This is a genomic window from Rhodoferax sp. SPJ21 (assembly GCF_058216335.1).
This window is the reverse complement of record NZ_JBYZMO010000002.1, coordinates 1,015,542-1,127,855: the sequence shown is the minus strand read 5'-3', so window position 1 is coordinate 1,127,855 and position 112,314 is coordinate 1,015,542. Positions and strand designations below refer to the sequence as shown.

Annotated in this window: 114 protein-coding genes, 6 tRNA genes and 2 pseudogenes (2 of these 122 running past the window's edge); 65 read left to right on the top strand and 57 right to left on the bottom strand. The window is 61.0% G+C overall.

The window, feature by feature from the left end; all coding sequences use genetic code 11:
• A protein-coding gene (locus tag AC4BBN_RS13160; protein WP_490592419.1) for a S1C family serine protease crosses the window boundary here: on the top strand, window positions 1-1,062 show its 3' portion. Its footprint begins 81 nt before the window's first position; only the last 1,062 of its 1,143 coding nucleotides appear in the window; its start codon lies beyond the left edge, outside the window; the stop codon is at window positions 1,060-1,062.
• Between the two features lie 59 nt (window positions 1,063-1,121).
• On the opposite strand, the gene tatC is transcribed toward AC4BBN_RS13160, so the two are convergent.
• From tatC to hisI, 7 genes are all read right to left on the bottom strand, one after another.
• Window positions 1,122-1,916, bottom strand: coding sequence for a twin-arginine translocase subunit TatC (gene tatC / locus AC4BBN_RS13155; protein WP_490592418.1), 795 nt, complete (start codon window positions 1,914-1,916; stop codon window positions 1,122-1,124).
• Window positions 1,917-1,970: 54 nt separating this feature from the next.
• Window positions 1,971-2,432: a Sec-independent protein translocase protein TatB gene (gene tatB, locus AC4BBN_RS13150; protein ID WP_490592417.1), complete on the bottom strand. Its 462-nt coding sequence runs from the start codon at window positions 2,430-2,432 to the stop codon at window positions 1,971-1,973.
• Between the two features lie 22 nt (window positions 2,433-2,454).
• Complete coding sequence (gene tatA, locus AC4BBN_RS13145) at window positions 2,455-2,688, bottom strand: Sec-independent protein translocase subunit TatA (protein WP_490592416.1); 234 nt, start codon at window positions 2,686-2,688, stop codon at window positions 2,455-2,457.
• A gap of 74 nt (window positions 2,689-2,762) precedes the next feature.
• Window positions 2,763-3,131, bottom strand: a complete 369-nt coding sequence (locus tag AC4BBN_RS13140; protein ID WP_490592415.1) for a histidine triad nucleotide-binding protein — start codon at window positions 3,129-3,131, stop codon at window positions 2,763-2,765.
• Window positions 3,128-3,523, bottom strand: coding sequence for a DUF4870 family protein (locus AC4BBN_RS13135; protein ID WP_490592414.1), 396 nt, complete (start codon window positions 3,521-3,523; stop codon window positions 3,128-3,130). Before AC4BBN_RS13135 ends, AC4BBN_RS13140 begins: the two co-directional genes overlap by 4 nt.
• Window positions 3,516-3,911, bottom strand: coding sequence for a phosphoribosyl-ATP diphosphatase (locus AC4BBN_RS13130; protein ID WP_490592413.1), 396 nt, complete (start codon window positions 3,909-3,911; stop codon window positions 3,516-3,518). The genes AC4BBN_RS13135 and AC4BBN_RS13130 overlap by 8 nt, the downstream gene beginning before the upstream one ends.
• A 4-nt stretch (window positions 3,912-3,915) precedes the next feature.
• Complete coding sequence (gene hisI / locus AC4BBN_RS13125) at window positions 3,916-4,329, bottom strand: phosphoribosyl-AMP cyclohydrolase (protein WP_490592872.1); 414 nt, start codon at window positions 4,327-4,329, stop codon at window positions 3,916-3,918.
• Between the two features lie 115 nt (window positions 4,330-4,444).
• Here hisI and gmk point away from each other — a divergent pair, with 115 nt between their 5' ends.
• The 3 genes from gmk to AC4BBN_RS13110 all read left to right on the top strand — a co-directional run bounded on the left by gmk (window position 4,445) and on the right by AC4BBN_RS13110 (window position 7,647).
• Complete coding sequence (gene gmk, locus AC4BBN_RS13120) at window positions 4,445-5,065, top strand: guanylate kinase (RefSeq protein ID WP_490592412.1); 621 nt, start codon at window positions 4,445-4,447, stop codon at window positions 5,063-5,065.
• 16 nt (window positions 5,066-5,081) lie between these two features.
• On the top strand, window positions 5,082-5,285 hold the full coding sequence (gene rpoZ, locus AC4BBN_RS13115) for a DNA-directed RNA polymerase subunit omega (protein WP_490592411.1): 204 nt from the start codon (window positions 5,082-5,084) through the stop codon (window positions 5,283-5,285).
• A 94-nt stretch (window positions 5,286-5,379) separates the two neighbouring features.
• Window positions 5,380-7,647 carry a RelA/SpoT family protein gene (locus tag AC4BBN_RS13110; RefSeq protein WP_490592410.1) on the top strand — a complete coding sequence of 756 codons (2,268 nt, stop codon included), beginning with the start codon at window positions 5,380-5,382 and terminating at the stop codon, window positions 7,645-7,647.
• A gap of 18 nt (window positions 7,648-7,665) precedes the next feature.
• Here the strand turns inward: AC4BBN_RS13110 and greB are convergent, their stop codons facing one another.
• The 3 genes from greB to AC4BBN_RS13095 form a co-directional block, all read right to left on the bottom strand.
• The gene (gene greB / locus AC4BBN_RS13105) at window positions 7,666-8,235 is read right to left on the bottom strand and encodes a transcription elongation factor GreB (RefSeq protein ID WP_490592409.1); all 570 of its coding nucleotides are present in this window, start codon (window positions 8,233-8,235) and stop codon (window positions 7,666-7,668) included.
• Between the two features lie 65 nt (window positions 8,236-8,300).
• Window positions 8,301-8,377: transfer RNA gene (locus AC4BBN_RS13100), tRNA-Arg, on the bottom strand.
• Between the two features lie 101 nt (window positions 8,378-8,478).
• Window positions 8,479-8,555: transfer RNA gene (locus AC4BBN_RS13095), tRNA-Arg, on the bottom strand.
• Window positions 8,556-8,686: 131 nt separating this feature from the next.
• Here AC4BBN_RS13095 and AC4BBN_RS13090 point away from each other — a divergent pair.
• From AC4BBN_RS13090 to AC4BBN_RS13045, 10 genes are all read left to right on the top strand, one after another.
• Window positions 8,687-9,835: an alpha-hydroxy acid oxidase gene (locus AC4BBN_RS13090; protein WP_490592408.1), complete on the top strand. Its 1,149-nt coding sequence runs from the start codon at window positions 8,687-8,689 to the stop codon at window positions 9,833-9,835.
• 81 nt (window positions 9,836-9,916) lie between these two features.
• Window positions 9,917-10,849: an exopolyphosphatase gene (locus tag AC4BBN_RS13085; RefSeq protein ID WP_490592407.1), complete on the top strand. Its 933-nt coding sequence runs from the start codon at window positions 9,917-9,919 to the stop codon at window positions 10,847-10,849.
• Between the two features lie 165 nt (window positions 10,850-11,014).
• On the top strand, window positions 11,015-12,190 hold the full coding sequence (locus tag AC4BBN_RS13080; protein ID WP_490592406.1) for an imelysin family protein: 1,176 nt from the start codon (window positions 11,015-11,017) through the stop codon (window positions 12,188-12,190).
• Between the two features lie 4 nt (window positions 12,191-12,194).
• A complete protein-coding gene (locus tag AC4BBN_RS13075) occupies window positions 12,195-13,622 on the top strand; it encodes a di-heme oxidoreductase family protein (protein WP_490592405.1) in 1,428 nt (475 codons plus the stop codon).
• Window positions 13,623-13,661: 39 nt separating this feature from the next.
• On the top strand, window positions 13,662-14,681 hold the full coding sequence (locus AC4BBN_RS13070; RefSeq protein ID WP_490592404.1) for an imelysin family protein: 1,020 nt from the start codon (window positions 13,662-13,664) through the stop codon (window positions 14,679-14,681).
• On the top strand, window positions 14,674-15,813 hold the full coding sequence (locus AC4BBN_RS13065) for a DUF1513 domain-containing protein (RefSeq protein WP_490592403.1): 1,140 nt from the start codon (window positions 14,674-14,676) through the stop codon (window positions 15,811-15,813). Before AC4BBN_RS13070 ends, AC4BBN_RS13065 begins: the two co-directional genes overlap by 8 nt.
• 577 nt (window positions 15,814-16,390) lie before the next feature.
• Entirely contained in the window at window positions 16,391-18,604 is a 2,214-nt protein-coding gene (locus AC4BBN_RS13060; protein ID WP_490592402.1) for a TonB-dependent receptor, read from the top strand.
• Between the two features lie 16 nt (window positions 18,605-18,620).
• Window positions 18,621-19,307, top strand: a complete 687-nt coding sequence (locus AC4BBN_RS13055) for a Fe2+-dependent dioxygenase (RefSeq protein WP_490592401.1) — start codon at window positions 18,621-18,623, stop codon at window positions 19,305-19,307.
• The gene (locus tag AC4BBN_RS13050) at window positions 19,304-20,425 is read left to right on the top strand and encodes an alpha-hydroxy acid oxidase (protein WP_490592400.1); all 1,122 of its coding nucleotides are present in this window, start codon (window positions 19,304-19,306) and stop codon (window positions 20,423-20,425) included. Before AC4BBN_RS13055 ends, AC4BBN_RS13050 begins: the two co-directional genes overlap by 4 nt.
• 223 nt (window positions 20,426-20,648) lie before the next feature.
• A complete protein-coding gene (locus AC4BBN_RS13045) occupies window positions 20,649-21,482 on the top strand; it encodes an N-formylglutamate amidohydrolase (RefSeq protein ID WP_490592399.1) in 834 nt (277 codons plus the stop codon).
• Between the two features lie 113 nt (window positions 21,483-21,595).
• Here the strand turns inward: AC4BBN_RS13045 and AC4BBN_RS13040 are convergent, their stop codons facing one another.
• On the bottom strand, window positions 21,596-22,090 hold the full coding sequence (locus AC4BBN_RS13040) for a hypothetical protein (protein ID WP_490592398.1): 495 nt from the start codon (window positions 22,088-22,090) through the stop codon (window positions 21,596-21,598).
• 300 nt (window positions 22,091-22,390) lie between these two features.
• Window positions 22,391-22,762 carry a hypothetical protein gene (locus AC4BBN_RS13035; protein WP_490592397.1) on the bottom strand — a complete coding sequence of 124 codons (372 nt, stop codon included), beginning with the start codon at window positions 22,760-22,762 and terminating at the stop codon, window positions 22,391-22,393.
• 464 nt (window positions 22,763-23,226) lie between these two features.
• Between AC4BBN_RS13035 and AC4BBN_RS13030 the strand changes: the two genes are divergently transcribed.
• From AC4BBN_RS13030 to AC4BBN_RS13000, 7 genes are read left to right on the top strand one after another with little or no spacing between them, the layout of a single operon-like run.
• Entirely contained in the window at window positions 23,227-25,419 is a 2,193-nt protein-coding gene (locus tag AC4BBN_RS13030; protein ID WP_490592396.1) for a TonB-dependent hemoglobin/transferrin/lactoferrin family receptor, read from the top strand.
• 24 nt (window positions 25,420-25,443) lie between these two features.
• Complete coding sequence (locus AC4BBN_RS13025; RefSeq protein ID WP_490592395.1) at window positions 25,444-25,785, top strand: hypothetical protein; 342 nt, start codon at window positions 25,444-25,446, stop codon at window positions 25,783-25,785.
• Window positions 25,782-26,903: a hemin-degrading factor gene (locus tag AC4BBN_RS13020; protein ID WP_490592394.1), complete on the top strand. Its 1,122-nt coding sequence runs from the start codon at window positions 25,782-25,784 to the stop codon at window positions 26,901-26,903. The genes AC4BBN_RS13025 and AC4BBN_RS13020 overlap by 4 nt, the downstream gene beginning before the upstream one ends.
• Window positions 26,904-26,906: 3 nt before the next feature.
• Window positions 26,907-27,791, top strand: coding sequence for a heme/hemin ABC transporter substrate-binding protein (locus AC4BBN_RS13015; RefSeq protein WP_490592393.1), 885 nt, complete (start codon window positions 26,907-26,909; stop codon window positions 27,789-27,791).
• The gene (locus AC4BBN_RS13010) at window positions 27,788-28,834 is read left to right on the top strand and encodes a FecCD family ABC transporter permease (protein ID WP_490592392.1); all 1,047 of its coding nucleotides are present in this window, start codon (window positions 27,788-27,790) and stop codon (window positions 28,832-28,834) included. The genes AC4BBN_RS13015 and AC4BBN_RS13010 overlap by 4 nt, the downstream gene beginning before the upstream one ends.
• Window positions 28,831-29,625, top strand: a complete 795-nt coding sequence (locus AC4BBN_RS13005; protein WP_490592391.1) for a heme ABC transporter ATP-binding protein — start codon at window positions 28,831-28,833, stop codon at window positions 29,623-29,625. Before AC4BBN_RS13010 ends, AC4BBN_RS13005 begins: the two co-directional genes overlap by 4 nt.
• Before the next feature lie 19 nt (window positions 29,626-29,644).
• Window positions 29,645-30,073: a hypothetical protein gene (locus AC4BBN_RS13000; RefSeq protein WP_490592390.1), complete on the top strand. Its 429-nt coding sequence runs from the start codon at window positions 29,645-29,647 to the stop codon at window positions 30,071-30,073.
• An 84-nt stretch (window positions 30,074-30,157) separates the two neighbouring features.
• Here the strand turns inward: AC4BBN_RS13000 and AC4BBN_RS12995 are convergent, their stop codons facing one another.
• Entirely contained in the window at window positions 30,158-30,754 is a 597-nt protein-coding gene (locus AC4BBN_RS12995) for an ANTAR domain-containing response regulator (protein ID WP_490592389.1), read from the bottom strand.
• A 14-nt stretch (window positions 30,755-30,768) separates the two neighbouring features.
• A complete protein-coding gene (locus AC4BBN_RS12990) occupies window positions 30,769-32,913 on the bottom strand; it encodes a PAS domain-containing protein (protein ID WP_490592388.1) in 2,145 nt (714 codons plus the stop codon).
• A gap of 524 nt (window positions 32,914-33,437) precedes the next feature.
• Between AC4BBN_RS12990 and AC4BBN_RS12985 the strand changes: the two genes are divergently transcribed.
• Window positions 33,438-35,207, top strand: a complete 1,770-nt coding sequence (locus tag AC4BBN_RS12985; protein WP_490592387.1) for a methyl-accepting chemotaxis protein — start codon at window positions 33,438-33,440, stop codon at window positions 35,205-35,207.
• A gap of 223 nt (window positions 35,208-35,430) precedes the next feature.
• Here AC4BBN_RS12985 and AC4BBN_RS12980 read toward each other — a convergent pair whose 3' ends face one another.
• The 5 genes from AC4BBN_RS12980 to AC4BBN_RS12960 form a co-directional block, all read right to left on the bottom strand.
• The gene (locus tag AC4BBN_RS12980; RefSeq protein ID WP_490592386.1) at window positions 35,431-35,901 is read right to left on the bottom strand and encodes a hypothetical protein; all 471 of its coding nucleotides are present in this window, start codon (window positions 35,899-35,901) and stop codon (window positions 35,431-35,433) included.
• 63 nt (window positions 35,902-35,964) lie between these two features.
• On the bottom strand, window positions 35,965-36,246 hold the full coding sequence (locus tag AC4BBN_RS12975) for an antibiotic biosynthesis monooxygenase (RefSeq protein ID WP_490592385.1): 282 nt from the start codon (window positions 36,244-36,246) through the stop codon (window positions 35,965-35,967).
• Between the two features lie 131 nt (window positions 36,247-36,377).
• A complete protein-coding gene (gene ggt, locus AC4BBN_RS12970) occupies window positions 36,378-37,961 on the bottom strand; it encodes a gamma-glutamyltransferase (protein ID WP_490592384.1) in 1,584 nt (527 codons plus the stop codon).
• Complete coding sequence (locus tag AC4BBN_RS12965) at window positions 37,958-38,860, bottom strand: polysaccharide deacetylase family protein (RefSeq protein WP_490592383.1); 903 nt, start codon at window positions 38,858-38,860, stop codon at window positions 37,958-37,960. The genes ggt and AC4BBN_RS12965 overlap by 4 nt, the downstream gene beginning before the upstream one ends.
• Before the next feature lie 8 nt (window positions 38,861-38,868).
• Entirely contained in the window at window positions 38,869-39,294 is a 426-nt protein-coding gene (locus AC4BBN_RS12960) for a nuclear transport factor 2-like protein (protein ID WP_490592382.1), read from the bottom strand.
• A gap of 296 nt (window positions 39,295-39,590) precedes the next feature.
• Between AC4BBN_RS12960 and AC4BBN_RS12955 the strand changes: the two genes are divergently transcribed.
• The 5 genes from AC4BBN_RS12955 to hemP all read left to right on the top strand — a co-directional run bounded on the left by AC4BBN_RS12955 (window position 39,591) and on the right by hemP (window position 42,120).
• Window positions 39,591-39,836 (top strand): (2Fe-2S)-binding protein, encoded by a 246-nt coding sequence (locus tag AC4BBN_RS12955; RefSeq protein ID WP_490592381.1) that lies wholly within the window; start codon window positions 39,591-39,593, stop codon window positions 39,834-39,836.
• Between the two features lie 117 nt (window positions 39,837-39,953).
• Window positions 39,954-40,646 (top strand): energy transducer TonB, encoded by a 693-nt coding sequence (locus AC4BBN_RS12950; RefSeq protein WP_490592380.1) that lies wholly within the window; start codon window positions 39,954-39,956, stop codon window positions 40,644-40,646.
• A gap of 25 nt (window positions 40,647-40,671) precedes the next feature.
• Window positions 40,672-41,388, top strand: a complete 717-nt coding sequence (locus AC4BBN_RS12945) for a MotA/TolQ/ExbB proton channel family protein (protein ID WP_490592379.1) — start codon at window positions 40,672-40,674, stop codon at window positions 41,386-41,388.
• Between the two features lie 2 nt (window positions 41,389-41,390).
• Entirely contained in the window at window positions 41,391-41,804 is a 414-nt protein-coding gene (locus tag AC4BBN_RS12940) for an ExbD/TolR family protein (RefSeq protein ID WP_490592378.1), read from the top strand.
• Between the two features lie 91 nt (window positions 41,805-41,895).
• Complete coding sequence (gene hemP / locus AC4BBN_RS12935; protein WP_490592377.1) at window positions 41,896-42,120, top strand: hemin uptake protein HemP; 225 nt, start codon at window positions 41,896-41,898, stop codon at window positions 42,118-42,120.
• 167 nt (window positions 42,121-42,287) lie between these two features.
• Here the strand turns inward: hemP and choX are convergent, their stop codons facing one another.
• Complete coding sequence (choX, locus tag AC4BBN_RS12930) at window positions 42,288-43,205, bottom strand: choline ABC transporter substrate-binding protein (protein WP_490592871.1); 918 nt, start codon at window positions 43,203-43,205, stop codon at window positions 42,288-42,290.
• 60 nt (window positions 43,206-43,265) lie between these two features.
• Window positions 43,266-44,861: a choline-sulfatase gene (betC, locus tag AC4BBN_RS12925; protein WP_490592376.1), complete on the bottom strand. Its 1,596-nt coding sequence runs from the start codon at window positions 44,859-44,861 to the stop codon at window positions 43,266-43,268.
• 104 nt (window positions 44,862-44,965) lie between these two features.
• Between betC and AC4BBN_RS12920 the strand changes: the two genes are divergently transcribed.
• Window positions 44,966-45,898, top strand: coding sequence for a choline sulfate utilization transcriptional regulator (locus tag AC4BBN_RS12920; protein WP_490592375.1), 933 nt, complete (start codon window positions 44,966-44,968; stop codon window positions 45,896-45,898).
• A gap of 55 nt (window positions 45,899-45,953) precedes the next feature.
• On the opposite strand, the gene AC4BBN_RS12915 is transcribed toward AC4BBN_RS12920, so the two are convergent.
• Window positions 45,954-46,361 carry a GlcG/HbpS family heme-binding protein gene (locus AC4BBN_RS12915; protein WP_490592374.1) on the bottom strand — a complete coding sequence of 136 codons (408 nt, stop codon included), beginning with the start codon at window positions 46,359-46,361 and terminating at the stop codon, window positions 45,954-45,956.
• Between the two features lie 182 nt (window positions 46,362-46,543).
• On the opposite strand from AC4BBN_RS12915, the gene AC4BBN_RS12910 reads away from it, so the two are divergent.
• Complete coding sequence (locus AC4BBN_RS12910) at window positions 46,544-47,248, top strand: Bax inhibitor-1/YccA family protein (protein WP_490592373.1); 705 nt, start codon at window positions 46,544-46,546, stop codon at window positions 47,246-47,248.
• Between the two features lie 125 nt (window positions 47,249-47,373).
• Entirely contained in the window at window positions 47,374-47,751 is a 378-nt protein-coding gene (locus AC4BBN_RS12905; RefSeq protein WP_490592372.1) for a hypothetical protein, read from the top strand.
• 13 nt (window positions 47,752-47,764) lie between these two features.
• On the opposite strand, the gene rlmD is transcribed toward AC4BBN_RS12905, so the two are convergent.
• From rlmD to folC, 9 genes are all read right to left on the bottom strand, one after another.
• A complete protein-coding gene (rlmD, locus tag AC4BBN_RS12900) occupies window positions 47,765-49,168 on the bottom strand; it encodes a 23S rRNA (uracil(1939)-C(5))-methyltransferase RlmD (RefSeq protein ID WP_490592371.1) in 1,404 nt (467 codons plus the stop codon).
• An 82-nt stretch (window positions 49,169-49,250) separates the two neighbouring features.
• Window positions 49,251-49,327: transfer RNA gene (locus AC4BBN_RS12895), tRNA-Asp, on the bottom strand.
• 57 nt (window positions 49,328-49,384) lie between these two features.
• A tRNA-Glu gene (locus AC4BBN_RS12890) sits at window positions 49,385-49,460 on the bottom strand.
• Window positions 49,461-49,512: 52 nt separating this feature from the next.
• Window positions 49,513-49,588: transfer RNA gene (locus tag AC4BBN_RS12885), tRNA-Ala, on the bottom strand.
• A gap of 77 nt (window positions 49,589-49,665) precedes the next feature.
• Window positions 49,666-51,054 carry a glutamate--tRNA ligase gene (gene gltX / locus AC4BBN_RS12880; protein ID WP_490592370.1) on the bottom strand — a complete coding sequence of 463 codons (1,389 nt, stop codon included), beginning with the start codon at window positions 51,052-51,054 and terminating at the stop codon, window positions 49,666-49,668.
• Window positions 51,055-51,066: 12 nt separating this feature from the next.
• Window positions 51,067-52,593 (bottom strand): amidophosphoribosyltransferase, encoded by a 1,527-nt coding sequence (purF, locus tag AC4BBN_RS12875; RefSeq protein ID WP_490592369.1) that lies wholly within the window; start codon window positions 52,591-52,593, stop codon window positions 51,067-51,069.
• 28 nt (window positions 52,594-52,621) lie between these two features.
• Entirely contained in the window at window positions 52,622-53,107 is a 486-nt protein-coding gene (locus AC4BBN_RS12870; RefSeq protein WP_490592368.1) for a CvpA family protein, read from the bottom strand.
• Window positions 53,108-53,119: 12 nt separating this feature from the next.
• Window positions 53,120-53,923, bottom strand: coding sequence for an SPOR domain-containing protein (locus tag AC4BBN_RS12865; protein WP_490592367.1), 804 nt, complete (start codon window positions 53,921-53,923; stop codon window positions 53,120-53,122).
• A gap of 11 nt (window positions 53,924-53,934) precedes the next feature.
• Entirely contained in the window at window positions 53,935-55,224 is a 1,290-nt protein-coding gene (gene folC / locus AC4BBN_RS12860) for a bifunctional tetrahydrofolate synthase/dihydrofolate synthase (RefSeq protein WP_490592366.1), read from the bottom strand.
• A 218-nt stretch (window positions 55,225-55,442) separates the two neighbouring features.
• Here folC and AC4BBN_RS12855 point away from each other — a divergent pair, with 218 nt between their 5' ends.
• Both AC4BBN_RS12855 and ppnP read left to right on the top strand, forming a co-directional pair.
• The gene (locus tag AC4BBN_RS12855; protein WP_490592365.1) at window positions 55,443-55,790 is read left to right on the top strand and encodes an arsenate reductase; all 348 of its coding nucleotides are present in this window, start codon (window positions 55,443-55,445) and stop codon (window positions 55,788-55,790) included.
• A gap of 126 nt (window positions 55,791-55,916) precedes the next feature.
• A complete protein-coding gene (gene ppnP, locus AC4BBN_RS12850; protein ID WP_490592364.1) occupies window positions 55,917-56,234 on the top strand; it encodes a pyrimidine/purine nucleoside phosphorylase in 318 nt (105 codons plus the stop codon).
• A gap of 123 nt (window positions 56,235-56,357) precedes the next feature.
• Here the strand turns inward: ppnP and murB are convergent, their stop codons facing one another.
• On the bottom strand, window positions 56,358-57,407 hold the full coding sequence (gene murB, locus AC4BBN_RS12845) for a UDP-N-acetylmuramate dehydrogenase (protein WP_490592363.1): 1,050 nt from the start codon (window positions 57,405-57,407) through the stop codon (window positions 56,358-56,360).
• A gap of 63 nt (window positions 57,408-57,470) precedes the next feature.
• Between murB and AC4BBN_RS12840 the strand changes: the two genes are divergently transcribed.
• The 3 genes from AC4BBN_RS12840 to AC4BBN_RS12830 are packed head-to-tail and all read left to right on the top strand — an operon-like array spanning window position 57,471 to window position 59,651.
• Window positions 57,471-57,956, top strand: a complete 486-nt coding sequence (locus tag AC4BBN_RS12840) for a YajQ family cyclic di-GMP-binding protein (protein ID WP_490592362.1) — start codon at window positions 57,471-57,473, stop codon at window positions 57,954-57,956.
• Window positions 57,957-57,963: 7 nt separating this feature from the next.
• Window positions 57,964-58,614 carry a retropepsin-like aspartic protease family protein gene (locus tag AC4BBN_RS12835; protein ID WP_490592361.1) on the top strand — a complete coding sequence of 217 codons (651 nt, stop codon included), beginning with the start codon at window positions 57,964-57,966 and terminating at the stop codon, window positions 58,612-58,614.
• 44 nt (window positions 58,615-58,658) lie between these two features.
• The gene (locus AC4BBN_RS12830; RefSeq protein WP_490592360.1) at window positions 58,659-59,651 is read left to right on the top strand and encodes an HD-GYP domain-containing protein; all 993 of its coding nucleotides are present in this window, start codon (window positions 58,659-58,661) and stop codon (window positions 59,649-59,651) included.
• 18 nt (window positions 59,652-59,669) lie between these two features.
• Here the strand turns inward: AC4BBN_RS12830 and plsY are convergent, their stop codons facing one another.
• From plsY to AC4BBN_RS12815, 3 genes are all read right to left on the bottom strand, one after another.
• Window positions 59,670-60,308: a glycerol-3-phosphate 1-O-acyltransferase PlsY gene (gene plsY / locus AC4BBN_RS12825; RefSeq protein ID WP_490592359.1), complete on the bottom strand. Its 639-nt coding sequence runs from the start codon at window positions 60,306-60,308 to the stop codon at window positions 59,670-59,672.
• A gap of 190 nt (window positions 60,309-60,498) precedes the next feature.
• Window positions 60,499-60,990, bottom strand: a complete 492-nt coding sequence (locus tag AC4BBN_RS12820) for an aminoacyl-tRNA deacylase (RefSeq protein ID WP_490592358.1) — start codon at window positions 60,988-60,990, stop codon at window positions 60,499-60,501.
• A 211-nt stretch (window positions 60,991-61,201) separates the two neighbouring features.
• On the bottom strand, window positions 61,202-62,263 hold the full coding sequence (locus tag AC4BBN_RS12815; protein ID WP_490592357.1) for an aldo/keto reductase: 1,062 nt from the start codon (window positions 62,261-62,263) through the stop codon (window positions 61,202-61,204).
• A 133-nt stretch (window positions 62,264-62,396) separates the two neighbouring features.
• Between AC4BBN_RS12815 and AC4BBN_RS12810 the strand changes: the two genes are divergently transcribed.
• The 6 genes from AC4BBN_RS12810 to AC4BBN_RS12785 all read left to right on the top strand — a co-directional run bounded on the left by AC4BBN_RS12810 (window position 62,397) and on the right by AC4BBN_RS12785 (window position 70,407).
• Window positions 62,397-63,335: an alpha/beta fold hydrolase gene (locus tag AC4BBN_RS12810; protein ID WP_490592870.1), complete on the top strand. Its 939-nt coding sequence runs from the start codon at window positions 62,397-62,399 to the stop codon at window positions 63,333-63,335.
• A 162-nt stretch (window positions 63,336-63,497) separates the two neighbouring features.
• Window positions 63,498-64,602 (top strand): peptide chain release factor 2 gene (gene prfB, locus AC4BBN_RS12805; RefSeq protein WP_143029217.1). Its coding sequence is split into 2 segments (ribosomal slippage): window positions 63,498-63,578 and window positions 63,580-64,602, totalling 1,104 coding nucleotides; the frame shifts between segments, so codons are not numbered across the junction.
• Window positions 64,602-65,291 (top strand): HAD family hydrolase, encoded by a 690-nt coding sequence (locus AC4BBN_RS12800; RefSeq protein WP_490592356.1) that lies wholly within the window; start codon window positions 64,602-64,604, stop codon window positions 65,289-65,291. The genes prfB and AC4BBN_RS12800 overlap by 1 nt, the downstream gene beginning before the upstream one ends.
• Window positions 65,281-67,974 carry an aminopeptidase N gene (gene pepN, locus AC4BBN_RS12795; RefSeq protein WP_490592355.1) on the top strand — a complete coding sequence of 898 codons (2,694 nt, stop codon included), beginning with the start codon at window positions 65,281-65,283 and terminating at the stop codon, window positions 67,972-67,974. Before AC4BBN_RS12800 ends, pepN begins: the two co-directional genes overlap by 11 nt.
• A gap of 12 nt (window positions 67,975-67,986) precedes the next feature.
• A complete protein-coding gene (locus tag AC4BBN_RS12790) occupies window positions 67,987-68,994 on the top strand; it encodes a class 1 fructose-bisphosphatase (RefSeq protein ID WP_490592354.1) in 1,008 nt (335 codons plus the stop codon).
• A 234-nt stretch (window positions 68,995-69,228) separates the two neighbouring features.
• A complete protein-coding gene (locus AC4BBN_RS12785; protein ID WP_490592353.1) occupies window positions 69,229-70,407 on the top strand; it encodes a tyrosine-type recombinase/integrase in 1,179 nt (392 codons plus the stop codon).
• A 132-nt stretch (window positions 70,408-70,539) separates the two neighbouring features.
• Here the strand turns inward: AC4BBN_RS12785 and AC4BBN_RS12780 are convergent, their stop codons facing one another.
• The 3 genes from AC4BBN_RS12780 to AC4BBN_RS12770 form a co-directional block, all read right to left on the bottom strand.
• Window positions 70,540-70,800: an NUMOD3 domain-containing DNA-binding protein gene (locus AC4BBN_RS12780; protein WP_490592352.1), complete on the bottom strand. Its 261-nt coding sequence runs from the start codon at window positions 70,798-70,800 to the stop codon at window positions 70,540-70,542.
• On the bottom strand, window positions 70,797-71,381 hold the full coding sequence (locus AC4BBN_RS12775; protein WP_490592351.1) for a hypothetical protein: 585 nt from the start codon (window positions 71,379-71,381) through the stop codon (window positions 70,797-70,799). The genes AC4BBN_RS12780 and AC4BBN_RS12775 overlap by 4 nt, the downstream gene beginning before the upstream one ends.
• Window positions 71,382-72,053: 672 nt before the next feature.
• Window positions 72,054-72,129 (bottom strand) — tRNA-Thr (locus AC4BBN_RS12770).
• Between the two features lie 399 nt (window positions 72,130-72,528).
• On the opposite strand from AC4BBN_RS12770, the gene AC4BBN_RS12765 reads away from it, so the two are divergent.
• Together AC4BBN_RS12765 and AC4BBN_RS12760 are read left to right on the top strand one after the other, a co-directional pair.
• The gene (locus tag AC4BBN_RS12765; protein WP_490592350.1) at window positions 72,529-73,032 is read left to right on the top strand and encodes a hypothetical protein; all 504 of its coding nucleotides are present in this window, start codon (window positions 72,529-72,531) and stop codon (window positions 73,030-73,032) included.
• Between the two features lie 3 nt (window positions 73,033-73,035).
• Entirely contained in the window at window positions 73,036-73,536 is a 501-nt protein-coding gene (locus AC4BBN_RS12760; protein ID WP_490592349.1) for a hypothetical protein, read from the top strand.
• Here the strand turns inward: AC4BBN_RS12760 and AC4BBN_RS12755 are convergent.
• Window positions 73,533-73,823, bottom strand: coding sequence for a helix-turn-helix domain-containing protein (locus AC4BBN_RS12755; protein ID WP_490592348.1), 291 nt, complete (start codon window positions 73,821-73,823; stop codon window positions 73,533-73,535). The two genes, AC4BBN_RS12760 and AC4BBN_RS12755, sit on opposite strands and share 4 nt — an antisense overlap.
• 112 nt (window positions 73,824-73,935) lie before the next feature.
• Between AC4BBN_RS12755 and AC4BBN_RS12750 the strand changes: the two genes are divergently transcribed.
• From AC4BBN_RS12750 to AC4BBN_RS12740, 3 genes are all read left to right on the top strand, one after another.
• Complete coding sequence (locus tag AC4BBN_RS12750) at window positions 73,936-74,517, top strand: hypothetical protein (RefSeq protein WP_490592347.1); 582 nt, start codon at window positions 73,936-73,938, stop codon at window positions 74,515-74,517.
• A 4-nt stretch (window positions 74,518-74,521) separates the two neighbouring features.
• Window positions 74,522-75,334, top strand: a complete 813-nt coding sequence (locus AC4BBN_RS12745) for a hypothetical protein (protein ID WP_490592346.1) — start codon at window positions 74,522-74,524, stop codon at window positions 75,332-75,334.
• A 277-nt stretch (window positions 75,335-75,611) separates the two neighbouring features.
• Window positions 75,612-76,667, top strand: a complete 1,056-nt coding sequence (locus AC4BBN_RS12740; protein WP_490592345.1) for a DNA cytosine methyltransferase — start codon at window positions 75,612-75,614, stop codon at window positions 76,665-76,667.
• Here AC4BBN_RS12740 and AC4BBN_RS12735 read toward each other — a convergent pair.
• Window positions 76,664-77,479, bottom strand: a complete 816-nt coding sequence (locus AC4BBN_RS12735; RefSeq protein WP_490592344.1) for a hypothetical protein — start codon at window positions 77,477-77,479, stop codon at window positions 76,664-76,666. The two genes, AC4BBN_RS12740 and AC4BBN_RS12735, sit on opposite strands and share 4 nt — an antisense overlap.
• A gap of 310 nt (window positions 77,480-77,789) precedes the next feature.
• Here AC4BBN_RS12735 and AC4BBN_RS12730 point away from each other — a divergent pair, with 310 nt between their 5' ends.
• The 3 genes from AC4BBN_RS12730 (at window position 77,790) to AC4BBN_RS12720 (ending at window position 79,603) form a co-directional block, all read left to right on the top strand.
• Window positions 77,790-78,164, top strand: coding sequence for a hypothetical protein (locus AC4BBN_RS12730; protein ID WP_490592343.1), 375 nt, complete (start codon window positions 77,790-77,792; stop codon window positions 78,162-78,164).
• A 2-nt stretch (window positions 78,165-78,166) separates the two neighbouring features.
• Window positions 78,167-78,541 carry a hypothetical protein gene (locus AC4BBN_RS12725; protein WP_490592342.1) on the top strand — a complete coding sequence of 125 codons (375 nt, stop codon included), beginning with the start codon at window positions 78,167-78,169 and terminating at the stop codon, window positions 78,539-78,541.
• A 117-nt stretch (window positions 78,542-78,658) separates the two neighbouring features.
• On the top strand, window positions 78,659-79,603 hold the full coding sequence (locus AC4BBN_RS12720; RefSeq protein WP_490592341.1) for a site-specific integrase: 945 nt from the start codon (window positions 78,659-78,661) through the stop codon (window positions 79,601-79,603).
• A 110-nt stretch (window positions 79,604-79,713) separates the two neighbouring features.
• Here AC4BBN_RS12720 and AC4BBN_RS12715 read toward each other — a convergent pair.
• Window positions 79,714-79,857 (bottom strand): annotated as a pseudogene (locus AC4BBN_RS12715) (integrase); the annotation flags it as partial.
• 40 nt (window positions 79,858-79,897) lie between these two features.
• Here AC4BBN_RS12715 and AC4BBN_RS12710 point away from each other — a divergent pair.
• Window positions 79,898-81,280, top strand: coding sequence for a DUF6602 domain-containing protein (locus AC4BBN_RS12710; RefSeq protein WP_490592340.1), 1,383 nt, complete (start codon window positions 79,898-79,900; stop codon window positions 81,278-81,280).
• Between the two features lie 149 nt (window positions 81,281-81,429).
• Here AC4BBN_RS12710 and AC4BBN_RS12705 read toward each other — a convergent pair.
• From AC4BBN_RS12705 to AC4BBN_RS12690, 4 genes and pseudogenes are all read right to left on the bottom strand, one after another.
• Window positions 81,430-81,588 (bottom strand): annotated as a pseudogene (locus tag AC4BBN_RS12705) (transposase domain-containing protein); the annotation flags it as partial.
• A 555-nt stretch (window positions 81,589-82,143) separates the two neighbouring features.
• Complete coding sequence (locus AC4BBN_RS12700) at window positions 82,144-82,488, bottom strand: DCL family protein (RefSeq protein WP_490592339.1); 345 nt, start codon at window positions 82,486-82,488, stop codon at window positions 82,144-82,146.
• 20 nt (window positions 82,489-82,508) lie between these two features.
• Window positions 82,509-84,665: a DEAD/DEAH box helicase gene (locus AC4BBN_RS12695; RefSeq protein ID WP_490592338.1), complete on the bottom strand. Its 2,157-nt coding sequence runs from the start codon at window positions 84,663-84,665 to the stop codon at window positions 82,509-82,511.
• Window positions 84,662-85,465, bottom strand: a complete 804-nt coding sequence (locus tag AC4BBN_RS12690; RefSeq protein ID WP_490592337.1) for a HamA C-terminal domain-containing protein — start codon at window positions 85,463-85,465, stop codon at window positions 84,662-84,664. Before AC4BBN_RS12690 ends, AC4BBN_RS12695 begins: the two co-directional genes overlap by 4 nt.
• Before the next feature lie 575 nt (window positions 85,466-86,040).
• Here AC4BBN_RS12690 and AC4BBN_RS12685 point away from each other — a divergent pair.
• From AC4BBN_RS12685 to AC4BBN_RS12615, 15 genes are all read left to right on the top strand, one after another.
• Window positions 86,041-86,703 (top strand): hypothetical protein, encoded by a 663-nt coding sequence (locus AC4BBN_RS12685; protein ID WP_490592336.1) that lies wholly within the window; start codon window positions 86,041-86,043, stop codon window positions 86,701-86,703.
• Complete coding sequence (locus AC4BBN_RS12680) at window positions 86,700-87,185, top strand: hypothetical protein (protein ID WP_490592335.1); 486 nt, start codon at window positions 86,700-86,702, stop codon at window positions 87,183-87,185. Before AC4BBN_RS12685 ends, AC4BBN_RS12680 begins: the two co-directional genes overlap by 4 nt.
• 574 nt (window positions 87,186-87,759) lie before the next feature.
• Window positions 87,760-89,016 carry a hypothetical protein gene (locus tag AC4BBN_RS12675; protein ID WP_490592334.1) on the top strand — a complete coding sequence of 419 codons (1,257 nt, stop codon included), beginning with the start codon at window positions 87,760-87,762 and terminating at the stop codon, window positions 89,014-89,016.
• Window positions 89,017-89,052: 36 nt separating this feature from the next.
• Window positions 89,053-89,340 (top strand): AbrB/MazE/SpoVT family DNA-binding domain-containing protein, encoded by a 288-nt coding sequence (locus AC4BBN_RS12670; RefSeq protein ID WP_490592333.1) that lies wholly within the window; start codon window positions 89,053-89,055, stop codon window positions 89,338-89,340.
• Window positions 89,334-89,477 carry a hypothetical protein gene (locus AC4BBN_RS12665; protein ID WP_198462389.1) on the top strand — a complete coding sequence of 48 codons (144 nt, stop codon included), beginning with the start codon at window positions 89,334-89,336 and terminating at the stop codon, window positions 89,475-89,477. Before AC4BBN_RS12670 ends, AC4BBN_RS12665 begins: the two co-directional genes overlap by 7 nt.
• Before the next feature lie 48 nt (window positions 89,478-89,525).
• The gene (locus AC4BBN_RS12660; protein WP_490592332.1) at window positions 89,526-91,475 is read left to right on the top strand and encodes an ATP-dependent nuclease; all 1,950 of its coding nucleotides are present in this window, start codon (window positions 89,526-89,528) and stop codon (window positions 91,473-91,475) included.
• Between the two features lie 298 nt (window positions 91,476-91,773).
• Complete coding sequence (locus AC4BBN_RS12655) at window positions 91,774-91,911, top strand: hypothetical protein (protein ID WP_490592331.1); 138 nt, start codon at window positions 91,774-91,776, stop codon at window positions 91,909-91,911.
• Window positions 91,912-91,996: 85 nt separating this feature from the next.
• Window positions 91,997-93,259 carry a diguanylate cyclase gene (locus AC4BBN_RS12650; protein ID WP_490592330.1) on the top strand — a complete coding sequence of 421 codons (1,263 nt, stop codon included), beginning with the start codon at window positions 91,997-91,999 and terminating at the stop codon, window positions 93,257-93,259.
• 202 nt (window positions 93,260-93,461) lie between these two features.
• Window positions 93,462-93,695: a 50S ribosomal protein L28 gene (gene rpmB / locus AC4BBN_RS12645; protein WP_272548698.1), complete on the top strand. Its 234-nt coding sequence runs from the start codon at window positions 93,462-93,464 to the stop codon at window positions 93,693-93,695.
• A gap of 11 nt (window positions 93,696-93,706) precedes the next feature.
• Window positions 93,707-93,877, top strand: coding sequence for a 50S ribosomal protein L33 (gene rpmG, locus AC4BBN_RS12640; RefSeq protein WP_076198758.1), 171 nt, complete (start codon window positions 93,707-93,709; stop codon window positions 93,875-93,877).
• Window positions 93,878-93,998: 121 nt separating this feature from the next.
• The gene (locus AC4BBN_RS12635) at window positions 93,999-94,853 is read left to right on the top strand and encodes a 3',5'-nucleoside bisphosphate phosphatase (protein WP_490592329.1); all 855 of its coding nucleotides are present in this window, start codon (window positions 93,999-94,001) and stop codon (window positions 94,851-94,853) included.
• Window positions 94,850-95,740, top strand: a complete 891-nt coding sequence (locus tag AC4BBN_RS12630) for a DMT family transporter (RefSeq protein ID WP_490592328.1) — start codon at window positions 94,850-94,852, stop codon at window positions 95,738-95,740. The genes AC4BBN_RS12635 and AC4BBN_RS12630 overlap by 4 nt, the downstream gene beginning before the upstream one ends.
• An 11-nt stretch (window positions 95,741-95,751) precedes the next feature.
• Window positions 95,752-96,387, top strand: a complete 636-nt coding sequence (locus AC4BBN_RS12625; protein ID WP_490592327.1) for an L-threonylcarbamoyladenylate synthase — start codon at window positions 95,752-95,754, stop codon at window positions 96,385-96,387.
• Between the two features lie 26 nt (window positions 96,388-96,413).
• The gene (locus AC4BBN_RS12620; RefSeq protein WP_490592326.1) at window positions 96,414-97,082 is read left to right on the top strand and encodes a site-2 protease family protein; all 669 of its coding nucleotides are present in this window, start codon (window positions 96,414-96,416) and stop codon (window positions 97,080-97,082) included.
• 13 nt (window positions 97,083-97,095) lie between these two features.
• Window positions 97,096-98,379 (top strand): tryptophan--tRNA ligase, encoded by a 1,284-nt coding sequence (locus tag AC4BBN_RS12615; RefSeq protein ID WP_490592325.1) that lies wholly within the window; start codon window positions 97,096-97,098, stop codon window positions 98,377-98,379.
• Here AC4BBN_RS12615 and AC4BBN_RS12610 read toward each other — a convergent pair.
• From AC4BBN_RS12610 to AC4BBN_RS12555, 12 genes are all read right to left on the bottom strand, one after another.
• Complete coding sequence (locus tag AC4BBN_RS12610) at window positions 98,376-99,170, bottom strand: SDR family oxidoreductase (protein WP_490592324.1); 795 nt, start codon at window positions 99,168-99,170, stop codon at window positions 98,376-98,378. The genes AC4BBN_RS12615 and AC4BBN_RS12610 overlap by 4 nt on opposite strands.
• A gap of 29 nt (window positions 99,171-99,199) precedes the next feature.
• The gene (locus AC4BBN_RS12605; protein WP_490592869.1) at window positions 99,200-100,102 is read right to left on the bottom strand and encodes a DMT family transporter; all 903 of its coding nucleotides are present in this window, start codon (window positions 100,100-100,102) and stop codon (window positions 99,200-99,202) included.
• A 54-nt stretch (window positions 100,103-100,156) separates the two neighbouring features.
• Window positions 100,157-101,506: a DUF3422 family protein gene (locus AC4BBN_RS12600; protein WP_490592323.1), complete on the bottom strand. Its 1,350-nt coding sequence runs from the start codon at window positions 101,504-101,506 to the stop codon at window positions 100,157-100,159.
• Between the two features lie 57 nt (window positions 101,507-101,563).
• Window positions 101,564-103,090 carry a tripartite tricarboxylate transporter permease gene (locus tag AC4BBN_RS12595; RefSeq protein ID WP_490592322.1) on the bottom strand — a complete coding sequence of 509 codons (1,527 nt, stop codon included), beginning with the start codon at window positions 103,088-103,090 and terminating at the stop codon, window positions 101,564-101,566.
• Window positions 103,091-103,111: 21 nt separating this feature from the next.
• The gene (locus AC4BBN_RS12590) at window positions 103,112-103,600 is read right to left on the bottom strand and encodes a tripartite tricarboxylate transporter TctB family protein (RefSeq protein WP_490592321.1); all 489 of its coding nucleotides are present in this window, start codon (window positions 103,598-103,600) and stop codon (window positions 103,112-103,114) included.
• Window positions 103,601-103,703: 103 nt separating this feature from the next.
• Window positions 103,704-105,488 carry a type IV pilus assembly ATPase TfpB gene (gene tfpB, locus AC4BBN_RS12585; protein ID WP_490592320.1) on the bottom strand — a complete coding sequence of 595 codons (1,785 nt, stop codon included), beginning with the start codon at window positions 105,486-105,488 and terminating at the stop codon, window positions 103,704-103,706.
• 13 nt (window positions 105,489-105,501) lie between these two features.
• Window positions 105,502-106,272: a class I SAM-dependent methyltransferase gene (locus AC4BBN_RS12580; RefSeq protein ID WP_490592319.1), complete on the bottom strand. Its 771-nt coding sequence runs from the start codon at window positions 106,270-106,272 to the stop codon at window positions 105,502-105,504.
• Window positions 106,272-106,778, bottom strand: coding sequence for a DNA-deoxyinosine glycosylase (locus AC4BBN_RS12575; RefSeq protein WP_490592318.1), 507 nt, complete (start codon window positions 106,776-106,778; stop codon window positions 106,272-106,274). The genes AC4BBN_RS12580 and AC4BBN_RS12575 overlap by 1 nt, the downstream gene beginning before the upstream one ends.
• Window positions 106,775-107,632 (bottom strand): TatD family hydrolase, encoded by an 858-nt coding sequence (locus tag AC4BBN_RS12570; RefSeq protein ID WP_490592317.1) that lies wholly within the window; start codon window positions 107,630-107,632, stop codon window positions 106,775-106,777. The genes AC4BBN_RS12575 and AC4BBN_RS12570 overlap by 4 nt, the downstream gene beginning before the upstream one ends.
• Window positions 107,633-107,661: 29 nt before the next feature.
• Entirely contained in the window at window positions 107,662-109,059 is a 1,398-nt protein-coding gene (locus AC4BBN_RS12565) for a GNAT family N-acetyltransferase (RefSeq protein ID WP_490592316.1), read from the bottom strand.
• 17 nt (window positions 109,060-109,076) lie between these two features.
• Complete coding sequence (locus tag AC4BBN_RS12560) at window positions 109,077-109,787, bottom strand: TVP38/TMEM64 family protein (protein WP_490592315.1); 711 nt, start codon at window positions 109,785-109,787, stop codon at window positions 109,077-109,079.
• Window positions 109,784-112,314: the 3' portion of a non-ribosomal peptide synthetase gene (locus tag AC4BBN_RS12555; protein ID WP_490592314.1), read on the bottom strand. 1,318 nt of this gene lie beyond the right edge of the window; only the last 2,531 of its 3,849 coding nucleotides appear in the window; the start codon falls outside the window, past its right edge — the gene reads right to left on this strand; it ends in the stop codon at window positions 109,784-109,786. Before AC4BBN_RS12555 ends, AC4BBN_RS12560 begins: the two co-directional genes overlap by 4 nt.

The window sequence follows — 112,314 nt, the reverse complement described above, 5'->3', positions numbered from 1 at the left end:
GAGTGGCTGGGCAAAAGGCCGTTTTCCGGCACCACCATCTCCTTGATCGAAGCCCCCGCGAGCGCATCCAGCGCGCCGGCTTCGGGCAGTTTCAGCGCCGCCGCGAAAAAGGCATCGCCTGCGGTGGTCAGCATCAACACCAGCAAGATGGCCGAGCGCGACCCGCGCAGCGACGACCCCTGGTTCAAATTCTTCTATGGCGAGCGCGGCAACCAGGCCCAGGTGGGCCTGGGCAGCGGCGTGATCGTCAGCGACAGCGGCTACATCCTGACCAATAACCACGTGGTGGAAGGCGCGGATTCCATCGAAGTCACGCTCACCGACAGCCGCCACGTGCAGGCCCAGGTGATAGGCACCGACCCGGACACCGACCTGGCCATCCTCAAGATCAATCTGGACAAGCTGCCGGTGATGGTGCTGGGCAGCTCAGACGCGCTGCAGGTGGGCGACCAGGTGCTGGCGATCGGCAACCCGTTTGGCGTGGGCCAGACGGTCACCAGCGGCATCGTCAGCGCGCTGGGCCGCAACCAGTTGGGCATCAACACCTTTGAGAACTTCATCCAGACCGACGCGGCCATCAACCCCGGCAACTCTGGCGGAGCGCTGGTGGATGTGAACGGCAATCTGATGGGCATCAACACGGCCATCTACTCGCGCTCCGGCGGCAGCATGGGCATTGGCTTCGCCATTCCCGTATCCACCGCCAAGCTGGTGCTGGAAGGCATCGTTACCGAGGGGCAGGTGCGCCGCGGCTGGATCGGTGTGGAGCCCAACGATTTGTCCCCCGAGCTGGCCGAAACCTTCGGCGTGAAGACGCTACAGGGCGTGATCATCACAGGCGTGCTGCAGAACGGCCCCGCCGCCCACGCCGGCATCCGGCCCGGCGACGTGATCAAGATGGTGGCCGACAAGCCGGTGAACACGGTCTCGGAGTTGCTGACCAGCGTGGCCATGCTCAAGCCCGGCATCAGCAGCAAATTCAGCGTGCTACGCCAGGACAAGGAACTGAGCCTGGACGTGACCCCGGGCCTGCGCCCCAAGCCCGTGCGGCAAGAGCGCTAATTCGCTACAAAATTAATAGCCTCTCACGCAGATAATTCCTGCGCCAGAGGCATATTTAATCAAGATTCTGCCGGCTTGGCGTCGTCATCTGGCGCCTGGGTGTGTTTGATGAAAACTTGCGCCGCCCAGATGCCTATCTCGTACAGCAGGCACATGGGAATGGCCAGCGCCAGCTGGGACACCACATCGGGCGGCGTCACGACGGCAGCCACGATGAAGGCGAGCACCACAAAGTAGCCGCGAAAGCTCTTCAGCTTGTCGATGCTGACCAGACCCATGCGCGCCAGCACCACCACCACGATAGGCACCTCAAAGGCCAAACCGAAGGCCAGGAACATGGTCAGCACAAAGCTCAGATAGGCCTCGACGTCCGGCGTTGCCTTGATGCTGTGCGGCGCAAAGTTCTGGATGAACTTGAACACCTGGCCAAACACGAAGAAGTAACAAAACGCCACGCCCACAAAGAACAGCAGCGTGCTCGACACCACCAGGGGCAGCACCAGCTTCTTTTCGTGGGAATACAGGCCAGGCGCCACAAAGGCCCACACCTGCCACAGCACCACCGGCAGCGCAATCATCAGCGCAGCCATAAACATGACCTGGATAGGCACCATGAAAGGTGAAATCACCGAAGTGGCAATCAGCGTACTACCTTCTGGCATGGCCGCTACCAAGGGCGAGGCCAGCAAGTCGTACAGACGCGCCGGGCCGGGATACAGCGCCAGCCCACCGGCGGCCACCAACACGGCCAGCAAGGCCTTCACCAGGCGGTCGCGCAGCTCCATCAGGTGCTGCACAAAGGGCTGCTCAGTTCCGGCTAGTTCGTCGTCTTGCTTATTGTGTGGATCAGACATCGTGGACATTCATTGGGGCATGCCCAAACAGACAAAGAGGCCGGCTGGCCTCTGTTAATTGATTTTCTGGGGGCGGTAGCGCGCCACGCGGGCCGCACCAGAGAGCGCCTTGGTACGCACGCCGGTACGCGCCTTGAACCACTGCGGCGTGGCACCCTGCTTGAGCCGCCAGCGCTTTTGGGGGCGCTTGTATTCAGGGTATTGCGTGTAGTCGTAATCTGGCGCAGCCAGGGCGCTGGAGCCGTCGTCCGACACCTGCTTTTCAAAGTCGCTGACGTTGGTCTGGATGGACTGGTGCACATCACGCGCGGCACCCTCCATCGTTTCCTTCATTTTCTTCAGCTCGTCCAGGTCCATGGACCGGTTGACTTCGGCCTTGACGTCGGCCACATAGCGCTGCGCCTTGCCCAACAAGGTTCCCACGGTGCGCGCAACGCGCGGCAGCTTTTCTGGCCCGATAACGATCAACGCCACCGCGCCGATCAGCGCCATTTTCGAGATGCCGAGATCGATCACAGCTGTGGACTCTGCTCAGCGCTCAAGACTTGGTCTTGGCTTCCACGTCGATCGTGGTTTTTTGGGCGCCCGTGGTGCTGCCCACTTGGGCTGCCGGCTTGTCTTCTTCGGTCGTCGCGCCGTCACGCATACCGTCCTTGAAACCCTTCACCGCGCCACCCAGGTCGCTGCCCATGTTCTTCAGCTTCTTGGTGCCGAACACCATGACCACGATCAACAGAACGATCAACCAATGCCAGATAGAAAAAGAACCCATGGAATGCTCCTAACAATGTATGTTTGATTCTAGTCGGCAGGCATGACAACAGCGGCCGGCCGCCAGGTAAATGCCTAGCCCTTCAGCCAGGGACGCGGACCGCCGATCACGTGCAAATGCAGATGGTGCACCTCCTGCCCGCCATCATCGCCGGTATTCGCAATCACCCTAAAACCGCCTTGCGGGTAGGGCCTGCAACCCTCCTGCGCTGCCAACTGTGGCGCCAACACCATCATGCGCCCAACCAGCGCCGCGTGTTCAGGCTGCAGCTGCGCCATGGACGGAATATGCAGTTTTGGCACCATCAGAAAATGTACCGGCGCCCAGGGATGGATGTCATGGAACACGAAAAGTTCTTCGTCTTCATAGACTTTCTTGGATGGAATCTGCCCCGCAATAATCTTGCAAAACAGGCAATTTGCATCGTGCTGGTGGGCTGTCACAGGCTATCTCCTACTGCTTGGCTGGCATTCATAGCCACCATGCCGCGCACGATACGGTACAAAAACCACAATGAAATCAAGCCCCAGGCAATCCAGCCGGGCAAGATGAACAAAAACCACAGCGGTGCGGTCACCACATACAGCACACCGGCCCACAACACCGTGCGGATACGCCAGGAAAAATGGCTGGCCTGCCAGGTGCCTTCGGCCTCGCCCTTCTTCACCAGATCGATCACCAGGGCCACGATCAGCAAGGCCGCGCCGGGCTGCGCGCCAGGAATGACGGCACCAATGGCCACGATCAGATGCAGTATGTAGCTGACCCAGCCCACAGTCTTCAGCTCCTGGGCTTTCTCGCTATCCACGGCACGTACATCAATGACGTCACTCATGGGCTGCTCCAGGAGTCTGAGCCTCGCGTGCCAGCACCTTACGCAGGGCTTTTTCCTCGATGCCGCTGGTGCCTTCGCGGCGCTCCAGCTCAGCAATCACGTCGGCCGGGCTCAAATCAAAATGCGCCAGAGCCACCATGGAGTGGAACCACAGGTCGGCCACTTCATTGACGAATTTGGCCTTCAGGGCGGGGGTGGCCCCACCATGCTCGGCATCTTTTGCGGCCATCACGGCCTCGGTGGCTTCTTCACCAATCTTCTTCAAAAAGGCATCCGGCCCCTTGTGGAGCAGGCGTGCCACATAACTGGCGCTGGGGTCGCCGCCAAGTGCTGGTTTGCGGCTGTCGATCACGGCGGCCAGGCGGGCCAATGGGTCTTGGAGTTGCATAGCTTTATTTATAGATGGATTCCGGGTCTTTCAAGACCGGGTCGGTAGCTTTCCAGGCAGCCCCACCCTCGGCTCCTGTGTCCAGCACGCTGAAAAAACAGCTGTGGCGCCCTGTATGGCAGGCAATACCGGGGGTATGGCCCTGCTGCGTCACCTTGAGCAAGACCACGTCGTTATCGCAGTCCAGACGGATTTCATGCACCGTCTGAACGTGGCCTGACTCCTCGCCCTTGAACCACAGGCGGTTGCGCGAGCGGCTGAAATACACGGCACGACCCAGGGCGGCGGTCTTTTCCAGTGCCTCGCGGTTCATCCAGGCGAACATCAGCACATCGCCACTGGAGGCTTCTTGTGCAATCACGGGAACCAGCCCTTGGGCGTCCCATTTCACTTCGTTTAACCAATTCATAGGCCGTATTGTCAGCGATTGCCGGCAAGTGGCGACGCAGCCCAACGCAGCGGCCTTGGCCCATGGGCGTTAATGGCAAATATAGAATGTGCCATTTTTCAGCCGTCACCGACGCACCAGCAACATGGACTATCCTGGAAATTTAATTGTGGTTGCCGCTCCCAGCGGCGCGGGGAAATCCAGCCTGGTCAAGGCCCTGATGGAGCTGGACTCAAAGGTGCAGCCCTCGGTATCGCACACTACCCGTGCGCCGCGCGGCCAGGAAAAGCACGGCCGCGAATATTTTTTCGCCTCGCAACCCGAGTTCGACGCAATGGTCAAAGCCGATGCCTTTGTGGAATGGGCTGAGGTCCACGGTAACCGCTACGGAACGTCCAAAAAAGCTATTGAAGAACGTATGGCCCAGGGCGCGGATGTGATTCTGGAAATCGACTTCCAGGGCGCCATCCAGATCAAGCAGATTTTCGCCAATGCCGTGCTGATCTTCATCCTGCCCCCCAGCTGGGAGGAGCTACGCTCACGTCTTGAACGGCGTGGCGAAGATGCACCAGACGTCATTGAATTACGCCTGGCCAACGCCGCCGTCGAGATGGCGCAAGCGCATAAATTCGACTTCGTTATAATCAATGAGCTATTTGACCGGGCAGTTTTCGACATGAAAACCATTGTTCATGCCCAGCGGCTCAAATTTGCGGCCCAGCGCCGCGCCCGAGCCGACACCTTCAAATCCCTGAACATTGCATAGTTTTCTGGAGAAATTCATGGCCCGTATCACCGTCGAAGATTGCCTTGTGCAGATTCCTAACCGTTTTCAACTGGTTTTGGCAGCCACCTACCGCGCGCGCATGCTGAGCCAAGGCCATGCCCCCAAAATTGAGAGCAAGAACAAGCCGCTAGTCACTGCTTTGCGCGAAATTGCTGACGGAAAAATCGGCCTGGAAATGCTGAAAAAGGTCCCAAACTGATCTCTGCAGGCCTGCACCCCTCAAAAGGCACCGAAATTCGGTGCCTTTTTTATTGCCCGGCTGCGCCATATGACAGGCACGCTATATTTGCAGCATGAGTGACACGCCTTCCCCTGCCAGCAGCACAGTCCCGCACACCCATAAAGGCGGACGTGGAGCCAGCCCAGCTGCAGCCAATGCGGCAGCAGCCAGCTTCGCAGCCCTGACCGCCAGCCTGGACTACCTGGACAGCGCCAGCGTGGAGCTAGTGCGTCAGGCCTACCGCTTCGCTGACGAGGCCCATCTTGGCCAGCTGCGCAACAGCGGCGAACCATATATCACGCACCCGATTGCAGTTGCGGCCCAATGCGCCACCTGGAAGCTGGACGCTCAAGCGTTGATGGCAGCTCTACTGCATGACGCCATGGAAGATTGCGGCACGACCAAATCGGAACTGATCGAACGCTTTGGCGCACCGGTCGCTGAATTGGTCGATGGCTTGACCAAACTAGACAAGCTGCAATTCAATACACGTGAAGAAAACCAGGCAGAGTCATTCCGAAAAATGCTACTTGCTATGGCCCGCGACGTGCGGGTCATCCTGATCAAGCTAGCCGATCGGACCCACAACATGCGCACCATGGGCGACATGCCCCGGTCGAAATGGGGTCGCATAGCCTCCGAAACCCTGGAAATCTACGCCCCCATCGCGCATCGCCTAGGACTCAACCAGACCTACCGCGAACTGCAAGACCTGTCGTTTCGCTACCTTCGCCCGTGGCGCTATGCCATTCTGGCCAAGGCCGTGACCAAGGCACGGAACCGACGACGCGATTTGGTTCAAAAGGTGCAGCAAGAGGTGGAAAACACCTTTGCGCAAACCGGCATGCAAGTCCGGATCGCGGGGCGCGAAAAGACCCTGTATTCCATCTACCAAAAGATGGCCGACAAGCACCTGACCTTTGCCCAGGTCACGGATATTTACGGATTCCGGGTCATCGTCTCCAGTGTCACCGACTGCTATACCGCCTTAGGCGTGTTGCACCAGCTGTACAAGCCGGTACCAGGCAAATTCAAGGACCATATCGCGATTGCCAAGCTCAACGGCTACCAATCGCTACACACCACGCTGGTAGGCCCCTCCGGGGTGAACGTGGAATTCCAGATGCGCACCGAGGCCATGCACCTGGTCGCCGAATCCGGCGTGGCGGCCCATTGGCTCTACAAAACCAACGACTCCGACAGCGCCACAGCGGAGCGTCTTGGCACCAAATGGCTGCAATCCCTGCTCGACATCCAGGATGAAACCCGCGACGCGGCAGAGTTCTGGGACCACGTCAAGGTGGACCTGTTCCCCGACGCCGTGTATGTCTTCACGCCCAAAAGCCAGATCATGGCCATGCCGCGCGGCGCGACCGTGGTGGACTTTGCCTACGCCATCCACAGCAATGTGGGTGACCGCACGGTAGCGGCAAAAATCAATGGCGAGCAGGTACCACTGCGCACCGAGCTGCGCAACGGCGACATCATCGAGATCATCACCGCATCGGTCTCCGCCCCGAATCCGGCATGGCTAGGCTTTGTGCGAACCGGCAGGGCCCGATCCAAGATCCGCCACCACCTGAAAAGCATGGCGCAGACTGAGTCTGAAAGCATGGGAGAAAAACTGCTCACACAGGCCCTGCGGGCCGAAGGCCTGGAGCGGCTCCCCGAGTCCACGCCAGAACAGCAACCCATCTGGGACAAACTGCTGCGCTTCACCGGCAACCGCAGCCGGATTGAATTGCTGACCGACATCAGCCTAGGCAAACGCGTTGCCAGCATCGTCGCCAAACGCTTGGTGCATCTCCTGGCGGAAAAAGGCGAGAAGCCCGACGCGTTGCTGTTGTCCCGCGAGCGCTATATGGCGCATGAAAGCGTGTCACAGGGCGCAGTCATCCTGGACGGTAGCGAGAACACATCGGTGCAGTTTGCACGCTGCTGTCGCCCCATTCCAGGAGACGCCATCGTTGGCTACCTGGGACGCGGAGAAGGTTTGGCGGTGCACACGGCCAATTGTGCCGTTGCCAAACGCCTGCAGTACAAAGACAGTGAACGGTTTATTGCAGTGGACTGGGCAGACGAGCCGGTGCGGCAGTTTGAAACCGGCATCGTGGTCACCGTCACCAGCGGAAAAGGCGTGCTGGCCAAAGTCGCTGCCGCGCTGGCCATTGCCGAAGTGGACATCACCCAGGTCGATATGGGCCAGGAAGAAGCGCATGGCGCAAACGACCTGCGCTTCGTGATCTCGGTGCGCGACCAGGCACATCTGGAGGTAGCGCTGCGCCACGTGCAGCGCACACCTTCGGTGATCCGGGCTCAGCGCATCACACCGGCGTCCTGAGGCCGCCCCGGTCTGCCGCTAGGCCGCCGCTCCAGGCGCAGGGTAGTCCACATGCAGCACCTCGATGTCCTGCATGCCTACGGGCGACTGCAAGCGCACGACATCACCCACCCGGGCTTTCAACAGCGCCCGCGCGATCGGCGACACCCAGCTGACCTGGCCCCGGGAGGTATCGGCTTCGTCTATGCCACGTATGGTCACTGTGCGTTGCTGGCCCGAGGCGTCTTCGTACGCCACCGTGGCACCAAAAAACACCTGGTCGCTGCCACAGTGAACCGATGGGTCCACCACTTCCGCAATTTCCAGGCGCTTGGTTAGAAAGCGGATGCGTCGGTCAATTTCCCGCAGGCGTTTTTTACCGTACAGGTAATCGCCGTTTTCAGAGCGGTCGCCGTTGCTGGCGGCCCAATAGACCACATCCACGATCTTGGGGCGCTCGACTTCCATCAAGGTATTGAATTCGGCGCGCAAGCGGGCACAGCCCTCGGGCGTCATGTAGTTCTTGCTGCCGGCAGGCAAGGCTACCGAAGGAGAAACGTCGCCGTCGTCGTCTTCCGCATCACTTTCGCGTGTAAAGGCTTTGCTCATGGATGGTGGCACCTCACAGCACAATGTAAAAAGCCCGCAATCTTACGATTGCGGGCTTATACGTTTGGTGCGGCTGGCAGGAATTGAACCCACGACCCCTTGGTTCGTAGCCAAGTACTCTATCCAACTGAGCTACAGCCGCTAAGCCTTGTATTCTACAACGAATCGACGCTTGTTTAACTAAAACCCAAAAAAATAGACGTAAAAAAACCCGCAATCTTGCGATTGCGGGTTTTTACATTTTGGTGCGGCTGGCAGGAATTGAACCCACGACCCCTTGGTTCGTAGCCAAGTACTCTATCCAACTGAGCTACAGCCGCGCAGCCTTGTATTCTACAACGGAATTTTGCGCAAAAGTAAACCATGTGAGAAAAATGCGGTTGACTCCAAAATTTCTTCAGCCCGCACCCTACCCAAGCCCGCTAGCATCCAGAGCATTCAGGAGAACCGTGTGCCCAACGTCATTACCAATATTGAAGATCTGCGCGTTCTGGCGCAAAAGCGTGTCCCCCGCATGTTCTACGACTACGCCGACTCCGGCTCGTGGACCGAAAGCACTTACCGCGCGAACTCCGAGGACTTTCAAAAGATCAAGCTGCGCCAGCGGGTAGCCGTCAATATGGCCAATCGCAGCACACGGGTAAAGTTGGTGGGGCAAGACGCCGCCATGCCCGTTGCGATTGCACCCACAGGCCTGACCGGCATGCAGCATGCCGACGGAGAAATCCTGGCGGCCCGGGCTGCAGAGAAGTTCGGCATCCCTTTCACGCTGTCCACCATGAGCATCTGCTCGCTGGAAGATATTGCCGCCCACACCAAGGCCCCGTTCTGGTTCCAGCTCTACTGGATGCGCGACCGCGCTTTTATGGAGGCCCTGATGGACCGCGCCAAGGCCGCAGGCTGCTCAGCCCTGGTGCTCACACTGGACTTGCAGGTGCTGGGCCAACGCCACAAGGACTTGAAGAACGGCATGACCGCACCGCCCAAGCCGACGCTGAGAAACATCTTGAACCTCATGACCAAACCGCGCTGGTGCCTGGGCATGGCGGGCACGCGCCGCCACACGTTCGGCAATCTGGTTGGCCACGCCAAGAATGTGAGTGACATGTCGTCCCTGAGCGCCTGGACCAAGGAGCAGTTCGACCCCCAACTGGACTGGAGCGATGTGGAATGGATCAAGCAGCGCTGGGGCGGCAAACTCATCCTGAAAGGCATCATGGACCTGGAAGATGCGCGACTGGCAGTCAATAGCGGCGCTGACGCCCTGGTGGTGTCCAACCACGGCGGGCGGCAGCTGGACGGCGCCCCCAGTGCGATCGAAGCCTTGCCAGCCATTGCCGACGCAGTGGGTTCGGACATCGAAGTCTGGATGGACAGCGGCATCCGCTCGGGCCAGGACGTACTGAAGGCCTGGGCACTCGGCGCACGCGGAACGATGATAGGCCGCAGCTTTCTATATGGGCTGGGCGCGATGGGCGAGGCCGGGGTCACCAAATGCCTGGAAATCCTGCACAAGGAACTGGACGTCACCATGGCTTTTTGTGGCCACACCCAGATCGCCAACGTAGACAAAAACATTCTTCTGCCAGGTAGCTACTGAGGCCTACCGCCCTGCACCTTGGACGCATAATCAAGACGCTTTACGTGATCGTTTGCGTCTTCTTTATAAAGGATGGATTCCATGGGCACAGAAAAATTCCGCTTGGTCACGCGCAGTGACTTCGATGGCCTGGTATGCGCGGTGCTGCTGAACGAACTGGACTTGGTGGATGAAATCAAATTCGTCCATCCCAAGGACATGCAAGACGGCAAAGTGGATATCACCGCCCGCGACATCACCACCAACCTGCCCTACGTGGCCGGTGCCCATCTGGCGTTTGACCACCACCTGTCGGAAACCATACGCAACCAAAGCGGGCTGAAAAACCACATCATCGACGCCAAAGCCCCATCGGCCGCCCGCGTGGTGTATGACTATTACGGCGGTGCCAAGGCCTTCCCGAACATCACCAATGACATGATGGATGCCGTGGACAAAGCCGACTCGGCCCAGTATGTGCGCGATGAAATCATCCACCCCACCGGCTGGGTGCTGCTCAATTACCTGATGGATGCGCGTACCGGCCTGGGGCGCTTCCGCGAATTCCGCATCAGCAACTACGCACTGATGATGGATCTGATCCAGTACTGCCGCAACCACGGTATCGACGACATCCTGAAGCTGCCAGACGTCAAAGAGCGCGTCGAGGTCTACCAGGAACACGCCACCAAGGCCAAGGCCCAGATCGAGCGCTGCGCCACTGTGCATCAAAACCTGGTGGTGCTGGACCTACGCCAGGAAGAAACCATCTGGGCGACCAACCGCTTCATGATTTACGCACTGTTTCCGCAAACCAATATCTCCATCCACGTGATGTGGGGCGTGCAGAAACAGAACACCGTGTTTGCTACCGGCAAGTCCATCCTCGACCGCAGCAGCAAAACCAATGTGGGCGAGCTGATGCTGCAGTACGGCGGTGGCGGCCACCATGCGGCCGGCACCTGCCAGGTAGAAAACGACCGCGCCGCGGCCGTGTTGCAAGAACTGACGCACAAAATCAACCTGGACGGCTAGCGTCCTAAACAGCCAGCCTGGCACCACGGCAAGTGGTCCCAGGCTTTTTTGTACCCCACATACAAACAATATCAAGAATCAGTCGCATTACAATTCGCAGCCAAGGAGGTTGTGTCAATTGCGAAAGTCTTGCTGTTCACGGCCTGCATCCCAAGGACTCTTGCTGTGAAATCTCTCTTGCTGAGCGCCGCGCTCCTGACGGCGTTTGCCGCACATGCCCAGACCACCGAGCAGCCTGCCGCCCCAGCGACGGCCGCCGTCTCCTCCGCAACCGTGGCCGCACACTACGCCCGACTGGTACAGGCCAGCTACGAAGACACACTCACCGCAACCCAGGCGCTCAACACCGCGATTGCAGAATTTACCGCCAGCCCCAGCGCTGACGGCCTGACCAAGGCCCGCAAGGCCTGGCTGGCCGCGCGCGAGTTCTATGGCCAGACCGAAGCCTTCCGCTTCTACGCGGGCCCGATTGACGACAAGAACGGCCCCGAAGGCCGCATCAACTCCTGGCCCATGGACGAAGCCTACGTGGACTATGTGGTGGGCAAGCCCAAGTCCGGCATCATCAACAACCCCAAGGTCAAGATCAGCGCCAAGAGCCTGTCGGCCCTGAACGAACGCGGTGGCGAAGAGAACATTGCCACCGGTTGGCATGCGATTGAATTCCTGCTGTGGGGCCAGGACCTGAGCGAAACCGGCCCGGGCGACCGATCATTCGAAGACTTTGTAGACGGCAAGACACCCAACGCCAACCGCCGTCGCGAATACCTGAAGGTCGTCACCGAACTGCTGGTCAGCGACCTGGGCGACATGGTCAAAGCCTGGGCGCCCGACGCCAAGAACTACCGTGCCAAGTTTGAAAAATCAGGCACCAACGCGCTGCGCAATATGCTGGTCGGCGTAGGCTCGCTGTCGCGTGGCGAAATGGCCGGCGAACGCATCGAAGTAGCGCTGGCTTCCAAGAACCAGGAAGATGAGCAATCCTGCTTCTCCGACAACACCCACCGCGACATCGTTAGCGATGCGCTGGGGATTGAAAACGTCTGGCTGGGCCGCTTCAAGCGCGCCGACGGCAGCCTGCTGCAAGGCGCCTCCCTGCGCGACCTGGTCGCCGCCAAGGACGCCAGCGTGGCCGAGCGCACCAGCGCCCATATTGCAGCAACGGTCAAGGCCGCCGAAGACATCCGCCCTCCGTTTGACCGCGAGATCGTGGACCCGGAGGGCCGCAAGCGTCTGCAGGCCGTGGTTGAATCCTTGAAGCTGCAAAGCAAGGACTTCGTCGATGCGGCCAAGGTCGTGGGCATCAACAAACTCAGCATCTCTGAGCCCAAGGACAAGTAAGCACATGCCAACCTTTGCCAGCCAGCAGACTCTGCGTCTGCTGGCACTGGCATGCGCCGGGGCCAGCGTCAGCTGGCTGGCCCTGGCGGTGTCCAGCTCTGAACCCGACCCCTCCGAAGAAAAACCCGGTGGCGACACCACGGTGTTTGAAGTAGGGCTGAACGCCTTCTCATTCCCCGCCGCCAATCTGGATGAAGACGGCCGCACAGCATTTGCCATCGGCAACTCCTTCTTCCGGCGCAACTGGGTGGAAGCCCCCTCCTCCACGGCAGCGCGTGACGGCCTGGGGCCGCTGTTCCTGGCCCGTTCCTGCGGCGGCTGCCATACCCAGGACGGACGTGGCGCACCACCGAATACGTTTAAAAATGGGCTGGCCAGCGAGCAGCCCATTGCCTTGCTGTTCCGCCTGTCGGTGATGGGCCCAGATGGCAAACCCTTTCCTGAACCCACGTACGGCGACCAGTTCACCAACCTCGCGGTGCAAGACGTGAAGCCCGAGGGCAAGGTCCGCATCCGCTACACCGAGCTGCCCGGCCAGTTTGCCGACGGCACACGCTACAGCCTGCGCCAACCCCACTACAGCTTCACCCATTTGGGCTACGGCCCCATGCAGGCCCACACCATGGTCAGCCCCCGCCTGGCCCAGCAAATGCCGGGCGTGGGCCTGCTGGACGCCATCGCCGAGGCCGACGTGCTGGCCAATGTGCAGCAGCAGAGCAGCCGCACGGACGCCATCAAAGGCCAGGCCAACCGCGTGTTCGACCCCGTTGCTGGCAAAGAAGTGCTGGGCCGCTTTGGCTGGAAGGCCAACACCGGCTCGCTGGCGCACCAAACCGCCGCCGCGTTCAATGGAGACATCGGCATCACCTCCGAACACTTCCCACAAGAAAACTGCACGCCCAAACAAAAGTCCTGTCTGGCAGCTCCGCGTGGTGGCAAAGATGGTGGCCCGGAGATAGACAACGCCCTGCTAGCCAAAGTCATCCTGTACGAAGCCACACTGGCGGTACCGGCCCGGCGCAACTTCAACGACGTGGACGTACGCCGGGGCCAGGCCCTTTTTGCCCAGGCGCAATGCGCCGCTTGCCACCGGCCCTCGTACACCACCGGCACATCGCCCTTCCCCTCGCTCAGCGGGCAAAAAATCTACCCGTACACCGACCTGCTGCTGCACGATATGGGCCACGGCCTGGCCGACGGCCGCCCGGACGGCCTGGCCAATGGCCAGCAATGGCGCACCGCGCCGCTGTGGGGACTGGGCCTGGTACCCGATGTGAACGACCACAGCTTCCAGCTGCATGATGGCCGGGCCCGCAACACCATGGAGGCCATTCTGTGGCACGGTGGCGAGGCCGAGGCATCCCGCCAGCAGGTGCTGAAAATGCCCAAAGCCGACCGCGATGCGCTGGTGAAGTTCGTGAACTCCCTTTAAGAACGTGCTCAAAGAGCATCTTCAAAAGAAAGCCAAACTGTGACTGTTCTGATCGACCGCCGAAGCTGGCTTGCCGTGAGCCTCAGCCTGGGCCTAGGCGCGCTATGCCACGCTGCGGGTACTGCCGCCCTGCCCACGCGCATCGCCAGCCCGGCCTATACCCCGTCCGACTTTGTACGCAACGGCTTGCGGCTGCACTTTGTGCCGGCAGCACAGGCCTTTGCCCAGTCCACCGCCGTGTTACGCGACCGGCTCGCTGACGGCTGTAGCCTGCAGTCCGCACGCGATGCCTGGCGCGCCGCCATGCTGGACTGGGAGCGGCTGTCGGCCGTGTCCGTCGGCCCGCTACTGGAGCGGCGCAGCGCCCGCAGCGTGGACTTCTGGCCCACCCGCCCTGCCATGGTGACAGCTGCCGTGCAAGCCCCACCCGCAGACGCCGCTGCACTGGAACAGCTCGGCGCCCCAGCCAAAGGCCTGCCGGCCCTCGAATGGCTGCTGTGGCAACCCGCCCCGGACCCCGCCCAGTGCTACTACGCAGCCCAGCTGGCAGAAGCCTGCGCCGCCGAAGCCCAGGCCGTGCTCGCCGACTTCCAGGCCATGGCCCAGCAGAACTGGACGCCAGAGACCGCCCTCACCGTATTCCACGAATGGTTCAGCCAGGCCGTGGGCGGCTTCGAGCAGTTGCGCTGGAAGAAGATGGGCAAGCCCGCACGCAGCGGCCGCGCCAGCGACTGGCCGCGCGCCACCAGCGGCAACACCCGCGCCGCCTGGCAGGCCGCCTGGGCCGGCTTGCAGCACTTCCTGGTCGGAGCCGGCCGCGCCCAGGAGCAAGGCAGCTTGAACGGCTATCTGGCCGGCGACAACCAGTTGGCTCTGTCGGCCCAGCTTGAAACATTTGTCGCAGAGCTGCACGCCCGCATGCAAGCAGCAGATCCCCGCCGCGTGGCAAGCGTTACCGCCGCCATGCAGGCCCTGGCCCAAACCAAACAGCTGATGGAGGACAAGATCGCCCCCGAGCTGAAGACCATGGTCGGGTTCTCGGAGTCGGACGGTGATTAAGACCTTGACTAGCACGGCGACCCAGCCCTACACCCTGCGCCGCCGCGAGTGGCTGGCCTTAGCCGCCACCGCCGCAGCCACGTCGGCGCTGCCCCTGCATGCCGCCAACGCAGCCCGCCCCGGCCTGCTGACCGCCTGGACCAGCGGCGACGACAACCAGGCCTGGGCCGGCATTTGGCAGCTGGGCAGCAACCCGCGCGGCGTGGCCCTGCCCAAGCGAGCCCACGAAGTGCTGATGCAGCACAGCGCCCTGGGCCAGCCCACGCACGCCCTGGCCGTGGCCCGCCGCCCGGGCGAATATTTGCTGCGTTTCGACACCCGCACCGCCCGCGCCGTGCGCTGGTTTGAGATCGAAGACGACCGCGTACTCTGCGGCCACGCCAGCTATGCGCTGGACGGCAGCGCACTCTACACCACCGAAACCAATACCGACACCGGCGCCGGCATGGTCGCCGTGCGCGACCCGCTGAGCCTGGAAAAGCGCGCCGAATTCCCCAGCGGCGGGCTCGACCCGCACATGGTGCTGGTCGAGCCCGACGGCAGCCTGCTGGTGGCCAACGGCGGCCTGCTCAGCCTGCCGGAAACCGGCCGCACCAAACTCAACATCGGGCGCATGGATTCGTCCATTGCCCGACTGGATGCCCACACCGGCGCCCTGCGCCAGGCCTGGCGGGTAGACGACCCATACCTCAGCCTGCGCCACCTGGCCCGCGCCGCCGACGGCACGGTCGCCGTGGCCATGCAGGCCGAGCACACCGACCCGCAAGCCCGCCGCAGCGCCCCCTTGCTGGCCTTGCTGGATAGCGCGGGCCTGCGCAGCGTGCCCTTGCCGCCTGCCCTCGCTTTGGGCGGCTATGCGGGCGACGTGGCCTATGTGCCCGGCAGCGGCCCGCAGGCCGCCGACCGTTTTGTCATCAGCGCCACCCGTGCCGGGCAACTGGCCTGGTGGTCGGCCCAGGGCGAAGCCCCCAGCCAGCAGCCCCTGCCAGAAGCTGGCGCCCTGGCCACGCTGGGCGCTGACTGGCTGGCCAGCGGCGCACAAGGTGATGTGCGTGGCATGCAGGACCACCACGCACTGGAGCGCCATTTAGACAACGTGCGCTGGGACAACCACGGCAAGTGGCTGGCCTGACGCGCAAATGCTATTAAAAAAATAGCGTTTTGCGCAATCTGTATATGCGCTAGGGATGCTCTGCATAACTCTGGCGAGGATGTGGTGGTGCGGATCGGGATGGGATGCAAGGCGCATTTGGCAGCCAATAGCCGTAGCTATTGGCCAGAAATGCAACGCCGCAGACCGCCCGATTCCGTGCTGCCACAGACCGCAGGGAGTTATGCAGAGCATCCCTAGAGGCCAATTTCTTATAAATTTTATGTAGGCCACCCGAGCGCACACTATCCCGCCTTCTGGGCAACCGCCACAAAAACCGTGGCAGGTTTGCAACAAATTTTTACGGATTTCTCCGATTACCCACCTGTGGCAAGGTTTTATATGGGATTGGCAACAAGAATGATTCGCATTACTTTACAATGATCGGTGTTTCTTCACCTAGCAAGCCAAGCATTTCGACCTCTGCACGGGTCATCGCATTAGCCAGCTGCCATTTGTAATTTTCTCAAGGCTAAGCTCCATGTCTCGTCGCAAAAATTTTAAGCAAAAACAGGCCCTAACGCATGTAACACCAGCGCTAGAAGCTACAAAAACAGTAGTGAACTCCAACGCCCAGTTTGCGGTGTTACCCCTGGGGGCGATGCTGTTGGCGGCATCCGTCAGTGGTTGGGCGCAAACCAGCACAGTGCCAACGCTCGAGCCCGTCATCGTCAAAGAAAAAGCCGAAGTGCCTGAAGGTAAAGACGCACTGCAAACCAAGAAATCCAGCATTGGCAAGGGCAACCAGGACATCCGCGACATTCCCCAGTCCGTCACCGTGATGACCGAAAAGCTGCTGGACGACCGCCGTATCGACACCCTGAAAGAAGCCCTGCACCACACCGCAGGTATTACCTTTGCCGCCACCGAAAACGGCACCGACCAAGACATCCGCCTGCGCGGCTTCCCAGTGGCGACCGTGGGCGACTTGCTTATCGACGGCATGCGCGACCCATCGCAGTACGACCGCGATGCATTCAACTACGACCGCGTGGAAGTCATGCGCGGTTCGGCCTCCATGCTATTTGGCCGGGGCTCCACCGGCGGTGTGGTCAACCAGGTCACCAAGCAACCCATGCTGACCACCCAGCACGATGTGGAAGCCACCGTGGGCTCGCGTGGCTACATGCGCACCACCGGTGACTTCAACCTGCGCCTGGACGAGTACTCTGCCCTGCGCATCAACGCCATGTACAACAAGGCCGACAACGGTGGTGCAAACATCGACAAATACGGTATTGCCCCCACCTACCGTTTCGGCATTGGCAGTGACGACGAATTCGCTGTGGGCCTGTTCCATCTGAACGTGGACAACGTACCCCAGTCCAGCGCCCGCTGGCTGGGCAATGGCGTAACAGGAACACTATCCGGTGTGCCCAACCTCAAGCCTGGTGCTTTCTACGGCACCGACAGCGACTACCTGCAAGGCAAGGCTTCGTATGTCACGTTAAAACACACCCACCGTTTCAGCGACAACGGCGAACTGAAGTCCCAACTGCGCAGCGGCACCTTCGACCGCGCCCAGTGGGGCACCAACGCCTCGTTTGCCACCGGCACCACCTCGGCCACCCTGAGTGATGCCACCGTGTTGAGCCGTGCGGGTTTATCGCCGCGCAAAGACTCGTACACCGGCACCTACTTCCAAAGCGACTACAGCAAGACCTTCAACTGGTTCGACATGAACCACGAAATCTTGACGGGCTTTGATGCAGCAGTTGAAAAGGCCGACCGCTATGGAGCCTGGGGCACCGTGGGCACCAACTACAACAAGGGCAACACCACCGTGGGCACGCCAGACGATGGCCGCACACTGACTGCAGAGCCCACCTACCGCGATACCGTGGGCTACAAAGCCAAGGCATTCGGCCTGTACCTGCAAGACTTGGCCCAAATCGCGCCTAGCTGGAAGGTACTGGCAGGCTTGCGCTACGACAAGTTCAGTGGCGACTTCCAGCAGTTCAACTACGCCAATGCGAACACCAATGTTCCATCCACAACGCCCACGACCAGCCTGTCTGAAGGACTGTTCAGCCACCGCCTGGGCCTGCTGTACCAGCCATCGAAGAGCGCCTCGTACCACCTGTCGTACGGCACTTCGTTCAACACCTCGGCGGACACCTACCAGTACGTTACAGCCCAAAACGCCAATACCCCACCGGAGAAGAGCCGCAACATCGAACTGGGTGCAAAGCTGGACTGGCTGGACGGCCAACTGTCCACCCGGGGCGCGCTGTTCCGCACTGAAAAGTACAACGAACGCACCACCGACTCCGACTTCGCAGGTTCTGCCTACCTGCTGTCGGGCAAGCGCCACTCTGCGGGCGTAGAGCTGGACGTGGTGGGCCGCCTGACCCCACAGTGGGAGGTCTACCTGTCGTATGCCTGGACCCCGATTGCCAAGATCGACGCAGCCGGTAGCTCAGCCACCGCACAAGCCTCAGTGGGCAGTCGTGTGGGCCTGACCCCCAAGCGCAGCGGCAGCGTGTGGGTGGGCTACCAAGCGACCTCGCAACTGCGCTTAGCGGGCGGCTTCAACGGCATGTCCAAGAACCGCCCTCTGCAAGGTACTACGGGTGCTGAGTCCACAACCGCAGAGGCCGCAGGCTACGTAACGGCCGACGTCATGGGCGAGTACAAGTTCACCGAGAACACCTACGCCCAAGTGAACGTGTCCAACATCGCCAACAAGCTGTACGGCGACCAGCTGTACCCCGGCTTCGTGATCAGCGGCGCACCCCGTACCTACAAACTGACCATCGGTACGCGCTTCTAAGCGTGCCTATTTGCCCATGCTGCTGCACCTACCCAACCTCCTGACAACCGATGAACTGAAATGGGCGCACGAGGTCTTGAATGGTGCCGCATGGGCAGATGGGCGCAACACCGCTGGCAACCAAGCGGTGCATGCCAAAAACAACCAGCAGCTGCCCGAAGGCAGCAAAGAAGTGCAACTACTGCGCGATCTGGTATTGCGTGGCCTGGAGCGCCACGCCATCTTTTTTTCGGCCTCGCTCCCCAAACACGTCTCGCCGCCCATGTTCAACCGCTATGGCGGCGAAACCAACCGCTACGACAACCATGTCGATAGCGCCATACGCTACCTCCCCGGTGGAGTCGGACGCGTCCGAACCGACATCTCTTGCACGCTATTTCTCAGCGACCCCGCCAGCTACGACGGTGGGGAGCTCGTCATCAACGAGCTATTTAACCCCCAGCGCATCAAACTGGCAGCCGGCGACATGGTGCTCTATCCCGGCACCAGCGTGCACCGCGTCGAACCGGTGACGCGCGGCCACCGTACCGCCTGCTTTTTCTGGATTCAGAGCATGGTGCGCAGCACCGAGCAGCGCAAATTGCTATTCGACATGGACCAGCATTTAATGCACCTGCGCGGCAGCTTGGGGGAAACCGAACCCGCCATCGTGGGCCTCACCGGCACGTACCACAACCTGCTGCGCATGTGGGCGGACACATGAGCATGCCCGTTAACGCCCCCAGTGTTGAAAAAGTCCCCCCTGGCATCGTCAACCTGGAAGACCATGCCCGCCACGCGCAGACGGTGCTGGATGCCAATGCCTGGGCCTATTTCAGTGGCGGCGCGGGCGATGAGATCACCCTGCGCGCCAACCGCAGCGCCTGGGATACGCGCCAGCTCTACCCCCGCGTACTGCAACCGCTGGCCGGTGGCCACACCCGCATCCAGCTACTGGGCCGCCCCCTGGCGCACCCGATTCTGCTGGCCCCGGTGGCTTTCCAACGCATGGCCCACCCCGACGGCGAGCTGGCCAGTGCGTACGCCGCCGCCGCACTGGGGGCCGGCATGGTGCTCAGCACTAACTCCAGTGTTGCTATTGAAATAATAGCTTCTACCGCACTATCTGAAAGCGCTAGAGGACCTTTTTGGTTCCAACTTTATTTACAAAACGACCGGGCGCACACCTTGGCGCTGGTGCAGCGCGCCGAGCAAGCCGGGTGTGAAGCCCTGGTGCTAACAGTGGATGGCCCCACCGAAGGCGCGCGCGACCGGCAGCGCCGCGCGGGCTTCCGGCTGCCACCAGGCGTGTCGGCAGTGCACCTGGCCGACTTCCAGCCTGCGCCTGCGCTGCCACTGCGCCCCGGCCAAAGCGCCTTGTTTGACGGGCTGCTGGCCCACGCCCCCACCTGGGATGACGTGGCCTGGCTGCAAACCCAAACCCGTTTGCCAATTCTGCTCAAAGGCATCCTGCACCCCGCCGACGCGGCGCAGGCCGCCCGGCTGGGCGTGGCCGGCCTGGTCGTCTCCAACCACGGCGGTCGCACCCTGGACACCGCTCCCGCCACTGCCCAGGTGCTGCCGCGCATCGTGGAGGCTGTAGCCGGCAGCATGCCGGTGCTGGTAGACGGCGGCATCCGCCGGGGCACAGACGTGCTCAAAGCCATCGCCCTGGGCGCCAGCGCGGTGCTGGTGGGGCGGCCCTATGTGTATGGCCTGGCGAATGCGGGAGCGGTCGGCGTAGCCCATGTGCTGCGCCTGCTGCGCGACGAGTTGGAGATTGCGATGGCGCTGTGTGGCTGCGCGACCCTGGAGCAGGCGTCGCCCGATCTGCTGGTGTAGTGGGCGCGAGGTGGCCTGGGTGCGCGGGGCCTGCAGGTTTTTAGCGCACAGATGGCATGGTGACCAGAATAACCAGCAGCACCCAGAACCACATGATTTTTAATTAACCATTCAATGGCATGCCAGTCCATATTCCATATGCACAAGACGCTACGTTAAATATAGCGTGCTGCGGCGGGCTATAGTGGCCGCCACACAACCACCTGGATCGGTCGGAATTGTGATGTCCGACCGCAACCGCGCCCCACGCACATACAGCCCGTCTGCAAATATGCTCCGTCGACATTACCTTTCACTCGGGGCCCTGGCGCTCATTCCACACATTGGGTTTGCCTACGACGCACAAAGCCTAGTCATCGCTTCAAAGGGCACACTGCCGCTGCTACTGACCGTACCCCACGATGGTGGCGAATCATTCGGATTCATGCCTGCGCGAAAAAAAGGCGCAGTCGTTCGCGACGCAGGCACGAAAGACCTAACCGAGCATGTGGCCGCCATTTTGGAAGTACGCACAGGCAAACGGCCTTACCTCGTCATCGCCCGGTTCAGCCGGAAGTACCTTGATGCCAACCGCGCAGAACAGGATGCGATGGAGTCTGACGATGCTTTGCCAGCGTACAAGGCGTACCACGGTCAGATTAGCGCCTACATCGCTGAAATCAAGGCGAAATTTCCTGCCGGCGCCCTGCTTCTGGATGTCCATGGCCAGTCGGATAACCCCAGCACAACCTTTCGCGGTACACGTGCAGGTTTGACAACCAAAGCTTTACTCGACCGTTTCGGCCCCGCTTCGCTCCAGGGCGAAAAGAGCATTACGGGCGTTCTGGCAGCCAAGGGCTACCCGGTAAACCCCGCCACAGACGCCGACACTCTGCAAGAAGACCCACGGTTCGCTGGCGGCTATACCGTGTTCAACTATGGCAGCCAACACCCAGAAGGCATCGACGCCATACAGTTGGAATTCGGGAAGAACCACAGAACCAACGAACGCTTAGCAGAAGACCTAGCAGAGGCCTTGATGGTCTTCATGACCCAGTACGGGCTGCTGCCCAAATAGGCGCGAGGGTTTCAACCCAGGGAATGCACGGCTTCAGGCTATGCCATGCGCCGCAGGGCGACTTTGACCTTGCATGGAGCCGCGAGCCTGGGCCAGCCCATGCCAACCTGCACTCAGCGGAAGTACCGCTGCTTGAATGCCCCATGCCAGTCACGCAGTACGACATTCCCGCGGAAGCCAAGAAAGTAATCAAGTAATCCCACCATAGTGAGCGCAATGACAATCACGAGAAAACAAAATCCATCTTCGGATGCGATGCCAGACTCCGCCACATTGAGCTGAGCGAACGTGGACATTCCCAAAAGACTTCCTAGAACAACGGCAATGGTGGGCGAATAGGTCTTGCTAGTCGCCAACTTGGGAAACAGGATGGGCAAAATGAGCCCGTACGCGATCGAGTAAACCAACGGAATGCCAATCATCACCACGGCAAAGCCGATGTATGCCATTCCTGCCATGGTCGCTTGCCCACCTCCACGGTATATGCCAGGAAGGAGCGCTTGAGCAGCAAACCACGCGCAAAATATCGAGAGAAAAGGGGCTGTCACTGCGGTTGCAAGCCAACGCACAATCGGGAAAATTTTTCTCGGAGCCGGCTTGCTAAGCACGGGGCTATCCGTTGCGCGTACATATGCCGTTTGTGCATCCCCTGAAACGTATTCATGCTTCGTTTGGAGCCGCTCAAAGTCTTTGGCAGAGGGAAATGCAGAAAACCCGCAGGCCTGACAAGCAGAAACTCCTGGCTCGTTTGAGCGTTCGCAAGCGAAGCAAGTCCAACTGTAAGAGGGAGCCTTCATTTGGCAGTAAAAAATCTACGTTCATCTACTGTGCAGCACAACCTGCAACAAACGACGATGGACAACCACGGAAGACAAACCGTATGCCCTGAGACAAGGTGCACAGCCTCCTTACCCCACACAGCTATAGCCCCGCTCTTTTAAATCGCGCACCAACCAGCGCGACGCATAACAACCACAGGCCACATGCTTGGCTATCAAAATGGCGGCGGCCAGAACGCCCCAAAGACCTCCCCTTGTCATTTCGTAGATATGGATCAACATGGCCCCCCCAGATCCACCGCGATCAATCGATAGCCAATCGCGGCGAGCCCCTCGGAGAAAGCCCAAAAAGCCGAGAACAAAAATGCGGACCAGGAAAATCCGGCCCACACATAGCGCTCGCTCCGGAAGGAATGGGTGAATACGGTCTTCTGGTTCCAAATCTTCAACATCATTTTTATCAGTGCTTGAATCCCGTAGTAATGCGACGACAGCACGCATGCGGACAGCCTCCGCTTCGCCCAGGCACTATAGCCAGCCGATACGGCAGCGGCGGCAGGTAGCGCGGGCTTTTTCCGCAAACCAGGTGAAATGGCCCACCGCTCCCCCTCTCGCAATTACAGGTACAGGTGCTGTCGGCGTTGCTGCACGGCATGGATGCCCGGAAACACTTCCCGGCCGGGGATGCCAACCGCACCAAGCAAACCCAAAGGTTCAAGCCAAATCACCCACCAGCGCAGGCAATACCTGCTCATCCAGCTATCAAAAAAGAAGCAACCCAACACTAAACAACCCAAATTCCCAAACCAGAATCAACATCAAATGAGAATTATTCTCATATAATGCCTTTACATCCCAGCTAGCCACCCCAGCCGGTACAGCGCGCACTCCACGCGGCTTGCACCAGCCACCAGCCAGCCGTTGACCCTTTTCAACTGTTGTCAGGTTTCACTGTGGCGCGTCGTTTGAACTCCTCTCCTTTCGCCTTGCGCGAAATCTCTTGGCTGATTGGCTTGGGCTTTGGCTCGGCACTGTCGGCACAAGCCCAATCACAGTCACCGGCGCCCACGCTGCGCGAGGTCGTCGTCAGCGGGTCGCGCACGGCGCAAGACCCGGACGAGCTGCCGATGAGCATCGACGTCATCGGCGCCAAGGAGATAGAGGAAAAGCAGATCCAGGACATCCGTGACCTGGCCAAAGACCTGCCGAATGTGTCGGTGAAGCGCGCACCGGCACGCTTCACCCTGGCCTCGGGCAACACCGGGCGTGACAGCAATGCGGGCTTCAATATCCGAGGGCTGGACGGCAACCGGGTGCTGCTGCTGACCGACGGCATCCGCTCCCCGCGCAGCTATGTGTTCAGCGCCAACGCCTTTGGCCGCGACTACTTTGACACCGGCCTGGTCAAGCGCGTGGAGGTTGTGCGTGGCCCGGCATCCGTGCTGTATGGCTCCGACGGGGTGGCCGGCCTGGTGAACTTCATCACCTACGAACCTTCGGACTTTTTAACCAGCGAGAAAACCTTTGGCGGCCGGGCCGCCCTCTCCGCCAGCAGCGAAGACCAGGGCCGATCGGCTGGCGCCACGCTAGCGGGCCGGGCCAGCGATACGGTGGAATGGCTGCTGGGCGTGAATGCCAGCACGTCCGGCGCCGTGAAGAACATGGGCAGCAACGACGCGGCCAACACCACCCGCACCACGCCCAACCCCGAGACCGACCACAACAACGCCCTGCTGGCCAAGGTCGTGGTGCGGCCCAACGCCGACCAAAAGCATGTGCTGACCTTCGAGCATGTGGACAAAAGCGCCCGCTACAACCTGTTGTCTGCCGTGGCGGTAGCGCCTACGGCGTCTACCTCGGTACTGGGTTCTACCGCCAAGACCGACATGGAGCGCAACCGCCTGACCTGGGACGCGCGCTACCAACTGGCCCAGCCCTGGGCCGACAGCCTGCAAACCGTGCTGAGCTACCAGGCCGCTGGCTCGCGCGAGGTGGCGACCGAAGACCGCAACACCGCTGCAGACCGGGTGCGCGACACCACCTACGACGAGAACACCTGGCAGCTCGGCCTGCAGGCCAACAAAGTGCTGCGCCAGGGCGATATGGCGCACAAGCTCACCTACGGGCTGGACTACAGCCGCGCCTCCATCAAAACCCTGGGCACAGGCGTCACGCCGCCAGCGGGCGAGACGTTTCCGCTGAAGCGCTTCCCGGACACCATCGAGTCCAGCACAGCGCTGTACCTGCAGGATGAAATCTTTGCCGGCGACTGGAGCATCACCCCCGGCGCCCGGCTCGACCAGTACAAGATCGCCGCCAGCCAGGAAGGCTTCAACGCCACGGCGGTATCGCTGTCGGGCCATGCCGTATCGCCCAAGCTGGGCGTGCTGTACCGCGCCACGCCGCAGTGGAGCGTATTCGGCAACATCGCGTCGGGCTTCAAGGCGCCCAACGCGGGCCAGGTGAATGCGTTCTTTGAGAACACCACCCAGTACTACAAAACCATCCCCAACCCCAACCTGAAGGCCGAGAAAAGCCAGAACTTCGAGATCGGCACACGCGGCCGGCTGGACGCCCTGACGCTGGATGTAGCCGCATTCACTGGCCGCTTCAAAGACCTGATCCAAGACAGCGTACAGGTCAGCGGCTCGGGCACGGCGGCCGACCCGGTGGTGTACCAGTCCATCAACGTAGACAACGCCCGCATCAGCGGCTTCGAGGTCAAGGGCAACTGGGACTGGGGCCGCGTGGCCGGTGGGCAAGTCACCACGCCCTTCAGCTACGGCATGGCGCGCGGCAAAAACACCGACACCGGCAAACCGCTGGACACGGTAGACCCCGCCAAGCTACGCCTGGGCGTGCAGTACGCCACCCGCGCCTGGGACCTGCGGCTGGACCTGGCCCACCATGCGGCCAAAAAACAAAGCGACACCAACAGCGCCCTGTTCCTCGCGCCCGCCGCCACCACCCTCGACCTTGGCGGCCAGTGGCGCATCCAGAAAGACCTGCGCCTGAACGTAGCCGTCACCAACCTGACCGACAAAAAGTACTGGAACTGGAGCGACGTACGCAGCGCCACCGCAGCCCAGGTCGCCGTGATCGACGCATTCAGCCAGCCTGGCCGCAGCCTGAAGGTTTCGCTGGCGGCGGACTTTTGATTCCATCGACCCAAGGAGATTGACATGCACCCCACCTTCCCACCCGATGCAGCGGGCGACGCCGTGACCACCGAGGAATACGCCCTGCCCCGTGCAGAGTCCCTGCTGGCCGCCACGCTGGCGCTAATGACCGGCTACGTGCAAGGCTGCTGCGACGAGCACCGTGGCCCCATGGCGCAAAAAGTAGTGCAGCACCTGCTGAGCCTGTCGCAGCACCCCCTGCTCACCCCAGACTTCCAAACCCTGCTGTGGAACCTGCACACCCGCTGGCTGGAGCAAAGCCGCCAGACCGCCCCCCGTGCAGCGCTGCAAACCACCCCGGCTGACGCCGCCCTGTGGCACAAAGCCCTCGAGGTGGTGCAATGAACGCCCCCAGCCTGCTCACACCTACGCCCCTATCCGCCGACGCGGAAGCCCTGCGCCAAGCCTTTGCCACTGCCCGCGCCAGCGGCAAGCGCGCCAAAGAGGCCGCTGAGTCGCTGGGCCTTAGCGAAGGCCAGGCCGTTGCCGCGCACTGCGGCACGCACAGCCACCCGCCCAAGGCCACGCCGCTGCAAGGCCCGTGGATAGAGCTGCTACAAGCCCTGCAGCCCTGCGGCCCGCTGATGGGCCTGACGCGCAACGAAACCACCGTGCACGAGAAAACCGGCGCCTACCAAAAGCTGTCCGCCATGGGGCCGCATGGCCAGATGGGCCTGGCGCTGGGCGACGACATCGACCTGCGCCTGTTCTTCAGCCAGTGGCATGCAGGCTTTGCCGTGACCGAGCTGGCCGCCAATCCGCAAAACCGCCCCAACATCAGCCTGCAGTTCTTCGACGCCAGCGGCAAGGCCGTGCACAAGATATTCCAGCGCGAGGCCACCGACCGCGCCGCCTTCGACGCGGTCGTGCAGCACTTCACCGCGCCTGCCAACACCGCTGTGTTCACACCCGCCCCGCCACCGCCACCCGTGCTGGACGATACGCAGATCGATGTAGACGGCCTGGGCAGCGCCTGGGCCGCCATGCAGGACACGCACGAGTTCTTTGGCCTGTTAAAAACATTCAGCGCCGAGCGCCAGCAAAGCCTGCGCCTGATGGAAGGCCGCTTCACCCAGCCCTTGGGCCACAGCGCACTGCGCGATCTGCTGCACAGCGCCGCGTTTGACGGCGTGCCCATCATGGTCTTCGTGGGCAGCGGCGGCTGCATCCAGATCCATACCGGCCCGGTGCACCGCATCGAGCCCATGGACATCAGAGGTGTGCAGTGGTTGAACGTCATCGACCCCACATTCAACCTGCACCTGCGCGAAGACTCCATCGCCCACGTCTGGCAGGTAGAGAAACCCACCGCCGACGGCGTGGTCACCTCGGTCGAAGCCTTCGACGTGAATGGCGAGCTGATGGCCATGTTCTTCGGCGCGCGCAAGCCAGGCCAGCCTGAGCTGCAGGCCTGGCGCGACCTGGTAGCCCAGCTGCCTCGGCTAGAAGCGGTACCCGCATGAACCATGAAAAGCCCCAACCAGATGACACCCCACCTACTCCGCCGCCGTACCGTCTTAAATTGGGCCGCCAGCGCTACGCTTGCGCCTGCTGTGCCCCACGCGCAGACGGCCAGGGCCCCGCGCCTGGTGACGGTGGGCGGCGCCATTACCGAGATCGTCTACGCCCTGGGCGCTGAAGCCCAGCTCGTAGGCACCGACACCACCAGCTTGTACCCACTGGCCGCACAAAACACGCCCAAGGTCGGCTATATGCGCACCCTGTCAGCCGAAGGCCTGCTGGCGCTCAAGCCCGACGCGGTCATCGGCACCACCGAGGCCGGCCCGCCCGTGGTGATGGACCAGCTGCGCAGCGCCGGCGTAAAGGTAGACCTGATCGAGTCCGACCACAGCTGGGCCGAGGTGCAGCGCAAGCTGCAGGCCGTGGGGCGCGGCGCAGGCCGTGAAGCCCAGGCCCGCACACTGCAGGCCAGGCTGGATGCCGACTGGGCCGGCGTGCAGCAGCAGGTGGCGCAGTACAAGGGCCGCAAGCCGCGCGTGCTGTTCATCCTGTCGCACACCGCCAACTTGCAGGTGGCGGGCGAGAAAACCGCTGCCGACGCCATGCTGCGCTTCATCGGCGCGCAGAACGTGATGCAGGGCTACAACGGCTACCGCGCCATGACGGCGGAGGCCATGGCCGCCGCCGCACCCGACCTGGTTTTGACCAGCACGCAAGGCGTCGAGGCCCAGGGCGGGCTGGACAAGTTCTGGCAGCGGCCCGAGCTGGCGCTGACCCCAGCCTTCAAGACCCGCGCCCTGGTGCAGATGGACGCGCTGGAGCTGCTGGGCTTTGGCCCGCGCCTGCCTGCCACGGTGCGCGCCTTACACCAAAAAATCGTACTGGCATGACCCCACGCCTGCACCGCCTCAACAGCCAGCAAGTGCTGCTACTGGGCAGCGCCCTGGTGCTCGCCAGCCTGCTCACCGCCAGTGCACGCGGTGCCTACGCCATGGACGCGGCCAGCATCCTGCGCACGCTGTGGGCCTTGCTGTCCGGCGGGCTGGACGGTTCGCCCGAGCAGCTGGTGTTCCTCAACATCCGCCTGCCGCGCCTGCTGTTGGGCCTGGCGGCGGGCGCGGGCCTGGGCTTGTCGGGTGCGCTGATGCAGGGCCTGTTCCGCAACCCGCTGGCCGACCCGGGGCTGATCGGCGTCAGCAGCGGTGCCGCGCTGGCCGCAGGCGTGGCCATCGTGCTGGGCAGCCTGTACTTCCCCTCCCTGCCGCGCAGCCTGGGCAGCTGGACCCTGGTGCTGATGGCCTTTGCCGGCAGCCTGGGCGTGACGGTGCTGATCTACCTGCTGGCCCAGTCCGAGGGCGGCACCCGCGTCGGCATGATGCTGCTGGCTGGCGTGGCGGTGAACGCACTGGCCGGCGCGGGCCTGGGCTACTTGAACTTTCTGGCCAGCGACGAGCAGCTGCGCAGCATCCAGTTCTGGCTGATGGGCAGCCTGGGCGGCGCGCGCTGGAGCGCGGTAGTGTTGGTGTTTACTATTGTTTTGATAGCTATCTGCGCAGGTATTACCTGCGCCAGGCCCTTAAATGCCATTGCATTGGGCGAGGCCCAGGCCGTGCTGCTGGGTGTCGATGTAGAGCGCACCAAGCGCCTGGCCGTAGCCGTCACCGCACTGGCCGTGGGTGCTGTCACGGCTACCACCGGCATCATCGGCTTCGTCGGTCTGCTGGCGCCCCACTGTGTGCGCCTGATCGCCGGGCCCGACCACCGCACCGTGCTGCCCGGCTCGGCCATGCTGGGCGCCGCGCTGGTGCTGCTGGCCGACAGCGTGGCCCGCACCGCCGTGCAGCCTGCCGAGCTGCCGCTGGGCGTGCTGACCGCCTTCGTCGGCGTGCCCTTCTTCCTGCTGCTGTTGCGGCAGTTCAAGGGCAAAGTATGAGCACCCCTAGCACCTGCCTGGAAGCCCAGGCCGTGTCCTGCGTGGTCGGCGGCACCACGCTGCTGCAGTCGGCCTCGGTGCGCTTCCAGGCCGGCCAGTTTGCCGCCATCCTGGGGCCAAACGGCGCGGGCAAATCCACCCTGCTGTCGCTGCTGTGCGGCCAGCGCCAGCCCTGCCAGGGCCGCATCCTGCTGCAAGGCCAGGCCCTGGCCAGCTACCCGCTGCAAACCTTGGCGCGCCGCCGTGCCCTGCTGCCGCAAGACCTGTCCGTGGCCTTCGACTACACCGTGCAAGACGTGGTGGAGCTGGGCCGCTACCCGCACCGCCAAAAGCCCAGCCCGGCCGAGGCCGCCATCGTGCAGCGTGCCATGCAGGCCACCGGCGTCTCCAACCTGGCGCAGCGCGTGCTCAACACCCTCAGCGGTGGCGAGCGCGCCCGCGCCCAGCTGGCCCGCGTGCTGGCGCAAATCTGGGAGCCCGTGCCCGGTCACAGCCGCTGGCTGCTGCTAGACGAACCCACCGCCGCACTCGATGTGCACCACCAGCACGCCGTGCTACGCCTGGCCCGCAGCTGGGCGCACAGCCACGGCGTGGGCGTGGTGGCCGTGCTGCACGACCTGAACCTGGCCCTGCGCTACGCCGACCAGGCCGTGCTGCTGCAGGCCGGCCGTATCCAGGCCGACGGCCCGCCGCTGCAGGTGCTGGACACAGACACCGTGCGCCGCATCTGGCAGGTCGACGTGCACCCGGTGCGCGATGCCAACGGCTGCCCGCAACTCTTGATGGCATAGCCCCACAACGGAGACCACCATGGTGACCCAAGAAGTTCGCGTCCATGTACTGAAACGCCAGCCGCTGAAGCTGGTAGCCGCCCCGCTTCCGTCCGACGTAGCCTGCGAGCACGCCGCCCTGGTGCGCATGCTGGCCGGCGCCCAGGCCCGAGTGAGCGGCCTGGTGGTGGACTACCAGCAGCAGATCCACGCCCTGCAAGCCCAGGTCATACGCCTGCGCGCCCGCGTCATCCTGCGCGACACCATGCTGGCTTGGCTGCGCGAGACCCTGGTGCAGTTGGAGCCCACAGGCGAGGAAGATCTACAGGCCCACCACGCGGCGGCAGACCGGGTGATTTGCCAAACCGGCTGCGTCAGCCACGGCGGCTACTGGCGCGAAGAAGACCTGTGCCGGCGCACGGGCAAGAGCTGCAGCATGGAAGAAGTCAAGATAGAAATACCGCGCTAGCGCAGATAGATATTGCGCAAGCTGCTATATAAAAAATAGCATTTCACCGGATGGCAGTGCCGCAATCAACGTGCAGGTGGCTGGCTAGCCGGCAGCCATCAACTCGCAGCTGGCCACCACTTGCACAGCCAGGTCCGCCAAGCGCATGCTGCGGGAACGCGCGGTACGCCGTAGTTGTTCAAAGGCGGGCTGCCGCGCCAGGCGGTACTGCATCATGGTGATGCCGACCGCCACATTGATGTTGCGCTCGCCATCCAATGCATCTTGCAAATGCTTGCGCGTGGCGCGTAGCTGGTTCAATTCATTCGCGCGTGCCAGGGCGGCTTCGATGGCGGGGATTAACTGCGCCTCGTCGACGGGCTTTACCAAGAACGCCAAAGCCCCCTGCTCAATCGCTTGCTGCACCGTCTGCTCGTCGCCGTAAGCACTCAGCATCAAAAAAGGTATGTGGTCCAGCTCGCGCAGGCGCTGCGCCAAATACAGCCCGCTCTGTCCCGGCATGCGCACATCCAGCATCACCAGATCGGGGCGGTAACCGCCAGCCAGCATGTCCTCCGCCTCCTCGGCGCTCTTGGCGCTGCTCACGGCGTAACCCGCGCGTGCCACGCTGCCAGCCAAGGTGGCGAGCACCAGCCGGTCATCGTCCACCAAAAGTATGTGCGGCGTTTTTGTATCGGTCATCGAATTCATTTCTGTTAGTTCAACCCAAGCACTGGCGCACTGAGCAGCAGCTCCACCACCATCGTGTCATGGACCTGCTCGACATTCAGCTGGGCACCTGTGCTGGGCATCAGGTGTGCCATCAATTGCTGGCCTGAACCTGACAATGGGTCCCGTGCAATCGGCACACCCGGCGTCACGCTATTGGTGATGCGTACGCTTGCACTCAACTGCCGCTCGTCCTGCAACAGACTCACGCACACGCCAGGGCGGTCTACGTTGCTGTGTTTGACCGAGTTGAAAAGTATCTCGTTCAAGATCATGGCCACCGGCACGGCCTCTTCCTCGGCGATAAAAATTTCGGCAGCGATGTGATTCTCTGCCATCTCCACCGGCACCCGCCAAATGTCCCGCACCTGTGCAACGATGGCACGCATCAAGCCACGCAAAGAAACCCGGCCCGCGCTGTTTTGCCCTTGCAAGCCATGGATGGTCGCTATGCTCTTGATTTGGCCAATGGCCTGGTTCAGTGCCGATTCTGTTTCTGGGTGCTCTTGCCCGAACTGGCGCAGCAAGCCAGTAATACCTTGCAGGTTGTTCTTGATGCGATGGTGTACCTCGCGCACCAGCGCTGCACGCTGGACCGCCTCATCAAGGCGGCGCTGTTCGTCACGACGGTACCGGTCCGAAATGTCAATGTAGCTGATCACATAATTGCCGATGGCACCCTGTTCATCCGGCACCCCGGTGACGGTCAATGACACCGGGAATTCGCGCCCCGTCGCGTGCAGACACCAGAGTTCGCCCGTCCAACTGCCCGAAGCCTGAACCCGCAAAAAAATATCGTCATAGACTGCGACCGGATACCGGCTAGAACGCAGCTGAAATGCACGCTTCCCCAAAAAATCGCCAGCCACATAGCCTGTGATACGGGTAAATGCAGAGTTGACCTGCAACACCAAGCGCTGGTGGTCCATCACCATGATGCCTTCCTGCCCCTCAAACGCCACGGCAGAAATGCGCAGTGCCGCATTGACTCTTTCCAATTCCAATTGGCTGCGTTTGAGTGGAGTGATGTCTGACACCTGCACGAAGAAGCCACGCACCTCACCATCCACGCGGTCTGCAATGTACTGCGCCCAGGTATAACCAGTCTCGCCATTCGGCTTCACCAGTGTGCGCTCAAACTGCTGGTCTTCACCTCGCAATACCGCGCGGATATGCACCTCATTCTTTGCAAACAATTCCGGCCCCATCAGCTCCTGCATAGTGACGCCGCGCATCTGCTCTTCATTCCGGCCGAACCAAACTTGGTACTGCGCGTTGGAAAACGCGCAGCGCAGATCACGCGTCCAGTAGCCCACCAGGCCTGGCAGACTGTTGGCAATGCTGGCTATGAAGCGCTCTTGCTCGCGCGCCAGCCGCTCGCCTCCACGCATTTCTGTCACGTCACGGGACACAAAGACCACGCCTAGCAGCTCGTCAGCTTCACCCGCATACGGACAACAGCGGGTCTCCAGATAGCGCAGATGTTGGTCTTTCAGCGGGACCTCCACGTCTTTCAACTGTGGCTGCCGCGTCGCCAGGCAGCGGGAATAGGCATCCTGAAAATCCCGGTTGAAAAATTCAATCGGTACCTCGTCGGTCAAACGCCCTAGGACCTGCTCGCGCGCCAAGCCCGTAGCCAGGCACCATGCATCGTTCACCATCAAATAGCGCTGCCGCAAATCCACTACGCACACCATTTCGGAGATCGAATCCAGCGAGAACTTGAAGGTGCGCATCTCTTGCTTAATGCGCATGCGGTCAGTGATATCTACGTAAATGGTTAAAAACCCACCGCCAGGCAAGGGGCTGCGCTTGGCTGCGACCACCGTGCCATTTGGCCGGGTGCATTCATAGGTCTCGGGGTGGGCGTAGCGGAACTCTGCTACGCGGCGGTCCGCCTCTTGATGCGGGTCACAGGAGCCGAATTCCCCAGCCCTGGCCCGCAACACGAACATGTCCCGCAAGTGCGTACCGGGTGTGGCCTGTTCAGCCGTCAAGCCAGACAGCTCAAGCGCCAGAGCGCTGATCGTCACCAGGCGGCAGTCTGCATTGAACACTGCAACGCCCTCGCCCATGTTCGCAAAGACCTCCAGCAGCGGGTCCGAAATGATGGAGATATCGTGGGAAGCCATGTCGCCCTTGGGATGCAGAGGCCAAATTATCAGAGTAGCCAGCGCAGGAGCTAGGGATTATCTTTATTGCACGGTTATGTGACTCATGGCGTATTAACTTTAACGGTTGCATGCTAGAGTAACCAAATGTTTCGCCCGCCCCAGAACATGGCGTCGAAGCACATAAGGCCCTGCACCCGCCTTGCAATTTTTGGAATGCCGCTCAAACAGTGGCAACGAGAAGATGGCAATACGTTCATTTCAGAAAATGGATGCGGGCGCGCAGGGCTGCCTAGCCCCCACTTTTGCATATAAGCCAACCATCCTTGGTTGCTTGGGTCCGCCGTTGCCAGGTCATACCTGCCGCGTGGGGATGCCGCGTCGCAAAAAACACGCGCACCGCTCTCGGCACCGCAGAGCACCGTGGCTGAGCACAGGTCCATTCTGATCGGCGCACATACCTCCCAGGGCGATTGCCAGCCCCCAAGGCGCATTACTGCGCTTGCCTAAACCCCGTCAAGATTTCACCTCAAAGAGGTACTCACATGAACTTCAAGAATTTCACCGTCAAAGGCCAGCTAACCTTTGCATTTGGCCTGCTGGCTGTATTGGTCATCATCGTGTCGCTAACAGCCATGCATGCGCTAAGCGGTATCAATAGCGATTTCTCCCAATACAACCAAGGCACCATTGCGCAGCAGCATATGGCGGTCGATGTACGGGCATCGGTGAACCGTCGTGCGATTGCTGCGCGTAATCTGGTGCTAGTGACCACCCCCGAAGACCTAGAGATCGAGAAAGCTGCGGTGGCCGAAGCCCACCAAGCAACCCAGGCAGCCTTGGAAAAATTAAACAGCACCGTCAAGAACGATCCGCGAGCTACAGCGGAAGAGCGTCGTCTCATCGAAGACATCAGCAAAATCGAAGCTGCCTACGGCCCCGTCGCACTGGACATTGTGAAGTTGGCGCTGGATGGCAAAAAGGACGAGGCCATCGCCAAAATGAACAAGGACTGCCGTCCCCTGCTGGCGGCACTCATCAAAGCCAGCCGTGCCTACCAAGAGTACAGCGAGAAAGAGGGTGAAGCCATGGTGGCATCGGCCAATGCCGACTATGCGCAAGCGCGCTTGCTGTTGATTGCTGCCGGCGCTGTTGCCATCGCCGCCGCCGTACTTCTCGGCCTCCGGATCACCCGCAATCTGGTGGGCTCCCTGGGTGGTGAACCCGGTGTGGCAGCCGACGTGGCGCGCGCGGTAGCCCATGGCGACCTGAGCATGCCGATTTCCGTCAAGCCAGGAGACAGCGACAGTCTGATGGCCCAGCTCAAAGCCATGCAAGATAGTCTGTCAAGCGTGGTGTCGAACGTACGCCAAAGCGCCGAAGGCGTCTCCACCGCCAGTGCCGAGATCGCCCAGGGCAACAACGATTTGTCCGGCCGTACGGAACAGCAGGCCAGCGCGCTGGAAGAAACCGCAGCGTCCATGGAAGAGCTGTCCAGCACCGTAAAACAGAATGCCGATAACGCACGCCAAGCCAACCAACTGGCTGTCAACGCGTCAACGGTTGCCGTAGAAGGCGGTGAAGTCGTCAGCCAAGTGGTAGACACCATGAAAGGCATCAACGACAGCAGCAAGAAGATCGCCGACATCATCAGCGTCATTGATGGCATCGCCTTCCAAACCAACATCTTGGCCCTGAACGCCGCCGTGGAAGCCGCCCGCGCAGGCGAGCAAGGCCGTGGCTTTGCCGTGGTGGCCAGCGAAGTACGCAGCCTGGCGCAACGCAGCGCCAATGCGGCCAAGGAAATCAAGATTTTGATCGACAACAGCGTGGTCCAGGTGGACCAAGGTACAGCGCTGGTATCCAAGGCCGGCTCCACCATGACCGAAGTGGTTAACGCCATCCGTCGCGTGACCGACATCATTGGTGAAGTCAGCGCCGCCAGCGGCGAGCAAAGCCAGGGCGTCGCCCAGGTCGGCGATGCCATTACCCAGATGGACCAGGTGACGCAGCAAAATGCAGCATTGGTGGAAGAGAGCGCGGCGGCGGCCAACAGCCTCAGCACGCAGGCACAACAACTGTTGGAGGTCGTGGCCGTGTTCAAGCTCGACGCTGGCAAGCACCAGGGCTCGGCAAACACCATGAAGACGGATAGTCAAGCATCGCTGGAAAGACGTGGCCCCCAGCGTGCAATCAACGTGACCCGCCCCTCCTTTGGCAAGGCTTCCGCCACGCCAGCGAAGAAAATTGCAAACCAGACGGTGAGCGCCAAGCCCGCCGCCAAGACAGGATCGGACGATTGGGCCAGCTTCTAAGCTGAAATCCCGATCGCAATTTGGATGGCCACTGCGCTTTATCGCCAGAGGCCTCCAGCGCAATATCTAGCTGCGCAATATGCTACAAATTAAGTAGCAAAAGTCCTCACGGGAAGGCCCCTGCAGTTAGCTCGGCAAGGGTGTGCTGCACGTCCTGCGCAGATTGCGCAGATGCTCGCACACCAGGCCGCTAGGCCGAGGCACACCGGTTAGGTGCCGGGGTTCAGCTGTTATCCAAAATATAGCGCAGGGGTTTGAAGGCCTCGTCGCCCACGGCCTTCTGGATCTTGGGCGCCAGGCTTTTCAGGGCCTCCAGATCCCCGGCCCGTTCCACCGCCAGGTTCAGCATAAAGCCCTTCAAGCCCAGACCGCTGGTGAGCTGCACCGCCGTCTGGTAGGCCAGGGTGTAGCGCTCGGCCAAGCCCAGATCCTGCAGCTTGGCGCCGGCGCCCGAGAGGGGGCGCTTTTCTGAGGGTGCAGCGGCCACGAATTCAACCAAGCCCAGATCGTGCAGTTGCTGAAAATCATCGGCCGACAGGCCCATGCCGCCGATCTGCGCCAGTATCTTGGCGATGCTTTTCTTGCCGTCGCACAAGATCAGTGCTGAGCGCAGCGGGATCTTCATCTTGGTGGACCGGTCCTTGATGACCTGGTTGCCCTTGTCTGTCTTGGCCGGGCAGAGGCTGGTGTCCATATCGCGCTCCTTGTGCGGGCCTGGCAGGTTCTCGGGCAAGACTCACAGGGGCCAGCGCAGGAGCTACAGCGTACCCGCTTCCAGCTGTTCCAGGTAGATGAATTCTGGCGCCTTGACACCGGCGTCCATGCGGATCTGCACCAGCCTGGGCGACTCGAAAAAGGCGCGGGCCTGGGCCAGCGAGGTCCAGGCGGAGAAGTGCACGATCTTGTTCGCGTCAGTGTCATAGCGCAGCACCTGGTAGCTGCGCTCGCCGGCCTCAAAGCGGATGCCGGCGGCGGCGTCAAAAACCTTTTTCCAGGCGGCATAGTCCTGGACCTCGTGGATGATGAGTACGTGTTGCATGCGGTCCTACGGTGGGTGTGCCAAAGCAAAGCGGCATTGTGCCTTGCTGCCCCAGAACCTTTTAGACTTACAAGCTTTTTAGGCCGCTAGCGCATATAAAACCTGCGCTAGCAGCTACTAATTCAATAGCATTAGTCCGGCAAACCCAAAGCCAGCCCGTCGCTGCGCGGGTCGTGCGCACCGCGCATCTGACCGGTGGCCGGGTCGATGCGGATGGCGCCGGGGTGGCCCATCAGCGGGCTTTGGCGGGCCACCGGGCTCAGGGCGTGGCCGCGCAGCGCCAGTTCGGCGAACACCTCGGGCGGCACGTCTTCTTCCAGCTTCAGCGAGTCGCGCGCGTCGGAGAAAGTCTTGCCCAGCAGAAAACGCGGCCGGGCCAGGGCGCTGAGCGGGTCCATGCCGTAGTCGATCATGCGGGTGAGCACGGCGGCCAGGGTTTGCGGCTGGCCGTCGGCGCCCTGGGTGCCGTACAGGATGCTGGGCTTGCCGTTCTGCAGGTACATGCCGGGGTTGAGTGTGTGGAACGGGCGCTTGCCCGGTGCCAGCACGTTCGGGTGCTGCGGGTCTAGTGAGAAGGCCGCGCCACGGTTGTGCCAGAGCACGCCGGTATCGCCCACCAGTACACCGCTGCCCCAGTCAAAGTAGGTGGTGGCCAGCATGGACACAGCCTGGCCCCAGCGGTCTACCGCGCCGATATACACCGTGTCGCCAGTCTGGAAGGGATGCGGCCAGGGCAAGGCCTGGTCCATGCGGATAGCGCTGGCGCGCTGGTCCAGGTGGGCCGGAGACAGCAGGCGCTCTATCGGCACCTCGGCATGCTCGGGGTCGGCCACATGGCGGTTGCGGTCGATGAAGGCCTGCTTGATGGCTTCGACCAACAGGTGGTAGTAGTCGGCGCTGCCCTCGGGAATCTGGGCCAGGTCGAAGCGTTCCAGGATGCCCATGATTTCCAGCGTGGTGATGCCCTGGGTGGGTGGCCGGTGCGCCAGCAGCGTGCCGCCACGGTAGGGCACGGACAGCGGTGCTTCCACGCGCGCCCGGGTGCGCACCAGGTCGGCGGCCGTCAGCGGGCTGCCGGCCTGGGCCAGGCCCTGGGCGATGCGGGCCGCCAGTTGGCCTTCATAAAAGTCGCGCGGGCCGCGTGCTGCCAGGGTTTCCAGCGTGGCAGCCAGCGCGGGCTGCTGGCGCACAAAGCCTGTGGCGGGCACCGCGCCCTGGTGCAGGAACTGGGCGGCCACGCCGGGCAGCACGGCCATCTCGGACAGACGCATCTGCAGCCAGAAGCGCTCGGACTCGGAGATGGGGACTCCATCGCGCGCCTGGGCAATGGCGGGTGCCAGCAGGCGCTGCCAGCTGTGTTGTCCACCCCAATCTTTGCGACTAATTTCGAAGGCCTGGCCCAGCACGTCCACAGCCGCCGCTGTGGTCAGCATGGACTGCGGGCCGCGCACGGGAATCGCGCCGCTGTATCGCGGCAACACCTGCGGCGCCTGGCCTATGCCGGACAGGGTTTGCACCTGGCCCGCCTTGTCGGCGATCAGCATGAAGGCATCACCGCCCAGACCACAAAAATGCGGATAGACCACGCCCAGGCTGGCGGCGATGGTGATGGCGGCCTCGATGGCGTTGCCGCCCGCAGCCAATACGTCCAGCCCGGCTTGCGAGGCCAGCGCGTGCGGGCTGGTGACCATGCCCTGGGTAGACGCTGCGCTCATGCCGCGTGCACCTGTTCGGCGTGCTGGCAAATCTGGCCAGGCGTGGTGACCCATACCTGGCCTGCATCCCGTGCGCGGGCGATGTGCTCCAGCGCGCGGCGCAGGTGCCGCAGGCGGTAGGGCTGGCCCACGATATAGGGGTGGAGCGCGATACCCATCACCAGCGGCTGCTGGGCAGCCTGTTGCAGCATCTCGTCAAAGTTGTGTATCACCATGTCGGCAAAGGCCTTGCCGTCCATCAGCCGGCCTATGACCATGGGGATGTCGTTCAGCTCCTGCGGGTAAGGAATGGACCACAGGCGCTGGCCGCTGCGTGTGGCCATGGCGGTGGGCTGGTCGTCATGGCACCAGTTCAGCGTGTAGCTGTAGCCGGTCTCGGCCAGCAGGTCGGGCGTAGTGCGGCTCTCGGCAATCCAGGGCGACAGCCAGCCGCTGGGCGCTGTGCCGCTGTGGTGGGCGATGCGCGTGCGGCAGTCGGCCAGCAGTGCGCGCTCGTCTTCCTCGCTGAGGTTGGCCTGGTTGAAGGCATTGCTGTAGCCGTGGCCTATCAGCTCGTCGCCGCGCGCCGCAAAGGCCTGGACCAGCTCGGGGCAATGCGCGTACAACGCGGTGTTGATCAGTGCGCCGGTAGGCAGCTGCAACTGGTCGAACAGCTCCAGGCAGCGCCAGGCACCCACGCGGTTGCCGTACTCGCGCCAGCTGTAGTTCAGCACATCGGGCTGGGCAGTTTTGGGGCCTATGCAGGCGCCCAGGCCTTCGCCAAACGCAAAGTGCTCGATGTTGAAACCCAGGTACACCGCCAGCTTGGCGCCATTCGGCCAGCGGTAGTCGGCACGGCGGGTGATGGGGCTGTAGGCGAAGCGGCCGTTGCCGGGGATGGGCGGGGCGAACGTGCTCATGGTGGTACTCATATCGGCTCGCACAGTCCGGCGCGCACCAGCAGCCATTCGGCGCTGTCGTTCCACACGTCCATCTGAACGATCAGGCCGTGGCGCACCACATAGCGGTCTACATAGCGGTTGCCCTCGAAGGCCGTACCGTCGGGCCAGGCGCCGTACAGGGTGCCGATGTTGTAGACGATGGCCTCGGCCTCGGTGGCACCGGCTACGACGTCGGTCTGCTCGAACTTCTTTTTCACCCAGGCGTAGCGGCCGGCATTGAAGGCGCTGCATTCGGCCGGGTCGCGCATCGCACGGCCACCGGTGAAACGGATGCGCAACTCGGGGGCGATGAAGGCACGCGCGCCCTCGGGGTCGGGCACCATGATGGTCCGCAAAAAGGTCTCAACCAGTTCTTTGGCCTGCAGTGCGGCCGGGGGGATGTCGGTAAGCATGGTTCAAAAAAGCAATGGGCATGCCAGTGTGCCGCACCCCCCCGGCCTACGGCCTGAACCCAGCCCAAACCCTACAAGTCTTTCAGGCCTCTAGCGCAGGTTTTACCTGCGCCAGCAGCTATCAAAATAGTAGTGAAGCAGATATGCATCGGACTCTACCGTCCGCCCCCTTGCCACCTACAAACCGAATACAAAAGCCCCTGCCAAACGGCGGCCAAGAACAACGGGTTGCAAATGATAGTAATTCGTGTTTATACTTATCCATCTATCCACCGCCAGCCAAACTGCTTGCCGCCATGATCGTCTGTGTATGCCAACGAGTATCTGACCGCGATATTGCCCGCCATGTGCGTGCCGGCATGTGCTTTAGCGATATCCAGCTTGAACTGGGTGTCGCCACCCAGTGTGGCCGATGCGAAGGTTGTGCACGGGACATCGTGGCGCAGTGCAGCGCCACCCAACCCGTCGCCGCCATCCAGCTCGCCACATCCATCTTGGAGAGCAAGGCATGGAACTCCTCGGCACACTTGGCGGCAGTCTGATCCTGGTCCTGGGCTCGGCCTGGTGGATCTTTCGTAAATAACTGGCGGGCCGCCCTGGCGTGTAACGCCACTGCTATTCTTTGGCCCTCTTGGGCTTTCTTAGGCGCAATTCCTAGTATGCAAAGCACTGCCTCCCAGCCCCCCGCCGCCCCACGCCTCAGCCGCAATGCCGTCATCGTGAGCAGTGTGGTGGCCTTCCACGTGGCGGCCCTATGGGCCTTGCAAAGCGGCCTGGTCCGCAAGGCGGTGGACATCATCGTGCCGGTGGAAATGCTCAGCGAATTCATCGAGCCGCCAAAGCCCAAGCCCGCGCCACCGGTGCCGCCCACACCGGTCAAACAACCGGTGGTCAAAACCAAGGCCCCGGTGCTGCCGCCCGCGCCGCAGCCCCTGGCGATTGCCGACCCCACACCCGCACCGAATGCACCCACCGGCGTGACCACGCCCCAGCCGCCTGCACCGCCAATTGCGGCACCGGTTGCGGTGGCACCGCCAGCTCCGCCCCCTGCACCACCAGCGCCATCCAAAGTGGAGCTGCCGTCCAGCGACGCCAACTATCTGAACAACCCCAAGCCGCGCTATCCGGCCATCAGCAAACGGCTGGGCGAACAAGGCACAACGATCTACACCGTGATGATCGGTGCAGACGGCTTGCCGACCAGTGCGACCTTGTTGAAGTCCAGCGGCTACGACCGACTGGACCAGGCGGCCTACACCGCCGTAATGTCCTGGCGCTACGTGCCGGGCAAGCGTAACGGTGTGCCCACCGCCATGGCCTACAACGCGCCCGTGAACTGGGTTCTTGAATAATTTTTTTACCTTTGTGGAGTTTTGAATGGAATCGCAATTCGGCATCGCCAACGTCTGGACCCAGGGCGACTTTGTCACCAAGACCGTGGCCATCATCTTGTTGGCCATGTCCCTGACCTCGTGGATCGTCATCCTGGTCAAGGCGCTGGACATTTTCAAGTTCAAGAAACTGGCCGGCGGCGCGGCCGACTTCTGGCACAGCGAAGACTTCGCCACTGGCCTCAAGAAGCTGGGCGATGACCCCAGCAACCCCTTCCTGCAAATCGCCCTGGAGGGCCGTGAAGCCACAGCCCACCACCGCAATACCAAGGCCCACCTGCATGACGCACTGGACGTGAGCGACTGGGTCACGCGCTGCCTGCGCAACAACATCGACGAATTCACCGCCAAGCTGCAAGCGGGCCTGGCGATCCTGGCGTCCGTAGGCTCCACCGCGCCATTCATCGGCCTGTTCGGCACGGTCTGGGGCATTTACCACGCACTGCTGAGCATCGGCATGTCCGGCCAGTCCACCATCGACAAGGTGGCCGGCCCCATTGGCGAAGCGCTGATCATGACCGCCCTGGGCCTGGCCGTGGCCATCCCCGCAGTGCTGGGCTACAACGCCCTGGTGCGCGGCAACAAGTCCATCCTGATCAAGCTGAACAGCTTTGCCCACGACCTGCATGCCTTCTTCGTCACCGGCGCCCGTGTGGCCAGTGGCAACGCAGCCAAGGTCGTGCCCATGAAGAAGGGGAACTGAGCATGGCCTTCGGTACCCAGGACGAACCCGATGAGGTGATGAACGAGATCAACATGACGCCGCTGGTGGACGTGATGTTGGTGCTGCTGATCATCTTCATCATCACTATTCCGGTGATGAAGCACTCGGTCAATGTGGATTTGCCACGCGCGACCAACCAGGTAGAGGACGCCAAGCCTGCCACCATCCGCCTGAGCGTGGATGCGCAGGGCGACTACTACTGGAATGAAAACAAGGTCGCCGAGACCGATCTGGTGCCCATGCTGCAGGCCGAGGCCGCCAAGGAACCGCAGCCCGAGTTGCATATCCGTGGCGACAAGAACGTGCGCTACGAACGCGTGGCCCAGGCCATGGCGGCGGCCCAGCAAAGCGGCATCAAGAAGATCGGCTTCATCACCGAACCCAAGGCCCCTTGATAAATAAGTCTTTACAGGGACTTGCGGATTAATTGAGAATGGTTATCATTAACCAATAGCAAGTTCAGCACCATTCTTTCAGGAGCATCCTATGTACGCCAACCTAGCCGCCCGCCCCCAGTTCAATCCCGCCTCGGGAGAGAACGCCAATGGCGCGTTCCAAGGCATGTTGGCCGACGGGGTTGCTGCCGCCAAGACCCTGGCCCTGGAAAGCCGTGACCTGCTGCGTGGCCACAAGGCGGTGGAGATCATGCACAACGGCGCGGTCTACCGCCTGCACAACACCAAGCAGGGCAAGCTGATACTGACCAAGTAAGCCCGCCATTTCACCGCTGCCCCTGCGCCCGCAGAGGCAGCAACTGTTTCATCGTGGGGCGACTCCCAGGACTTCAGCACGAAGTCTGCAAGGGTCGTTTTTTGCTAGCCAACGCAGAGCGGCCTCAGCCACTTTTCGACTAGCCATGCTTTTTTTCCCACCCCGTCCTAGTTCGAAGCCAAGACCTTCTTGACCGCCGCCAGGCCGTCATCGCCGCCATAGGTCTTCACCCCGGTGAGCCAGGCTTCCAGCATCTTGGGGTTGGCCTTGAGCTGGCGCATACCGGCCGCCTTGGCATCGATCTTCTGGTCCAGCACATCGGTGATGGCTTTGTTCTCCAGGTCCACCGTGAACTCCAGCTGGCTGAATAGCCGGGCCACATTCGGGCACTGGTTTGCATAGCCCTTGCGCGACACGGTATTGACCGTGGCGCTGCCGTAGTTGGGGCCGAAGTAGTCCTTGTCGCCGTCCAGGTAGCTGATCTGGAACTTGGTGTTCATCTGGTGCGGCTCCCAGGCCAGAAAGACGATCCAGTCCTTGCCCTTTTCCTTGCGCGCCACCTGGCTGAGCATGCTTTGCTCGCTCGACTCGACCAGGGTCCAGCCGTCCAGCCCATAGCTCTTGGCCTCGATCATTTTCTTGATGTTCTGGTTGGCAGGCGACCCCGACTCTATGCCGTAAATTTTTCGGTCGAACTTGTCGGCGTATTTCGCCAGATCGGCAAAGCTTTTCACGCCGCCATCCGCCACATAGCCGGGCACGGCCAGCGTGAACTTGGCGCCGGGCAGATTGGCGTGCAGCACCTCCATCGCGCCCTCTTTCAGAATCGGCTCCACAAGTCCTTTTTGCGCCGGCATCCAGTTGCCGAGGAAGACGTCGATCTGCTCCTTCTTCACGCCCACATAGGTGATGGGCACCGATAGCGATGCCACCTTCTGCTCATAGCCCAGGGCATTGAGCAGAATGCCGGCCACGGCGTTGGTGGCGGTGATGTCCGTCCAGCCGGGGTCGGCCATGCGCACCTGCTTGCAAGCCTCGGGCTCGGCGGCACTGGCACTGTGGCCCAGCAGCAAAACCCCGGCCATCACACTGGCAGCCGCCAGCAAAACACGTTCACGTCCCATGGTGCACTCCTAGCTTACAAGTTAGATGCCTGCGGCATCGGGTTTAACAATGGGTTTCACGACCGGACTCACAACCGGCTTCACAACTGGATAGCGGGCCCGTGCTTCCAGCGTGTCCAGGTCGATGTGGTTGCGCATATAGCGCTGGCTGGCGGCCTGGTAGGGCTGGTGGTCCCAGGCCTGGCGCACACCCTGGCTCTGGGCCTCGAAATGGAAGCGGCGCCGGCGCTGGCTGGCCACCACGGCGGTGCGCAGGCCGGGCATGTCCCAGCGCGCGGCCACCTCGCTGCGCAAGGCCTGCAGGCGGGCCGTGTGCGTGGGGTCACCGGCCAAGTTCGCCAGGTTGTGCCGCTCGTCCGGGTCGGCCACCAGGTCGTACAGCTGGTCGGGGTCGCCGGGTGAATGCACGAACTTGTAACGGCCCCGGCGCAGCATCACCAGCGGCGCTACAGCGCCCTCGCCCAGGTATTCGCCCACCACCTCGTCATGCCCCTCCTGGCCCAATAGATGCGGCCACAGACTGCGCCCGTCGATGGCCTCGGGGTAGGCCGGCGTCTCACCCGCACAGGCGAGGTCCACCAGGGTTGGCAGTATGTCCACCAGCGACACCGACGCAGCCACCCGGTGCGGCGCGAAGCGCGCGGGCGCATGCACGATCAGCGGCACGCGGCAGGCGTTTTCAAAGAAGTTCATCTTGTACCAAAGCCCGCGCTCACCCAGCATGTCGCCATGGTCGGCCAGCAGCAGGATGATGGTGTTGTCGGCCTGGCCAGTCTGCTCCAGCGTGCGCAGAATCTTGCCGACCTGCTCGTCCACATACGATACCGCACCGTAATAAGCGTGGCGCGCGTTGCGGGTCTGCTGGTCTGAGATGGGCGTGCTGTCCATATCGCTCACGTGTCGCAGGCGCTGGCTGTGCGGGTCCAACGGCACCTCTTCGGGTCGCACGCGTGGCATATCGATGTCCTCGTCACGGTACAGGTCCCAATAGGCCTTGGGAATGGCATAGGGGTCGTGCGGGTGCGTCATAGACACCAGCATGCAAAACGGCCGGGCATCGTCGTCACGCACGATGTCGAACAGCTTCTGCTGCGCCAAAAACACCACCTCTTCGTCGAAGTCCAACTGGTTGCTGCGGATGCAGGTACCAGCCTCCGTGACCGAGCCCATGTTGTGGTACCAGCTGGGGCGCACCTCAGGCTGATCCCAGTCAGGCGTCCAACCAAAGTCGGCAGGGTAGATGTCGGTGGTCAGGCGCTCTTCAAAACCATGCAGCTGGTCGGCGCCACAGAAATGCATCTTGCCCGACAAAATGGTGCGGTAGCCCGCATGGCGCAGATAGTGGCCAAAGGTCAGCACCTCGGACGGCAGCTCGGCCGAGTTGTCGTAGGCGCCAATGGCCGAGGGCAGCTTGCCGGCCATGAACACATAGCGCGACGGCGCGCACAGCGGGCTATTGGTATAGGCCGCGTCGAACACCACACCGGCCTTGGCCAGCGCGTCGATATGCGGGGTCTTGCTGACCTGGTTGCCATAGGCGGCCAGGGCCGACGGCGTGAGCTGGTCGGCCATCAGTATCAGAATATTTGGCTTGCGGCTGTGCGCGGGTGCATCCATTGGCTCGTCCCAACATAATATGGATTTATGTAACGAATTCAGTTTATGCACGCAGAATCTGCGCGTGAAGACTAAGATTTCTTATGAACGCATAAGCCACAGCTATGTCAAACCCGAAACGCCTGCCGCCACTGCAAAGCCTGGTCTACTTTGAGGCTGCGGTGCGCCACCTGAGCTTTACCGCCGCAGCCCAAGAGCTGGGTACCAGCCAGCCCGCCGTTAGCCAGCGCATCGGCCTGCTGGAGGAGGACTTGGGCGTGCCGCTGTTCAAACGCGAACACCGTGGCGTGTCGCTCACAGCCGACGGCGCCCAGCTGTTCAGCGCGGTGCGCGAAAGCCTGGCCGGCATAGGCGACGCAGCGGCCAAGATCCGCGCGCGGCGCAGCCGCCAGGTATTGACGGTAGCCACGGATTTCGGCTTTGCGACCTACTGGCTGATGCCCCGGCTGGCCGCGCTGCAAGCCCTGGTGCCCAATCTGGACGTGCGCATCATCACCACGCAAAACGCCTTCGACATACGGGGTGAGCCGGTGGACATTGCCATCGCCTTCGGTGCTGGCCAGTGGCCGGGTTGCACGGCGCAGCGCCTGTTTCCAGAAATTGTGTTGCCCGTCTGCAGCCCACGCTTTCTGGCGCAATATGGACTGCAAGGCAGCGCAGCGGAACTGGTCCGCCTGCCCTTGTTGCACCTGGAAAGCACCGGGCCCCAGCGCTGGCTGGGTTGGGACAGCTGGCTGGCCTTGCATGGCCTGACCGCCACGGGTGAAAACCGTGACCTGACGCTGAACAACTACCCGCTGGTGATCCAGGCCGCCACTGCCGGCCAGGGCGTAGCGCTGGGCTGGGTGCCGCTGGTGGACGACCTGGTACGCAGCGGCCAGCTTGTGCCGGCCTGCCAGCCGCCCAGCCGTACAGGCAATGGCTATTTTTTGGTGGAACCCCAGGCGGCGCGGGCGCCGCAGGCCTTGCATCGTTTCCGCGCGTGGATCGTGGGGGAATGCGAGCAGGCTTTGGCCGCCAGCCCGTTCTACAAATGAAAAGAGCTGCTAGCGCAGAGAATACCTGCGCTAGCAGCTCCTAAAAAAGAGCAAATTACAGACCGATGGCGGCGATACCGGCCTTGGCGATCTGCGCGTCTTCCGACGATTTCACGCCGCTGACACCCACCGCGCCCAGGCAGAAGCCATCCTTCAAGATCGGCACGCCGCCTTCCAGCAGGCCCTTGACATCCGGTGCGCTCAGGAACGAGGTGCGTCCGTTATTGATGATATCTTCGTACACCTTGGACTCCTTGCGCGACAAAGCTGCCGTGTTAGCCTTGGCCGGCGCGATGTGTGCGCTCAGTGCAGGTGCGCCGTCCAGGCGTTGCAGATGCAACAGATGGCCGCCTTCGTCCACGATGGCGATGGTCACGGCCCATTGGTTTTTCAGCGCTTCGGCTTCGGCAGCGGCAGCAATGGCTTTGACATCGGCGAATTCGAGTACGGATTTTGTTTTCATGGCTACGTCCCTGAAAGTGGATAAAAGATAGAAGCATAACGGCTGTCACCCAGCCCTCAAGGGGGTAACACAGCGCATAGGCGGTACCCCCACGCAAAATAGGCTATGCAAAATTCGGTCCCAGTCTTGAATCGGCCTAGAATTTCCCCATCTGCTATTGCAGCCTTCAAGGAGCTTCCACTATGAATGACCGTTTTACAAGTTTTGGCGTGGGCCAGACCATCAACAGCTATGGCGTGTCGCAAGAGGAACGCAACCGCGTCATGCGCAACACCTACTGGCTGCTGGCCCTGAGCCTGGTGCCCACGGTACTGGGTGCCTGGCTGGGCGTAGCCACCGGCATTACCCAAGCGCTGACCGGAGGCATGGGCTTGATCGTCTTCATGGGCGGCGCCTTCGGCTTCATGTACGCCATCGAAAAGACCAAGAACTCGGCTACCGGCGTGCCCGTGCTGCTGGGCTTTACCTTCTTCATGGGTCTGATGCTGTCGCGCATGATCGCCATGGTGCTGGGCTTCAAGAACGGGCCAGATCTGATCATGACCGCCTTTGGCGGAACGGCCGGCGTGTTCCTGGTGATGGCCAGTGTGGCAACCGTCATCAAGCGCGACCTGTCCGGCATGTCCAAATGGCTGTTCGCCGGTATGTTGGTTCTGCTGGTCGGCGGCATCATCAACATCTTTGTAGGCTCTACCGTTGGCATGATGGTTCTGTCGGTGGTATCCATCGGCATCTTCAGCGCCTACATGCTGTATGACCTGAAGCAGATCATCGACGGCGGCGAAACCAACTACATCAGCGCCACCCTGGCCCTGTACCTCGATCTGTTCAACATCTTCCAAAGCCTGCTGGCTTTGCTGGGCATCATGGGCGGCGAGCGCGACTGAGCGCCGGGCCAGCCCCCCTCAAAAGGCCCTTCGGGGCCTTTTTCTTTGGGCCTTCAGGAAACTTCCGCTCAATACCTGACCCCAAAAGCCGATAACCACAATATCTTTTTGGAAATTTAGGCCCCATGCCAAGCCGCCATCTTCTCGCCAGTTGCGTAGTCCTGCTATTAGCCGGATGCGAAATCCCTGGGGTCTATCCAGACCCCAAGGTGGTTCAGCGCGAAGCCGATGCCAAGGCCACGGGTGGCGCCTGCCGCCACGCGCTGCGCGGCATCGAAGACTGCTACACGCTCAATCCCAAAGCCCAGCGGTCCTTGGTTTTCGCTGGCTGGAAGGAAATGGACGCCTATATGCGCGAGAACAAGATCGAAGGCAGCCCGTCCGTGGTCAAGATTCCCAGCGAAGGCGAACAAGCCCCCACAGAGGAGGCCGTTGCCTCCTCCAAGGAGAAGCCCGCTGCGACCACTAAAGAAGCGCGCGGCACCAAGGCCAAAACCTCTTAGCGCCGCTTCAACTTCAGCTTTCCAGCTCAAATACCGCCATGCTTTCGACGTGCGCGGTATGCGGGAACATATTCACCATACCCGCCGAAACACAGCGGTAGCCCGCCTGGTGCACCAGCACATCGGCGTCGCGCGCCAGAGTGGCCGGGTTGCAACTGACGTAGACGATGCGCTTAGGCGGTGTCCAGCCTTGGCGCAGTGCCGGCGTTTGGTGCAATTCCGCCAGGGCTTGCACCAGGGCAAAAGCACCCTCACGCGGAGGGTCCACCAGCCATTTGTCGGCGCTGCCGTCGGCGGTCAGGACGTCGGGGGTCATTTCGAAAAGGTTGCGCGCTACAAACTTAGTAGCTGCCAGCGCAGATCCTGCCTGCGCTGAGGCCTTATTTGTCTTGTAGTTTTCACGCGAGCGCGCGACCAGGGCTTCGCTGCCCTCGATACCCAGTACCTCACCTGCCTGGGTCGCCAGCGGCAAGGTAAAGTTACCCAGGCCGCAGAACCAGTCGATCACCCGCTCGTTCTTCTGCACGTCCAGCAAACGCAATGCCCGCACTACCAAAACACGGTTGATCTGCGGATTCACCTGCGTGAAATCGGTGGGTTTGAACGGCATAGTGATGCCGAACTCGGGCAAGGCGTACGACAGCTGCTCGCCGCCCTCTTCCAGCAAATGGATGCTGTCCGGACCCTTGGGTTGCAGCCACCATTGCACCTGGTTTGCCGCACCAAAAGTCCGCAGTTTGGCCAAATCACCCTGGCTCAAAGCCTCCATATGGCGCAAAACCAGGGCTGTCACTGCGTCGCCACACGCCAGCTCGATCTGCGGCAGGGTTTCCCGCGCGTCCATGGAGTCAATCAGGGCACGCAGCGGCAGCAACAAGTCGCTCACATGCGGCGGCAACACTTTACACTCGCGCATATTGGCCACATAACCGCTCTTGCGCTCATGGAAACCGACCAGCACCTCGCCTTTTTTGCGCACAAAGCGCACCGACAAACGCGCGCGGTAGCGGTAGCCCCAAGCCGGCCCCTCGATGGGCCGCAAAATATTGTCGGGTTTGACCTTGCCCAGGTGCCAAAGATTGTCTTCCAGCACCCGTTGCTTGATCGCGACCTGGGCTCCGACGTGCAAATGCTGCATCTTGCAGCCGCCACAAGCACCCTCGTGCAAACCAAAATGCGGGCAACCGGGCTGCACCCGCTGAGAAGACGCGCGATGGATTGCACCAACGGTAGCCTGCTCGAAAGTCGCCTTCTTGCGGTTGATGTTCGCGGTGACTACCTCAAACGGCAGCGCACCCTTGATAAACACCACTTTGCCGTCCGGCTTGTGGGCAATGCCCTGGGCCTCGATATCCAGCGACTCCACCAACAGGCTGTCTTCAGGATATTGGAGGGAGGATTGCGTCTGATCGGTCATGCTGCGTCCCTATGGCGCGAAAATAAAAAACACAAAGCAAAAAGCCTTCTAATTCTGACGAACTAGAAGGCTTTTTCCATTTTGGCGGAGTGGACGGGACTCGAACCCGCGACCCCCGGCGTGACAGGCCGGTATTCTAACCAACTGAACTACCACTCCTGGTAGATAGCTTTCGGTACACCGCTCTTACGAGCAACACACCCAAGCGCTACAACTTGGCGACCCTACGGGGATTCGAACCCCGGTACCTACCGTGAAAGGGTAGTGTCCTAGGCCTCTAGACGATAGGGTCAAAACCTTGGAACAACGTTATCAAAAATAACTTCCACACTCAAAAGATTTGGTGGTGGAGGTAAGCAGGATCGAACTGCTGACCTCTTGCATGCCATGCAAGCGCTCTCCCAGCTGAGCTATACCCCCGTAACCAGCAACTTTGCTTTGCCTTGTAAGCTCTGCTTTGTTGTTAACCTTCCAAGCCTCAAATTATAGCGTGCAATTTAGGACTTTTGCAAGCATCGCAAAATATTTTCGCGAAAACTTAAAAAAAGCACTGCGTCCAGGGACGGAGTCTGCGCCGTCCCCATGACCAACACGCGCACCGGCATTGCCAGTTGCGGCATTTTAATACCTTGCGCAGCCAGTACTTCTTTAATAGCCGCAGCAATGGAAGGTTTGTCCCAGGTGCAGGTGGCCAGCTTGTCGCGCAGCAGCGCCAGGGCGGGCTGGATCGCAGGCGTCACGTGCTGGGCCAACTCTTCGGCCTGAGGCGCTACCTCTGTATAGAACTTGGTAGCCCAATCGGCCAACACCACAGTGGTGTCGCAGCGGTCTTTGAACAAGCCGCAGATTGCTGGCAGACGTTCGTCGGTCGTAATACCGCGTGCCTGCAATTGGGCAGCCACCAGTGGCGCCAGAGCATCATCGGCCATAGCCTTCAAATGCTGGGCGTTCACCCAGCGCAATTTGGCTTCGTCGAACTGTGCTGCGCTCTTGCCCAGATGGTCCAGGTTGAACCATTGCAGGAACTGCTCGCGGCTGAAGATTTCGTCGTCACCATGGCTCCAGCCCAGACGGGCCAGGTAGTTCACCATGGCATCGGGCAAGTAGCCTTCCACAGCGTATTGCGTCACCGGCTTGGCGCCGTTGCGCTTGCTCATCTTCTCGCCCTGCTCGTTCAGCACGGTAGGCAAGTGGGCATACACCGGAGGCTCCTTGCCCAGCGCGCGGAAGATATTGATCTGGCGCGGGGTGTTATTCACATGGTCGTCGCCACGGATGACGTGGGTGATGTCCATGTCCAGATCGTCCACCACCACACAGAAGTTGTAGGTAGGCGTGCCGTCTGGGCGGGCGATCACCAGGTCGTCCAGCTCGTCGTTACTGATTTCAATACGGCCCTTGACCTTGTCTTCCCAGACCACGGCGCCGCCTTGCGGGTTCTTGAAACGCAGCACGGGCTGCACGCCGGCGGGGATCGCAGGCAGAGTCTTGCCTGGCTCAGGCCGCCAGGTGCCGTCATAGCGTGGTTTTTCCTTGGCGGCCATCTGGGCTTCGCGCAAAGCGTCCAGTTCGGCGACGGACATATAGCAAGGATAGACGTGACCGGCGGCCACCAGGTCTGCCAGCACCGCCTTGTAACGGTCCATGCGCTGCATTTGGTAGAACGGACCTTCGTCATAGTCCAGGCCCAGCCACTGCATGCCTTCGATGATGACGTCCACCGCCACCTGGGTGGAACGCTCCACATCGGTATCTTCAATGCGCAGTACGAAATCGCCGCCGGTCGCGCGGGCAAACGCCCAGGGATACAGGGCCGAACGGATATTGCCCAGGTGGATAAAGCCGGTGGGCGACGGCGCGAAACGGGTACGGGTCTTCTGTGTCATGGATATCAATGGTTACGCGTGTTCAGCGTTGGGCAAAGCCAGGCGGGAGTTGTCGCCATCGGGGTCTTGTCCGCCGGGGCGGCCTTCATTCAGGCGCTGGATATCGTCCGAGGTGATGTCGCCGGTGACGTAAACGCCGTCAAAGCAAGAGGCATCAAAGCCGCTGATCTTGGTGTCCAGCGTATCGGTGCTGGTCGAGGCGGCTGCCCAGATGGCGCGCTTCATACCTTCCACGTCCTGGTAAATTAGGGCGTCACAGCCAATCAGCTCGCGGATTTCTTCCACCGTGCGGCCATGGGCCACTAGCTCGCTCTTGGTGGGCATGTCGATGCCGTAAACGTTGGGGAAGCGCACCGGCGGTGCGGCGCTGGCCATATAGACCTTGCGGGCGCCGGCATCACGGGCCATTTGCACAATTTCCTTGGACGTGGTGCCGCGCACAATGGAGTCGTCCACCAGCAACACGTTGCGGCCCTTGAACTCGCTGGCAATGGCATTGAGCTTCTGGCGTACCGACTTCTTGCGCACTTCGTGGCCGGGCATGATGAAGGTGCGGCCCACATAGCGGTTCTTCACAAAACCTTCGCGGTATGGCAGACCCAGCAGCTGCGCCAATTGCATGGCACTGGGGCGGCTGGATTCGGGGATCGGGATCACCACGTCGATATCTTGCGGCGGCACGGTGGAGATGACACGCTTGGCCAGGGTTTCGCCCAGGTTCAAACGCGCCTGGTATACCGAGATGCCGTCCATCACAGAATCCGGACGCGCCAGGTAGACATATTCAAAAATGCAAGGATTCAGCGTAGGCGCGTCGGCACACTGCTGGTACTGCACATTGCCTTCCAGATCGACGAACACGGCTTCGCCGGGTGCCAGGTTGCGGTCCAGCGTATGCATCGTGCCTTCCAGGGCCACCGATTCGCTGGCCAACATCACCGAGCCCGGCGCACGGCCCACGCACATGGGGCGGATGCCAAACGGGTCGCGGAAAGCCAGCACGCCATGGCCGGCAATCGACGCAATCACCGCATAGGAGCCACGCAGGCGGCGGTGCACATTGCGCACGGCAGCAAACACATCCATGGGTGACAAAGGCAGGCCACGGGTGGACTTCTCAATCTCATGCGCAAGCACGTTGAGCAAGACTTCGGAGTCGCTCTCGGTGTTGATATGGCGGTGGTCGGTGTTGAACAACTCAGCCTTCAGCGCATGCGCGTTGGTCAGGTTGCCGTTGTGCACCAGCACGATACCGAAAGGCGCATTCACATAGAAGGGCTGGGCCTCTTCCTCGCTATAGGCATTGCCGGCCGTGGGGTAACGCACCTGGCCCAGGCCGCAGTTGCCTGGCAAGGCGCGCATATTGCGGGTACGGAACACGTCCCGCACCATACCCTTGGCCTTGTGCATATAGAACTTACGGTCCAATTGCGTCACGATGCCCGCCGCATCCTGGCCCCGGTGCTGCAGCAGCAACAGAGCGTCATAAATCAACTGATTGACGGGGGCGTTGCTGACAACTCCAACGATTCCACACATGGTTTTGTTCCCTAGCGAGTGACTTGCGTCACGGTAAAAATTTAGCGAAAGCTTCTGGCAACATCGGCCGGGCGGTATGCAGCACCTCGGTCGCAATTGCCGCGCTGCGTGATTCCTGCCACCACGGCCCCCGGTGCAAACCGGTTAGATGGACTACCACTGCAGCGACCAATATCCACAACACCCCGCGCACCAGGCCAAATACAGCCCCCAGCACGCGATCCACCGGTCGCAGACCCACGGCCTGCACCAGACTTTTCAACAAACTGGCCAGCAATCCGGTAGCAAATGCCGCGGCCACGAACACCAGCACAAACCCGGCCGCAAAGCGCAGCGAAGCGGATGCCTGGCCCAGGGGCAGATGCTGCGCCACATCGGCGGCAAACCACTGCGCCACCACGAAGGCCACAATCCAACCCAGCACCGACAACACCTCGTACACCAGGCCGCGCACAGCCCCCAATAACAGGGAGGCGCACAGCAGCGCCAGCACAATCCAATCCAGCGTCGCCATACCGCCCGGCATTTACAAAGCCAGGATCGAAGCCGGCAGGGCCAGCCCCTTGATCTTGCTTGCGGCTTTGTCGGCCTCGGTCTTTTTGGTGAAAGGGCCTACGCGCACCCGGGTACGCGGGCCGTCCTTGGTATCTACCACCTGGGTATAGGTCTTCAGGCCGGCGTGTTCCAGTTTGACGCGGGCTTCGCGGGCCTTGTCGGCATCGGCGAACGCGCCCACCTGCACGATGAAACGGCCGTCACCAGCGTCCGGCAAGGATTTGCCTTCCAGCAGAGCCCGTGCCTTGGCGCTGTCGTCTTCCGACTTGTGCGCTGGCTTGGCCTCGGTCTTGGCTTCCACCACTTTGGGTTCGGGCTTAGCTTCTGGCTTGGGTTCTGGTTTGGCCACAGCCGGTTTTTCGGGCTTGGGCGCGGGCCGTGCGGCCACCACCTCTTCCTTGGGGTCCAGGCTGGACTCGGTAGAGACCTTGGGCTCTTTCACAGCCTTGGTTTCTTTGGATTCCTTCACGGCCTCCTTGACTACCGGCTCTTCGGTGGCGACAGGCTTTTCGACCTTGACCACGGCCTCAGCCCCGTCAATGGCTAGCGGCTTGAGCTTGGCCTTGTCGGGGATGTCGATGGGGATGTCTACCGCAATCGGGCGTGGCTGGGTGTCGAACAGCAGCGGGAAACCCACCACGCCCACACCGACCAACAGGGCCGCACCGATCAAACGGTGGCGGGCGCGGCGGCGCATGCCGTCGATGGTTTCAGCGGGGCCGGGCGACGGTTCGTCGTTTTTGGAGCCGCCTGAACGGAACTTGAAGAAAGCCATGCGGAGGAGAGTCAAGAGCCCATGTGTTTGGCGTGCAGCCGGGGAATACCGTCCTCAAGGACGCCGCCGACCGTATAAAACGAGCCAAAGACCACGATTCTATCAGCGGGGTCTGCGGCGGCGATGGCGGCTTGCAGCGCCTCCGCCGGGCCAGCATGCACGGAACTGCTGGCGTCCTTGCGTGCATTTTGGGCCTGCCACTGGCTTTGCAAGTGCTGCGCCGAGTCGGCCCGGGCGGTGGGTAAATCGGTGAAATACCAGCGGTCGATCAGCGGGCCGATGCGCGCCAGCATGGGCAGCAAATCCTTATCGGCCATGGCGCCAAACACCGCGTGGGTAGTGGGGTAGAAGCCCATGGCGTCCAGGTTGGCGGTCAGCGCCGCCACGGCGTGGGGGTTATGCGCTACGTCCAGCACCAGCGTGGGTTGGCCGGGCACGATCTGGAAGCGGCCCGGCAGCTCCACCATGGACAAACCAGTGCGCACCGCCTGGGCCGTGACCGGCAGACGCTCGCGCAGCGCCGTCAACGCGGCCAGCACGCCCGAGGCATTCATCAGCTGGTTGGCACCGCGCAGACCGGGGTAGCCCAGGCCGCTGTACCGCCGCCCGCGCCCGGCCCAGCCCCACTGCTGCTTGTCGCCGGAGAAATTGAAATCGTCACCAAAGCGCCACAAATCGGCACCGATGGCTTTGGCATGGTCCAGCACGCTCTGCGGCGGCACCGGGTCACTGACCACCGCCGGCTTACCGGCGCGCATGATGCCGGCCTTTTCCCGGCCTATGGTTTCGCGGTCATGGCCCAGGAATTCCATGTGGTCCAGATCCACGCTGGTGATGATGGCGCAATCGGTGTCGATGATGTTGACCGCGTCCAGGCGGCCACCCAGGCCGACTTCCAGGATCACCGCGTCCAGCTTGGCATGCGCCATCAACGCCAAAATGGCCAGCGTGGTGAACTCGAAATACGTCAAGGAAATATCACCCCTGGCGCTCTCCACACTTGCGAAGTGCGCTACAAAATCAGGAGCTTTTGCGATCTCGCCACCCACACGGCAGCGTTCTTCAAAATGCACCAGATGCGGCGAGGTGTAGACCCCGGTGCGGTAGCCGGACTGCAGCAGGATAGCCTCCAGCATGGCGCAGGTCGAGCCCTTGCCATTGGTCCCCGCCACGGTAATGACGGGGCAATCAAAACGCAGGCCCATGCGCTGGGCCACGGCTTGTACCCGGTCCAAGCCGAGGTCGATATTTTTGGAGTGCAGCTGTTCGCAGTGCGCCAGCCAGTCGTTCAAGGTTTGCATAACAAGATTGTCTCACCCCCAGGCTTCGCTTCGCTCTCGCCCACCCCCTTGCAGGGGACAACACCAGCAGCCTGGAAAAGCCAGTTCTGCGGTGTTTCCGGAAGGGGTATCTTTGCGCAACTTATAGGTGATCCAGGCCTCTTGCGCTTATGCAAAATGCGCAATCCACTACTTACATAGCTTTCGGCGATGCCTCTACGCTCTGGAATAATCCGGCCATGATTACCCTCTACGGCATCCCCAACTGCGACACGGTCAAAAAGGCCCGCGTCTGGCTCGACAGCCACGCGCTGCCCTACAGCTTTCACGACTTCAAAAAAGCCGGTGTCCCGGCCGACCGGCTGGCCGCCTGGACCCAGGCCGTGGGCTGGGAAAAGGTCTTGAACCGCCAGGGCACGACTTGGCGCAAGCTGGACGCCGCCGTGCAGGCCAGCGTGGTGGATGCCGCCAGCGCCGAGGCGGTGATGCGCGAACACGCCAGCACCATCAAACGGCCGGTGGTGGAATGGGGCGACAGCACCACGGTGGGCTTCAGCGCCGACGCCTGGGCCGGCAAAGCCCCCTAAAAGCAGCGCCCGGCCGCCCTAGAATCGACGGGCATTCCAGCCAAAATTTAAGCCAAACATGCCTCTCACGCAGGTATTTCCTGCGCGAGCAGCTATGAAATTGATAGTTAACCCAGGAAACCAAGCATGACCACCGCAAAAATCGACAACGTCAGCGTCACCACCCAAGCCAGCGTCTACTTCGACGGCAAGTGCATCAGCCACGGCATCACCTTTGCCGACGGCACCAAGAAAAGCGTGGGCGTGATCCTGCCAGCCACCCTGACCTTCAACACCGGCGCGCCTGAAATCATGGAAGGCGTGGGCGGCGAATGCGAATACCTGCTGACCGGCGCTACGGAATGGCTGAAGTCCGGCGCGGGCGAGAAGTTCAGCGTGCCCGGCAACAGCTCATTCCAGATCCGCGTAACCGCCCCCTACCACTACATCTGCCACTTTGGTTGAACACCCCCAGGCTAGCCCACTTCGTGTGGCCGCCAACCCCCTTGCAGGGGGCGATGCCAGCAGCCCGGCAAAGCCGGTTCCGCGGCATCTCTGGAAGGGGATTCCTGCACCAGCCGTGGTGGGCTAGACAACTACCGGCTCGGGCTCCAGGCGGATGCCAAAGCGCTCGTAGACGCTGGTTTGTATGGCCTTGGCCAGGGTCATGACCTCGCCACCGGTGACAGGGTTGTCGGTGCCGCCACGGTTCACCAGCACCAGGGCCTGCTTTTCAAAGACGCCGGCGTTGCCGACGGTCTTGCCCTTCCAGCCACAGGCGTCTATCAGCCAGCCTGCCGCCAACTTCATGCTGCCGTTGGCCAACTGGTAGTACACCACGCGCGGCTCGCGGGCGATGATGTCGGCGCACTGCTCGGCACTGACGGTGGGGTTCTTGAAGAAGCTGCCGGCATTGCCGATGACCTGCGGGTCGGGCAGCTTGGCGCGGCGGATCTCGCAGATCCAATCGAATATCTGGCGCGCCGTGGGTTGCTGAACGCCGGTGGCGGCCATTTTCTTTTCCAGATCCAGGTAGCCCAGCACTGGCTTCCAGTTCTTGGGCAGATGGAAGCGCACGCGGGTGATCAGCGCCCGGCCTTCCAGGCCCATATTCACGCCCTCACCCCGGTGTTTGAAGACGGAATCGCGGTAGCCGAACGCGCACTGCGCGGCATTCAAGGTAAAGCTGGCGCCAGTGGCCAGGTCCACCGCATCCAACGATTCAAAACGGTCTTGCAACTCCACGCCATAGGCGCCGATGTTTTGCACCGGCGATGCCCCCACGGTGCCAGGGATCAGCGCCAGGTTTTCCAGGCCCGGGTAGCCCTGGTCCAGCGTCCAGGCAACAAAGTCGTGCCAGGGCTCGCCGGCACCGGCCTCGACCACCCAGGCCTTGTCGGTCTCGGCCACCAGGCGCTTGCCGCGCACTTCCACCTTCAATACCAGCGGCTTGACGTCGCCGGTCAGCACAATATTGCTGCCGCCGCCCAGCACGAATTTAGGCTGCGCGGCCAGGGCAGCATCGGCACGCAGCGCCTGCAGATCGGCCTCGCTGGCCACGCGCACCAGGGTGTGGGCGCGGGCCACAATGCCAAAGCTGTTGTAGCTGCGCAGGGGAACATTTTTCTCGATTAACATGGCTGGATTGTCCCACCGCGACCTGCTTTGCCGTGGCCGCACACCCGATTTAGAGAAAAAACCATGCCTTCATTCGACACCGTTTGTGAACCCGACTTGCCCAAAGTACGCAACTCGGTAGACAACTCCGCCAAGGAAATCACCACCCGCTTTGACTTCAAGGGCACCTCGGCCAGCATCGAGCTGAAAGACAAGGAAATCACCATCATCGGCGACGCCGAATTCCAGCTCGACCAGATCATGGACGTGCTGACCAACAAGATGACCAAGCAAGGCGTGGACGTGAAGTTCCTGGACAAGGGCGACGTGCAGAAGATGGGCGGCGACAAGGTCAAGCAGGTCATCAAGGTACGCAACGGCATCGAGACCGAAGTCGCCAAGAAGATCACCCGCGCCATCAAGGACAGCAAGCTCAAGGTCACCGCCGCCATCCAGGGCGACGCGGTGCGCATCACCGGCGCCAAGCGCGATGATCTGCAGGCCGCCATGGCGCTGATCCGCAAAGAGATCACCGACCTGCCGCTGAGCTTCAACAACCAGCGCGAGTAATGGTGTGATGCCTACCCGCTTGCGCCTGTGCCTGGTCGCGGTATCCGCCGGCCTGGCCTTGGGTGCCAGCGGCGCGGCGCTGGCCCAAAGTGTGGCCCTGGGCGGCATGCTGGGCGGCAAAGCACTGCTGATGGTGGACGGCAAACCACCCAAAAGCGTGGCGCCTGGCGAGACCTATATGGGCGTGAAAGTGGTGTCCGTTTCCTCCGAGGAAGCCGTGGTGGACATCGCCGGCAAGCGCGGCCATCTGCGCATGGGCGATTCGCCGGTGAGCGTGGGCGAGCGCGGCGGCAAGAAGATCATGCTGACCGCCGACAGCCAGGGCCACTTCATAGGCGCGGGCAAGATCAACGGCCAGGCCATGCAGTACCTGGTGGACACCGGCGCTACCGTGGTCAGCATGGGTGTGTCTGACGCCGAACGCATGGGCGTCAACTACAAGAACGGCCAGCAAATCCGCATGAGCACCGCCAACGGCCAGGTACCGGGCTGGAGCATCCGCCTGGCCTCGGTGCGCGTGGGCGATGTGGAGTTGACCGAGGTAGAAGCCGTAGTGACATCCGCCTCCATGCCCTATATATTGCTAGGGAACAGCTTTCTGACCCGCTTCCAGATGACCCGTACCAACGACCAGCTGGTGCTGGAAAGACGCTACTGAACCTACGCTGCCGGTCTTCTCCTGGCCTCTTGTTTGTGAGCTCCATGCCATCGCCCTCTACCGACGTGCCCCACCCCCAGGAGGCCGACTACGAAGACCTGCTGAGTCTGTGGGCCGACCTGCAAGCCGGCCTTTCCATGGTGCTGGCCCAACCACGCCACACCGCCGACCTGGCACGCAAGATTCGCCAGTACGACCTGTGGATGCAGAACCTGCTGCGGCAGGACACCGACACCGGCCTGTATCTGCTGTTCCAGCTGGCCACCAACTCGGCTGTGGGCTACAGCGCCTTGCACGCCCTGGTGTGCGCCGTGTTGTGCCATGTGACTGCGGAAGAGCTCAAGCTCAAACCCGTTGAACGCGACGCCCTGGTACGTGCGGCCATGACCATGAACATCGGTATGACCAAGCTGCAAGACGCGCTGGCCCTGCAGACCGCCAAGCCCAGCGACACCCAGCAGGCACTGATACGCGGCCACGCCAGCGCCAGCGCTACCCTGCTGCGCGCCATGGGCGTGAGTGACTACCTGTGGCTGGACATCGTGATCAACCACCACGGCCCGGCCACCAGCAAGGCCGAATTCCAGCAGTTGGAAGCCGTCCACCGACTGACCCATATCCTGGGCGTGGTGGACCGCTATGCGGCCATGGTCAGCCCGCGCAAATCACGGGCCGGCCGCAGCATGGCGGAAACCGTGCGCGCCATGCTGGCCAATGTACAGGTACGCAACGACCCGGTAGGTGCGGCCCTGGTCCGGGCCATAGGCCAATGCCCGCCTGGCACCTTTGTGGCCATGGACAACGGCGATACGGCTATAGTCCTGCGCCGCAGCGCCACAGCCAACCAGCCCCTGGTGGCCACGCTGCTCAACGCCAAAAACCAGCCCTTTACGCCGCCGCGCCTGCACCGCACCTCCACCAGTGCGCCCAAGGTGCAATCCGCACTGCCGGCCAATACCGTGAAGACCCGCATCAACCACCAGCGCCTGCTGCGCCAGGGCATACAGGCGGACCGTGGCGGCCCCCTGCTGGATTAATTCACGATTAATTCACGTTCAAACCGGCTTCTTCTTGCCCTGGCCCAGCCGCGATTCCTTGCCCTGCAGCAGGCGAACGATGTTCTCGCGGTGACGCAGCACCAGCAGCGCCGCCATCACACACAGCGACACCAAAATGCTGGTCTCGGTATACCAGAAGCCGCCACTGCCCAGCACGTAGAACACCGGCGCCAGCAAGGCTGCCGTCAACGAAGCCAGGGACGAAAAGCGGAACACATAGGCCATGAACACCCAGGTCAGCATGGCCGCCAGCCCCAGGGCCCAGTGCACGCCCAGCAACACGCCCAGCGCCGTCGCCACGCCCTTGCCGCCCACAAAGCGGAAGAACACCGGGAACAAATGCCCCAGAAACGCGGCCAGCCCGACCAACGCAATGCTGCCGTCCTCCAGCCCCCAGCGCGGGCCGTACCAGGTCACCAGGGCGACCGGCAGCCAGCCCTTCACGCCGTCCAGCAGCAGGGTGGCGATGGCGGCCTTTTTGCTGCCCGAACGCAGCACATTGGTGGCACCGGGGTTTTTGCTACCAAAGGTGCGCGGATCGCTCAGACCCATGGCGCGGCTGACGATGACCGCGAACGACAAAGAGCCCAGCAAATAGGCGGCCAGGGTGGCGAGAAGGGGGTAAATCGCGGTCAAAACTAGGTCTCCAAACTAAACTACTGGGATTCCGACAATCGCCAAAACGGGCTCATTCCAGAAACACCGCAGAACCGGCTTTGCCGGGCTGCTGGTGTTGCCCCCTGCAAGGGGGTTGGCGAAAAATGCGAAGCATTGCAGCCTGGGGGTATGCCGTTGCATCCAAACTTGGACGCATTTTGCCAGCCGTCTATAAAGGAATTGCGCAGTTGACGGGTTTCGCGCCCAAGAGCTGCACGCAGACCTGCGGGTCCAGCCCGACCAGGTAGCCGCGCCGCCCGCCGTTGATGGCGATGCGCGGCAGCTCCAGAATCGCCGCTTCGATGTACACCGGCATCGCTTTGCGGGTGGCGAACGGCGAGGTGCCGCCCACCAGGTAACCGCTGTGCCGGTTCGCCACCTCGGGCTTGCACGGCGTCACCGACTTGCAGCCAATCTGCCGCGCCAGGTTCTTGGTGGACACCGCGCGGTTGCCGTGCATCAGCACGATCAGCGGCTTGGCGCGCTCGTCCTCCATCACTAGGGTCTTGACCACGCTGAACGGGTCCAGCCCCAGCACCTCGGCACTGTGCTGGGCGCCACCGTGCTCCAGGTACTCGTACGGGTGCTCGGTAAACGCCACCTTGTGCGCCCGCAGCAGCTGCGTTGCCGGTGTTTCAGAAATATGGTCTGACTTCGCCATACGAGAAATTTATAAAAATAATGCCGCCAGCGCACAGAATACCTGCGCGAGCAGCTATTTAAAACATAGCAACCCAAAGCCCGCCCCACAACCGTATTGGCACCCCTGCCCCATTCCAGAGAACCCATGGAACCGGCTCCGCCGGGCCATAGGGTTCGCCCCCAGCAGGGGGGTTGGCGGAAACACGAAGTGTGGAGCCTGGGGGGGCGCCTTATTGCGCCGGGTCGCGCAGCTCCCAGCGGATTTTGTCCACCTCGGCCTGCACTTCGGGCGTCAGCTTGGTGCCCCAGGCGGCCACGCACTCGTCCAGCTGCGCCAGCGAGGTCACGCCGATGATGGTGCTGGCCACCTGCCACTTGGTGTAGCAGAAGGCCAGGGCCAGCTGGGTGGGCGTCAAGCCATGGGCGCGGGCCAGGGCGTTGTAGCGCCGCGCGGCGGTCAGCGACTCGGCGCGGCCCCAGCGCTGCTTGCGCATCGATTCAAACTTGGCCATGCGGCCCTCGGGCGCACCCGGCCCGGTGGTACCGGACGCGTCGTACTTGCCGGTCAGCAGGCCGAAGCCCAGGGGCGAATAGGCCAGCAGGGACACGCCCAGGCGGTGCATGGTCTCGTCCAGGCCGTTCTCCACCGTGCGGTTGATCAGGCAGTAGGGGTTCTGCACCGTGGCCACACGCGGCAGGCCGTGCAGGTCGGCCAGGCGGGCAAATTCGTGCACGCCGTACGGGGTTTCATTCGACAGGCCCACGGCCCGCACCTTGCCCTGCTTGACCAGGGTGGCCAGCGCCTCCAGCTGCTCTTGGATGGAGGCTACCGGCAGGTCTTTTTCAGGGTCAAAGTACACGCCGCCAAAGGCCGGCACATGGCGGGCCGGCCAGTGGATCTGGTACAGGTCGATCACATCGGTGCGCAGGCGGTGCAGGCTGCCGTGGCAGGCGTCGATGATCTCGCCGCGCGTCAGGTCAGCGCTGCCGTTGCGCACCCAGGGCATGCCACGCGAGGGGCCGGCCACCTTGGTGGCCAGCACCACCTTTTGGCGCAGGCCGGGGTGCTTGGCAAACCAGTGGCCGATGATGGTCTCGGTGGCGCCGTAGGTTTCGGCGCGGGCCGGCACGGAATACATCTCGGCCGTGTCGATAAAGTTGATGCCGTGCTCCAGCGCACGGTCCAGGATGGCATGGGCATCGGCCTCATTCACCTGCTCGCCAAAGGTCATGGTGCCCAGGCAGATGGGTGTCACTTGCAGGTCGCTCTGACCCAGTTGCACTTTTTTCATGAATGGAGGTTCCCAAAGTCTCAAAAAAACGGTAGCACGCCCCCGTGAAGTACCGGGGCTGCCGTTAGCGATGGCATCCTACCGCAAGGCAGCGTTTTACGTGGCCCGCGCCCACTATGGCTACCATGGCTGCATGTACACGCCGCAACGCCTTTCCCGCAGCCACTGGCTACCCATTCGCACCCTGCGCTACCACGTGCGCGAATGGGGCCTGCCCGTGCCCGGACAGCCGCCGCTGGTGCTGCTGCACGGCTGGATGGACGTGGCTGCCAGCTTCCAGTTCATGCTGGACGCTTGTGTCAAGGACCGCCACGCCATCGCCCCCGACTGGCGCGGCTTTGGCGAGACCGACAGCGGCGGCGCCGACAGCTTCTGGTTTCCCGACTACCTGGCCGACCTGGAGCTGCTGCTGGACCACTACGCCCCCGGCCAGCCGGTGGACCTGGTGGGCCACAGCATGGGCGGCAACATCGCCATGATGTACGCCGGCGTGCGGCCCGAGCGCATCCGCCGCCTGGTCAACCTGGAGGGCTTTGGCATGCCGGCCACCCGCGCTGCCCAGGCGCCGGGCCAGTTCTCCCGCTGGATCGACGACCTGAAGGGCCTGCACCGCGGCGAGGTGCAGCTGAAAACCTATGCCGACCTGGGCGGCGTGGCCCAACGCCTGATGAAGACCAACCGCCGCCTGCAGCAGAGCCAGGCCGACTGGCTGGCCCAGCACTGGGCCCGGCCCACCACCCAGCCCGACGGCAGCAGCGCCTGGCAAATCCTGGGCGAGGCCCCGCACAAGCTGCGCAGCGCCCAGCTGTACCGGGTGGACGAAACCCTGGCCCTGTACCAGCGCATCACCGCGCCCACCCTGTCCATCGAAGCGTCAGACGACAGCCTGGCGCAGTGGAACAAAGGCAGCTACACGCGGGAAGAATTCCACCAGCGCCTGCAGTCGGTGCCCAATGTGCGCGTGGCCGTGGTGCAGGACGCCGGCCACATGCTGCACCACGACCAGCCCCAGCAGCTGGCCCGGCTGGTGGAAGACTTTCTCGATACGCCTCTGCACGATCTGCAAAAATAGGCATCTTTTAGGCCGCTAGCGAAGATATTACCTGCGCTGGCTGCTTTCATTTATATAGCATTCATGCGGCTGTAAAGCGCATGAGAAAATAATAGGTTCAGCCACCGGCTCACCCTACTTACCAGCTCGCGGAGCCGGCAAGTGCACTCTAGGAAGACTCTCATGGAAGCAGAACGCATCAACACCATTGGCAACCAACTCAGCAGCCTGAGCGTGCGGACGGAAGATCTACGGAGGTATCTTTGACGTCGATGCCAAAGCCGAGCGCCTACGCACCGTCAATGCATCGTTAGAAGACCCCAGCGTCTGGAACGACCCGAAGAAGGCCCAGGAACTGGGCAAAGAGAAGAAACTGCTCGACGGCGTGGTGCTGGCGCTGGAAAAGCTCACCCGTGAGCTGGCCGACAACACCGAGCTGTTCGAGATGTCGAAGGAAGAAGGTGACGAAGACGGCCTGATCACCATCGAGACCGAGACCGCCAGCCTGGCCACCGAAGTCGAAGCGCTGGAATTCCGCCGCATGTTCAACCAGCCGGCCGACCCCCTGCCCTGCTTCCTGGACATCCAGGCCGGCGCCGGCGGCACCGAAGCCTGCGACTGGGCCAGCATGCTGCTGCGCCAGTACCTGCGCTACGCCGAACGCAAGGGCTTTACCGCCACCGTGGAAGACATCACCGACGGCGACACTGCCGGCATCAAGGGCGCCACCATCAAGATCGAGGGCGAATACGCCTTTGGCCTGCTGCGCACCGAAACCGGCGTGCACCGCCTGGTGCGCAAGAGCCCGTTCGACAGCTCGGGTGGCCGCCACACCAGCTTTGCCAGCGTGTTTGTCTACCCGGAAATCGACGATTCGATCGAGATCGAGATCAACCCCAGCGATGTGCGCACCGACACCTTCCGCGCGTCCGGCGCCGGCGGCCAGCACATCAACAAGACCGACTCGGCCGTGCGTCTGACGCACATCCCCACCGGTATCGTGGTGCAATGCCAGGACGGCCGTAGCCAGCACAGCAACCGCGATGTTGCTTGGAAGCGCCTGCGCTCGCGCCTGTACGACTTCGAGTTGCGCAAGCAGCAAGAGGCGCAGCAAAAGCTGGAAGACACCAAGACCGACGTGGGCTGGGGCCACCAGATCCGCAGCTACGTGCTGGACAACAGCCGCATCAAGGACTTGCGCACCAACGTCGAAGTCTCGGCCACGCAAAAAGTGCTGGATGGCGACCTGGACATCTTCATCGAAGCCTCTTTGAAACAAGGCGTTTAATGCAAGCTCTTTTCTCGCAGCCCACCAAGGCCATCATCTTCGACATGGACGGCACCATGATCGACTCCATGCCGCACCACACCTCGACCTGGCTGGACTTCGCCCAGAAGCACGGTGTGGACATGGACATCGACGAAATCATGCGCCGCACCACCGGCCGCACCGGCCTGGAATGCGTGCGCCTGCTGATGGACCAGCCCGATATGGACGAACCCCAAGCCTGGGAGCTGGTGCACGAGAAAGAGCGCCTGTACCGCGACATCTTCGGCCCTATCTTCAAAGAGGTGGCGGGCTTCAGCGCCTTCTACGCCGCCACCCGCACGCGCGGCCTGAAAGTGGGCGTGGGTACGGCAGGCGACATCCACAACGTGGACTTCGCCCTCGGCCATTTGAAGATGAGCCCACCGCCCGACGCCATCGCGCGCGGCGACGAGGGCCTGACCGGCAAGCCCACACCCGCTATCTTTTTAGCAGCAGCAGAGCGCATAGGCATTGCGCCGGAGCACTGTATCGTGTTCGAAGATGCGCCCTTTGGCATAGAAGCTGCACGCCGTGCCGGCATGCGTGCCGTCGGCATCTGCAGCACCAACACACCCGAAGAGCTGGCCGGGCCGCACGTAATCACCTGCGTGCGCAATTACGACGAACTCTTGCAATCGAATTTTCTGGGGAACCTCCATGTATCGTGAAGGACAGGCGACAGCCATCCACCGGGCCGACTACACCGCACCGGCTTTCTGGATTGACACGGTCGAGCTCTGCTTCGACCTGGACCCGGCCAAAACCCGCGTGCTCAACAAGATGCGCATGCGCCGCAACCCGGATGTGCCCGCGCAAGCGCTGCGCCTGGACGGCGAAGAGCTGAACCTGGCACGCGTGCTGGTCAACGGCCAGGGCGCGTCGTTCAAGATCGAGGGCAACCAGCTGGTGCTGGGCAGCCTGCCGAGTGCCGAAGAAGGCGCTTTTGATCTGGAAATCTTCACCACCTGCGCGCCCATCAAGAACACCAAGCTAATGGGCTTGTTCGTTAGCAACGACACCTTCTTCACCCAGTGCGAGGCCGAGGGCTTCCGCCGCATCACCTACTTCCTGGACCGCCCGGACGTGATGGCCAGCTACACCGTGCTGCTGCGCGCCGACAAGGCCAAGTACCCGGTGCTGCTGAGCAATGGCAACCTGGTGGACCACGGCCCGCTGGAAGATGGCCGCCACTTCGCCAAGTGGGTGGACCCGTTCCGCAAGCCCAGCTACCTGTTCGCCCTGGTAGCCGGCCAGCTGGTCAGCCGCGAGCAAAGCATTACCGCACGCAATGGCAAAGAGCATTTGCTGCAAGTCTTCGTGCGCCCCGGCGACCTGGACAAGACCGAGCACGCGATGAACTCGCTGATGGCCTCGATTGCCTGGGACGAGGCCCGCTTCGGCCTGCCCCTGGACCTGGAACGCTTCATGATCGTCGCCACCAGCGACTTCAACATGGGCGCCATGGAAAACAAGGGCCTGAACGTCTTCAACACCAAGTTTGTGTTGGCCAACCAGGCTACTGCGACGGATACCGACTACGCGAACATCGAGTCAGTGGTGGGCCACGAGTACTTCCACAACTGGAGCGGCAACCGCGTCACCTGCCGCGACTGGTTCCAGCTCAGCCTGAAGGAAGGTCTGACTGTCTTCCGCGACCAGGAATTCAGCCTGGACCTGTGCCGCGATCCGTCGGCCAAGGCGGTCAAGCGCATCGAAGACGTGCGCGTGCTGCGCACCGCCCAGTTCCCCGAAGATGCCGGCCCGATGGCGCACCCGGTGCGGCCCGACAGCTACATCGAGATCAACAACTTCTATACCGTCACCATCTACGAAAAAGGTGCGGAAGTGGTGCGCATGATGCAAACCTTGGTGGGCCGTGACGGCTTCGCCAAGGGCATGACGCTGTACTTCGAGCGCTTCGACGGCCAGGCCGTGACCTGCGACGACTTCGCCCAAGCCATCGCCGACGCAAATCCACAGTCTGACCTGGCGCGCCTGCTGCCCCAGTTCAAGCGCTGGTACAGCCAGGCCGGCACGCCCCGCGTGCAAGCCACCGGCGTTTACGACGAAGCCGCGCAGAGCTATACCCTGACCCTCACGCAAAGCTGCGCCCCCACGCCCGGCCAATCGCACAAAGAGCCGTTTGTGATCCCCGTCGGCCTGGGCCTGCTGGCACAAAACGGCAGCGCGCTAGCCCTGCAAACCGCCGACGGCAGCACGCTGGCCGAGCCCTACACCTTTGTGATGCACGAGGCGACGGAAACCCTGCGCTTCGTCAACTTGGCCGCGGAACCTGTGCCCAGCATCCTGCGCGGCTTCTCGGCGCCGGTGACACTGGCCTTCGACTACACCGACGCCCAGCTGCTGACCCTGTTGGCGCATGACACCGACGCCTTCAACCGCTGGGAAGCCGGCCAGCGTCTGGCGGTTCGCTCTGCTATTACATTAATAGCTAGCGACGCAGATATTATCTGCGCCAAGCCGCTAAACGATGCCTATATTGAAGCCATGCGCAGCGTGCTGCGCCATCCAGATCTGGACGCCGCATTCAAGGAGCTGGTGCTGACCTTGCCGTCGGAGACCTATCTGGCCGAACAGCTGGACGTGGTGGACCCGCAGCGCATCCACGCCGTGCGCGAAGCCATGCGCAGCCAGCTGGCTCAAGCCCTGGCAGACGACTGGGCCTGGGCTTACGAAACCTATTGCGACACCGGCGCCTACCGCCCCGACCCGCTGTCCAGCGGCCGCCGCGCACTGGCCGGCATGGCGCTGACGCATCTGTGCCTGGGCGCCTTGGCCAGCGGTGACACCGTATGGCCGGGCAAGGCCTACCAGCGCTTCAAGGATGCGGGCAATATGACAGACCGCTTCAACGCGCTAAGCGCCCTGGTATCCAGCGGCAATGCCCTGGCCGCCCCGGCGCTGCAGCGCTTCCACGCCCTGTTCAAGGAAGAGCCTCTGGTGCTGGATAAATGGTTTGCCCTGCAGGCCGGCACCACCGACCGCAACGGCAACATCCTGCCAGCCGTGCGCCAACTGCTCAAGCACCCGGACTTCAGCCTGCGCAACCCGAACCGGGCGCGCAGCCTGGTGTTCAGCTTCTGCAGCGCCAACCCTGGTGCCTTCCACCGCCGCGACGCTGCAGGCTATGTGTTCTGGAGCGAGCGCGTGATCGAGCTCGACGGCATCAACCCCCAGGTCGCCGCCCGACTGGCACGCGCCCTGGACCGCTGGAAGAACCTGACCGAACCCTACCGCAGTGCCGCCCGCGAAGCCCTGGCCCGCGTGGCCGCCAAAGCCGACCTCAGCAACGACGTGCGCGAAGTAGTTACGCGTGCACTGGCCGACTAAACAAGGAAACCCATGTCCCAAAACATATCCCTCACCCGCTACCTGGTGGAGCAGCAACGCGTAGACGGACTCATTCCGTCGCAGCTGCGCCTGCTGATCGAAGTGGTGGCCCGCGCCTGCAAGAGCATCAGCCACGCCGTCAACAAGGGCGCGCTGGGTGGCGTGCTGGGCGCTGCCGAATCTGAAAACGTGCAGGGCGAAATCCAGAAGAAGCTGGACATCATCGCCAACGAAGTGCTGATTGAAGCCAACGAATGGGGCGGCCACCTCGCAGCCATGGCCTCGGAAGAGATGGAAGACATCTATGCCGTGCCAAACCGCTACCCGCAGGGCGAATACCTGCTGCTGTTCGATCCCCTGGACGGCTCCAGCAACATCGACGTGAACGTCAGCATCGGCACCATCTTCAGCGTGCTCAAAAAACCCGATGGCGACGCCGCCGTGGGCGAAAAGGACTTTCTGCAGGCCGGTCATAACCAGGTCGCCGCGGGCTACTGCGTCTACGGCCCACAAACCACCCTGGTGCTGACCGTGGGTGACGGCGTGGCCATGTTCACGCTGGACCGTGAACAAGGATCCTTCGTGCTGACCCAGGAGAACGTCCAGATCCCGCAGGACACCAAGGAATTTGCCATCAATATGAGCAATATGCGCCACTGGGACACGCCGGTGAAGCGCTATGTGGAAGACTGCCTGCAGGGCAGCGAAGGCCCACGCGGCAAGGACTTCAATATGCGTTGGATCGCCAGCATGGTGGCCGATGTGCACCGCATCCTGACGCGCGGCGGCGTATTCCTCTACCCCTGGGACAAGCGCGAACCCAACAAGCCCGGCAAGCTGCGCCTGATGTACGAAGCTAACCCCATGGGCTGGCTGATCGAACAGGCCGGTGGTGCGGCCAGCACCGGCACCCAGCGCATCCTGGACATCGTGCCGGAGAAGCTGCATGAACGCGTCAGCGTGATCCTCGGATCAAAAAATGAGGTGGCCCACATTAATAGCTACTTCTCCAAGCTATAATCCAAGGCTAATGTGCCGGTGTAGCTCAGTCGGTAGAGCAGCTCATTCGTAATGCACTGCTCACCACCTGAAAAAACTCATCAGCATCAACAACTTAAGCGCCACCTCCGTGGCGCTTTTTTATTGCTTGGCACACTCATGGCACAACGCACATGCAGGGCCAGGAATAAGCAGGATCGTCGAATTCGACGCACGCCATGTCCCCTGAACTCACACGCGTGAAGGGAAAAACACATGGCAAGCATCAGAGAACGCATCGACGCCTCCGGCAAAAAAAGTTACCACGTCCAAGTCCGCATCAAAGGCTTCCCGCCAGAAACCAAGACCTTCGACACCAAGACGATGGCCAAACAGTGGGGGGAGCGAACTGAAGTCGAAATGCGCGAAGGCCGCCACATGCCCCATGCCGCGGCCCAACGCCGAACGGTCAAGGAGATGCTGGAGACCTACCGCAACCGGGTACTGAACCCGCTCAAACCTAAGCGTGTCCGTGACCAAGGGCAGCAATTGCAGTGGTGGAGTGACAAGATTGGCCGCTACAGCCTGGCCAACATCACCCCTGCCATTATCGGCAAGTACCGGGACGAACTCCTGGCGACGACCTTCGGAAAGACCAACCCGAAGAAACTGGCCCCGGCCACCGTTGTTCGCTACATGGCAGTCCTCTCTCATGCCTTCAGCGTGGCCGTCAAAGAGTGGGAATGGTTGCCCGAATCGCCCATGGCCAAGGTTAAAAAACCCAAAGTAGCCAACGGGCGTGTGCGCTATCTGAGCACCGACGAACTGACCACCCTGCGCTCCGCCGTAGCTGTGTCCGAAAACAAGTATTTGGCCGTCGTGGTGGACATGGCCATCGCCACCGGCATGCGGTACAGTGAAATCATGAACCTGCGCTGGCGCGACGTTCTACTCAATGAGCAAGGTCAATGCGCCTTGGTGGTTCTCGAAGAGACCAAGAACGGCGAGCGTCGGGGGGTGCCGCTGACCGGCCGAGGGCAAAGCGCCTTGGACACCTTGCGGCAAAACCACATGGAAGCCAACAAGGGCAAAGTCAACAGCGGGCTTCTGCTGTTCCCGAGTGCAGCAAAGAAGGACAAGCCGGTCGAACTGCGTAAGTCGTGGGAAACCGCCTTGAAACGTGCCAAGATCGAGAACTTCCGGTTTCACGACCTGAGACACACCACGGCCAGCTATCTGGCCATGGAGGGCGCTACCGGCCCCGAAATCGCGGAGGTACTGGGGCACAAGGACCTGCAAATGGTCAAACGCTATGCCCACCTGAGCAAGGCCCACATCACCGGGGTGCTGTCACGGATGAACCAGTCTCGGCTTGGCGATCCTAGCGATGCGCCGCCATCATCGGCGACAGGACGGCCAGCGCATCCCGACAAACCGGACTCGGGCACCGATTAAACGTACCTGAGTAAGGCGTCGCCGATGCGTGCCTCACTGAGTCACCATGACACAGCAAACACAGCGACGAGTGAGGCTGATCTCACTCGTCGCTGCGTCACGACAGGTTGCGAGTGCAAACCCGCGATGCCCTCACGCTACCGATACTTTGGGCTTAGCCTGATACCGCTTCGTCAAGGAAGCCGAGATCTTGGCCTTCGTCTCTGCTGAAGGGCGGTGGCCTTTGAGTGCGTCGCTGATCCTACGTCGCGTTTCAGGCCCACGGGGAATACCCATTTGCTGCTGTGCCCGCTTCCAAATGCCCGTCGCCTTATTGATTTCTGCGTCAGACGGATACAAGTCGGCACCGTCAGCAAGGAGCACGTTCAGTGCTTTGATGGAGTACTTTTTCATGGCTTCACTGTTTGAGGGAACAGCGTTGAAATCATGTCATCCCGGCGAAGCGTGAGAATTTCGTCCATTGCAGTTTCATACTCATCAGCTTTGAAGAGTGGCGCCCGAAGGCCCTCTGCTACATAGATGATGTTTGCGTTTTGCTTCCATGCCTCGCCGCAAAGACTCAAGATAAGCGCCTCACTGATCGGAACACTTTGGAAGCTAGGCCTGCCATCAGCTACGTCCACCAGCAAAATGGGGGAAACCGATGTCGCAGACCGCGGGCAGCCTTCAAACTGTGGGCGCAGAAGAGCCTCCTTCCATTGCCGAGTCTCATGCATCCAGAAGTGGCATTCGTAGGTCTTGGTGGTGCGGAGTTCTCGAATGTCCTGGTTGCTCGGGGAGAGGTTTCCCATTTTCTTGAATTCAAGAAGCGTATCGCCGTAGTCGCTGCATGCCGCGACCGATCTAAGACATGGCGCTTCGATGGAGATAAGGCCGAGCCCGAGTGCGGCGCCGGTTTGATCCAAGGCCGTCGCTTCGATAAAAACTTTATTCTTTTCAATGATGAACGTGAAGCCTTTGATATAGGTGTTCATGGTCTAACCTCGATGGTGTTGAACGCTCGCTGAGCGTCCTGGACATGGAGAATCACTACATCGCCATCTCGATAGGCGATGCGTGGTCAAAATGTCCTGGGTCAGATTCGAACCGTGGAAGGCCCTGAGCGTCGAATGCCGGAATATCGTGCTTGGGGTAGGCGCGAATAAATACCCAGAACGATGTTCCGGCTATTGCTGCGCGTACCAAACAGATAAATCATGGCCAACCGGCGCTGAGCAGATAGTCCCGAAGGACTTGGGTCTCTCAGCCAGCGATGAGATCGCTGCATCTGTGCTTGACGCTCTGGTCAAGCCGTCGTAGGGCGAAGTTGTCAGCTGCTGCTGGCCTCACTACAGGGTGTGAACCTCTGCACGTCGATTTCCGCCGACGCCCGGTCTGTGGTTAGAGGCACTGAGTATCCACGAATCACACAGCGAATGCAATGGAAGTTGCCGATACGCCTTTCGGTCATCGACTCAACAGCAACGAGAACACTGTAATCGTCGCAATCGGCACTTTGAGGTCAAGACAGGCCTGCGCAGACACGGCACGCCGTCGCATCAATGCCGCGCGAGCAGACCTACGCACCCCACTGTGCCACCGGCACAATGCCAGAAAAGCAAAAAGCCGCACTAGGCGGCTTTTAACTTGTTGATTTCATTGGGTTTTGGTGCCGGAGAGATGAATCGAACACCCGACCTTCTCATTACGAATGAGCTGCTCTACCGACTGAGCTACACCGGCACTACCCACAAAACTGCGTTCTGCAGAGCCTCGTATTCTATCGCCAAAACTTCCGAAACGGAAGCCAGACGCTAGCCTGCGACAAGAGATTGAACAGCAAGGATGTCTGATCTGCCAGCCACGCTGCCGCAGCCCCATCCCTCCAGCCATTTCTAGACCATCAATCTGGCGAAGTCAGCAGCCGGTTGCTCTTTTGACGCCAAAGCTGTTAGCTTAAAAAAACCAACGCGACAAAACCCGACGTTGTCGGCACGCGGCTGGCATGCGCACGGCACTCCCTCTCAGTCTCTGCGGATCAGCAGAGCAATCTCACACCCCATTCTTGTTCTGAGGCTCGGTCATCGACTGGGTTGACTTTGCCGTGCGCGTCATTTTCAACCTACGCACAGGAGCGCCTTCATGGCAACTACACCCACCACATCGACCCCATTTCAACCCGCATTCAAGCGAGTCGCCCAGCAAGACCGGCATGACGACACCTTCGCAGCCATTGCCACCCTGACCGGCAAGACGCTGGACTCGATCATGCGCCAGGCAGAAACCATGGGGTTGCCCAAGACCGGACCGTACTTTCCTTGGATTGACGGCGACATGATCGCCAAGCTGCTCGCCGCTCACGGACTTGTCGCCACCGTCTGGAAGGAATGCGCCAAGGGCTATGCCGATTTGCCGGAAGTTGCCTTGGTCATGGTGTCCTACGACGCCGATTGGGAAGTGGGGCGCTGTGCGGTCTACCACCGCAACACGGCCAGCGACGGCAAGACTGCACAACCGTATGTGGTGGACCCATACCCCCATGCCGATAGCCGCTTGCATCTGCGCGTCGGCACGGCGGATCTGGCAGGGCTGCCTCCGGCGTGGTACATCGGTGTGACACAGATACAAAAGCAGGCCGGGAAGTAAGCCATGCGCGGGCCTTACCTGTTTCCAATGCTGCAAGGCCAGACGGTTAAGGCGCTGCGCACTTGTGACCCCGCATCGAACGACCTGCTGATTCGGAAACAGTCGGGGCACGCGCACTTCGGTGCCGTTGTCCTGGAGTGCGAGCGCCATGCTTTGCTGTGCTATTGCCCCATGCGCTACTTGCTTTATCCCCATGGCAGCATCTTCGGTTGCTTCGGAGGTACGCAAGCGGCATTGCCTTTCCGGGCAAGCGTATGCGAAGCCTGCGACCTGGAGGATTGGCTCCCCATTACGGCAGGCGCACACTGGTCACATCACTTCGACCAGGAACTGCCCATGCGAGGGGATGTGCTGGTGGAGCCGCCTCAGTTAGTCCAGGGCAGTCGGACCATTGAGTGGCAGTTGGAGTTGCGTTTTTCGACAGGCCGGTGTTTGCGCCTATCGCAGGTCGACGAATGCAACCGCCTCCTGCTCGCTCCAGTCGAAGTCAGCAACGTGGTCTAACGCTTGCCCTTGCGAGCAGGTAAGTCCTGCACCAAATCGGCCACGGGCAGTCCCAACCCACCAGCCAGCCGCCAGACGTTGTACAGGCTCAGGTTGCGTTCGCCGCGCTCCACGGCGCCAACGTAGTTCTCGTGCAAGTCGGCCTTTTCGGCCAGCATCTCCAACGTCAACTGCTGTTCGGTGCGGAACTCGCGCACTCGTTTGCCGAAGGCCGCTTGCACCCGGTCGCGTTCCTTGGCGAACTGCGGTTCGAGAGGTTGGGGCCTGTTGACGACAACACGAGACATACCCTGAAGTCTCGATTTCGACCCACTATAAGTCCACAAACTATCAGTTTGCTTGTGGCATGCTATCGACAAACACATAGTGTGTTTTAAAGTCTATGAAGGAGATTTTTTCGTGTCCAAGCGTTCAGAAAAAGAAGCCCGTAACAACGACAATCTGGTTTCGCAGTTCTTTCCCGTCCTGGCAGTGACGGCACTGCTGTCTTACTTCCAGTACCGCAAGCTGAAGAAGCAGTACTTGGCGAATCCGCAAGCCAAGCGCATTGACGACTTGATGGCACACACGCCCATCCTGGTGGTGGCGACGTTCGGCATCATGCTGGTACTTGGAGGGGTGTACAGCCTTGCCATGTGGACGTTCAAGGGTCACGCAAGCTATGCGCCGGTTGTTGCCTTGGCTGCTTACGCCGGGTGGCTGGCCATCAAGCGGTTGCTCAATGCCCAGTCGGCTTGCTTGCTGGGTGTGGTGGTGGACTACCAGGCCGGAACGCTAACCTTCCCGACACTCCACCCTGCCTTGACCACAGTGGAACTGGCGCAGGTTGCGCAAATGACCCGCGAAGACGGCAACAAGCTGCATATCGCCGGTGAGTTTGGCTCCAACACGCTGACCTTCAGCAACAAGCGCCTGCGGGATGAATGCATCTACCTGTTGAAGTCCGGCACGGTGGCCAAGATGCATGCCGAAATGGAGTAGCCCAATGACATTGGCCCAAGAACACCCCATGAAAAAACACATTCTTGCCGCGCTAGCTGCGACTCAACTGGCCTTGCTCAGCGTTCCGGCGTTTGCGCAAGATGTTCCCAAGCACCTTCAACTGGCCCGCGACTTTGTGACCCACACCAAGCAGGAGAACAACAGCTACTCCAACACTCACATATACACCCGCATGCCCGGAGATCTGTTCGCTTCCGATTACGTGGTGGCAACGGACTGTGGTGGCTTCGTGGAAGACATGTTCCGCCGCTCCAAGTCGGGCGTGCTTGAGCAGGTGAAGACCAAGAAGTTCAAGACCCGATTCAGCATCTTCGACTGGCACCCCAGCATTGAAAAGGAAGAAGCTTTCACCCGCATCATGAAAGTGGCTGACATCCAGCCTGGCGACGTGGCGGCTTGGCTCTACACGGAGAAGGTCACCCACACACTGCCAGGACACGTGTTGTTCATTGATTCACCACCCGTGAAGCTGGAGAAGCCCCGGAAGCCTTTGGTGGATGGCCTAGACCAGTACGAAGTCACCATCATCGACACGTCTCAGGAAGCCAAAAGCCGCGATGACACCCGATTCGTCAGCGATGCCGCGTTACGTGATGAAAACGAGGCCAAGGGCAAGCAACGCGGCAGCGTGGCGAGTCCGAACTACAAGGGTGTCGGTCGAGGTCACATCCGGTTCTACGCGGACGGTGCAGGCGACATTAAAGGCATCGCGTTCAGCTTTGACAGGGCCAAGTTCCACGGGCTTGATGACTGGAGCATTGTGGTGGGGCGGCCTAGGCTAGTCTCGTCCAACTGAAGCAGCATCTTGGCGGCGCTGAGGTGCCGCCATGAGGCGATCCAGAGGCCCTCAAAGGCAACCATCTTGATCCTAGTTGAGAGCAGTTGCCCGCAGGCTCTCGGGAGGGGCCTACGTGAAGGACAATCTACCCATTGATGGCTATCGTTCGGCCAACGTGTAGACTGGATAAAATCACAGTAGCATACGAGACGCGGTCGCTGCGTCCGAAGTGGTGCTGCGCGGAACAATTTTGAACTTAGAAACCCCTTATTTAGGGCACAAAGACTTTTCCACTATGAAACACCGTGTTGTCTCACTATTTTGCGGAGCTGGGGGGATGGATTTTGGATCCCATGCAGCAGGTTTTGACACCGTACTGGCGCTGGACAAATTCGCGGCTTCTACAGAAACGTTCGCCAAGCATTTTTCATCTGCTGACGTTATTACTGGCGATATTTACCAATTCAATGCGTCCAAGAAAAACCCCTACCCGACCGCTGAGGTACTTACCGGGGGATATCCCTGTCAGTCGTTTTCAATGGGTGGATTGCGCGACCCCGGAAAAGATGATCGTTCAAACCTGTTTCTTGGGTTTGCCGATGCAGTAAATAAGATTAAGCCAAAGATTTTTATTGCGGAGAATGTTTCCGGCCTGGCGAAGCTTCAGAACGGGGAATGGTTCAAAAAGCAACTTCAAGTTTACGAAGAAGAGCTTGATGTCAAGTACCGCGTCTATTGGAAGCTTGTCAATGCGGCGGACTATGGCATTCCCCAAGTGCGAAAAAGGGTAATCATCGTTGGCGTGCGCAATGACATAGACGGCGACTTCATTTTCCCCGAAGAAACCCATGCGAAGGCCGAACTTGCAAAGAAGAAAAATCTTCTACCGTTTGCCTCACACGGGGATGCCATCAAGCATTTGCCCCCCCACCCGACTGGGGAATACTACGAGCGCCCGCACGATCCAGAAGGCAACTTCTCTTGGTATTTCATGTCCCGCAATCGGCGTCATCGCTGGGATAAACCAGCGTTTACCGTTGTTGCCAACTTCCGGCATATTACTCTGCACCCAGCATCTCCAGTAATGGAACTTGAATGGAGTAACTTGGCTGATGGATGGAAGCAGAAGTGGCGATTTACCGAAACTTTTGACCACGAGCAATTCTGCCTAGATTTCCCGAGGCTTGAGCAGCCCCGGCGCCTGTCTTGGCGAGAGGCTGCTGCAATCCAGACTTTCCCCGCGAACTTTGATCCAGCAGGAGACCTTGAGGAGAAGTTTGAGCAGATCGGAAATGCTGTACCGCCACTCTTGATGCAGCGAATCATGGAGCAAGCAAAGAAGCTTCTTTAATCGCCAAACATTCGAGAAACTTTTTGTCGAAGTGACTCGATTGCGGGCTTGTAGTCCGCGAGCGTAAACAAGCCTGTCCCGTGGAGCCTGTTTGAGATTTTTGGATAATATTTCAATTGCCCACCAGACAATCCGTACCACTCATATAGAACTTGGTCGTTAGCGTCCTTTCCGACTAATCGTCGCCCTTTAAACGACCAAGTTGCAGGTTCAGGAAGAACAGCATGAAAGCTAGACACCATGTAACTTCTTTCCCCTCTAACCATCGGGGAATAAAGTACTGAGATGTAGACGCAATCTTCTTCAACGAAGAACTTGGTTGCACCCGGAATGCTATTAAGGTAAGTTGTTTGAGAAGTCTGACGCTCAATCCGCTGCCGGTCGAGAATTGCTTGACCAAATTCTGCAGCCTGTCCAGCATCCCGGAATATTTGCTCAGTCAAGCCGCGGTCTTGACACATCGCCCAGTCTTTCGCCGCTGAGTTGGACAATTCGAGATACGACCGCATGGTCGCAGTCTGAGTCCCATAGCTGTTCAGGTGCTCGTGCTCTTTCGATTTGATAGAGGCACCACGCACGGCGATACCGCCATTTTCATTCGACTGAACCACAAAGTCGTAAAAGGCCTTGTTTTCCGTTGTCGTGCCATGCAACAGCTCCGCAAAACAACGCTCAATCTGGCGGAATTCGGCGCGTGAACTGCCGTCCGGTTCACGCAGGTTCCCCGACCCGTCGCGGTAGCTGGCTAAGAACTTCTTAAGCAGGCTCAGTTCCGATGTGTTGGGGCTTCGGGTGAGAAAGGCACGAGACATGATGGCTCCGTGAGTTGCAGAGCCGCCAGTTTATCCAAAAACACTTTGGAAAAGTAGTGGGCCAGAACTTTTTCGTTCTGACGTAAAGAAGACCCTCTGCGTCGAAGTTGCACCGTGCTGGACAGCTATCGTTGCCGGTAGCTACAGTGACCACACGGCACCGCCAGCCATGCTGGCAGCGGTAGGCCGGGCCGCGTGAGTCGCTGGCACACACAATTCATCCAAACCAAAGGGCTACGGCATACGTCGTGGCCCTTTGTCGTTTCTGGAGTTGCGCTCATGCGGCTGAACCTCAACAAGGAAATCAGCCATGAAGACCGACCCTCTGCCTCCGCTGCCAAGCACCGCGCATGAGCACCTGCGCCCCGACCAGATTTGCGACGAACCGCCAGCGTTGTTTTCACTGGGCCATGTAGTTGCCACCCCTGCTGCACTGGCACTGATTCAAGAACACGGCGCATCCACTCTTCAACTGCTAACCCGGCACCAAACCGGTGACTGGCAGGAACTATGCGAACAAGACCGTGATGCCAACTGGCAGGCCGTCTTCACTGGAGAGCGCGTCCTGAGCGCGTTCAACCTCGGAAGCGCAGATCGAGCAGCGAAGATTTGGGTCATCTCGGAAGGGCATCAGCCTGTTCAGATGTACTCGGTCACGACGATCCTGTTGCCAGAGGACTATTGAGCATGGCAGCAGACCACACGACCACGCGCCCGACCCGGCAATTGCTGCTGCGGCTACCACTGCTGCCCATCAACCCTGAGCACCGGATCGACTACGAGGCAGCAGACCCCGCGCTGCTGGTGCAATTGGCCGACGATGCCGAAACCGTGGTGAACACCATTAGTCTGGGCCTTTCAGCTTTGGGCACCGTCCTGGCGCACGCCGCATCTGAGGTGGGCAGTGAAATCGCCAGCGACACCATAGAGGCCATCGGCTGGTATATCGCCGAAAGCAGCGATGCCTCGGCCACCCTGCTTAGCCTGATTGCAGCCTGCCGCCACCACACTGCGGACTACACACCGCCTCAGCCGCAACCGGCACCCCTCGCCAGTTTCTGATGCCGACCGGCGCAAAGTCGGTAGCCAAACTAGTCACGTCAACAAGTGGTCACTTTCTGACACTCCATCGGGGGCTGTTGAAAACATAGCTCCCGACCATTTTCAACACATACCCACATGCCGACACCATTTTCCGACACCGCTGCCGGTGACTTGCAGCGCGTCTCATCTTCCGCAAAGGTCAACGGTTACACCCAAGCTGCACTTGCGGACAACACACACCGCAGTTATAGGGCCGATATGGCGCACTTTCGCGCCCACGGCGGCAGCATCCCAACGACGGCAGTGCAACTGGCCGAATACCTTGCAAGTTTCGCAGACACTTTGGCCGTGGCTACCTTACAGCACAGGCTTATCGCCATCCACCGGGCACACCAGGAGGCTGGGCACACGTCGCCTGCCATGGACTCACTTGTCAAGCGCACCATGCAGGGCATCCGCCGCACAAAGGGAACGGCCCAGCGACGAGTCACAGCACTAGTCAAGGATGACATCATTGAGCTGGTGTTGATCGCTGAGAAGCAAAAGCCTCTGAAGGCCGCGCGAGATACGGCGCTGATCCTTGTCGGCTTTGCTGGCGCATTCCGGCGATCCGAGCTGGTGAGTATCCGTCGTGAGGACATCACAACCTTCGACCATGGAGTAGAGATCCACATACGGCGCACCAAGACCCAGCAGGAGAAAGGGCACACGGTGTTTATACCGTGCGCCAAGTCTTCGCGTTGTCCGGTCAAGGCGTTGGAGAAATGGCTGGTACTCAGCGGGATTGAGGACGGGCCTGTATTCCGCGCGATCAATCGGCATGACAAGGTCGTTAAAAGCAAGGGGCTAACAGCGCAGTCGGTGGCTCTCGTGCTCAAGGATGCGACAACCCGTGCCAAGAGCGTGGAGGCCGCAAAGTCAGTGGCAGGACATAGTTTGCGGGCGGGCTATTGCACCGAGGCGGCTAGCCTGGGGGTTGCTACCCACGTCATCATGGACCAGACAGGGCATCGATCCAGTGCGACGTTGGCTAAATACATTAGGCCGATGTCGCGCAGGAAGACGCCGAGTTTGCTTTGACAGCTCAGGGCCAGTAGCGGGTTTTGACGAATGTCCGCTACTGGCAGCCCATTTGCGACACCTAACCCCGTAGCAAAGAGCATTCCCTCTGGCTCCTGATTTAGACAGGATCACACCTCAGTCTGTTCCGACATTTCCAATGCATCCTCGACCTCGCTACCCAAGTAGCGAACGGTGCTCTCCAGCTTTGTGTGCCCCAGGAGAAGTTGTACAGCCCTGATATTCTTGGTGCGCCGGTAGATACCAGACGCTTTAAATGCGGTGACAGATGTGTTTATCGCGCCTGACCGGTAGTTGATTGCTCGCTATGATTTGCTCAGGGAGCGCTCAAATAGTGAGCAAGCAAGGATGATCAAGAATGCATCAGAAATATTGGCACTGTTCATCGCAGAAGAGACCAAGAAGGTTGAAGGCATGGAAATGCCGCACATGCCAACCCTTGGTGATGCCTACGAAGAAATCACAAAGCAGGGAATTGACAGCGAATTCGTCATCCCAAAGGGCTTAGACCTTCGAGTTGTCAAAGGCTTTGTCACCGTCGCAGGGGTTCAACTCCCAAACCAAATTGACTGCATGCTCGTCGTAGGTGACGGTATCCGGTACGGAATAACCGACAAGTACATCTATGAAATCGAAAAGGTCCTGTGCATTTTTGAGGTCAAGAAAACGCTGACTAAGGGTGAGTTTGAGAACGCCATAGTTCATCTTGGCGAAGTACGCCGAAGGTTCTCAGAGGACTTTGCCGCAAAGGTGGATGCCGGACTGCTGAAACCAGACATCGGCCATGCGAGAAAGACCTTCAGTCAGATTACTGGAAAAATTGCACCTGAAGAGATCCAGCAGGTCAATGGTTTGCCAAAGCTGGAGGCCATGCTTTTCCACGCTCTGATTCAGGAACAGTTTGCCCCAGTGACGATTATTCATGGCTACCAGGGCTACAAGACCGAAGCCGGATTGCGCAATGCGTTTACCGACATCATTCAGGAACGGGCAAAGAAGAGCGGCAATGGTCTTGGGGTCACTGGTCTTACGTCACTTGTCACTGCCAGTGATTTTTGCTTGATCAAAAGTAATGGTTACCCATACCTGGCAATTAAAGATGATCATTCGTGGGTCGCGTTTTCGTCTACCAGACACAATCCAGCCTTGATTATTTTGGAGCTGATTTGGTCCAAAATTTCGCACCATTTTGAGGTTGCCATGCCCTACGGCAATGACCAAGCAATGGAGACGCTCGCCCCACTAATAGTCGCAGATGCGGCTCAAAAAGGCGCGAAATATGGGTGGAACTATGAGGTTCTAGTACTCAAGGAGAAAAGCCTTGCAGTACGGGATGTACACACTTACTGGAATCCAGAAAAGGTAGGTGCAGCCGAGGCTTCCTTGATCAACATCATGATGTTCAATGGTGGTCTAGCAATCAAAAACAAAGAGTTGGAACAGCACTTATTGCAGGTGTTTAGCAGAACCTACGATAAGGTTGTTCAAAACCTCTTGGCGACAAGAATGTTTGCCTTGGAAGGTAAGGCACTAAGACCTCTTGCGGTTCACACTATGATCCTTCCCAATGATGAAGATGGGACTGCCTACATTGCACTTGACAGGAATCGTTTTGATAACTGGTGCCAATTGAATGGCCGCGACCACCACTACGTGAATTTGATGTACATGGGGTAGCAGAGTTCATCGACAACGAAGAGGACAAGTCAATGCTGGATCTTGAGGGCCTAGCAGTCGCTGCTCGACTCTCAGCGGCAGATTTCGTCGCACTTAGGTAAGCACACGGCAAACCCATATTGACCGCTGACGGCCGTGGCGGTTAAAGCTCAGGAATCGGTGGGCTGCCAGTGATGCGGCAGCAGTTGGTCAATGTCCCGGGCCCTGTGCGTAGGCAGCCGTGTCAGCACATCCTTCAGGTATGCATAGGGGTCATGCCCGTTCATACGTGCTGACTGCACCAGACTCATCACCGCCGCCGCCCGCTGGCGTTCATCCCTTGCTGGCCCGCCAGTGCCGCGATGGAGGCACCGGGCTGTTGGCAGGCTCTCACCAACTCGGCCTTGAATTCTGGTGTGTACGTCCTATGCGTGCGGCGGGTCGGGTATCTGGGAGTCTCTGATTCTTTGAGCATGGTGTGCACGATCTGTTGCGTGCACACGATCTTGTGAGAGGGAGGGGATCAGTTCAAGATGGGTTCGCCGGACGCTTACGCACTTAGTAGCACTCTTGTTTCCACTGGGGCATCGTCCGAGAACGCCCGCTATTGAGCGCCCAAACTGAACCGGTAGATTTCCGCTTTGGGTCGGCTGCCGCCAAATAGGCTCACTTAGCTAAGTCGATACAAGCAGCCACTGATCGCTGCCAGTATGGTCAGTAGAAGTCCGGGTTAGGCTGGATGCAGCCGATCAAGGTTATCAAATGAGTGGCGGCGAAGTCCGAAACCGCTCGGCAGCCAGGCCGCCTACCCACTTTACCTACGAAAACGCGCGTCTGCATCGCGTGATGCCAATGGATATTCTGGCAATCTACCTGCCGCGCTGTCAGCTCGCTTTACCTGCTGCAACATCAAGTGCTTTGATTGTGCTGAAGTCGATGCTAGTGCCATCCGTTCGCACGACGAAAAAACACGCGGTATGACCGGGATGGTCCCTATCCAACCGCTTCTCGAAATGGTCGATTCCGCAACCGGCTTTAGTTGGCTCGCCAGGGGCAAGTACAGAGTCATAAACCGATAGGAGCGCAGCAAGATCCGCGTGATCTGACGGATCATTTACTGAGTCTCCCACGTTGTACCGGCTGAGCATGTCCTTGAAGTGGGCGAGCGCATCGCCCTTCTTGGTCCAATGACGGCCAGTCGTAAGGGATATTGGTTTAGCCTTGCCCATATTTCTCCAGACAGTAATTGTCAATCATCTTGTTCAACGTCTAGTGCAGCCAACGGTGCACATAAAGGTCGGAGGAGGTCTTGTTCGAACGCGGTGAGGCCGCTGAACTCGTCAGGCCTGCGATTAGCAAGGTTGCCCAAGGCATCATCCAACGTTTTGGGCCCGCCCAGCTGGGCTACGAGGCGAGACGCGACTTGAATGGGGACACCATATTCTTCAAGCGCGGTGACGACCGGGTTCATGAACAAAGACTCCATCTGGCTGCAGAAGAATGCGTAATTGCCGGGCCTAATGCCTCGTCGTATAAGGACGTCGCTTTGAATTCGGTCCACCGCACTCATGAGCCTTGGTGCCTTGAAACTGAGCCACTGACGTGCAAATTCCAGAAATGATTCCAAAGCCTCGTCAGCGTCGTCTCCCGCCTTCCCTGCTATAGCGCCGTTCATCTGGGCAGCATAGTCGGGGTTCGTCCTATACCTATTCACCAGAAAAGTCAGTTGGCTTGCCGTGCGCACGCCTGCTCCAGCCTTCACCTTGAAGTGTCGCCATGCAAGGTCAAAAATTTCCTTTGTCTGCTCGTACGTGGGCTGCCCACTCCAGGATAAAAGCGGGGTTAGTTCTTGAATGCGTGCATCGATTTCCTTTGCCAGTTCAATCTGGCCATTCGGGTCAATACCAACGTTCTGTTGAATAGTTTCAGGACGGAGAACCGTCTGCCTCCAAATCTGACTCACCCGCGTCTTCGCATCATCCGAAAGGTCCTGTTGCTCAAGTTGGACGAGTAATGCATCAGGAGCACTTTCATTCTGCGTGAATACCGGAACGTCGACAAACTCAAGTTCACGGATCGGCGGTGAATTGAAGAGATAGACATGGCCGACGTAATGCTGCCACATGCGACCGGAGCGGCCTCGGATGTTGTTGAAAGTGAAGTAGTCGTATTTCTTCTTATTAATCTTGTTGTCCACGACGACTACATTTCGAGCAGCTGTGTTCACGCCTTCGATGAGCGTCGAAGTGCAGACGAGATATTCAAGGAATCCAGCATTGAACAGGCGAACTAACAGCTGAGCGATGGATCGAGGGAGCTTGCCGTGATGGATGCCAACGCCATGAGAGAGAGCATTGACCAGCCCCCACTTCGGCGAGTAGTTAGTACTTAACCAAACTATCGCGTCGCTAAGCGCACCTTTCGGATTGAACTCTCCACGCTCCTCAGCGATGGCTCGCCCGAGCTTTCTGGCACCAGGGACCGATCCACTGAACACCAGGGAAGGTCCTTCAAGTTGGGGTACCAAGGCCTTTAGGCGGGAGATGTCGTCATTGCCTTCAGGAACGAGGTGCGTGTCTGAGGACACCGTGCTGAAGTCGGTTCGAATGAATAGGCATCGGTAGTTTGGGCCGAATCCATCAGGCAACTCGTGGATACTGGGTCCCAGCATGTAGAACTGCCTGGCGCGTTTAGCAAGTTTATAGAACGCATGGTTCAGAAGGACCGCACGCTCGTCCTCGTCGGAAGAATTCTCAATGTGCAGCTTGTAAAACTCATCGATCACGAAGAAGTCAACATCCCGAATGTGCGGATTCTCAACAACTCGCTCCTGAGTGTGGATAAATATATTGCTTTCGGCCGGCTCTTGACTGAGGTGAGTGATGACCTTGTAGCGGTCTCGGAACTTCAATAGACGACGACGGGTTTCGTCTACCAGCGCGAGGGTTGGAACCACCACAACGATGTTGCGGTGTTTATTCGATGCGATGACCGCGTCGATGATTAGGCTCTTCCCAAAACTTGTGGGGGCGCTAAGCACCACGCTGCGTCCCGCCATCAACTCGCGATAGACCTCAGCCTGCTTCGCGGTGAACACGATGTTCTCAGGCATCGCATTTGGCCTGTGAGCCTCCACTGCGAGTTGATCTACAGCATCAGCTTTGTTGAAATCAAGATATGGAAAGAGGCCGACGTTGCGAAGCAGGGTTTGGATAATGGGCTCGTAACCCCAGAACTTGTCCGCGTGCTCTAAAACGCGAATGAGGATGTCACGCGCCTCCTGGAGCTTGTCTTCCTCGTCTGCCAGCGACGTAAAAGCAGAAAGGTCTGCTAAGAACTGGAAAGGATCGAAGTCGCCACCATTGTTGCGGCCCGATAGAGTTTCGCGAAGGTCAACGTATCTCATATGTTCTGCGCTGCAACGAGCCTCTGGTGAAGCTGGTCAAGAAGGTCCGCTTTACTTGACATCGGGAAGAGAAAGAGCTCAATGCGGACGCGTTGCATTTTGTTGGCCTTCTTGAATCGCGCATGAAGTTGAGCCAACTCGTCCTCTATCCTCTGGGTGTATTCAGCACTTGCCTGCGTATAAGCCTGCGTAGTCGCACTTTCGTAGGTCAGCAGAACCGGGACGACAATTGTGGAGACGACCTTGTCTAGCGACGTATTTCTGTGCAGGAGTTCCTTGAGTTTTGCAGTGCCAGACCACGCAGGGTCGAGCTTGCGAGTGATGAGCAGGAACTCCTTCTTGAGGTAATCGTCTCTGAAGTGGAGCTCCAGTTCAGCAACGACGTCCGCAATGGCTTTACCAATATCTTTGTAGAACTTCACTTCCCCTAACCAGAGCTCAAGTCCCTGGGGAGTATCAATGACGTGGATGGCGTCGAAGCCCTTGACGGTGTTGTTGACCGAGTCCTTGAAGAAAATCTTGCTAATGGCTAGCTGCGTCTGCTTCGTCTCCCTTAGCAGGGCGTGCAGCAGGAGCTCGCCGAACTCGCCACGCCGGTCGTATTTGTCCGTGTCGTAAACGGTCTGGGCTGCGGCGCGAAGCTGACTTACCGCATTGGTGCCTTTTATGGATTCGTGCTCTGAAAAAGAGAGGCAAAATTCCGGCAACCATTCCATCAGATAATGTGAGAGTTGCTTGGCACGCCAAGCACCAGATTCAAAGCCGGCACAGATGCCATGCAACATCGGATCGAGATGCATGTTCCTGCAATGCACATCAAAAAAAGCGGGCATTTACAAGTGCGCTCTACGGCGCGTTAAGAAATCCTCCCTCCGCGAAAATCGCAAGGTGTATACAGAACTCCATGCGTTTTCGCGAAAGATCGTGAGCGGGCCATATCTTGGCTCCGTCATGGAGGATACAGTATGAAATCCACGGTAGTCTGCAATCGCTGCGCTACGGGCGCTGCCACACTGGTCGCTGGCATGACTGCGTAGCGATAACACGCACTTGTCGATAGTCAGCCGAAACTTGCAACCGGTGCGCACCAGCTGACACGGGAGCGCCCAACAGCGGCATCCGGTATGATCTTCACCGCGAGCTGCTGAATTTCATCTCAGTTCGTCAGTCACAAATGAAGCGCACACACGTGCCCCTGATTTCGTGACTGCCACTCCTACGGTCACCAATGCGTGAACGGAAACCATTTGATTGTCGTCCCTCAACTACGAGGTTCGGCCGGGTTGCCGTACGCATGAACAGGCTAGTGCCTGAACGTGATCGTTAAATGCGCGGACCCTAGGTCGAGCCACGCTGCTCAGACAAGGAGTCTTTCATGCGCAGCACAACGCACTCTCTTCCCGCCCAAACGCGGACCAGCAAGCAGCTCGCACTGCCGTCGATTACCTGCAAGCCAATTCGCATCTGCAAGTCACAGGTTGTCGAGCACGATACAGCCCGGACCAAGAAAGTCACTGAAAAACCAGTGACGATGTTCATCGAGGCAAAGGCCGTCGAAGCCACCCAGCTGGTTATCGCTGCACCTAGCTGCTCGCCAGACCTGCCGACCTCACCCCAACCCAGCAAGCCGGAGGTCAGCGAACTCACTCAGGCCATGGCATTGGTCGCCGAGTTGACGGCACTTGCGGGCCGGCTGTACCCACTCACTGTGCTTCCCGCAACCAGCAGCGAATCACCGCCCCCCAAGCAGAAGCGCAAATACACGCCGCGCAAAACGGATCAAAAAGTCGAAGCTGTTCCGTTGATTGACCGCAAATGGATCACTTTCAAGCAGGCTGCTGCACTGTATCCCAAGTCGGAACAGGCATTCCGGCACTTGGCGCACAAGTCCTCCCAATATCTGAAGTACCCAAAAGCGAATTTGCGCAGCAACGGTTTTGAGGCCTGCGTCGTTCGCCAGCCGGGTTCACGCAATGTGTACCTGAACGCCGAAGAACTGGAACGCTGGATGGCACAGGGCCAAGGAGAAGCGCAATGAAATCGCAATCCCAGCAACACGCCCTGCTTGGCGCCTCGCAAACCGTACCCTTCGATTTTGATCGTGATGCCACCGCGTCTTGGGACGCCGATGCAGACCTTGAAGTCGCGGGCATGGCCTTTGCATTCTGGTGTGAACTGGAGCAAGCAGAGGCACTGGAAATTGTCCTCAACGCATTGCCCGAACTGCTTTGGCGCGACCAGACACTCATGCGTGGCTGGCAGTCAGAGTGTCACCCGTATGAACTGCAAGCCAAGAACGCGCAGATGCCGGTGATCGTCTTTGCACGCGACCGCGTGGACGATGGCGTGATCCACATTTATGAAGACAAGCAGGAGCTGATCGTCAACCTCCCGAACTCTGCTCTGTGGGACGCCCACGGCCTGGGCTGGCTGACCAGCTGCCCGCAATGTTGTGGCCAGAACATCCACAACCCTGCTCCGTGGCGCGGTCCCTTCTGCGAATGCACGCAGGCCAGCTGAAACCATCGACATCAACACTGGCGATGCAACCAACGGCTGAATTTTGCACTGCCAACTGTGCAATTTTCAGCCGTGTTGATTGAGCGTAACGCGCTGAATTACGACTACGGCGCAAATTTCGCTCGGCGTACCAAGACCTCACTGCGGAAGCACCAAGCCCACGGCCCAAGGTCTGCGCCAAAGTCAACGGGCGGACAGCTTGCCACCGAAATATGCACTTTAGTAACTAATGCGCGATGCGGTCACGACCAGACACCAAGTCCTCACCGCTCTACGGAACCAAACCATGTCAGATTCTTTACACGCTTTCATCCCTATCCCTCCCATGTCAGATGAGGAATACGAAGCTTCCAGCTACCCATTCAAAGCCCTCAGACCATTTGACAACGACGGGGTAAGCACTAACCCGTTCCAGACGTGGCGGACCGCCAAAGGGCTCGTACCAGGCACAAAATTCCTGATTCGAGCCAGATGGCGCGGCAACCCACTGGACAACCGCTTGGCAGGCTTTGAAGTCAAGAGCAACCTTAGCTGTGCCACGGGCCACAACGTTGTACTGGTAAATGGCACCCCCATGGCCACCGAATTGATGTTCTTGCAGGCGAAATGCTGGCTGCGGGACAACGGTTGCACGTACTTTGGCCTCGACAAGCTGGACTTGGAATCTGTGGTGCTGAAAAGCGTTACCCCCACGTTCCTGCATCGTTTGGCAAACAAGCAAGAGGCACAGGCCGCACGCAATGCGTTCCGCGCCGCCACAGAGCTACGGAATGTGCCATCCCTCAACGGAAAAGCCCGCCGCAAGAAGGCATTCAGCGTGGGCGATGGTGAAGACGATACCGTCTACTTGAAGGATCGCGAAACCCCACTGGGCGGCTACGTCAAGGATCGCCATTCTGAGATTGAACAGGTCTTCCCCAGCGCCGAACTGCGTGATGCAATCTTTGACGAAGGCGAGTGCTACCTGCGCTTGGAACCCACGTTGAACGGTGTATGGCTGCGTAAGCACAAACGGACCCGCGTCGAAGACTGGCGCATGTACGGTCAGGACACTGTCTACCGTGAGGCCTATGCTGTCGTTCGCAAACGGCTGCGACTAGACGAAGGTCTACGGGCACGCAAACCCAAGGAAACCGACATTGCCAAGCTGGCCCCGCTCGATCAGGAGGTGCTGCGCTGGCATCTGGATGACGACGCAAACCATCAGGCCCGAAACCACCCGGCCATCTTGGAAAAACCGTCAAAACTCGCCCGCCAGCAGTACTTTTCCTCGATGAAGCGCCGAATTGCCAAGAAGCTGCATGTGGACATCTCGGTGCCCTGGGAAAAACAGGCAAAAGCAACTTCCGCGAAGTTCAATGCACTGGCGCAGTACCCCGGCATGTACGCACCGCCGCCTGGGTTGGAGTACTTCGTGTTCTGCCCTGCCATGGCGCGAAGGCTGATTCATGCACTCAAGGTCAAGCTGGATGCTGGCCGCACGAGGAGCATTGGCCGCACCCACATACCGCCAGAATTGTGCACGCCGCCTGTTGTCCGCTTAGGTCGTCTTGTCGTCAGCGCCGAGGCCCGGGAGCTCCTTGACCACATCGGCAAGTCCTTGCTGCCCTTCCTGAAGGCCCACGAGTGCGGCGTGTTCGGGGACGTGTCACGGGAAAAAGTCTTGACGCTGAGCCGGGCCGCAGCGGCGCAGGAGACGGTGCAGTCCCGATATGTGCTGGGCGACCGACAGATCACCGTGACCACGGAATACGTTGCGCAAGGTGCAGGAGAGCTTCGCCAACCGCTGACCACTGTTCGCTGCCCAGAGGCACCGCCGATGGCCGTTTAGACGCTCGCAGCAGGTGGTTGGCTGGCTTGTTGACTCATGCCGCCGACCACCACCCCGCTGAACCGCTGTAGTCAATTTTGTCGATCATTGAACAGCAAGGGAAAAACCATGGCAAATCGGGTGGGGAAATGGGGTGGCTCTCTATCGGTAAGGCTGCCGAAGAACATCGTCGAGCTCTTGGACATCCGCGAGAAGGACTTCCTACGCATCCGTGTCTGCGATGACAACACCATCCAGATCAAGACGATCAAGTCAGTCCCCGCCGAAGTTGCTGGAATGGGTGCGATGGTCAAGGCTGAGCCTGAGGAGCCTACGGAATGGTGAAATTCCTGTCCGCCCTGATTGAAGACCAGCCCACGCAGCTGTGGGTGATCGGACAAACGCCCCAGCGGGCTGTGCTCGATGTGGTGCACTTGATCTTGCGAGTGGGCCTGCTGACGGCCTGCGCTGGCTGCTGGTAACCTTGCAATCGCACGAAGTCCAAGATCAATACATTCAGTGGAGGAAAAATGGCAGGTGCAAATCGTTCCAAACTTGTGCGCATCACCGTGCGCAACATCGGCTGTATCGGCAACGAAGGCGTTGAAATAGAGCTCGACAATGTCGTCTGTCTGGTTGGCAAAAATAACGCAGGAAAATCAACCATTCTGCGAGCCTACGAATTGGCAAAAGGTAGCGCAGCATTCGATGTATCAAGGGATCGCTGTCAGTACGCGCCACCAGATCAGCCGTCCGAGGTTTTGTTGGAAGTGCATATTCCCGAAGGAATTGGTAACGTAGACGACAAATGGAAGACTCATAAAGACGGCTTGCTGATCGTAAAAAGTCGGTGGCAGTGGATTGGACCGAGCTTTCAAAAGGTGCGTACCACATGGGATCCGACTGGTGGGGCTGACGGCTTAGGGACATGGGCAGAAGACGGCAAGGCTGGCGGGGCCGATCCAGTTTTCAGTTCCAGATTGCCCAGGCCATTACGTATTGGCTCTCTCGATGACTCGGAAAAGACGGAGGAAATGCTGCTCGCTCTTGCGCTCGGACCACTATTAGCCGGGCTTGAGAAGGAACGCAGCAATCCAGAATCAGACCTTGCAAAGGCAATAGCAAGCGTATCGCAACGCATGGATGTGATTAGTGGAGCTCACGAGGAGCACTTCAACGATATTGCTAGTCGTGTGTCCACAGGCTTCAAAGGCGTATTTCCTCGCCTTGACGTGCGACTGAAAATCGGAGCCGCGCCATTGGTGCCAAAAGTTGCAGACCTTGTGAAAAGTGGGTCTAGCCTGAAAGTAAAAGACGGTGTAGCAGAGACGGAGCTAGGCCAACAAGGGACTGGTGCACGAAGGGCACTTTTCTGGTCAATGCTCCAAGTTCACAACGAGTTGTCCCGCGACAAAGAAGTTCGCACCGACTACCGCAAACGATTGGAAAAGGAAATTTCTGATACGGAGAAGAAGCTGGTGAAGTCAAAGGAGGCCGAAAAGGCCGTCCTTACTGAGTCCGTGAACACGGCAAAAGCATTGCTCGAAGCACATGATGGCGGAGCACCGATCCCAGATAGCCCTGACGATCCCGCTTTTCCTGGTTATCTCTTGTTAATCGACGAACCAGAGAATGCACTACACCCGATGGCGGCACGAGCGGCACAGCGTCATCTGTATGAATTGGCTGAAAGTCCGGACTGGCAGGTCATCATGACAACCCACTCGCCGCACTTCATCAACCCTTTCGAGGATCACACAACAATTGTCCGCCTAGAACGAGCAGGGGATGCCGAAGCAGCGCCAGTTGCCCCCAAGACATACCGATCGGATCTGATCGAGTTCGAGGGAGAAGACAAAGAGCGTCTTCAAGCTTTGCAGCACATTGACCCCAGCTTCTCCGAAGTGTTTTTTGGTTCCTACCCCGTCCTTGTAGAGGGTGATACAGAGCACGCTGCATTTATGGCATCAATTCTTGAACGAGAGCATGCTCTGATGGATCAGGTGACCATTATTCGCGCTCGGGGCAAGGCAATCCTCGTTCCACTTATCAAGGTGATGACCCATTTCAAGATTGATTTCGGCGTTGTTCACGATTGCGACTCGCCCTTCAATAAGAATGGCCATAAAAACGGAATGTGGACCGAAAACGAAAAGATAAGAGCTTTGCTTCTGAAGGCCCGTGAGGCTGGATTGATCGCCCGACATCGAATTAGTGTTCCAGATTTCGAGCGATTCCTTGGGGGAGAAGAGGAGTCAAAAGACAAGCCACTGAACACTTATCTTGTCGTTTCAAAAAATGATGTACTGGCTGAGCGTGTGCAGTCGCTTCTAACAGCATTGCTTTCATCCGATCAACTTGAACCGTTCGCAGATGGCGAACTCGGCGCGGAGGGATATTTGCCGTGGCTTCAGTCCAAGGCTCAGGCTTGGGCTGCCGGAAACGGGCTATCTGCGGACATTCGGTTCAAGGGCGCGTGAACTGCAAAAAAATCGACACCTTGGTGTGCCATGGCACAATGACGGCACAACCGTTGTGCGGATCTAGGAAGACCACTGAAAGGTGAAAGCTTCTTAAAGCGTAGAGGTTGTTGATTTCATTGATCCCGATTCTTCACAGACCTTCGTCACCAACATTTAGGGCTGATTCGTAATGAGAAGGTCGGGTGTTCGATTCATCTCTCCGGCACCACGTTAAATTTAAAAGCCCGCTGTCCTAAAGATAGCGGGCTTTTGCGTTTTGCAGACGGTTCGCATATTGCTTTGGAAAGACCGCGCCATGAACCAACCACCTCCCCGTGAAGAAATTCAGCCAAGGTTTGGTCGGCTGCTGGCCGTATGCGCCTTGGCCGTGGTGTTTTGCGGCGTGCTGGTCTGGTTTGCCGGCACCTATCTGGTGGATTGTTGCGGCCCCTGAACCCGGCGAAAACACACTCTGCGGCGACCCCGTCGCTCCGGTATAAAGAGGAAGAGCCCCAGTTCACACCGTCAAGTCCTGCTACATGAACGCCCCGACCGACCCCGCTGCGGACAACGACGATCTGCTGAGCTCCCTGCCCAATGGCGTGCTGGTGCTATCCGAAGGCGTGATCCAGTGGGTCAACCCGGCCATCGTATTGCTGCTGGAGGCCGGCAGCCCGCATGACCTGTTGGGGCGCATGGCCACCAACTTCGTCTACTCCGCAGACCAATCCCACGCCTTGCAGCGCCTGCAAAAACAACGCCCCGGCGAAAATGCTTTGCCACCCACCCAATACCGGGTGCAGACCTGTGAAGGCAATATCCGCATCGTTCTGGTCAGCAGTAGGCCAATACGCTACCTGGGCGGCGATGCCATTCTGGTATCCGCGATGGACATGAGCGACCACAGCGCCATGGAAGAACGGCTGCGGATCAGCGAACAAAACTTCCGCCGTATGTTTGACAACATGCAAGACGTCTATTACCGAACAGATGCCCAGGGCGTGGTGCAGATGGTCGGACCCGGGGTACGCCGCGTACTAGGCTACGAGCCCGAGGAGATCATGGGCCGCACGGCGGAGTCGTATTACCCGCGCAGCTCGGACCGAGACGCCTTCAAGAAAGTCATACAGGAAAAAGGGGAAGCCGCCGACTTTCCCGGCCAAATGGTCCGCAAGGATGGCCAGGTCATCGATATCTCCATCAGCAGCCACGCCATGCACGACGAGAACGGCCAGTTTTGTGGCATTGAAGGTATTTACCGGGATGTCACGCAGCGCAAAAACCTGGAACGCGCCCTGCAGCGCTTGGCCACCACCGATTCACTGACCGGCATCAGCAACCGGCGTGACTTCATGGACAAGGCCCTGCAAGCGTTTCAGCTGGCCCAACGCTACCAGCAGACGCTGGCCTTGCTGATGCTGGACCTGGACCATTTCAAATCCATCAATGACCGGCACGGCCACACCGCGGGCGACGAAGCGCTTGTCAACTTCGCCCACATGGTGAAGTCACTGCTGCGCGATTCAGACTTGTTTGGACGGCTGGGCGGCGAGGAATTCTGCGTCGTGATGCAGTCCGCCAGAAGCCAGGAAGCCAAGTTGCTCGCCCAGCGCATCCGGGACCATCTGGAAAATTTCGTATTTCAGGATGTGGCGGGCCAAGACTTCCGGGTTACCGTGAGCATCGGCATCACCTTCAACCGCACCGAGGACAAACACATACAGAAGCTGATCGAGAGAGCAGACAAGGCCCTCTACCAGGCCAAACGTGATGGCCGTAACCGGGTGCGGGAACAGCCATAGCTGACAACTCGGCACGAAGACGCTATAATCGCAGGCTTTACTGGATTTGGCGCGCCCGTTTTAATTAGTTTTAATGGGCACAATATCGCCGGTAAATGACTTTTACCGCCACTTAAAGCAGGTGGCGAGGTGCGGCAATTTGCCGTTAATTGCAGTGGATAAGCATACAACGCACACCACTGCACAAAATTGGAGTGTCCTCATGGCACGCGTATGCGAAGTAACGGGCAAAGGCCCGATGGTTGGGAACAACGTCTCCCACGCCAACAACAAAACCAAACGTCGGTTCCTGCCGAACCTGCAATACCGCCGCTTCTGGGTCGAAACCGAAAACCGTTGGGTGCGTCTGCGCATTTCCAATGCCGGTCTGCGTTTGATCGACAAAAACGGTATCGACTCTGTGCTCGCCGATTTGCGCGCACGTGGCCAAGCATAAGGAGCTGAATCATGGCAACCAAAGGCGGACGCGAAAAAATCAAGCTGGAATCCACAGCTGGTACTGGTCACTTCTACACCACGACCAAGAACAAGAAAACCATGCCCGAGAAAATGTTGATCAGCAAGTTTGATCCAAAAGCTCGCAAGCATGTGGACTACAAAGAAATCAAGCTGAAGTAATCCAGCCTGGCTCTTTGCCCCGAAACCCGCTCTAACCCAGCGGGTTTTTTTATGCCCTCCTGCATTCCACCCAATAGCCACCGCGCGGACCGGGGGAAGCGCTAGGGCCTAAAATCAAGACGTGACAACCATACTCAATGCTGACCTCCACTGCCACTCTGTGGTTTCCGACGGCACCCTAACGCCGGAGCAGTTGGCAGCACGCGCCAGCGCCAACGGCGTGGAATTGTGGGCACTCACTGACCACGACGAAATCGGCGGCCAGGCGCGGGCCTTGGCAGCCGCCAAAGCCCATGGCATGAAATATCTGACCGGGGTTGAAATCTCAGTCACCTTTGCGGGTGAAACGGTGCACATCGTTGGGCTGGGGTTTGACGCGGATAGCCCACTCATACAAGACGGACTCGGTGCCACGCGCGGCGGCCGTGGCCAGCGCGCAATGGAAATGGCAGCAGGCTTGGCCGCAGCAGGCATTCCCGGTACGTACGAAGGGGCACTGAGATTCGTCGGCAACCCGGCCTTGATTTCGCGCACCCACTTCGCCCGCTTCCTGGTGGAGTCCGGCGTGTGCAGCGACACCTACGAAGTGTTCCGCCGCTACCTGACCGAAGGCAAACCGGGCTACGTACCCCACCGCTGGGCAGCACTGAAAGATGCGGTGCAGTGGATCACCCAGACCGGCGGCGTGGCCGTGATCGCCCACCCAGGCCGCTACAAGTTCACGGCCAACGAAGAATACGCGCTGTTCAGTGAATTCAAGGCCCACGGAGGCCAGGCGGTCGAAGTCGTCACGGGCAGCCATACCGTGGCCGAATATGTGGAATATGCCGATGTGGCCCGGGAATTCGGTCTGGCGGCCTCGCGCGGCAGCGACTTCCACAGCCCCGACGAGAGCCATACCGACCTGGGCACGCTGCCCTATTTGTCCGGCAATCTGACACCTGTCTGGGATCTGCTCGCGGACCGCATCCAGTGAGCCGCCCCGCGTCAGCTCTGACCGGCATCGTGCTGGTCACCGTAGCGGTAGCGTGCTTTGCCACCCTGGACACCACCACCAAGTGGACCACGGCCAGCGTGCCCCTGCTGATGGGGCTGTGGTTCCGCTATTTCTTCCAGGCTTCGGTCACCACCGCCGCCATGCTGCCCTTGCGCGGCCTGGCATTGCTGCGTACCGCACACCCCAAATTCCAATGCCTGCGCGGCGTACTGCTGCTGACCAGCAGCATGTTCTCCTTCCTCAGCCTAAAACACATGCCGGTGGGTGAATTCACGGCCATCGTGATGATCACCCCCCTGGTGATCACGCTGGTCGCGGCGCTTCTGGGCGACCGCGTATCGCTATTGCGTTGGCTGCTGGTGGTCGGTGGATTTGTTGGCACCCTGGTGATCATCCGCCCCGGTGGCGAGACCTTCAGCTGGGCGACGCTGTTACCGCTGGGCCTGGTCGGCACGAACGCCTGGTTCCAGGTCTTGACCAGCCGCCTGGCCAAGACCGAAGACCCGTTCACCATGCACTTCTATACCGGCTGGATCGGTACCCTGGTGGCCTCGCTGGCCGTGCCTTTCGTTTGGGTGCCGGTACACGATCTGCACCTGTGGGGTGGCATGGTGCTGATGGGCTTGATGGCCACCATAGGCCATTTCCTGCTGATCCTGGCCTATGCGCGCACCCCGGCGGCCACGCTGACACCGTTTCTCTACGGCCAGATCGGCTTTGCCATGCTCGGCGGCTGGCTGGTGTTCTCGCATGTACCGGACCGCTGGGCGACCCTGGGTATTCTGCTGGTCGCCTTCTGCGGCGCTGCCGGCGCCTGGCTCACCGTGCGCGAAAGTCGCATTTCCGTACAACCAGCCGAATCCTGATAATCGACGCCATGGCCCAGTACTTTGAAATCCACCCCGACAATCCGCAAGCACGCCTGCTGAAGCAAACCGTGGCCCTGCTCGGCCAGGGCAAGCTGGTAGCGGTGCCCACCGACTCCAGCTACGCTCTGGTCTGCCATCTGGACGACAAGGCCGCTGCCGATCTGCTGCGCCGCACCCGTGGCGTGGACGACAAGCACCACCTGACCCTGCTGTGCCGCGACCTGAGCGAGCTGGCCAACTACGCCCGCGTGGACAACAAGCAATACCGCCTGCTGAAAGCGGCCACCCCCGGCCCCTACACCTTCATTCTGGAAGCCAGCAAGGAGGTGCCACGCCGGCTGAGCCACCCGTCGCGCAAGACAATTGGCCTGCGCGTGCCGGACCATAAAACCTTGCAAAGCCTGCTGGAGCTGCATGGTGCCCCGCTGCTGGCCACCACGCTGATACCGCCCGGCGAGACCGATCCGCTGAACGACGCACACGCCATACGCGATTTGTTCGAGCACCAGATCGCTGCCGTGCTCGACGCCGGCGCCTGCCCGCTGGAGCCCACCACGGTCATCGATTTGACCGACATGGGCCACGGCGGCGAACCCGTATTGGTACGCCAGGGCCGCGGCGACTTGTCCGCCATCGGCCTGTAAATCCTTCTTTCACCGAGACCCTCCCCGTGGATATCGCCAACCTGATACAGACCATCCTCATCTACGCCCTGCCGGTGCTGTTTGCCATCACCGTGCACGAGGCAGCCCACGGTTACGTGGCCCACCACTATGGCGACAACACCGCCCACCGGCTGGGCCGCATCACGCTGAATCCGCTCAAGCACATCGACCCAATTGGCACCATCGCCATGCCACTGGTACTGTACTTTCTGACCTCCGGCGCGTTTCTATTCGGCTACGCCAAGCCGGTGCCCGTCAACTTCGGCAAGCTGCGCAACCCGAAGAAAGACATGATCTGGGTGGCCCTGGCCGGCCCGGCTGCCAACTTTGTACAAGCCTTGTTGTGGGGCGTGCTGCTGTATCTGCTGATTGGCGCCAACATCAACGAGCGCTTCTTTCTGCAGATGTGCCGCGCCGGCTTGACCGTGAACGTGGTGATGTTCGCCTTCAACCTGTTCCCGTTGCCGCCGCTGGACGGGGGCCGCATCCTGGTGGGCCTGCTGCCCTACCGCCAGGCAGTGGCCGTATCGCGGGTGGAGCCCTGGGGCTTCATCATCGTGATGCTGCTGATCACCACGCACGTTCTGGACACCTTCTGGCTGGCGCCCGTCAAAGCCATTACCGACTTCGTGCTGGGCCTCATGCTGAGCCCCCTGGCCTTCCTCCTCAATTGATACTGTTTCCGCCATGACTTCTTCTCGCGTTCTCACCGGCATCACCACCTCGGGCACGCCCCACCTGGGCAATTACGTCGGCTCGATCCGCCCCTCGGTACGCGCCAGCCTGGCACCCGGCGTGGAAAGCTTCTACTTCCTGGCCGACTACCACGCGCTGATCAAGATCGACGACCCTGCGCGCATCCAACGCTCTACGCTGGAGATCGCCGCCAGCTGGCTGGCCGCCGGGCTGGACCCGAACCGCGTGGCCTTCTACCGCCAATCAGACATCCCGGAAATTCCCGAACTCAGCTGGATACTGACCTGCATGAGTGCCAAGGGCATGCTCAACCGCGCCCATGCCTACAAAGCCTCCGTGGACAAGAACCTGGCGGCGCAGGCCGACCCGGACGCCGACATCAGCGCCGGCCTGTTCATGTACCCGGTGCTGATGGCCGCCGACATCGTGCTCTTCAACGCGCACAAGGTGCCGGTGGGCCGCGACCAGGTGCAGCACATCGAGATGGCGCGTGACATCGCCCAGCGCTTCAACCACACCTACGGCGAGCAGTTCGTGCTGCCCGAGGCGCTGATCGAAGAATCCGTCGCCACCCTGCCCGGCCTGGATGGCCGCAAGATGAGCAAGAGCTACGACAACACGATTCCGCTGTTCACGCCCAAGGCCCAGCTGCGCAAGCTGATTGCCGGCATCCTGACCGACTCGCGCGCGCCGGGTGAGGCCAAGGACACAGAAAGCTCGGCCCTGTTCCAGATCTACCAGGCTTTTGCCAGCGAGGCCGAGACCGCCGCTTTACGCCAGGCCTATGCCGACGGCATCGCCTGGGGCGACGCCAAGCAAATACTGTTCGAGCGCATCGACCAGGAAGTCGCGCCCATGCGTGACGCCTACCAGCGCTACATGGACAACCCCGGCGAGGTGGAGGACATCTTGCAGGCCGGTGCCATCAAGGCCCGCAAGATCGCCACGCCCTTCATCGCCCAGCTGCGCCATGCGGTGGGCCTGCGCAATCTGCGCGCCCAGGCCACGCAAAAGTCGGCCAAGGCCGCCAAGGCCGCGCTGCCGGTGTTCAAGCAGTACCGTGAAACCACCGGCAAATTCCACTTCAAGCTGGTCGATGCCCACGGCCGCCTGCTGCTGGAAAGCGCTGGCTTCGACGCCCCCAAGGACGCAGGCCAAGCGATTGCCCGCTTACAGGCCGAAGGCATTGCCAGCCTGGGCAACTTGCAGCCCGCCGAAGGCGCCAGCCTGGATGACATCACCCAGGCCCTGGAAGCCCTGCAGAACGCGGCCTAAAAAGTACCGGGGTAGGCCCCGCCATCGGCCAGCACGTTCTGGCCGGTGATGTAGCCGGCGTGCGCACTGCACAAGAAGGCGCAGATGGCGCCAAACTCCTCGGGCGTACCAAAGCGCTGGGCTGGAATGGTCTTGCGCCGGGCGTCGGCCACCGCGTCCAGGCTTTGGCCCAGCTTGTCGGCTGCGCCCTGCATATTGCCGCGCAGGCGGTCGGTATCAAAAGCACCCGGCAGCAGGTTGTTGATGGTGACACCCTGGCCCGCCAAGGGGCTGCGCGCCAGGCCAGCGATAAAGCCTGTCAAACCGCTGCGCGCCCCATTGCTCAGGCCCAGCACGTCGATCGGCGACTTCACCGCGCTGCTGGTGATGTTGACGATACGGCCAAAGCCGCGCGCCGCCATGCCGTCCACCGTGGCCTTGATGAGCTCGATGGGGGTCAACATGTTTGCGTCCACCGCCTTGATCCAGGCCTCGCGGTCCCAGTCGCGGAAGTCGCCGGTGGGCGGGCCGCCCGCGTTGGTGACCACTATGTCGAAGTCCTGGCGCATGGCGAACACCGCCGCCCGGCCTTCCGCCGTGGTGATATCTGCAGCACAAAAAAGCACGCTGGCGCTTGATTTACCTGCGCAAGCAGCTATCAAATTCGCAGCAGCCGCCTGTAGCGCTGGCGCACCCCGCGCCACCATCAGTACGTTCACCCCCTCGTGCGCCAGCGCCTGCGCGCAGCCCAGGCCCAAGCCTTTGCTGGCACCGCATACCAGGGCCCAGCGGCCGGTGATTCCCAAGTCCATATTCGCTCCTATTTGCGGTACAAGCCCGGTCAGGCCGACTTGCGGGTAAACACATAAATCCCCAGCATCACCAGCACCGTGCCGGCTGCCACCCAGCCGGTGAAGGGCTCGCCCAGGATGAAAACGCCCATGAGGATGGTGGACATAGGCCCCACCATACCCACCTGGGCGGCGAGACCCGCGCCCAGGCGCTCGATGGCCATCATCACCATCAGCACCGGGGCGGCGGTGCAGGCGGTGGCGTTCAACACCGACAGCCACAGCACCTCGGGCGCCACCAGCGCGGCGGACATGGGCCGCAACAGCACAAACTGCAACAGGCAGCACAGGCAGGCCACCGTGGTCGCCAGCCCCACCAGGCGCAGCGAGCCCACGCGCTGCACCATCTGGCCGCTATAGACCAGGTAGATGGCATAGCTGATGGCGCTGCCAAACACCAGCAAGGCACCCAGACCGGCGTTCGCCCCTTGCAGATTGATCTCGTGGCCAAACACCAGCACCACGCCGCAGTAGCACACGGCCATTCCCAGTATCTGCATACGGGTGATGGGCTTGCGGTAGAGCAACCAACCCAGCAACACCACCAGCGTGGGGTTGGTGTACAGAATCAAGCGCTCTAGCGAGGCGCTGATATAGCCCAGGCCGGCAAAGTCCAGGTAGCTGGCCAGGTAGTAGCCGGTCACCCCCAGGCCCAGCACACCCCACCAGTCGCGCGCACTCAAGCGCGGCTTGCCCCGGCTGGACCACCAGGCCATCACGGCGAAGATGGGCAGCGCAAACAGCATGCGGTACATGATGAGGGTGACGGCATCTACGCCGTAGCGGTAGGCCAGCTTGACGATGATGGCCTTGCCGCTGAAGGCAATCGAGCCGACAAGTGCGAGCAACAGGCCGGTTGCTATGTTTTTTGTAGCCACTGGTGCAGAAGATATAAGCGCTGGAGGCCTATTTTATTGATAAGCCCATAGCCCGCGCTGGACCCGGGATTAAGCGTGCTGCTTGCCAAACATGCGGTGGTGCAGCCGCCGCAGCGACCACCACACGCCGCCCGCCACCACCGGGATCGCTACAGCAGCCGTGCTCTCGGGGCTCCAGGGCCAACCGATGGCGTGCGCGCCCTTGGCCAGGTAGCTGACCAGGCCAACGATGTAGTAGGTGATGGCCGCCACCGACAGGCCTTCCACCGTGGCCTGCATCTGCAGCTGCAGGCCTTGGCGCGTGTTCATGGTGGTCAGCAGCGCCTGGCTGCTCTGCTGCTGCTCGATCTCCACCCGGGTGCGCAGCAGATTGCTCATGCGCGACACGCGTTGCGACAGCGCGTCCTGCCGGCGTGTGGCCCATTCGCAGGTGCTCCGCGCGGGTGTGAGGCGGCGGTCCATGAATTCGCGGATGGTCTGCATGCCGGCCAGGCGCGATTCGCCGATGTCGGTAATGCGTTTGTCCACCAGCTCGAAGTACGCCGCGCTGGCCGAAAACCGCGAATGTGTGGCCGCGTACTGGCTCTCCACCTGGCCGGCCAGCCGGGTCAGGCGGTCCAGCAGCTGGGGTTCATCGTCGCGGTTGGCGCTGCGTATGGCTTCGGCCAAGGAGGCCAGCTCGCGCTCGGCAAAGGCCAGCACGTCGGCGGCCTCGCGGGCAGCGGGCAGGCCCAACAGCGCGGCCATGCGGTAGGTTTCAATCTCCAACAGGCGCTGCACCAGGCGGCCCAGGCGGCGCGGCGACAGAGATTCGCCGCCCGCCGCCTCGGCCTGCGCGGCGCCACCGGCCAGCAGTACGATGCGCGAAAAGCCGTCGGCATGGATGGCAAAGTCGGTGTACACCTTGGCATGGCCGCCTGCCACACTGGAGGCCACCAGCGAGTCCTCGAACAACACCTGCCGCACCAGCGCATCACCGCCCTGCACCATGGGTGCAGGCAAGGCCCACAGATGCAGGCTCACCAGGCACTGGCCGGGCAAGGCGGCAAACCAGTCCTGCGGCACGGCCTGGGCGGCAGTCACGGGGTCGCGGTCGAACACCTGCGTGCCGGCCGCGTCGGGCTCCAAGGCGCGCATAAAGGTGTAGGTGACGAACTCGGTATGCATTTCCCAGCGCAGGCGGAACGGCCCCACATCCATGCGGATATGGGTGGAATGGGCGTCGGGCTGGGCCAGGTGGTGGTCGCGCAACAAGGCTGCCACATGGGCTCGGCTGGCCTCCCGCCCCGCAGCGTCACACACCATCAGCACATGGGAGATGGCCAGTGGCGCAGTCATGGCCTCGGGCGGTCGGGCGTGGATTTCGTTGTGCAGCGCCGTGCGTTGCGGATGTTGCGAGGGGTGGGTAGAAGATGCCATGGTTGGAACGGATTGTGACGCACACGCGTGTCACACACGGTAGAAATGCAACGCAGCTCAGCCCTCGCCCAAACCCTCTTCGCGCTTGCGGCGCACCGCCTGCACCAGCACGATGAGCAGCATCAGTGCCGCTACGGCCAGCAGCCCAGCCGACAGGCCCCGGGTGACGAAGACGCTCCAGTCACCACCCGACTGCTGCAGCGCATTGCGCAAATACGTCTCCATCGCTGGCCCCAGGACCACGCCCAGCAGCAGCGGCGCGGGATCACAGCCCAGCTTATGGAACAGGTAGCCTACGGCCCCCAGGCCCGCTACCAGCCAGACACCATACGCCTGGTGGCTGGTGGTGTACACCCCGAGCGCGCACAGCAACACGATGCCCGGGAACACCCATGGCACCCCTGGGTACGGCAGGTTCAGCAGCCGACTCCAGATGCCTATGCCTAGCAATGGCAGGTTCAGCACCACCAATAGCCCGTGGGCCAGCCACAGCGAGGCCACCAAGCCCCAGAACAGCTCGGGCTGGGCCACCATCGCCTGCGGGCCGGGCTGAACCTGGTACCGGGCCATGGCAGCCACCAGCAGCGCCAACACGGCATTGGACGGAATACCCAGGGCCAGCAGCGAAAGGAACCCGGTCTGCGCCCCCGCATGGTAGGCCGCCTCGGGGCCGGCCACACCACGGATATTGCCCTTGCCGATTGCAATCTCGCCGGCTTGCATGCGCCCGCGCTTTTCCACGGAATAGCTGGCAAACGCGGCCCGCAGCGCACCGCCGCCCGGCAGCATGCCGACCACCAAACCCAGGTAGCTACCGCGCAATATGGCGCCGGCCATGTCTTTGGCTTCCTGCCTTCTGGGCAACAAGCCGCTGAGCTTGGGGCTCTGCACTTGGCGATCGCCTGCAGGCCGGCCCAGCTGGGCGACAACTTCGGCGTAGGCAAACACGCCCATGGCGATGGCTACGCAACCGATACCGTCCGCCAGCTCCGGAATATTGAAACTGAAACGTGGCACGCCCGACGCCACATCCCTCCCCACCAAACCCAGCAGCAGGCCCAGGACGGCCATGGCCATAGCCTTCAATAGCGAACCTGATGCCAGCACCACCGCACCGACTAGGCCCAGCACCATCAGCGAGAAAAATTCCACTGGCCCCCACTGCAAAGCCAGTGCGGCCAGCGGCGCCGCCAATGCAGCCAGTACCGCGGTACCCACCGAGCCCGCAATAAACGCCCCCAGCGCAGCGGCCAGCAGTGCCGGCCCAGCGCGGCCCTGGCACGCCATCTGGTAGCCATCCAAAGCCGTCACCACGGGCATGGCCTCAGCCGACGGACGCGCCAGAATGGCGGCAGTGGCGCCTGCATAGCGGGTACCGCAGTAAATGCAGACCAGTACGGTCAACGCCGACAAAGGTGGCACACCGTAAGTGACTGGCAGCAGCATGGCAATGGCTGCCACCGGGCCGATGCCAGGCACCAATCCGATCAGCATCCCCAGCATGCAGCCCGCCAGCGCATACAGCAGGTTGGTCGGCGCAAACGCCACGCCCAAGCCAAGCGCCAGGTTATGCAACACATCCATGCCCGTGCCTTGGGTTTGGCCTTAGCCGGCCGTGAAGGCCGGCCAAACCTGTATCTGCAGCTTCAGCAGCGGAATGCAGACCAGGTAGCTGCCCGCCGCCAAGGTGGCGGCTACGACCAGCGCGCTGCGCAACACACAGCGCCTGGCCGCCAGCGCAGCGATGAAGACCAGCACAAACACCGCCACCACCAAGCCCATGGGCGGCAAACCTATAGCCGGCAGCCCCGCCAGCAGCAGGCCAAACGCCGCGTTGGCCACCAGGATGCACAGCAGTGGGCGCCAGGCCCAGCGCCCCATGCGACCACCGTCTTCGGTCTCGGTGACCAGCGACTTGAAGGTGATCAGCAGGCCCAATAGCAGCATCAACAAACCCAGCAGCAGCGGGAAGTAGCCCGGCCCCATGCTTGCTGCCGTACCCACGGTGTAGGTGCTGGCGCCCCAGGCAAAGGCGCCGCCCAGGCCCATGAACATCAGCCCCGAGAAAAAATCCTTCTGGCTTTTTATTTGCATGCACCGCCCTCCCAGGCGCCACGAAAACTACGGTGGCGCGATTATGTTGGCACGCACTGCGCCGGCCGCCACGGGTTGTCCCTAGGCCGAAACCCCGTAGCTATCAGTCCAACGGCGGCGTGGCGGACAGCACTTCGTCCAGCGTGGTCAGGCCCTCGGCCACGCGCAGCGCGCCGGCCAGACGCAGCGGGCGCATGCCGTCGGCCACGCCCTGGCGGCGCAGCGCGTCGATGCTGGGGCCCTGGTTGACCAAGGCCTTGAAGGCCTCCGACACGGTCAGCAGCTCGTACACGCCCATGCGACCCATGAAGCCGGTCATACGGCAATCTACACAGCCCACGGGTTTGTAGGGCGTGTATTCGGTGTTGATCTTCCAGGGCTTGATGGCTGCGCCCAGGGTCTCGCGGGCCAGCGCCTCGTCCGGGGCGCGGCACTGCTTGCACAGAGTGCGCACCAGGCGTTGGGCCAGCACGCCCAGCACCGTGGCATTCAGCAGATAGGCGGGCACGCCCAGCTCCATCATGCGGGTGATGGCCGAGGGCGCGTCGTTGGTGTGCAGGGTGGAGAACACCAGGTGGCCTGTGAGCGCGGCCTGCACCGCCATTTCAGCCGTGGCCAAGTCGCGGATTTCGCCGACCATGATGATGTCTGGGTCCTGCCGCATCAGCGCGCGCAGACCCTCGGTAAAGCCGAAGTCGAGCTGCGGCTGCACCTGGGTCTGGTTGAAGCTGGGCTCGATCATTTCGATCGGGTCTTCCACCGTGCTGACGTTCACCTCCTCGGTGGCCACGCGCTTCAGGGTGGAATACAGCGTGGTGGTCTTGCCCGAGCCGGTGGGGCCGGTCACCAGAATGATGCCGTGCGGGCGCTTGACCAGCGCCTCCCAGCGCTGCGCGTCGTGCGGGGTGAAGCCCAGGGCGTCCAGGTCTTTCACAGCGGTGTCGGGGTCGAAGATGCGCATCACCATCTTCTCGCCGAAGGCGGTGGGCAGGGTGGACAGCCGCATTTCCACCTCGTCGCCGCGCGGGTTGCGGGTCTTGATGCGGCCGTCCAGCGGGCGGCGCTTTTCCACCACGTCCATGCGGCCCAGCAGCTTGACGCGGGCCACCATGGCGTTCATCACCGTCATGGGCATCTGGTAGACCGGGTGCAGCACGCCGTCGATGCGGAAGCGGATCACGCCCTGCTCGCGGCGCGGCTCCAGGTGGATGTCGCTGGCGCGCTGGTTGAAGGCGTACTGCCACAGCCAGTCCACCACCTGCACCACGCTCTGGTCGTTGGCGTCCAGTTGCTTATTCGTCCTGCCCAATTCCACCAGCTGCTCGAAGCTGCCGGCACCGGCGTTACCTCCGGCCTTTTGCACCGCCTTGACGGACTTGGCCAGCGCGAAGAATTCGGCCGTGTAGCGGTGGATTTCCAGCGGGCTGGCCACCACCCGGCGCACACTGCGGCGCGACTGGCGCTCTACCTCGCTGACCCAGTCGGTCAAGAAGGGCTCGCTGGTGGCTACCACCACTTCAGACGTGGTGACCTGCACCGGCAGCACCTTGTGGCGCTCGGCATACACGGCGCTCATGGTGTCGGCCACCTTGCCCACCTCGACCTTCAGCGGGTCGATGCGCAGGTACTGCAAGCCCGCACGGCCGGCCAGCCACTGGGTCAGGGTTTCGATATCCAGCGGCTTGCCGTCACTGGCGCGCTGCATGGCCACGCTGGCCAGGCGCACCAGGGCGGGCTGGGCGCTTTCGGCCTGCGAGCAGCGGGCAATGGTGCGCTGCTGCTCGGTCGGCGAAATCACCCCGTCCTCGGCCAGCCACTGCACCAGCAAGCGCCAGTGCACCGGGCCTGCGTACGGGGATTTAGCGAGTGTGGGTGCGGCGGCTTTCATGGCGGGGCTTACCTCAGGCTTGTACAGGCTTGAATATCTTCAACCACTTGGCGGCAGCCAGGCCCCAGCGGGTCTGGATGGCTTCGGCGCGCTCCAACAGCTCGGCCTGGCTGGGGCGGCTGGGCGTGCGCTGGGCCAGCACGATGGTGTTGCCGTCCTTGGTGGGCTTGAAGGCCCACACCGCATCGGCTCCAAAGGCTTCGGTAATCTTGGCCACGCTCTGCGGGTAGCTGGAGGCTTCACCAAACAGGTTGACGGTCATGCAGCCCTCTTCGGTCAGCAGCTTGCGGCAGTCCGCGTAGAAGTCGGCGCTGTCCAGCACCGGGGCGGCGGCGTCCTGGTCGTACAGGTCTACCTGCAGCGCGTCGATGGTGCCGGCCCAGTCGCTGTTCTGGATCTTCAGCGCCGCGTCGCCCAGCACCACGCGCAGGCGCTCGTCGTCCGGCGGCAGCTTGAACCAGAAGCGGCAGGCCGACAGCACCTGCGGGTTCAGCTCCACCGCCGTGGTGTCCATGCGCAGCTTCTTGCGGCAGAACTTGGTCAGCGTGCCCGCCCCCAGGCCCAGCTGCATGGCGCGGCGCTTGGCCACGCTGCTGGCGGGCACAAACAGCAGCCAGGCCATCATGCGACGCACGTATTCCAGCTCGATATCAAAAGGTGCGTCCAGCAGCATCGAGCCCTGGACCCACTCGGTGCCCAGGTGCAGGGTGCGCACGTCGCCGTAGTCGCTAAAGTTGACTTCCGGCAAAGCGACAGTGCTTGCAGCGGCAGATTTACGGGCCATCAAATATCCATTCCAAATTGTTCAAATACCTCGCGCCAGGCCGCCAGCTTGCGCTCAAAGCTCCAGCTGGCATTGGCCGGGCTGGTGGACGGCAGTTTCAGCACCGGCAGGCCCATGGCCTGGATCTGCGCGGCGTGGCGAAAACTCTCGGCGCCATTGTGCGCGACAGCCTGCAGCGCCGGGCAGCGCAGGCGCAGGCCGGCGAAGTCATTTACCTCGGCATTGCGAATCTTTGCATCCAGGCTACCCACGCGTTCACAGCTGGCGTACACGTCCCACAGGCCCACGCCCTTGGACAGCATCCATGCGCTACGATTTTCATAGCTACTCGCGCATATATCTTCTGCGCTAGCGCCATAAAGGGCTGCAAGTATGCGCCAGAATTTGTTTTGCGGATGGCCATAGTACTGCTGCGCCGCCAGCGAAGCCGCGCCGGGGAAGCTGCCCAGGATCAGCAGCCGCGTGTTGTCTGCCACCAGCGGCGGCAGGCCCACCAGCCGGGTCATGCCGCCACCAGCGCGCGCAACCGGGGCAAGGCATCCAGCGCATTGCGGGTGGTAGCAGCGGCCACCGCATCCACCGGCAGGCCGCGCAAATCGGCCAGCACGGCGCCTATGCGCGGCAGCTCCAGCGGCGAGTTGATGCCCTGCGCCTGGCCTGCCGCGCGCTGGGCAGCGGTGGTGTACAGCCACTGCGGCGGGATGTCGGGTGCGTCCGTCTCCAGCACCAGGGACTCCAGCGGCAAGCTCGCCGCCAGGCGGCGCAGCTGGTTCGCCGCCTCAAAAGTCATAGCGCCACCAAAACCCAGCTTGAAACCCATATCGATGAACACCTGCGCCTGCTGAGCGCTGCCGTTGAAGGCATGGGCGATGCCCTGCCAGCGCCCATCCGGGCCGGCCACGGCGCGCAGGTGTTTCAGCACCAGGTCGGCACTGCGCCGCACATGCAGGATCACAGGCAGGTCGAACTTCTTGGCCAGCTTGAGCTGGGCCCGGTAAAAGTGCTGCTGGCGCGCCAGCATGGCTGGCTCCAGCAGCGCGGGCACAAACAGGTCCAGCCCGATCTCGCCCACCGCCACCAGGCGCGGGTCGTCACGGTGCGCGGCCAGCGCCTGCTCCAGCAGGTCCAGATCGCCATCCTGGGCACGCGGCACAAACAGAGGGTGGATGCCCAACGCATAGGCGTCGCCGGTCTGCTGGGCCAGCAGCCGCACGGTGTCGAAGTTGCTGGCCATGACGCCTTGCAGCACGCACAGCGCTACATTTTCAATAGCTGCCTGCGCACGTAAATCAAGCGCCAGCGCGTGGTTTTGTCCAAATTCCGGGGCATCCAGATGGCAGTGCGTATCGATCCACATCATGCGGGGACTTTAACGCCTAGCCTGATGCGCTAGCCTGAGATATCGCTGTCCGGGTCGTCCAGCGCGCTCAGGCCGAGGGGGATGGTGGGGACGCGATCGGCGCTGTACTGGTCGAGCAGAAAAACGCTGGCGTTGTCCAGGTCTTTGCCCACCGCGCCGCCTTGCAGCACAGCGGCGAATTTGCGCCAGGCCAGGTCGGGCTCGGCCAGGGTGAAGCTGTAGGCAAACAGATCGCCCTGCGCCTCGCGGCGTGTGGCCATGACGCGTAGGGTCGAGGCTTCGGTGCTGCCGAGCTGGATGGACACCTCGGTCCATACCTGCAGCGGCAGCCGCGTTTTGGCATAGGCCTGAAAGCCTTCTTCGTACAGCTCCACCAGCTGCAGGTCCACGGTTTGCGGCCTGCCGTCCAGCGCCAAGGCCAGCTGGCCGTGGCATTTGACGGAATAGCGCTGGTGCGGCCCGACCTCGATCACCATGGCTTCGGCCCAGGGCACAGTGGGCAGCACCGACTGGTACTGGGGCAAGTTGTAGATGGCGGCCAGCTGGGCTTTTTCGCGGCCGCTGAGGTCGCGGAACACCTGGGTGCGCTGGTTGAAGAAGTAGTCCAGCATGGCCGGCGTCATCACCGGGTCGTTGGTGGTGAAGTAGCGGCGCGTGGGCCACTGGATGTTGGGCAAGCGGCTTTTGACGAAGTAGGAATAGAGGTCCTTGCGCCGGGGCTTGCCCGCATAGCGGCGTTTGAAGGTTTGCAGCGCGGTGCGCAGGTTCAGGTAGGCGCCGATGGCTGGCGCGCCGTTGGCAAAGTCGTAGTGCTGCACCACATGGCTCTTGAGGCGCTGGAAGAACAGCAGCGACTCGTACATCTCGATGCGGTTGGGGTTGACTGCGATCACCAGGTGGGTGGTGTCGAAGTAGCTGGTGCAGTACTGGTACATGAACTTCATCAGCGGAAACAGGATAGAGCCCCCGGTCTTGCGGAACTTGGGGTGCACCGCCAGGGCGGAAATTTCAGCGATACGGCCGCGCTCGGCATGGATGTGCGCCAGATCAAACACCGACTGCATCGGAAAGCCAAAGCTGCTCTGGCGGATCAGCGAAATGGTGCCCACCACCTCGCCATCGAACAGCGCGCACAGCGTGGTGGTGGTGGGCAGGGCGTGGTAGATGGTGGCGCGCAGGCCCGAGGGCTGGGGCTGCATGAAGCCGCTGTCCACATAGGCGTCGTGCAACAGGCGGAAGCAGGCCTCCAGCTCGTCCTGGGTTTCGGCGATCTTCAGCACCAGCCGGGCGTCGGGACTCGGGTCGCAATCTACAAACGAGCGGTAGACCGAGAAGCGTATCGCCCTGGGAAACAAGGCAAATGCCTTGCGCAGCGCCTGGCGCGCGCGTTTGCGTGTACCGGACGAACGAAAGCTACGGGCAGACATGGGACAAGAATAGGTGATTAAGAGCGGGTGTGCGGCTTATTTGAAGCCACGGCAGGCGATGCAGCTTTGCGCAGCCAACGGTGCAGTGCCCAGGCACCTGCAGCCATCAGCGCCACAGTCAACAGGCCCAGCGCGACCGTCAGCGGGCCCGGCGCACGCAACGCGGCCACGATGCGGTCCACAAAAAAGGCGATGACCACCATGCTGGGCAATATACCCAGGCTGGTGCCCAACATCATGTGGCGCAGCCGGATATGCGAAGCGCCAGCCACCATGTTGACGATGGCAAACGGCGCCACCGGCACGATGCGAACCAGTACCACGGCCAGCAAGCCACGTTCGGCCAGGCTGCGGCTGACGGCGTTGACGCGCTCACCCCCCAGGCGCTGCAGCACCTCGCGGCCCAGAACCCAGCCCAGGCTGTAGCTGGCAGCCGCCCCCAGCAAAGCGCCTGCCAGGGTGCAGCCCATGCCGACCCAGGGCCCGAAGGCGACCATGGTCACCAGCATCAGGAAGCCGACCGGCACCGCCAGCGTGCTGGCCAGCGCAAAGCCGCCCACCACCGCCACCGGCCCATAGGACTGGCCCAACTGGCGCAGCGCCGCCACGATGCGGTCGGCGTCCAGCCAGGCGCGCAAGGGCGAAGCACTCCAGGCCACGGCCAGGCCGACCAGGGCCAGCAGCGCCAACACCAGGCCCAGCACACGCCAACGCAAGGAGCGGTTCAAGGTATCACGTCCATGCGTTCGGTAATGGCCTGGGCCAGTTCGCCGATATTGCCGTGCTCGAAGATGGAGCCGTGCAAGCCCGGTATCTGCTGCTCGTACAAATGCTTGGGCATGAGCCGGCGCCAGGGCGCAAACAGCCAGCGCCCCCAGCTGGACAGGCCGGAGGACTTGAGCAGCAGCGTAGGCCCGTCAAAGCCCGAGGGCCGGTAACCCTTGAGCGCCATCACCTGGCTGACCAGGCCGGGGTCGTTGAACATGGCGCCCATGCGCCGCCCGTTCAGGCTCAGCTCCTGCATATGCAGGCGCCGCACCAGCCAGCTGCACAGGCGCCAGAACGCGGTGCCACCCAGGCGCGAAGCTGGGTAGGTGGTGTCGATCAGGAACAGGCCGCGCAAGGGCACTTCGCGCTGGCGCAGCAGGCGCGCGGTCTCCAGCGCCGCAATACCGCCCACCGAGAAGCCGGCCACAAAGCCGGGCCGCTTGCCATGGGCCTGCACGCAGTCGGCATACAGCTCGGCCAGCTCGTGGATCTCGGCAATGGGTTTGTCCAGCGGCGGCTGCAGCATGTGCACATCACAGGCATTGCCCAGGGCCCGCGCCAGGCTCTGGAAGCGCATCAGATCACCGTGGCCGGACACGGCCAGGTACAGCGGCACGCGCCCGGTGTCGGCGCCCAGGTTGCGCATCACCTGTGCGTCGCCGGTCTGTTTCAGCAGGGCGGCGGCCAGGCTTTCCACCGTGGGGTGTTCGGTGATGAGGTACATGGGCACTTTGCGGCCCAGCAGCTTTTCGATGCCGGCCAGCATGCTCACTGCGGCCAGGGAGTCGCCGCCCACGTCGAAGAAGTTGTCGAGCACGCCCAGGGGGTGCACATCCAGCACCTGTTCCCACAGCGCCAGCAACTCGGGCTCGTATTTACGGCTGGGCGCGCGGGCTGTGGCACCGCCGTTGTGGAACCAGGGCTCGGGCAGGGCTTCGTAGTCGATCTTGCCCACCGTACTGGCGGGCAGACCGGGCAGCATGGTGATGCCGCTGGGGATCATGTAGTCGGGCAGACGCACACGCAGCGCAGCCTGCAGGCTGTCGGGTGTGGCGTGGGCGCCGTCCGCCGCCATTGCCACCCAGGCGTGGATTTGCGGCCGGCCCTTGCGCTCGACCAGCTTGGCCGCAGCCTGCAGCACGCCTTCCACAGCGGACAAGGCGGACTCGATTTCGCCCAGCTCGATGCGGTAGCCACGCAGCTTGATCTGCCTATCCATGCGCCCCAGGAAATGCAGATTGCCATCACCGCCCAGCCAGCCCCGGTCGCCGGTGCGGTACATGCGCTGGCCGGGCAAAAAGGGGTCGGGCAGGAAGACCTGGGCATCCAGATCCGGGCGGTTCAGGTAGCCACGCGCAATCGCGTTGCCGCCAATGAAGACTTCACCGGGGACGCCCATGGGGGCCGGCAGCAAGTCGTGGTCCAGCACATAAATGCGGGTGTCGTCTATGGGGCGGCCTATGGGCAGGGCCGTGTCCAGGCGGTGGTTTTCGCACTCCCAGGCGGTGGCAAAAATAGCGGTTTCGGTGGGCCCGTAGACGTTGTACAGCCGGCTCCCGGTTTCCCTCAGAAAGCGCTGGGCCAGCTCGGGCGACAGCACCTCGCCCCCGCAGCAGGCCACGCGCAGCTTCAGGCCCTTGCGATGGCCCGCAGAGTCCAGAAACCGGCTCAAGGTGCTGGGCACAAATGCCATGATGGTGACGCCGTGCTTGACAGCAAAGTCAGCCAGGGACTCCGGCAGCAGGCGCCCGGGCGGCGGCAGGGCAATGCTGGCGCCATGCACCAGGGGCAGCAGCAATTCGATCAACGAAGGGTCGAAGGTGACCTGGGTGGCCTGGGCCGAACGGTCATGCCACTCCACCGCATAGGCCCGCGACAACCAGCCCAGGCGGCGCGCCAACGTGCTGTGCTCGATCATCACACCCTTGGGCCGCCCGGTGGAGCCCGAGGTGAACAGCACATACGCCAGATCATCCGCCGCCGGCCCGACCGTGAGGCGCGGCACCGGCTGCTGGGCCAGTGCGGCCTGGGTCTGCTGCCAATCGACCTGCAGCGTGCAGGCATGCAGGCCGCCCAGACGCTCAGCCAGCGCGGGCTGTATCAGCAGGGCGATGGCGGCGCTTTCCTCCAATATGCCAGCCAGACGGGCCAGCGGAGCGTCCGGGTCCAGCGGCAAAAAGGCGGCACCGGCCTTGGCCACGGCCAGCAAGGCCACCACCATGTCGGCGGAACGCTCCATGGCCATGGCCACGATCTGGTCCTTGCCCGCACCGCAGGCCAACAGGCGCCAGGCCAGATGGGTGGAGACCTGGTCCAGCGTGGCGTAGTCCATCTCACCGCCATCCCAGACCAGGGCATTCGCATCGGGCCGCAGGCCGGCGTGCTGGACGAACTGGGCAATAAAGGGCTCGACCACCGCCATGGAGGCCACGTCCTTGTGCAGGCCGTCGATCAGCGCCCAACGCTCTTGCTGCGGCAGCAAGGGTA

Coding starts and splice junctions, on each gene's coding strand:
- AC4BBN_RS12820 (WP_490592358.1), bottom strand. CDS start 60,990: ATGGCGAAGTCAGACCATATTTCTGAAACACCGGCAACGCAGCTGCTG.
- AC4BBN_RS13045 (WP_490592399.1), top strand. CDS start 20,649: ATGTCCGACCGCAACCGCGCCCCACGCACATACAGCCCGTCTGCAAAT.
- AC4BBN_RS12740 (WP_490592345.1), top strand. CDS start 75,612: ATGAAACACCGTGTTGTCTCACTATTTTGCGGAGCTGGGGGGATGGAT.
- AC4BBN_RS12905 (WP_490592372.1), top strand. CDS start 47,374: ATGCCAAGCCGCCATCTTCTCGCCAGTTGCGTAGTCCTGCTATTAGCC.
- AC4BBN_RS12975 (WP_490592385.1), bottom strand. CDS start 36,246: ATGCAACACGTACTCATCATCCACGAGGTCCAGGACTATGCCGCCTGG.
- rpmG (WP_076198758.1), top strand. CDS start 93,707: ATGGCAACCAAAGGCGGACGCGAAAAAATCAAGCTGGAATCCACAGCT.
- AC4BBN_RS13135 (WP_490592414.1), bottom strand. CDS start 3,523: ATGAGTGACGTCATTGATGTACGTGCCGTGGATAGCGAGAAAGCCCAG.
- AC4BBN_RS12670 (WP_490592333.1), top strand. CDS start 89,053: ATGCCGCCGACCACCACCCCGCTGAACCGCTGTAGTCAATTTTGTCGA.
- greB (WP_490592409.1), bottom strand. CDS start 8,235: ATGAGCAAAGCCTTTACACGCGAAAGTGATGCGGAAGACGACGACGGC.
- AC4BBN_RS12910 (WP_490592373.1), top strand. CDS start 46,544: ATGAATGACCGTTTTACAAGTTTTGGCGTGGGCCAGACCATCAACAGC.
- AC4BBN_RS12855 (WP_490592365.1), top strand. CDS start 55,443: ATGATTACCCTCTACGGCATCCCCAACTGCGACACGGTCAAAAAGGCC.
- AC4BBN_RS13025 (WP_490592395.1), top strand. CDS start 25,444: ATGCACCCCACCTTCCCACCCGATGCAGCGGGCGACGCCGTGACCACC.
- AC4BBN_RS12690 (WP_490592337.1), bottom strand. CDS start 85,465: ATGCATCTCGATCCGATGTTGCATGGCATCTGTGCCGGCTTTGAATCT.
- AC4BBN_RS12660 (WP_490592332.1), top strand. CDS start 89,526: ATGGCAGGTGCAAATCGTTCCAAACTTGTGCGCATCACCGTGCGCAAC.
- AC4BBN_RS12600 (WP_490592323.1), bottom strand. CDS start 101,506: ATGGCATCTTCTACCCACCCCTCGCAACATCCGCAACGCACGGCGCTG.
- AC4BBN_RS12580 (WP_490592319.1), bottom strand. CDS start 106,272: ATGGCCCGTAAATCTGCCGCTGCAAGCACTGTCGCTTTGCCGGAAGTC.
- AC4BBN_RS12990 (WP_490592388.1), bottom strand. CDS start 32,913: ATGGCTTCCCACGATATCTCCATCATTTCGGACCCGCTGCTGGAGGTC.
- murB (WP_490592363.1), bottom strand. CDS start 57,407: ATGTTAATCGAGAAAAATGTTCCCCTGCGCAGCTACAACAGCTTTGGC.
- AC4BBN_RS12610 (WP_490592324.1), bottom strand. CDS start 99,170: ATGGACTTGGGAATCACCGGCCGCTGGGCCCTGGTATGCGGTGCCAGC.
- tfpB (WP_490592320.1), bottom strand. CDS start 105,488: ATGAAAGCCGCCGCACCCACACTCGCTAAATCCCCGTACGCAGGCCCG.
- AC4BBN_RS12700 (WP_490592339.1), bottom strand. CDS start 82,488: ATGGGCAAGGCTAAACCAATATCCCTTACGACTGGCCGTCATTGGACC.
- AC4BBN_RS12960 (WP_490592382.1), bottom strand. CDS start 39,294: ATGCTTACCGACATCCCCCCGGCCGCACTGCAGGCCAAAGAACTGGTT.
- tatC (WP_490592418.1), bottom strand. CDS start 1,916: ATGTCTGATCCACACAATAAGCAAGACGACGAACTAGCCGGAACTGAG.
- AC4BBN_RS12665 (WP_198462389.1), top strand. CDS start 89,334: ATGGTGAAATTCCTGTCCGCCCTGATTGAAGACCAGCCCACGCAGCTG.
- gltX (WP_490592370.1), bottom strand. CDS start 51,054: ATGACACAGAAGACCCGTACCCGTTTCGCGCCGTCGCCCACCGGCTTT.
- betC (WP_490592376.1), bottom strand. CDS start 44,861: ATGGATGCACCCGCGCACAGCCGCAAGCCAAATATTCTGATACTGATG.
- AC4BBN_RS12840 (WP_490592362.1), top strand. CDS start 57,471: ATGCCTTCATTCGACACCGTTTGTGAACCCGACTTGCCCAAAGTACGC.
- AC4BBN_RS12730 (WP_490592343.1), top strand. CDS start 77,790: ATGAAGACCGACCCTCTGCCTCCGCTGCCAAGCACCGCGCATGAGCAC.
- hemP (WP_490592377.1), top strand. CDS start 41,896: ATGTACGCCAACCTAGCCGCCCGCCCCCAGTTCAATCCCGCCTCGGGA.
- choX (WP_490592871.1), bottom strand. CDS start 43,205: ATGGCCGGGGTTTTGCTGCTGGGCCACAGTGCCAGTGCCGCCGAGCCC.
- AC4BBN_RS12830 (WP_490592360.1), top strand. CDS start 58,659: ATGCCATCGCCCTCTACCGACGTGCCCCACCCCCAGGAGGCCGACTAC.
- AC4BBN_RS13110 (WP_490592410.1), top strand. CDS start 5,380: ATGAGTGACACGCCTTCCCCTGCCAGCAGCACAGTCCCGCACACCCAT.
- AC4BBN_RS12745 (WP_490592346.1), top strand. CDS start 74,522: ATGACATTGGCCCAAGAACACCCCATGAAAAAACACATTCTTGCCGCG.
- ggt (WP_490592384.1), bottom strand. CDS start 37,961: ATGAGCGCAGCGTCTACCCAGGGCATGGTCACCAGCCCGCACGCGCTG.
- AC4BBN_RS12650 (WP_490592330.1), top strand. CDS start 91,997: ATGAACGCCCCGACCGACCCCGCTGCGGACAACGACGATCTGCTGAGC.
- AC4BBN_RS12950 (WP_490592380.1), top strand. CDS start 39,954: ATGCAAAGCACTGCCTCCCAGCCCCCCGCCGCCCCACGCCTCAGCCGC.
- AC4BBN_RS13035 (WP_490592397.1), bottom strand. CDS start 22,762: ATGCGTGCTGTCGTCGCATTACTACGGGATTCAAGCACTGATAAAAAT.
- AC4BBN_RS12915 (WP_490592374.1), bottom strand. CDS start 46,361: ATGAAAACAAAATCCGTACTCGAATTCGCCGATGTCAAAGCCATTGCT.
- AC4BBN_RS12870 (WP_490592368.1), bottom strand. CDS start 53,107: ATGGCGACGCTGGATTGGATTGTGCTGGCGCTGCTGTGCGCCTCCCTG.
- purF (WP_490592369.1), bottom strand. CDS start 52,593: ATGTGTGGAATCGTTGGAGTTGTCAGCAACGCCCCCGTCAATCAGTTG.
- AC4BBN_RS12615 (WP_490592325.1), top strand. CDS start 97,096: ATGACTTCTTCTCGCGTTCTCACCGGCATCACCACCTCGGGCACGCCC.
- AC4BBN_RS13020 (WP_490592394.1), top strand. CDS start 25,782: ATGAACGCCCCCAGCCTGCTCACACCTACGCCCCTATCCGCCGACGCG.
- AC4BBN_RS12985 (WP_490592387.1), top strand. CDS start 33,438: ATGAACTTCAAGAATTTCACCGTCAAAGGCCAGCTAACCTTTGCATTT.
- folC (WP_490592366.1), bottom strand. CDS start 55,224: ATGCAAACCTTGAACGACTGGCTGGCGCACTGCGAACAGCTGCACTCC.
- rpoZ (WP_490592411.1), top strand. CDS start 5,082: ATGGCCCGTATCACCGTCGAAGATTGCCTTGTGCAGATTCCTAACCGT.
- AC4BBN_RS12790 (WP_490592354.1), top strand. CDS start 67,987: ATGTCCCAAAACATATCCCTCACCCGCTACCTGGTGGAGCAGCAACGC.
- gmk (WP_490592412.1), top strand. CDS start 4,445: ATGGACTATCCTGGAAATTTAATTGTGGTTGCCGCTCCCAGCGGCGCG.
- AC4BBN_RS13005 (WP_490592391.1), top strand. CDS start 28,831: ATGAGCACCCCTAGCACCTGCCTGGAAGCCCAGGCCGTGTCCTGCGTG.
- AC4BBN_RS12995 (WP_490592389.1), bottom strand. CDS start 30,754: ATGACCGATACAAAAACGCCGCACATACTTTTGGTGGACGATGACCGG.
- AC4BBN_RS12810 (WP_490592870.1), top strand. CDS start 62,397: ATGTACACGCCGCAACGCCTTTCCCGCAGCCACTGGCTACCCATTCGC.
- AC4BBN_RS12695 (WP_490592338.1), bottom strand. CDS start 84,665: ATGAGATACGTTGACCTTCGCGAAACTCTATCGGGCCGCAACAATGGT.
- AC4BBN_RS12735 (WP_490592344.1), bottom strand. CDS start 77,479: ATGTCTCGTGCCTTTCTCACCCGAAGCCCCAACACATCGGAACTGAGC.
- AC4BBN_RS12965 (WP_490592383.1), bottom strand. CDS start 38,860: ATGAGCACGTTCGCCCCGCCCATCCCCGGCAACGGCCGCTTCGCCTAC.
- AC4BBN_RS12725 (WP_490592342.1), top strand. CDS start 78,167: ATGGCAGCAGACCACACGACCACGCGCCCGACCCGGCAATTGCTGCTG.
- AC4BBN_RS12765 (WP_490592350.1), top strand. CDS start 72,529: ATGGCAACTACACCCACCACATCGACCCCATTTCAACCCGCATTCAAG.
- AC4BBN_RS12835 (WP_490592361.1), top strand. CDS start 57,964: ATGCCTACCCGCTTGCGCCTGTGCCTGGTCGCGGTATCCGCCGGCCTG.
- AC4BBN_RS13010 (WP_490592392.1), top strand. CDS start 27,788: ATGACCCCACGCCTGCACCGCCTCAACAGCCAGCAAGTGCTGCTACTG.
- tatA (WP_490592416.1), bottom strand. CDS start 2,688: ATGGGTTCTTTTTCTATCTGGCATTGGTTGATCGTTCTGTTGATCGTG.
- AC4BBN_RS13015 (WP_490592393.1), top strand. CDS start 26,907: ATGAAAAGCCCCAACCAGATGACACCCCACCTACTCCGCCGCCGTACC.
- AC4BBN_RS12755 (WP_490592348.1), bottom strand. CDS start 73,823: ATGTCTCGTGTTGTCGTCAACAGGCCCCAACCTCTCGAACCGCAGTTC.
- AC4BBN_RS12940 (WP_490592378.1), top strand. CDS start 41,391: ATGGCCTTCGGTACCCAGGACGAACCCGATGAGGTGATGAACGAGATC.
- AC4BBN_RS12720 (WP_490592341.1), top strand. CDS start 78,659: ATGCCGACACCATTTTCCGACACCGCTGCCGGTGACTTGCAGCGCGTC.
- AC4BBN_RS12590 (WP_490592321.1), bottom strand. CDS start 103,600: ATGCAAATAAAAAGCCAGAAGGATTTTTTCTCGGGGCTGATGTTCATG.
- AC4BBN_RS12775 (WP_490592351.1), bottom strand. CDS start 71,381: ATGAACACCTATATCAAAGGCTTCACGTTCATCATTGAAAAGAATAAA.
- AC4BBN_RS13000 (WP_490592390.1), top strand. CDS start 29,645: ATGGTGACCCAAGAAGTTCGCGTCCATGTACTGAAACGCCAGCCGCTG.
- AC4BBN_RS12685 (WP_490592336.1), top strand. CDS start 86,041: ATGCGCAGCACAACGCACTCTCTTCCCGCCCAAACGCGGACCAGCAAG.
- AC4BBN_RS12800 (WP_490592356.1), top strand. CDS start 64,602: ATGCAAGCTCTTTTCTCGCAGCCCACCAAGGCCATCATCTTCGACATG.
- AC4BBN_RS12945 (WP_490592379.1), top strand. CDS start 40,672: ATGGAATCGCAATTCGGCATCGCCAACGTCTGGACCCAGGGCGACTTT.
- AC4BBN_RS13130 (WP_490592413.1), bottom strand. CDS start 3,911: ATGCAACTCCAAGACCCATTGGCCCGCCTGGCCGCCGTGATCGACAGC.
- AC4BBN_RS12625 (WP_490592327.1), top strand. CDS start 95,752: ATGGCCCAGTACTTTGAAATCCACCCCGACAATCCGCAAGCACGCCTG.
- AC4BBN_RS13050 (WP_490592400.1), top strand. CDS start 19,304: ATGAGCATGCCCGTTAACGCCCCCAGTGTTGAAAAAGTCCCCCCTGGC.
- AC4BBN_RS12680 (WP_490592335.1), top strand. CDS start 86,700: ATGAAATCGCAATCCCAGCAACACGCCCTGCTTGGCGCCTCGCAAACC.
- AC4BBN_RS12785 (WP_490592353.1), top strand. CDS start 69,229: ATGGCAAGCATCAGAGAACGCATCGACGCCTCCGGCAAAAAAAGTTAC.
- AC4BBN_RS12675 (WP_490592334.1), top strand. CDS start 87,760: ATGGCCACCGAATTGATGTTCTTGCAGGCGAAATGCTGGCTGCGGGAC.
- AC4BBN_RS12920 (WP_490592375.1), top strand. CDS start 44,966: ATGTCAAACCCGAAACGCCTGCCGCCACTGCAAAGCCTGGTCTACTTT.
- ppnP (WP_490592364.1), top strand. CDS start 55,917: ATGACCACCGCAAAAATCGACAACGTCAGCGTCACCACCCAAGCCAGC.
- AC4BBN_RS12980 (WP_490592386.1), bottom strand. CDS start 35,901: ATGGACACCAGCCTCTGCCCGGCCAAGACAGACAAGGGCAACCAGGTC.
- AC4BBN_RS13075 (WP_490592405.1), top strand. CDS start 12,195: ATGCCAACCTTTGCCAGCCAGCAGACTCTGCGTCTGCTGGCACTGGCA.
- AC4BBN_RS12595 (WP_490592322.1), bottom strand. CDS start 103,090: ATGGATGTGTTGCATAACCTGGCGCTTGGCTTGGGCGTGGCGTTTGCG.
- AC4BBN_RS12570 (WP_490592317.1), bottom strand. CDS start 107,632: ATGATGTGGATCGATACGCACTGCCATCTGGATGCCCCGGAATTTGGA.
- pepN (WP_490592355.1), top strand. CDS start 65,281: ATGTATCGTGAAGGACAGGCGACAGCCATCCACCGGGCCGACTACACC.
- AC4BBN_RS12565 (WP_490592316.1), bottom strand. CDS start 109,059: ATGTCTGCCCGTAGCTTTCGTTCGTCCGGTACACGCAAACGCGCGCGC.
- rpmB (WP_272548698.1), top strand. CDS start 93,462: ATGGCACGCGTATGCGAAGTAACGGGCAAAGGCCCGATGGTTGGGAAC.
- AC4BBN_RS12760 (WP_490592349.1), top strand. CDS start 73,036: ATGCGCGGGCCTTACCTGTTTCCAATGCTGCAAGGCCAGACGGTTAAG.
- AC4BBN_RS12865 (WP_490592367.1), bottom strand. CDS start 53,923: ATGGCTTTCTTCAAGTTCCGTTCAGGCGGCTCCAAAAACGACGAACCG.
- AC4BBN_RS12815 (WP_490592357.1), bottom strand. CDS start 62,263: ATGAAAAAAGTGCAACTGGGTCAGAGCGACCTGCAAGTGACACCCATC.
- rlmD (WP_490592371.1), bottom strand. CDS start 49,168: ATGACCGATCAGACGCAATCCTCCCTCCAATATCCTGAAGACAGCCTG.
- AC4BBN_RS12780 (WP_490592352.1), bottom strand. CDS start 70,800: ATGAAAAAGTACTCCATCAAAGCACTGAACGTGCTCCTTGCTGACGGT.
- AC4BBN_RS12655 (WP_490592331.1), top strand. CDS start 91,774: ATGAACCAACCACCTCCCCGTGAAGAAATTCAGCCAAGGTTTGGTCGG.
- AC4BBN_RS12575 (WP_490592318.1), bottom strand. CDS start 106,778: ATGACCCGGCTGGTGGGCCTGCCGCCGCTGGTGGCAGACAACACGCGG.
- AC4BBN_RS13085 (WP_490592407.1), top strand. CDS start 9,917: ATGGGCACAGAAAAATTCCGCTTGGTCACGCGCAGTGACTTCGATGGC.
- AC4BBN_RS13055 (WP_490592401.1), top strand. CDS start 18,621: ATGCTGCTGCACCTACCCAACCTCCTGACAACCGATGAACTGAAATGG.
- AC4BBN_RS12955 (WP_490592381.1), top strand. CDS start 39,591: ATGATCGTCTGTGTATGCCAACGAGTATCTGACCGCGATATTGCCCGC.